Source organism: Brevibacillus schisleri, from assembly GCF_055685845.1.
Genome location: NZ_JBVNDM010000001.1, coordinates 4035199 through 4150541, shown reverse-complemented (window position 1 = coordinate 4150541; position 115343 = coordinate 4035199). Strand labels below are relative to the sequence as shown.

Genomic DNA, 115343 nt, shown 5'->3' with positions numbered 1-115343 from the left:
TAAGGAAAAGCTCCAGGAATACGTCCCTTCCGATTGACGTTTTTTTAGAAAAAAGCTAATGAACACACCGACGACAAATAGGGCAAGAGAGATCCCAAAAATTAGGGAGTAGCCGCTGTTGCCCGGAAGGCGCGTAATGAGTAAGCCAGATATCCATGGAGCGAGCATACCGCCAATGGAAGCAAGCAACCCTGCCCAACCGTTGAAAAGGTCGCGGTTATCGGCATTCGTGATTTCGAAGTACACCACATTAAACGAAAGCCAGAAAAAACCACTCGCTATACCCTGAACGAGCCCAAGCGGTACGGCATAAGAGACAGCTTTGGGGCCTGCCAGAAGAACGAGCAAATAAAAAAGGGCAGAAACCGCCATTCCGGCACGCAGGACATTCATTTTGTTCAGACGCTTCACATACCAGCCCGCAAGCCAGAAGGTCAGAGCACCCGCAAGATGGGCGGCAAAAGTAAACCAAGCGATCGGTGCAAATTGACTTTTTACCTTCCACAAATAGACGTTTACAAACGTGCCAGAAAGGGAGCCAGCGGCAATAAATACAGCGTTGACCAGGAGCAGCAGCTTGGCTTGATTGTCCAGCCGACCGGATGGCTTTTGCACAGAAGGCTCATGACGCGACATTTTCAGACCAGTGGACTCCTGCATTTGAAGGAAGGATGGAAGGCGTTTTTTTGTTTTTTGTTGCATACGTTCCCTCCGCGCAAAAATAGGACATGAACATAACGTGCCCTACCGCTGCTGCTTTCAACAGGGAAGTGAGGAAACACCATGTTTTCCCAAATGGAAAAGCGAAGGTCGCAATTTTTTGAACGTTATTTCATTTCAAGGAGGAAAAAGACTAGCAGCAAACAAATTAAGAGGGGATAGGCATACGAAAAATAACAGAAGCGAACAGAAAAGAGGTCACGAGATGACGACAACCATTTTCAGAAATGGACGCATTTACACAGGAGATTCCCGGCATTTGTTCGTACAAGCATTAGTCGTTCGAGATGGAATTGTGCATGACTTGGGCAGCGATGCGGACATGCTTCTTCAATACGGAGGTAGTGATGCAACCGTCATAGATCTGCAAGGATATACTGCCACTCCGGGATTGATTGACAGCCATCTGCACTTGGGATGGCTCGGCCTCACCTTTTTGCAGTTGGATTTAAGTAAAGCTCGTTCTAAGGACGAGATGCTGTTTCTCTTGAAAGAAAAAGCACAAGCCACACCAGAAAATACGTGGATACAAGGCTACGGCTGGGATGAGAATGTATTCGCGGATGGTGGCGGCATTCCTACTATCGAAGAGCTTGATCAAGCTGCTCCACATTGCCCGATTCTTCTGGCACGAATATGTGGACATGCGAATTTGGTCAACAGCAAGGCATTGGAGCTATGTGGCTATCATCGTGACATGGAGGTGCCAGCGGGGGGAGTCATTGTACATGATCCTGTGAGTGGAAAGCCAACGGGCATGTTGTTGGAAACGGCCTCCAACCTGATTACGAAGCATATTCCAAGACCTGACTACGATCAGTTGAAGCAAAGCCTGCGCAGCTCGATTCGCTATGCAATGGCGCATGGATTGACAGGGGCACATACGGAGGATTTGCGTGAATTGGGCGGACTTGCGCAAACGTATCGGCTCTATGATGAGCTCATTAATGGTGAAGAGCTTGCGCTGCGCAGTAACCTGCTTGTCTACTATCCGCATATGCATGAGCTGCGCGACTTAAAAATGACGGCAGGTTACGGCAACGCTCACGTGCAAATCGGTGCAGTGAAAATTTTTGCAGATGGGGCATTAGGACGCAGGACGGCTTACCTGTCAGCCCCATACGCTGATGATCCGAGTACCAGCGGTTATCCTGTGCATGAGCAAGGCGAGCTGACAGAGCTGGTTCGACAAGCACGTGGACTCGGGATGCCTATTGCCGTACACACCATTGGCGACAAAGCACTGGAAATGGTGCTGGACAGCTTGGATCAGTTTCCGGCAGTCGCCTATCGGGATCGCCTCATACACACACAAATCTTGCGGCCGGACCTGCTGGACCGCTTGAAGCATCCTCATCGGATCGCAGATATCCAACCACGTTTTCTCGCAGGAGACTTCCCGTGGGTAATGGATCGGGTAGGACAGGAGCGGATTCAACACTCGTACATCTGGAAAACGATGATGGATTATGGAATCATTTGCGCCGCGGGCTCGGATACACCTGTAGAACCAATCGATCCGCTGTTGGGGATACACGCAGCCGTCACGCGCAAAGCACCGGGAGACACGCACGATGGATACTTCCCGCAAGAAAAACTGACGATGGAGGAAGCCATTCATCTGTTTACATTGGGCAGTGCACAGGTGACCAACGAGGACCATGTCAAAGGCACGCTGTCTCGAGGAAAATATGCGGATCTGACCGTCTATTCCAAAGACCTGTTTACCATCGATCCAGACGAGCTGCTCTCGACAAAGGTCATGATGACCATCATTGGCGGGAAAGTTTGCTATACATCTTGAAAACATAACCCGAAAATCAGAGCAGCGGCTGCCCAGGACAAGAAAGGAAAGTCCTGGGCTGTCGCTGTTTTATGGAACGATCTACTGTTAAGACATACTGGCCAGATGCTCCTCAAGACGATCCATGGCCTGTTCGGCACCTGGGACGGCGTATATTTTCACCTTGTCGAATACTGCGGCAGTTTCTTCAAAAACGGTGCGATAAGTGAGGTTGGTCTTGCCATCCAGATCCTCAAAGATGGCTGTCGCTTGAAAATGAGGAAACACAGTATGCTTGAAGACGATTCGCTCGAGATTAACAACCTCGACAAAGACGTTGGTGTTGGGAAAATCAACGCCATCAGGACCGTGCATGATAAACTGCCATGTACCGCCCGGTTTTAGATCAAACTTCTCTGAAGTCATCGTAAAACCCAGAGGCCCCCACCACTTCGACAGGTTCTCCTCTTTCGTCCAAGCATCAAACACGAGATTGCGTGGAGCATCCAACACGCGGATGATCACAATCTCGCACTCGCCTACTTGCGTTGCAATTTTGTTTGATTCGCTGTTTTGGTTCATGTCCATCCCTCCATATTTTCCATCATAGCAAATAAATCAGGGATGGATTTCTTTCAGATTGCTCTCTTGCATAACCCATACGCAAAACCCGACTCAGGATAAGTGAGTCGGGTTTTTTGTCAGCTGCTTTGGGCGCAGCAAGCTCTTCACATCGATTTCTGCAATCAGCACACTGATCAAAACGAGACCTGCGCCTATGTACCCGCGAACAGACAGTGTTTCGCCTGTGACCAGGAAGGCAAACAAGGCAGCGAAGACTGGCTCCAAGGAAAAAATAACACCCGTGTGGGTAGCGGTCGTATATTTTTGGGCCACCGTTTGAACGACAAAGCCAATTGCGCTGCACAGTACGCTAAGGGCGAGCACGGCGATCCAAGCCTCTGTAGTCTGCGGTAGTGTCGGGGTCTCCAGTGCAAATGAAAAAACAATGCCCAGCAGCGCCGTAAAGCCAAGCTGGTAAATTCCCAATTGGATCGTATCCGATTGATTGGCCCATCGGCCTGTTACGGTAATATGTGTAGCGTAAAAGAGTGCGCCAGCGATGCACAATAGGTCTCCTTGGTTGATGCGAAATTCAGCGTTTAGTGTAAGCAGGCCGATACCGATCATGGCCAGTCCAGCGCCGACAAAGACTCTTTTTTCCGGACGGTTTCTCAAGAGAATAGATAAGAGCGGAACAAAGATAACAGTCAAGCTAACGAGAAAACCTGCTTGGGAAGCTGTCGTTGATTTCACTCCGTTCGTGATGGTGGCAAAAACCCCGAAAAGGAGCGCGCCGAGGATGAATGCATGAAGCATTGTTTTTCGATTCGTGCCACGTAATCGTTTATGAAACAAGGCGGCTGCCAATAGAAAAGCAATGCCAAAGCGGATACCGATCAGATTGAAAGTCTCCAAATCCTTTAATCCCATTTGCATAAATACATACGAGGTTCCCCAAAACAGGGTGACCAAAATCATAGCCAAATCGGCTTTTACTTGCGGTTTCATGATGAAATAAGCCTCCTTGCCCGGGAAAAAGCGGGTCCTAATCAGTGTTGCGCCATAAACAGTATACGAGTATCGTTTGAATAAGAAAAATGAATGTTTGTGATGATTTTCATGAATCGGATTCATGTAAAGGGGACGAAGAAGGGTGAGTTTAAACAAGTTTGAGGTAGTGACCACCGTTATTGAGTCAGGGAGCTTAACCAAAGCTGGAGAAATACTAGGTCTAACACAATCAGCGATCAGCCATGCGATTGCGAGTCTGGAACGGGAATTTGGGTTTTCGCTTTTGACCAGAGGACGGTCAGGTATCAGTCTCACGAGTAATGGGGAGCGACTGCTTCCGTACGTGCGTGAGACCTTGCGCTGTCATGAGCGGATGAAACAAGAGGTGTTTGCGATCAATGGGTTGGAGGTCGGGACGGTGAGAATTGGAACCTTCACGAGTGTGTCCACACAATGGCTTCCGGGAATCCTCAAGCGTTTCCAAGACCAGTATCCGGCGATCGAGATTAAGCTGATGGAAGGGTATTACGATGGAATTGAGAGCTGGATTCAAACCGGAGAGATTGATTTTGGCTTCGTCTCCATACCAACAACAGAGGATTTGGAATGGATTCCTTTAAAAAGGGATCAGATGTTTTTGCTGGTGACAGAGGAACACCCGCTCTACAAAGAGGAACGGGTGCATGTGAGCCGACTGGCCGAAGAGACATTTATCATGCCGAAGACGGGCTGTGACAATGATATACAGCGTTTGTTGGCGCAGTACCAGATTGAGCCGCGAATCAAATATGAAGTAGGGGATGATCACGCGATTATTGCCATGGTGCAAAATGGGCTTGGGATCAGCATTCTCCCGGAAATGATTTTGTTTCGCTTGCCCGCCAATATTCGGATGATTCCGCTGGAAGGGGAGCATTACCGTTCGCTGGGGGTGGCAGCAACCTCTTTTGCCAAGCAGTCACCGGCTGCCAAACGCTTCTTGCAGTGTGTAACCGATTGGGTGAACGAGCAACAAGCGTAATTCAGACAGACAAATCGCTCCCGACCTCCTTCGCCAGTGGCTGCTTTCGGACAAAGGGCAGGTACAACAAGAAAAACAACACGAGGGCTACTCCTTCCAACGAAACGATGTACCACGGATACGGGCCCAAAAAGTCAATCAGGCTGGGATTGTCCGGTTTGCGCGAGACAAATAAGTAATTTCCACCGGTCCATTGGTTGACGAAAAGTGCGACGAGCAAAAGCAGGTTTAAAAAGCACATCGTTTTCCAGATCGAACGGACAGTCGGACGGTAGCCTTCTACCCATGTCATGTACAAGCAAGCAAGGACGATTCCCGCGTGGGCTACAAAAAAATGCACAAAGCGAAAATGCGGAAATGGATAAAACAACTCGGGGGTAAGCAATGCCTGCATAGCGCCGCCAATCCCGGCAAAAAACGTAATCTCATACAGTCGGTAGCTTCTCATCATCAGCATCACGGCAGAAAGCAGGAGAGTCACGCTACATAGCTGCAAGGGTAATGTGTAAGCAGCCGTCCAGCTCTCGGTATAAACATGCCAAAGCTGATAACAAACCTCTGATAAAAGCAAGACACCCGCAAGTACGTAACGGGTAGTGAGTCGATTTGTCGGGGCTTGGAGCTTTTGCCGAAAGAAATAGGTGAGCATGACCAGACAGAGCACAAGAATCAAGGTAATAACATGAGAAGAGGAAAACAGTCGAAACGGCTCTCCTGTCAGGAAAAGTGAAAAATAGGGTGAGGTCATGAGGGGCTCCTCTTTGTTTATTATTTTTTATATTTGAAAATTCACGAAATTTTAACAGATAGAAGTTTTTCTGATATAAATCTTTGGTTATAATATAAATAGACTAGTTTACATCATTGAGAGGAGATATAGTCTTGAACTTAGTGCTCACGGAAAAAACATGCAAGTCTTGTCAAGCTCGCTTGACCGAGTATGAAATCGATAACAATGGTGCACTCTGCATGGAATGCTTCAAGGAAGAACAAGGCGAGTAAAAGTAACAGCAAGGCATACGGCAACTGACTGTCTACTGCTATCTAATAATAGACCCTTTCAATCAGGCCCTCTCTTTTCATAGAGAGGGTCTGATTTTTTGCATGTCTTATTCCGGGAGAGGAATGATCAGTTCCATTCTTCGGCTGCCGTCTTTCATGCTTGTTTCAAACAAGATGAGTGTCAGTGTGCTGTTCGGTTCCGCTTTTTTCACTTTCAGTGTATGGGTAAAATCTCCCCAGTCAGGAGCAGCGGTCGAAGCCTGCACGGAACCTTGCGTCAGCTCGTTGTGTCCATCTTCTACGACATAATTGAGTACAGCTTCGAACACGCTCGCCTGTCCTTTGATTTCAAACGTGTCTTGGGCGGTTTTCTTCACAGTGACATTGCGGAAAATATCATTGGCATAGACAGTCTCCTGTTGACCTGGTTGCTCCGTTGGTGGCTTCTCAGGTGTTGTAGGTGGTTGATTGGATCCGGGTGGCTCAGAAGCAGGTGTCTCGGGCTTGGCTGAAGCGGGTGGCTTCTGGTGTTCTGTTGGAGTGGAAGGGCTATCTGTGCCACTCGTGCATCCTTGCAGCAAGCCGATCGTCAACAGCAGCAAAAGCATTTTTTTCATGGTATCCCTCGATTCTGTCTGGTATGAAATGGTACCTACAAATAGTAAGACGTAAAAACAAATAATAGGTTTCAGGTGGATGAGTCTTCCTGTATGAAACTGTGGTAGAATGGAGGGGAAGTAGCAACCATTATTCCTAGAAGGCTGGTCTGATAACAATGGAACAACAGACGTTTCGAGTGGAAAAAGACTTTCTTGGCGAGAAGCAAATTCCAGTAGATGCTTATTATGGCGTGCAAACGATGCGAGCAACGGAAAACTTCCCAATCACCGGGTATCGTCTTCATTTTTCCCTCATCAATGCAATGGCAATGGTAAAAAAAGCAGCTGCGATGGCAAACATGGAAGTTTCCAGATTGAATCCGCGGTTAGGAAATGCGATTGTTGCTGCGGCGGAAGAAATCATGCAAGGAAAATGGCATGATCAATTTATCGTCGATCCGATCCAGGGCGGAGCAGGTACTTCGATTAATATGAATGCCAACGAAGTGATCGCGAACCGTGGTCTTGAGATGCTTGGTGAGAAAAAAGGAGATTATTTCCACTTAAGCCCAAATACACATGTCAACATGTCTCAGTCTACCAACGATGCGTTCCCAACAGCGATTCATATTGCAACACTCACCCTGTTGGAAAAGCTGCTCGTGACGATGGATAAGATGCATGATGCATTTGGCCAAAAAGCAAAAGAATTCGATGATGTCATTAAAATGGGCAGAACGCATTTGCAGGATGCGGTTCCGATTCGCTTAGGCCAAGAATTCGAAGCATACCGTCGGGTGCTTGAACGCGACATCAAGCGTATTAAGCAATCTCGTCAGCATTTATACGAAGTAAATATGGGAGCGACTGCGGTAGGAACGGGTTTGAATGCTGACCCTCGTTACATTACAACAGTAGTCAAGCATCTTGCCGATATCACAGGCTTCCCGCTGACAGGCGCAGAGCATCTCGTGGATGCTACACAAAACACGGATGCGTATACAGAAGTATCAGCAGCACTGAAAGTTTGCATGATGAATATGTCTAAAATCGCGAATGACTTGCGTTTGATGGCATCCGGACCTCGAGCTGGACTGGGGGAAATCTCCTTGCCAGCACGTCAGCCAGGCTCCTCGATCATGCCAGGAAAAGTCAATCCGGTCATGGCAGAACTCATCAACCAAGTAGCGTTTCAGGTCATCGGAAATGACCATACGATTTGTTTGGCATCCGAGGCAGGTCAGCTAGAACTGAACGTGATGGAGCCTGTGCTTGTCTTCAACTTGCTGCAATCGATCAGCATTATGGACAATGCATTCGATGTCTTTACGCGTCACTGCTTGGAAGGAATCGAGGCAAACCGCGAGCGCATGAAAGAATACGTGGAAAAAAGCGTAGGCGTCATCACAGCGGTAAATCCTCATCTCGGTTATGAGACTGCTGCACGCATTGCCCGCGAAGCTATTTTGACAGGAAAGTCTGTACGTGAGCTGTGCTTGCAACACAATGTACTGACAGAAGAAGAACTGGATCTGATTCTCGATCCATTTGAAATGACGCATCCAGGTATTGCTGGAGCATCCTTGCTGGATCGCGACTAAACCCAAAAACTCCCGCGCTTTGCACATGCGAAGCAGCGGGAGTTTTTGCTTGCAACAGGGAGGCTTTCGCTACTTTTTCGGAAGCTGATCCAAGCTCTTGAATTCATAGCCTTGCTTGCGTGCTTCATCGATTATCGTCCCGAGAGCCTCTGCATTGTCTTTGGAGACAGAATGGAGCAGAATAACAGCACCGGGATGTAATTGGGCCATCACATTATCATAAGCGTATTTTGCCCCACGCTGGACTTTGGTATCCCAATCTCTATAGGCGACAGACCAGAAAACATTGGTGTAGCCCAAATCTTTGGTTACAGCAAGTGTGCGATCGCTGAAAATTCCTCTGGGAGGTCGCAAGTACCGCATGTTCGCTTGCCCGATCACTTGCTGGACGGCATCACTTACTTTCGTCAGTTCGTCTTTGATTTTCTGATTCGGTACGGTTGTCATATCGGGGTGGCTCCAGGAATGATTACCGATCAGATGCCCTTCTTTTGCCATTCGCTTTAACAACTCGGGCTGTTCCTTCACAAAGTGCCCTGTCACAAAGAAAATGGCAGGGACCTTTTTGGCGAGAAGGGTATCTAAAATCTTTGGTGTAAAGCCATTCTCGTAACCGTTATCAAACGTCAAGTAAAGCTCTTTTTTCGTGGTATCCCCTAAAAAAACCGCACCGTGACGATCCACAATACTTTTAAAGCCTTCCTCGTTGATAGAGGGTAACTGACCATTCTTGCTCTTTTTAAATCCAAAATGATATGGGTGATCTGGTGAGGCCATAATCGAGTCAACTGGCAAGGCACTTGTAAGCAACAAGCTAACCCCGACCAACAAGCTTTTGATCCATCGTCTGCCCAACAATGAGCTCTCCCTTCTGTTGTGAAAGTCGTGATGTATTGAAGTGGATTCCATCAAAAGTTTGTCCAGTCTACTTCCAAATATGTAACCGGTACGTATGCAACAGCAGCTTGGTAAGTGCATGTGATCCTTGCAAGGGCAAGTTGTGTAAAAGTCTACTGTGAGGACGGGGACAGCTGTCCATACATGAAAAAGGAACTGTTCATATAGTATCAATGTCGACAGTAAAGCTGTTGGCAAATGCCGCCAAGAGATCATCTATAACCAGGAGGTGTAGTTAACATGAACGAATGGTTAGAGCAATTACGTGAGGCACTTGGTGAAGGTGCAGAAGAAATGGAAGTAAAAATTGAATACGAAGATGGCACTACGAAAAAATTATACTTCGGCAATAATGACGACGATGACGATGAAGAAGATGAAGAAGACAATGCCGGAGAAGATTCTGATGCAGACGATTCCGATGAAGAAGATTCTGACGACGAAGATTCCGATGACGCCTAATTGATTTTTATAAGGGGAAAAAGATACGCTTTCATGCGTATCTTTTTTCAGTTGCATTCTGTAATATTAAACATATTTCAAAATGAGGATGGAACAGAAAATGAGCTTTCAAGTGAGCCATCAAATGATAAAAGAATGGTGTGGTCGCCTTTCTTATGAGAGAGGAAAGACTTTTTACCGTTCTGGGAACGTGCTTGTGGAGCATTTTCAACCGGGACCTGCGTGGATCAGAACGACAGTGAACGCCGGAAAAAATAATTATCAGGTCACTATTGAACTGGACGAGTCTGGTATGGCAGCAGTGTGCAGTTGCCCGACTTTGGCGTCGTACGATCAGTACTGCCAACATATCGCAGCCTCCTTGTTAACCATGCGCGATCTACTAGTAGACGAGCATCCTGGCAGCTTTTCCACTTCCGTTACAACGAAACAAGCAGGCATGACAGATCAGCCTGATTCCCAGCTAACAGAGGGATTGTTCGGCTTGTTTGTGGATCGCCCGCTTCGGACAAGCCATCATCGTGTATTGCTGGATTCACGAACAACGCTTGCCTTGGAAATCATATGTAAAATCGTTCGGTATGGCTTTCGCAAAAGCATGATCGGAATAGAGCTGAAGCTAGGGCCAAAGAGATTGTACATCGTAAAGGACATTCGCGCGTTTTTAGAACGGGTGGATAAGCAGCAGGTGTATCAATTCTCCAGCCAATTTACCTATGATCCGAATTTGCATCGTTTTTTGCCAGAGCACGAAGCTATCCTTCGCGAACTCCTGCAAATTTACCGAGCGGAGAAACTATATCGGGAGACAGCAAGCGACCGTTATCAGGAACAGAAGCATGTGGGCGGGGACCGAATTCTTCTCGTACCGCCATTTACCTGGGAGCGATTATTTGCCTTGCTACTCAGTGCCCCGTCTGTTCACATTCAGGATCATGAGCAAATATACCCGACGTTCGTATGTCTAGATGATCGACCGCCACTCCACTTCGAATTTGATCAGACAAAAACAGATCAATATCAGCTGGAAGTGCAGGGCTTCAAGCACATTACTGTCTTGGAAGCTTACGGCCTGCTGCTCGTAGATGGAAAATGGCACAGACTGCCCAAGGAACAATGCCACAGTTTGGCGGAGCTCAAGCACTTGTTGGAATCACATAGCAGTGAGCGGATTCACATTCCCGCTGAAAAAATCGAACCATTCATGGTGCAGATTGTCCCGGCCTTGATGAAACTGGGGAACGTGCATATTGCAAAAGCTGTCTCCGAACGGGTCGTGCAATTCCAGTTAAAAGCCAAGCTGTATCTGGATCGAGTAAGAGACAGACTACTGGCGGGACTGGAGTTTCAATACGGTGATATCGTCATCAATCCGCTCGAAGGCCATGAAGGGGGAGGGCAACGTGGCAGTGAGTTGATTTTGATGCGTGACGGGGAGAAGGAGCGGCAGATTTTAGAGCTGATGGAGGAAAGTGCCTTTACCCGCACGGAAGAGGGGTATTTTCTAGATGATGAGGAGGCTGAGTATGACTTCCTTTATCACGTCGTTCCTAAGCTGGAAAAGCTGTTAAAGGTATACGCGACGACCTCCGTAAAAATCAGGATTCAGCCTCTCCACGTCCCCCCTAAAGTCAAAGTGGATGTGAATGAGCGAACAAATTGGTTGGATTTTCGCTTTGATATGGATGGCATACCCGAGTCTGAGATTCGAGGCATCATCCAATCGGTAGAAGAAAAGCGCAGATATCATCGACTGTCGAATGGAGCGCTTCTGCCGCTTGAAACAAAAGAATTTGAGCAAATCAATCGTTTCTTGGACGAGATGGGCATGCAATACGCTGATCAAATGGGAAGTGGCTTTCAACTGCCTGCTATTTACGGACTGCGTTTGATGGATATACCCATGCAAGGACAGTCTGTTCAGCTAGGAAAATCGTTGCGTCAGTTTTTGGAGAATATGCGAAACCCTGATAATCTGGACTTTCCTGTACCCGAATCTTTGCAGGGGACACTTCGCGATTACCAGAAGTATGGCTATCAGTGGATGAAAACACTGGCACACTACGGCTTTGGGGGAATTCTCGCAGATGATATGGGTCTGGGGAAAACATTGCAAAGCATTACCTTCCTCCTCTCTGTTCTGCCCGAAATCCGAGAACAAAAGCTACCAGCGATTATTGTGGCTCCTGCCTCACTTTTATACAATTGGCACAACGAAATCAAAAAGTTTGCGCCAATGATCCGTAGCGTTATTGTGGATGGCACGAAGGAAGAGCGGACTCAAATCGTAAACGAGCAGTCAGAAATCGATGTGCTTATTACTTCGTATCCGCTCTTGCGTCGTGACCATGAACAGTTCGAGGAGCATTCTTTCCACACCTTGATCTTGGATGAGGCACAGACCTTCAAAAACTATGTCACCCAAACCGCTCAGACAGTCAAACGGATAAAAGCCAAGCATCGCTTTGCGCTTACGGGAACACCTGTGGAAAACAGGATAGAGGAGCTGTGGTCTATCTACGATGCTGTTTTCCCAGAGCTTTTTCCGGCACGAAAGGAATTCCTCGACTTGCCGAGAGAAACGATTGCGAAGCGAACGCGTCCATTTTTATTGCGCAGGCTCAAGTCGGAAGTTTTAAAGGAATTGCCAGCAAAAATTGAAACACTGCAAAGCGCAAAGCTGTTGCCCGAGCAGAAAAAGCTGTATGTCGCCTATTTGGCGCAGCTCCAACAGGAAACAGTGAAGCATCTGTACAATAAAGGCTTTCAAAAAAATCGGATCAAAATTCTCGCAGGCTTGACCAGACTGCGCCAGATATGTTGTCACCCGGCACTGTTCGTCAAAGAGTATGACGGAGGGTCAGCCAAGCTCGAACAGCTATTCGAGATCCTCGGTGAATGCAAAAACGCTGGAAAGCGCGTATTACTCTTTTCTCAATTCACAGAGATGTTGGGGATGATCGGACGTGAGCTGGGCTATCACGGTGTCCCGTTTTTCTATTTGGATGGACAGACACCAGTAGCAGAGAGGTTAGATTTATGCAACCGGTTTAACGAGGGAGAGCGTGATTTGTTCCTCATGTCGTTGAAAGCAGGGGGAACAGGATTGAATGTGACGGGTGCGGACACCGTAATCTTGTATGATCTGTGGTGGAATCCCGCCGTCGAACAACAGGCAGCTGATCGTGCCCATCGCATCGGACAAAAGAATGTCGTCCAAGTGATTAGGCTTGTTGCAGAGGGGACGGTCGAAGAGAAGATGTACGAGCTGCAACAAAAAAAGAAAAACTTGATCGAAGAAATTATTACACCGGGACAAGAGGCAATCTCTTCTTTAACCGAGCAAGAAATACGCGAATTGCTGATGATTTAACAAACAGCTTGACTGCCGCTACCATGCGAGGGGTCAATCTGTTTTTTTGCGAGACTTTATCCCTGTGCGAATAACGAATTGGCAGATTCCCAATGATATTTGTCCGGTTCGAGATAAGGATATAGCGAATAGCTTATGGAGAAGGACGAAGGCATCACCACAGTAGTGTGGGGGGAATGGAATGGAACAATATGTGATTAAGCCATGGGATACCCGAGAAGGGAATGTGGAAACACCGGCTAACTGGGATTTGACAGTGCCACCAGAAGTGGATGCGATCGCAGAACAAGTGATCAAAGAGTATGACATGTCAGTAAAGAGTCGTACACTCATTACTTCCAAGCCAGATAAAGGCGGGGCTATTTGGCGCATCGAGACAGATAAAGGTCCGCGTAGCCTTAAAGTACTGCACCGTACGCCTGAACGGAGTCTCTACAGTGTGGCTTTCCAAGAATACGTTGTCAAACAGGGGGCAAGGGTCCCAGCACTGATTCCTGCCCGAAATGGAAGTCTTTATGTGGAAAAGGGCGGGAAGCTATGGATTGTTACCGATTGGATTGCCTTGCAGCCGGCGACAAAAGTAGATTTGGTAGGCGCGCAAGAGCTTTGCTACGGTCTTGGTGAATTCCATCGCCATTCAAAAGGCTATGTTCCGCCCGCAGGAGCAAAAAACTCCTCCCGTTTATATCGTTGGCCCAATCATTATCAAAAGATTGCCAAAAAAATCGGGTGGATGCGGGAAATAGCAAAAGCCTACAGTGAAACCCCAACAAGTAAATCCATTTTGGCCGTCGTCGATCACTATGAACAGCGAGCATGGGCAGCTTTAGAGAAATTAAAAGCGTCTGCCTATCCGAAAATGATCAAAATGGGAGAGGCGCACTGGGGATTGGTGCACCAAGATTACGGCTGGTCAAATGGTCAAAATGGACCTGGAGGGCTTTGGGTCATCGATCTGGATGGCGTGTCGTACGATTTGCCATTTCGGGATTTGCGCAAGCTCATCACCAGTACAATGGATGATATGGGCGTCTGGGATGTTACCTGGATGCGCGGCATGATTGAAGCCTACCATAAGGCAAATCCACTGGATCGCGAATCGTTTGAAGTACTCTTGAATGACATGGCAGTGCCAAACGAATTTTATAAGCATCTTAAAGAGATGTTTTATGATCCAGCCACCTTCTTGTCGACAGAAGCGGAGGGCATTTTGCAACGAGTACTGACGGGGGATCAAACAAAAGATGCGGCTTTGGCAGAGCTCGCGAAAGACATCAGTAAATACGAACCGGGCAACTATGATCAAATAACAGAAGTGGTTGAACCGCAAAGGTTGGCATCCGATATCAAGGAATTGTTACCTGTTGCGTTGTCCACACCACCAACAACAGAGGCTTTTGTCGAGGAACCGAAAGACAAAAAGGCTACGAAGATCAAAGTGTCTAAGGATAAAGAGTCTAAGGTCAAGGGATCCAAAGACAAATTGTCCAAACTCAAGGAGTCCAAAGACAAAAAGCCTGTAAGTGACAAGGTAGCCAGTTCCCGTCCGACTTCCGAGAAAGCGCTAAATAAACCACAAGAAAGCCAGCAGGAAGAGGCAAGGGTAGAAAATAGCAGCACAACCCGCAGAGGTCCGATCTCATTTTTGGGAAGTGCTCCGTTCACGCCATCAGCACCATTTGCTCCAAGCACAGCACGAAAGCTCGTCCGTCGAAGCAAGAAGCAGGCGATGGGCTCTGCTGTCTCAAAAAGCAGCAAAAAGTCAAGCAAGCCTCTAAGCAAAGTACGGGTCTCTATCGAAGTAAAGGACAAATCACCAAAAGTAAAACCCGCAAGTCAAGCTGGGAAAAACAAAAAAGAAACTGTGTGGACATCTAAACAGCAGTCCCGGACCGTCACTTCCAATAAAAGCAAGAAGGTTGCCAAGACAGCGAAACCAATCCGAAATACGCCGATAAAGAAGCAGCGTCAAAAATCAAAGAAATCGAAAGGCAACTAATGTGAGAAGTCGGTACGGGAAAGGAGAATACAGATGAAAGTTATCATGGTCTGTACAGAAAAATTGCCAGTCCCTCCTATACGAGGGGGAGCGATTCAGACATATATTGCAGGGATTGCAGATATTCTCGGGAGGCATCATGAGCTGACTATCCTGGGAACGTCGGATCCCACGTTACCGAAGGATGAAATGGTTCGCAATGCGCGTTATGTCCGGGTAGATGGTCAAGGGGTGTTCGAGATCTATGCGCGCGAAGTAGCCGCTTTTCTGAGTGCGAACAGCTATGATGTCATCCATGTTTTTAACCGACCACGGATGGTGCCCATCATTCGTGAGGTATGCCCGAATGCACGCATCATTCTAAGTATGCACAATGATATGTTTGATCCAGTAAAAATAGGGCAGGCAGAAGCTGCTAGAGCCGTTGCTGAAACAGAACGGATCATCACCATTAGTGATTATGTCGGTCGGGTCATTGCCTCGTTGTATCCAGAAGCCGCAAATAAACTTCGCACGATTTATTCAGGTGTGAACTTGGAAACGTTCGTTCCGGTGGAAGGGTCCAAGACGGCGCAAAAGATTCGGCAGGAACTGCGGGCGACACACAATCTTGGCAACAAACAAGTGATCTTGTTTGTAGGAAGACTGACACCGAAAAAAGGGGCCGACATTCTGGTTCGTGCGATGAATGAACTCCGCTCCTATCATTCCAACATCGCCCTCGTCTTGGTTGGAGGGTCCTGGTACGGAGAAAATAAAATCAGTGACTATGCAGCATATGTACGCTCTTTAGCGAATCGTTCGCCTGTTCCGGTTATTACAACGGGATTTGTTCCAGCAGATCAGATTCACCACTGGTTCTGGGCGGGGGACGTTTTTGTCTGTCCATCGCAATGGGAGGAACCACTGGCACGTGTTCATTATGAAGCGATGGCTGCCGGACTGCCCTTTGTTACGACAAAGCGGGGTGGAAATGCTGAGGTGATCATCGGAGACAATGGTCTGTTGGTCGAGCAGCCGGAAGACCCTCTAGCGTTTGCAGTACAACTGAAACAACTATTGTCTAGCCGCGACCTCCAACGTCAAATGGGGAGAAGTGGACGCCAGCTCGCCGAACAGAGATTTACATGGGATCGAGTCGCAAGAGATGTGCTAGACGTATGGAATTACAGAGGTAGGTAAAACCAAAAAGTGAATGCTACAGCCCACTTCCCTAAAGAGAGAACGGAGAAGTGGGCGTTTATTCATACCTTAAGGACGAAGAGTCATGCAATGCCGCCAGAGTGGACTGGCCTGTCTGAACATAAGGGCTAGTCCCGCATGTGTTTGAACGAAATGGAGGGAGATGCGGGGAATCTACTGCGCACAGACTTCCCGCATCTTTAGGCCATCCTAAAGCCGCGCAGAATATCAGCTTGTTCAATTGGATTTATGCATTTGGAATAATCGCGACGATATGGGTGATAGGAATAACGATCGATCGTGAAGAGGTCTGTAATTCAATGATTCCTTTTTCCACTCTAAGAAGCTTGCCAACTCGGTAAGAACGACTCTCAGGTCCAAATTCTGTCGTCAGCAAGACCTCCACACGTTGATCGTTTCTCATGCATTTGCTGAGCTCTTGGCGAAGCCCTTCTATAGATGCTTGATCCGCTGATTCTTCTTTTTCGACATCTACCTTCACTAATGGTGCAGGGATGACGATTGGATTCGGAGCCTCTACTTGTACATAAGGTGCCTCTACTTGTACAACAGGCGCTTCTACCTGCACAACAGGTGCTTCTACTTGCACGACAGGCGCTTCTACTTGAGGTGTGGGGGTGGTCACATTCACTTGAGGTGCGCGAACGTGGATACGCACAAAACGGCGTAGTTTCCTGAGCAGACTATTGGATTTGCGTTTGGTAGATCGCTTCTTGCAGCGGCAACGGGCTTGCTTTGCTTTTAGCTTCTTCTTTCTCAATGCTTTCAAAGGCAACACCCTCCTAACTATGCATGCAATATCATATTCAACAGGGGGATGACCGCATTGGACTAACACCTGATTTGACAAAATCAGGCAGGGAAACATTAGCAAAATTAGATGATTTTTTTAAAAAAACAGGAAAATCGTGTATACTTATCAGGTAATCTCAAAAAGAAAGATGGAGGTTTCTCATGAATCGTACGCCGATTGCCCCCATGGGAGTGGGGAAGCTGTTGGACAAGAGCTTTTCAGTGTATCGCCAGCATTTTGGAGCATTCTTTTTGTTGGCTTTAATTTGGTTCGGTCCATTATTACTCCTGCAGCAACTGCTTCTGGTTGACTTTACCAGAGTGCCTTTGCTCGCACAAGATACAGAAGGTCTGGACTTTGCAGAATCGTTAGGCGCAAGATTTGCCGGACAAGAAGAATTTATGACACAAAGCCTGCCTATGTTGCTCGTATTCTTCTTCCTTGTCGCGCCGATCCTTTGGATTATCGCCTATCCGCAAATGATTTCCGGTTCGATTTTACTGACGAAGGCTGCTCTCGAGGGAGAGATCTTGAGCTTAAAAGATGCGTTGAAGGGGGCACTTCGCCGATTTTGGCCGCTCGCGGGTAGTACTTTCCTATATGGAGTCATCGCATTTGCAGTATCGACAGCATTTGTCATTGTATATGGATTGATTTTCTTTCTGATCGCCTTGGCTGGTGGAATGACATTGGAAACGATGTTTAATCCGTCAGAGGAAGGCAGCATTGTGCTTATGATCATTCTGGTTTTATTTGGCTATTTATTTTTAATTGCTGGGATGATGCTCGTACCAGGCTTTTTCTTAATTCGTTGGGGTTTTTATATGCCGCTCGTTCTGTTCGAACGCGATGGTGTCGGAATTGGTCAGAGCTGGAATATGACAAAAGGAAACTTTTGGCGCTTATTCGGTATTTTTGTTGTTCTGAGTGTGATCTACTCGATGTTCTCTAGCGGCATCCAATTAGTACTCACTGGCGTCTTAGGTACATCGATCCTCGCGCAATTGATTCTGGTTGTCCTTACCTGCCTCTTGACCCCTTGGATGGCCATTGTTTACGCTTTGGCTTACTTTGATCTGCGTGTGAGAAAAGAAGGGACAGATTTACAAGAGCTAGTAAGCCGTCAGCTTGCTACATCTGCACCAGTAGAACCAGCAAACCCTACACTTGCAAAAGAGCCGGGAGTTACACATGATTAGCACGAGTCCTTGGGTAGATGACAAGGAGCATTTACAAGAGATTCTAGCCAGAGAGGAATTCAATTTGCCCCAAGGCAGTGGAGAGAACTGGATTCAAAGAGCGGTGGAGTATGTGATCGAGTTGATCGCCGAGCTATTTCAGTGGACCCACATTCCATCGGGTGCGGCTAATACTGTATCTACACTCGTGCTCATTCTGGCAGTACTGGGACTGGTTGGCATCATTTACTGGTTGTTCCGCAGAATGATTTGGCAACAGAAGAAGCATCGACCGCTGTTTATGGACGGTGAAAAAATACGTTCTCATGCAGACTATTTGCGTGATGCGAAAGAAAAAGCAGCGCGAGGAGAATGGCGGGAAGGAGAACGCTCGTTGTTTTTGGCGTTGTTGGTTTATTTGCAAATGAAGTCATGGGTTCGTGTGGAGAAATGGAAAACGAATTGGGAATACGCAGAAGAAATTGAGGCAAATCAGCCAAGCTTACGCGATGTGTTTGGCAGCTTCGCACGAGAATTCGACGCTGTTTGGTACGGGCAGGCGCTTGTAGATGAAGGGTCGTTCTGGCAGCGTGTGAACGAACTGGAAGGCATCTGGCGCGAGGAGGGACAGCATGGATAGTTTGCGCACCTATCGTGTCGGAATCGTTGTGGTTAGCTTGTTGCTCGTCATCGTGGGCTGGTTGATCGTCAAGCCTACAGCTGAACCTCTCCCGCCGTATCTGGCTTCATCTGCACAGTCGAGCGGAATCAAGGCTGTGCTCGTGCTACTGGAGGAAAAAGGCAAGCAGGTAAAGGAATGGCGGCAGCCTATGCGTTTTTTACCGACAGCAACAGGGCAGGCCATGCTCGTAGTAGAGCCGGAAAGACTGATGCCAGAGGAACAGATAGACATTCAGGATTGGGTCAGTGAAGGCAATGACTTGATTCTCTTTCAATCGAGACCAGAGTGGGAAGACCTTCCCTTTCAGACGGAGTACATCCGGGGTAAAGAAAATCAGGAGCGAAACATTCAGGGACCTCTCGTTTTAGGCAGGTTCATGGGCAAAGCAGAGACCCCATTGCGATTTTTAGAAGATGACGACATGGAGCCCCTTCTCTATGACGACCAGGGGATACTCGGGGGAAGAACAGAGGTAGGAGATGGCAGTGTCACGTTTTTTCTAGTACCGGAATGGCTAACCAATCAAAAAATTGATCGACTGTCTCACTTTGAAGCGATCTGGCCGTATGTACAAGGAGATTGGTCCGTTCTTTGGGTAGACGAATACCATCATGGCTTGCAAGAAAAACCAGGTTTTTTGGCGATCTATCCAGGATGGCTCATAGCCGCTTGCATGCAACTCGGTATCCTGCTTTTGCTGTATGTGTGGTGGAGGGGAAAACGTTTCGGACCAGTCTATACGCTTAGGGAATGGACGGTACGACGCGGTGATGAGACGTTGCTCGCCGTGTCTAGCTGGTATGAGCGAAGAGGGCTGGCAAAGGATGCGTTGCGACATCGAGAAGCATACATGCGGCAGCTGTTGTACGATCGGTGGGGAGTGCACCAACGAGCTGATCGTGTGGAAATCGTGCGATATGCCAAAACAAGATGGACAAATCAAGAGATAGAGAAATTCGCTCATCTACTGGAACGGCTGGAGCAGGCAAAAAACGAAGGGCGATACTCGCCGAAGGGCTTGCTTGCAGACAGTCTTTTGTTGGATGAGATTACGAAGCGTCTGGAGAAGGAGTGACAACTACCGTGGAGCAATTGTTGCAACAAATGGAAAAAGAGCTGGTTGGTCAACGACAAAATATTCGGCTGCTGCTAACCGCTTTGGTTGCCGGTGGACATGTTTTACTAGAAGGTGTACCCGGTATCGGAAAGACGAAAATGGTAAAGACCTTATCGGAGTTGATGGGGGGCGAGAGTAAGCGCGTCCAGTTTACGCCTGACATGATGCCATCGGACATTATTGGTCATGTGGTGTTCAATATGCAGCAAAACCAGTTTGAGACAATCAAAGGTCCTGTTTTCGCTAACTTATTGTTGGCGGATGAGATTAACCGGACTCCTCCGAAAACCCAAGCGGCCCTTCTAGAAGCAATGGAGGAGGGACAAGTGACGATTCATGGTGTCACTTATCCTTTGCCTGATCCGTTTTTTGTCGTCGCTACGCAAAACCCGGTGGAGTATGAAGGAACGTATGTGTTGCCGGAGGCACAGCTCGATCGCTTTTTGTTCAAGCTAACGATGTCGTATCCTTCCCATGAAAATGAAAAGCAAATCCTCGCCAAACATATTCCCAACAAGCGCAGCCACGAGCGTAATCAAGAGCCGCTCTTTACATGGGAGGCGATTTTGGAGAAACGACGCCAATTAGAAGAAGTGGTTGTGGATGATTCGATTCTGGAGTACATGACGACACTCATTCGCAATACACGTGAAACGAAACGATTGCTCTTGGGTGCCAGCTCTCGTGCTGGAATCGCCGTGTTGATGGCGAGCAAGGCCTGGGCCCTTTTGGACAGTCGCAAGTTCGTGACGCCTGATGACGTGAAGATGGTAGCCCGCCCTGCATTGCGGCACCGACTCATTCTGTCACCGCAGGTAGAATTGGAGGGGGGTACCAGTGACCACATCATTGAAGAGACGCTGGCGGCTATTCCAGTTCCTCGCTGATTTTTTGGCAGACCGTTTTGTCTTGCCATCCAAGCGACTACTCGTGGCAGTTTTGCTAGGGACGCCCATCGCGGTCGTCGGTTTTCTGCTGGAGATTGGCTATTCGACATTCTTTTTGTACAACGGTTTACTCCTGATCGCCAGCATCTTGGATTGGGTTACTATCCCCAAACGCCGAGACTTGTCGATCCAGCGAATCTTGCCTGAGCAGACGGATATCGGACAATCGTTTTCGATCGAGCTTGAGCTTACCAATAATAGCGGGCAATCCGTATCGTACTCCATCGTGGAAGATCTTCCGCTGACTTTTGAAGAAACCGGACCAATCACAGGCGTGATGGAGCAACCCTTAACCAAAATCCGTTTTGAAACAAGAGGAAAAGAACGCGGAGAGTACGTGTTTCGGTCGCTGTATATGCGCTGGAATGGGAAGCTCGGCTTGTGGTATCGCCAAAGCCGTTTTGCTTGTGAACAAACGATCAAGGTATACCCCGACCTTTCAGCCGTTCGTGGCTATTTGGCTTCATTGCAGGAGAGCTTGATCGTCGACGGGAAAAAAATCATGCGCAGGGAGAAAGCGGGTACGGAATTCCATGCGATCCGCGATTACGTGCCTGACGATGATCCTCGGATGATTAACTGGTCCGCTTCTGCACGCTCCCGACGTCTGATGACGAACCAATATCGACCAGAGCATGGCAAGGTGATTACCATTCTGATCGATTGCGGCAGGTTGATGGGCGTCGAGCTGGATAATCAGACGAGGCTGGATCGATCGCTTGAGTCTGCTCTCACGTTAGCGGCAGTGGCCTTGCGTCAAGGAGATCAGGTAGCGCTACTAGCCTATTCGCATGAAATCAAGACGTACATACCTCCAGGCAGAGGACTGCGCCACTTGCACACCCTTTTGGAGGCGACCTACAACCTGACAAGTGATTTTGTAGAGGCTGATCCGGCGAAGGCGCTTGAATTTTTGAATCGCCAGCAAAAGAGAAGGAGCTTGGTCGTTCTTTTTTCAGATATGGAAAACTACCTCGTCGAAGATCAGTTGAGCAATTACTTGTGGCGGATGCGCCGTTCGCATTTGCTCCTGTTGCTGTCTTTGGCAGATCCGCTGCTGCATGAATGGAGTCATATAGACACGAGCAACAGTAGCTTGGCGTTTACGAAGGCGGTAGCTCAACGGTTCCAGCTCGATCGCAGGGCGTTTCAACAAAAAATGATCGGCGCGGGTATCCAGGTACTGGACGTTCCGGCCGATCAATTGACGCTGACGGTTATCAATACTTATTTGGACATCAAATCAAGAGAAGCTTTGTGAGAACCGGATTTGTATCCGAGGAGGTACCAGGCAATCAGCAAAAGCAATGTGCCGACAGCTACGATGTACTTGGCTTCGAGAGAGAGACTCGAGGGAGTAATATAGCCCTCGATGATTCCCGCGATGAACAAAAGTGGGATGGTAGCCAACAGCAGATGCGCAGACTCTTTTGCCGCCTCCAAAAATTGATGTCTTCGTGCGTAGCGACCCGGCACAAGCAGGCGGTATCCCATGTGAAGACCTGCTCCGCCCGCAATAAAGATGGCAGTCAGCTCAATCACGCCGTGCGGCAAAATGTAGGCCCAAAACGCGTAGCTGCTATCTGCCTGATAGTAGACGGCTGCCAAAGCTCCAACCAAAAGGCCATTGAATAAGAGAAGGTAGATGGGAACGATTCCAAACGTAATTCCACTGACAAAGGCCAGCATCGCGACTTTGATGTTGTTGGTCATAATCATCGTGGAAATGACCGGACTGTCGAGTGATTCGTGCCCTTCTCCCAGCCTGGATGGATCGATCTGCTCAGCCATCCCTTGCGGCAATACATAATACAGGTTGAGTGGATCGACCATCACGGCGGCAAAACCAGAAATGCCACCGATGATGAAAAGAAGCGCTGCCATACCAATGAAGCTCATTCGCTTATGTACGAGACCCATCAAGTAGCTGCCAAAGAAATGCTTGAGCTGCTGCCAGCTGCCTATTCGCTGCTTGTAAGCCAAATTGTGTGCACGTAAGACAAGTTGGTTTAAGTAGAGGGTGATTTCGTCCGCAGGATGGTAGGAGCGTACATAGGCCAAATGAGCAGACGTCTTCTTGTATAGCTGTGTCAGTCGATCAATATCGGTAGCACTGATGTGCCGAGGTTGTCGGGTAAAGCGCTCCACTAATTGTTCCAATTCGGCCCAAGAGGCCTTATGCTTGTGCCAAAACGAGGTAATATCCATGTATAATGCCTCCTTCATTAGCGTGTGTGTAATCACTCGAAAAAAACTCATAGTTTCGAGGGGGGGAGAAAAATATCATGAATGAATCGACATACGTCAGTGGGTCAAATCGAGAAGCGTCTGTCGTGACACCCGAGCATGTTATGCTGCGATTTCAGACGGCAGGTCTAGGCAGTCGCGCCACTGCGATGCTGATTGATACAGGAATTTTGTTCCTGGTTAATCTTACTGTATTTATATTGTTTGGTATAGTTTTATTTGGAAATGAAGATGATTTTTTCCCGGATTCTGGCAACTACACGTTGGCCATCGTTCTCCTGGTGACTTTCGTAATAAATTTTGGCTACTATTGGTTACAGGAAGCATTCTGGGGTGGACAGACCGTTGGCAAAAGGCTGGTGGGAATCCGGGTCATCCGTGATAACGGACAGCCTGCGACGTTTGTTTCCTCGACGATCCGGAATCTGTTTCGCATCATTGACGCAATGCCGACTGGTTATTTTCTCGGGGCGCTCGTCTGCTTTTTTCACCCCCGTGATAAGCGGATTGGCGATATGGTAGCGGGCACAATTGTCGTAGTGGAGTCAGGACAGCGATCGACTCTTTTTCAGAAAAAGAAAGACAAACAGCCAAACGGCTTTGATTTGAATCATGCACTACTCGTGCTTGATGAGCGCCAAAAACAGGCGATTACCCGAGAGGATTGGCAGCTGCTTTCCTCCTTCATTAGCAGAGTATCTTCTTTATCTCAAGCGAAAAAATATGAACTGGGGAATCAAATAGCCAGTATCCTGCGCAAAAAATTAGAGCTTGTTGACGAACAGACCAACAAGGAAGACCCGATCCTGTTTTTGCAAAGGCTGCACAATCAACTACAAAACGAATTTCAACTCCGAAAATAAAGCGAAGTACCGCCAAAAAATAGTGGTGGTATTTTCTTTTCTCGACGTATTTTCCCATTATTCAGCAAAATGCTGCTTCAAAAACTTTCTATGTTATAATGAAACCTCACTCTATGCCACAGAAAGGAGGAGGGAGCCGATGGACGACAAATACATGGGAGCGTCATCGACTTCGTCACCCACACTGCCACTCCCGGCAAACGGGAAGCAGAAAGGAAGACGCAGAAGAGGCAGTCTTTTTCAGGCATTGATTCCCTCCCAGACAGAAGGTAAGCGCCCTTTACTACCGATCGTTTTGGCCGTTCTGGTCTGGGTAGGACTTGCCTATGCTGGATATGCCTTTGCTGTTTATACGTTGGACAAGCAGCAACAATTTGTAAACCAACGAATTGATCAAATTCAGGAAAATAATCAAAAGCAGATGAAGGCATTGGGAGACCAATTGACTCTCGTGCAGGAAGAAATGCAAAATGTCCAGAAGGGTCTAGGAAATCTGGAAGAAGATTTGGCTTTGACGGGGGAAACCATTGGTGGCACCAACAAGACCAAAGAAGCCCTGCAGGATCGGGTTGACCAACTCAACAAACAGCTGGTTGATTTGAAAGCATCTCTGAAAAAATTGGAGGATGCTGCCCGTGCTTGGTAAGATAAACCGTTTCTTTCTCTTTCTGTTGGCGCCTGCTCTCGGTTTTTTGGTCGCTTTTGCGCTGGACAATCCAGTGGACAAGCTCCAGACAGAAGGACTGAAGCTTTCTTCTGCCGTAGCGAAGAGCCAAGCAGATGAGCTGGGGGAACGGCTCAACGATACCAAGGTGCAGCTTCGAAACGTAGAAATCGTCATCGAAGACATCCGGGATCGCTCGAAAAAGGAACAGAAAGAATACGAGCAACAACACAAGAAGATTAGCAGCGCATTGGAAGCGAGCAAATCCCAGACACAAAAATCTGCGGATGTATTGGACACGATTTTGTCCAACATGCTTGGCAAGCCGATTGGTCAACACTTCGGGAAAAACTCGACAGTGAAGGTGTATTCCCTGCAAGAAGGCGGATACCGCGGCTATATGGCCAAAGTTCGCCTCAATGATCCAAACGCGCTGAAAATGGTGCTGGCCAACAACTCTGTGAAAAGTAAGGGAGAAACAACAAGTCAAGCTGGTAAGCGTACAGGCTCCATTCTTGCGATCAATGCAGGCGGCTTTATGTCGGACAAGCAGGGCAATCTGACTCCGTTAGGCATTACGGTTGTTGACGGCAAGATTCGAACCTTTTCCAATAATGCGAAGCTGAGCTTTGTCGGTTTCAATAACAAAGGTCATCTGGTCGGAACAAGCATCAAGACGCAGGCGCAAATTACGCAACAAGGGATATTGCAGGGAGCGAGCTTCTTGCCGCGTCTTTTGCAGGGTGGAAAACGATTGCCTATCCCGCGTGAATGGGCGAATGCGCGTCAACCGCGGACACTAATCGGGCATTTCGACAACGGCGATTTGCTGCTGATTGTCATTGATGGTAGACGAGATGGCTGGAGTAATGGTGTTACGCTGGAGGAAGCGCAAAGAAAGCTGCAAGAGTGGCATGTCGTGGATGCGTATAATCTCGACGGCGGCGGCTCCAGTGCGTTTTATTACAACGGCAAGCTGTTGAACAAGCCTTCTGGCGGCAAAGAACGACGCGTGGTGAGCAATTTGGTCGTCATGCCTTAAGCAAAAATCGCAACACTCTTCTGCGAAGACGACAAGTCTTGTTGCAGAAGAGTGTTTTTTTCTGTAGAGAAAAGTTTGCCTAGGCAACTGTGAATGTGGGTTGACCTTGAAAATTGCTGAAAATTATAATAATAGGAGGAGTTAATGAAATGGAATAGGAGGGATCGCATGAAAAAAGGGATGTTGGTTACCCTCTCGATTGTTACCGTGCTTTCGTTTCCTCATTTGGCTGTGGGGAAAGTCCCAGGTGTGCCAGCAGGCGTGCAAGGAGCTACAAAAGGAATTGTCGCGGTCTCTCATCCAGCAGCGGCGCAGGTTGGCAGAGATATCTTGGCAAAGGGCGGCAATGCGATTGACGCTGCGGCTGGGATTCAGTTTGCGCTAAATGTAGCAGAACCGTATATGTCCGGTATCGGCGGCGGTGGCTTTATGATGATTTATGTGAAGGATCAAAACAAAGTGACGGTGATAGATAGTCGAGAGGTGGCTCCTTCCAAGGTGACTCCCGATATGTTTTTACAGGCGGATGGTACCCCGATCCCATTTGAGGAGAGACATACGAGTGGTCAGGCCGTAGGTGTCCCAGGCACATTGCTGGGCGTAGAGCAGGCGTTGGAATCGTACGGGACATGGGACTTGGGAAAAGTGATAGAACCATCGATTGAATTGGCGGAAAAAGGAGTTCGCGTTAACTGGGTGTCCGCTCAATTTATTGCCAATTCCATGGAAAAGCTGAAAAAGCACGGGGCTGCTGCACAGGTGTTTGCGCCGAACGGCGTTCCACTCAAAGAAGGCGAGATGCTGGTTCAGCCCCAATTGGCGAAAACGTTGAAGATCATCCGCGACAAAGGCTCTGATGCCTTGTATGAAGGGGAAATTGGCAAGGCACTCGTCGAGGAAGTACAAAGGACGGGAGGCTCTATGACTCTCGATGATTTGCAGGCGTATCAAGTAAAAGAGCGTGAACCGGTCCGCGGCATGTATCGCGGGTATGAAGTGATTTCGATGGCACCCCCCAGCTCTGGTGGCTTGACACTCATTCAGATTTTGAAGCTGATGGAAGGCTACGATAACCAAAAGGACGGCATTGGGTCGGTAGCCTATTTGCATCATCTGATCGAAGCCAATCACCTTGCCTACGCAGATCGGGCGGCGTTTATGGCGGACGCGGATGTTTATCCAGTACCGAAAAAGGGGCTGATTGCGGACGAATACATCAAGGAGCGGCGCCAGCTCATTCGTGAAGAGACAGCGAATGCCACTGTAGGGGCAGGAGATCCTTGGAGGTACGATCCTGGCAAAAAGCCAGTGGTTTCCATGAAACTGAAAGATCAATCTCCAGTCAAGCAGACCACGCATTTCTCTGTGATGGACAAATGGGGGAATATCGTTGCGTATACAACCACGATCGAGGATATTTTTGGCAGCGGTGTGATGGTTCCTGGTTATGGCTTCATGCTCAATAACGAGCTGACAGATTTTGACGCGATTCCTGGCGGAGTCAATCAGGTCGAGCCCGGCAAACGTCCACGTTCGAGCATGACGCCAACCATGGTGCTAAAAGACGGGAAGCCCTTTTTAGCAATTGGCTCCCCTGGTGGCTCAACCATTATCGCCTCTGTGTCGCAGACAATTCTCAATGTGATCGATCATGGAATGGAAATTGAGGATGCCATCCGTGCACCACGCATTTTTTCTAGCAGCTATCCGAATGTGACGTGGGAAGCGGGCATTGACCAAGATGTCATCTTGCAATTGATGGCAAAAGGTCACGTCTTTGCTGAGGAACCGACAAACATTGGCAACGTCCAAGCGATTGTGTACGATTTTGAAACGGGAAAAATGTACGGCGGAGCAGATAACACACGCGAGGGAACTGTACTCGGGGTCGATGCCATTGCGTATACGGCTGCTCAGCCAATCCAGTCCCCAAAAGAAAAAGATGGTCCCTTTCATTTACGAGTAAACGGCAATGTCTATCCATACACGGCAGATCAAAAAACGATGATAGATGGAGTAGCGTATGTTCACGCCAACAAGTTGCTGTTAGGGCTGGGACAAAAAGTGACGTCCTTCCAGTCTGATGTGGTCATGTTGAAGGGAATTCCTTACTTGCCTGTCAAAAAAGTTGGCGAGAAGCTGGGCTATACGGTCATGTGGAAGGAAGGAGAGCGGTCCATCGAGTTGAATAGCACAAAGTAGACTGATCAAGGAAAGGATGTAGCAAAAATGAAGAAAGTACTTGTACTCGGTGGAACGCGATTTTTTGGAAAGCGATTGGTCCAGCTTCTCGTTGAAGCGGGGGCAGACGTTACTGTGGCAACGAGGGGGCTTACCCAAGTGGAGTTGCCTGCCGCTGTCAAAAGAATGACGCTTGATCGCGATGACGTCCACTCGCTAGCGGCTGCGGGGGAAGAGCAGTGGGATGTGGTGTACGATAACATCTGTTATTCCTCTCAAAATGCACTGGATGCGTGTAAGGTTTTTCGGGGGAAAGTGGGGAAGTACGTTTTGACCTCTACCTTGTCCGTCTACGATTATGCCGAGGAACCACTACAGGAAGAAGCATTTGATCCATACACGTATGCAATCATCCGGAAAACAAGAGACGAGACATCCTATCAAGAGGGAAAGCGTCAAGCAGAAGCCGTCTTTTTTCAAGAAAAGGCCTTTCCTGTCGTAGCCGTTCGTTTTCCAATCGTACTGGCGGAAGACGATTACACACAGCGGCTATGGTTTCATATTGAGCATGTCCAAGAGGAGCGGCCGATTGGTATCACGAATCCAGCAGCCCAGATGTGCTTCATCCATGCACAGGAAGCAGCGCAATTTTTGGCATGGCTGGCGACAACGTCCATCACAGGGCCAGTGAATGCGTGCTCGGATGGGACTGTTTCGCTTGCTAAGCTAATGGAGGCCATTGGGCAAACAGTCGGAAAACCTGCCCGGATCGAACAAACGACAGATGCTTCTGACGCGTCTCCCTTTGGATTTTTAGCATCCTTGTACATGGATAACGAAAAGGCTAAGGCTGCGGGCTTCCCATTTTGGTCGCTGAATGAATGGTTACCGACGCTTGTCAAACACCTAAACGAGAAATATACCGCTGAAAAAGCGTGACCTATCTACCTTTTTTTTCGTACTACTCCGTGGTAAGGTAGAGCAGAACGTATGTGTCTGTAAGGAACCAGGAGGATCGATCATGAACAAAAATCGCACCAGCAGCCTTGCGATCATCGCAGCGCTATCAGTAGCACTACTCAGTGGATGTGAACCTCCCTCATTAAGTGGATTGCTTTCCAGCGAGTCGAATGGACAGCCCGCAGGTGAGGGCACGCAAGCAACGACAGTTGAGCCGAATAAAGAGGAGACGACACGTCCCCAACGGGCATCGCTTGCAGAGACGATAAAAGATGTGGATGGAGTGCCAACCGTTACGAATGCAACAGATCTCTCGGTTGTCGTAAATAAACAGAGGGCATTGCCTGGCGATTATATTCCACCGGATTTGGTAGAGCCGAATGTTCCGTTTCCCTTTGATGAAAAAGTGGAGAAGCGATTGCTTCGAGCAGAGGCCGCACAAGCATTAGAAGAACTGTTTGCCAAAGCAAAGACAGAAGGTATTGAACTGTATGCCGTTTCTGGCTATCGCTCATATAAGACTCAAAAATCGCTGTACGAAACGTATGTAAGAACGCAAGGTGCTGAACATGCCGCTGCCTACAGTGCCGTGCCTGGAAAGAGCGAGCATCAGACTGGCTTGGCTATGGATGTGTCCGGACATGATGCGAGTACACGCCTGGAAGAATCGTTTGGTGAGACACCTGAAGGACTATGGCTGGCAGCCAACTGTGCAGACTTTGGGTTCGTCATTCGTTATTTGAAGGGTAAGGAAGATACGACTGGATATGCGTATGAGCCTTGGCATTTGCGTTATGTCGGGAAGGAAATGGCAAAAGAAATTATGGCAGGTGGCCTTACTTTGGAGGATTATTTTTCTGAAGCGGCAATTGCCCACAAATAACGTCATCAAAACGAAAAGAGCCGCCCCGATAAGGAGCGGCTTTTTGCTGCCTGGATCCATGTTAACGTGGAAGGCGAATCTGGGACAGTGGCCAGTATACAGCTTCTGCACGTCCTACTACATGATCCAGTTGAACAGGACCAATGACGCGGCTGTCCATACTGTTGTTGCGATTATCCCCCATGACAAACACACTGCCCTCAGGAATCTTCACAGGATCAAAATCTTCGGTTAACGTCACACCTGCCGCAGAGGTTTTTAGCTTGTTTTCGACCAAATACTCTTCGCTGAGCGGTTTGCCATTGACGTACACTTGATCATTTTTGGCTTCAACGGTGTCACCAGCAACTGCGACCACGCGCTTGATCCAGTTGTCGCCAGTAGCATCTGGATGGATGATGACGATATCACCAGGCTGCGGTTCTTTGAGGTAGTAAATCGCTTTGTTTACGATGACACGCTCGCGGTCATGCAACGTACTTTCCATGGAGCGCCCTTGGACGACGTAGGGAGCCATGACAAATACGTAGATGAAGGCTGTCAATCCACCAATCAAGACAAACGATTTTAACCAATCAAGCAATTCCACTTTCCATTTTGGTGTAGGGTTGGTTTGTTCCATTGAAATTCTCCTATGTATGTGATTTCTGTGGCAAATATGCCTGAGTCAATTGCCTCGTGTGTGTAAGGCTGTCTTCCCATTATACATGCTATACGAATAGATACGAAAGATGATTCAAGGAAATAATTGGTTCGTGGATGAAGCTGGAAAAAGTCGAAATATTATTTTGCTAGCTTGCCTATTGTCAGTTTTTCCTGTTTGAGTTAAGATGTTCTTGAAATAAGTTTTACAATAAAAATATTAAGTGGTAAACACTTTGTCTGGCTCATACATATCTTTCGTGAAAAGAAATAATATCGGGAGTCCTATTGATCTTCCGGTACTTAGGCTATATAGTTTTATAGTAAAAGTACTTATATTATTAATTTTCCGAAAATAGGTGATGTCGTGAGCAATTTGTCCCGTGCCAGTAAACTTGAGGAACTGGATCGAGTTTTTGTCGAGATTGCTCGTTTCTTTATTAACAATTGGCTAGAGGAAGAGTCAATCAGTCCCAAGCAGTTTATCTTGCTACGTGTGCTACATCAAAAAGGACGAAGCACAGTTTCTGAGCTGGCGACTATTTTGAAGTTATCCAATAGTGCTACCACGATCGCACTCAATCGGTTGGTCAAGGCCGGTTTTATTGACCGGGTTCGAGATGAACAGGATCGACGTGTCGTGTGGGTCACTTTGTCACAACAAGCCGTTCCAACTCTGGAAGGACTTTTGTGCCACAGGAGAGCACTAGTAGGAAAGCTGCTGGAGAATCTGACTGACGACGAGTTAGAGCAGTTTACGTATTTTCTCAGGAAAATGCAGCAGTGCATATAGCATGCCTTCAAGTTCGGGTTTGGGGACATTCGTGTAAGACAAAAGTGTGTACCGCGGAATGGGAGTGTACACATATGAAAAAGAAAAGCACACTGATCATGAGTTCTTGTATCTTAGGAGCAGCTCTCTTCACACAAGCTGCATTTGCTGAAGAGGCAGTAAAAGCTACTGAAACGACTCCTGCAACAGAAGCAAAAACAACTGCAACAGAAGAAAAACCAGCAACTACAGAAGAAAAGCCTGCAACTACTGAAGAGAAGCCAGCAACTGAAGCAACTACAACTGCACCAGCAACTAAACCTGAAGTAAAACCTGCGACTCCACAAACCGTTACTCCAATTCAAGGTTTGAATCAACAAGGTGGCTGGGTCATCATGCCAGGTAAAGATGAGTATGTATGGGTGAGTGGTCAATATGTTCCAGTCATCTCTAACGTAGCTGGCTGGGCAATGATGCCAGGAGCAGATCAATATGTTATCACTGGTGGCGTAACTCCTGTGAGTGCTCCAGCAGCTGGTTGGGCAATGATCGCTCCAGAATCTGATAACGAAAAATAAGCATAGCTGAATATAAAGGCGCTTTGTCCCTCGATTGGGCAAGGCGTCTTTTTTTGCTAAATCTGGAGATTCCCGTACAAACTAAAGCGGATAGAAATCAAATGGAAGGAGGAACGAAAATGGCAGGTTATGATAAGGATCAGGCTCAGTCCAGGGCGAGAGAGTTGGGGGCTGAAGATGCTGGCACAGCCGTCTACTATCAAGAGGCAGACGAACATACGGCTGGTCTGGCTACGACGCAGGAGCAGGTCAGTGACATGTACAAGATGGGAACCATTGAGGACAGAGAACAGACGATGTAAAAGCACAGGAAAAGAGCAAGGCCAGCCCGGATACAAGGAGGCTGGCCGCTTTTTATTCCATTGATAAAAAATTTTTTATTGACTTAGTAGATTGTATCGGTAAGAATACAAGAGGAATCAGAAAATTTAAAAAGGGTGTGCCACGAATGAGAGACTCACGATTAGATCAATTAGCGTACAATCTGGTTAACTATTCTGTACGAGTACAGCCAGGGGAAAACATTTTGATCAACGCGAAAGGGGATACACCGGATTTGGTGCAAGCCCTCGTGCGTGAGATTTACAAAGCAGGCGGCAGTCCTTATGTTCAATTGATTGATCCCGCCGTAAGCCGAGAAATCGCAATGAATTGCAATGAAGAGCAGTTGAAGACCATGGCTCAACATGAAGTTGAACTCATGGAGAAAATGCAAGGTTATATCGGGATTCGTGCAGCGAGCAACATCAATGAGATGGCTGATGTTCCAAGTGACAAGCTGAGTATCTATTCTCGCTTGTATGAGCTGCCAGTGATGAACGTGCGCGTGCCAAAAACGAAGTGGGTTGTTCTTCGTTATCCGAATCCTTCCATGGCGCAGCTTGCGAACATGTCTACAGCAGCTTTTGAAGATTTTTACTTCCAAGTATGTAACCTGGATTACGCGAAAATGGACAAAGCAATGGACAGTCTGGTTGACTTGATGAATCGCACAGACAAGGTACGCTTGGTAGGACCTGAAACAGATCTCACCTTCTCAATCAAGGACATCCCTGCTGTGAAATGTGCTGGCCTGCGCAATATTCCAGATGGTGAAGTGTATACAGCACCTGTGAAGAATTCGGTAAATGGTGTTATCACTCATAATGCGCCAACACCATACCACGGCTTCACATTCGAAAATGTTCGCCTGACCTTCAAGGACGGCAAAATTGTGGAAGCAACAGCGAACGATACCGAACGCTTGAATCAAATTTTGGATACAGACGAGGGAGCGCGCTTCATTGGAGAATTCGCCATCGGTGTGAATCCTTACATTCGCAACCCGATGAAAGATATCTTGTTTGACGAAAAAATAGACGGAAGCTTCCACTTCACGCCTGGTCAATGCTATGACGAAGCTTACAATGGCAACAAATCGTCTGTGCACTGGGACATGGTTTCCATCCAGCGTCCGGATTGGGGCGGAGGGGAAATCTGGTTTGATGACGTCCTGATTCGCAAAGATGGTCGTTTTGTCATTGCAGAGCTTGAATGTCTGAATCCAGAAAACTTGAAAGGGTAAGGTATAGCCTACCCTACCCCATCACTTGTCGTACTGTCGGAGCCTTTCGTGCGCAAGCATAATATCCATTTCTAGCTGAAATAGCATGTGCAGATTGCTTGAAGGAAGAGTAATTCTGCGTGCCGCGTGGTAGAGAAGTGGCTTGTTTTGTTTGACGACCGTCATGATTTCCACAACCGGTGGAATGACTTGCTTGATTCTTAGCAGGCTTTGCAAATAGCGGAGAAATGTTTGAATACTAGCCTGGTCATCCTTGTTGGGTACCGCTTCAATCAAAGCGAAAAAGTCTCGGATGATGATCCGCTTCGTCTCCTGAGGCTCCACTATGGTTGTACGATTCACTTGATCCACCTCACGGGAAAGAGTAACAGCTTCTTTTCTTTACCCGTTGAATGATAAGTGATAAACCTTTTGTCTGATAAAAAGTCTTTGGCATGTGCGTGTGCCAAAGACTTTTCGTTTTTATGACTCACGATGACCATCATAGATGCTTGCTTCTTCCATGGGTATCCGAATGCGCAGGAGCAACCAGGCATTTAAGAGAGAAAACGCCAAGGCAGTTGCCACAGCAGAAAATGTTAGCGGGAGTAGCAGCAGCTCAAGCGATACGACCAAGTAGTTGGGGTGACGAATGAACCGATAAGGACCTCGCTTGATTGGAGCCTCGCCCGGGAGGATGAAGATGCGGGTATTCCACCGTTTGCCCAAGCTGCGAATACACCAATAACGAAGTCCTTGCGCGATCAAAAACAGGCTGAACGGAATGGCCCACCAAGAGGGCAGAACCATCGCGCTGCCTTTTCCCACCACTTCGAAAAGGAGCGAGAGAAAAAAGAGAAAATGAAGAAGGACGATGTATTTGTAATGACGCGCCCCAACTTCGTAGCCCCCTTTTGAGCGGATATAGCGAGCATTCCTCACGGCAATGAGAAGCTCGACCAGCCGTTGTAACACGACTCCAGCCATGACAAATCCAAAAAAGAGCAACATGACTATCTCGCCTCCAGAAGTAAGAGCTCGGAGCTAAATCCAGGTCCAAGCGCAGCGACCAATCCGCGATCCCCTGGCTCCCACGCCTTCTCCATGCTTTTTTCCAGGACGAACAGAACCGTAGGGGAGGACATGTTTCCAAAATTGGTTAGGACATCTTCTGAAAACCGAGTGGCTTCTGTGCCAATGCCCAGGGACCGCTGATAAGCCGTTAGTACCTTGGCGCCACCTGGATGGAAAATGAAATGGCGTAGATGGTCAATAGACATCCCATGCGGTGACAAAAAGCTCTCCACGTTTTCTCGCATCGAAGAACGAATGAGAGTAGGGATGTCACGAGAGAAAATGACTTTTAACCCTGGATCGGTCAATTCCCATCCCATAATATCTACCGTGTCCGGCCATGTTGTCGTTCGCGCATCACAGAATTGAACCTTAGGTGTGTCCGAAGAGGACGAGACTTGATCTCCTTCTATTAATACGGCTGCGGCTCCATCTCCAAAGAGGCAAGTTGCGACTAAATTGCTTTTGGACAAATCTTGTCGGATGAAGGTCAAGCCACACAGTTCTACGCTCACAAGCAATACTCGCCGGGAGGGATAAGCCTGGGTGTACTCGCATGCACGTGACAATCCCATCGCTCCACCAGCACAGCCAAGGCCCCACAATGGGACACGGGTTGCTTGGGAACGGAGTCCTAAACGGTGGAGCAAGCGGGAATCAAGGCTTGGGGTCGCAATGCCAGTGCTTGATACAAACATCAGACAATCGATGGATGACGGCTCGACCCCAGCTTTTGTCAAACACTTTCGGGCTGCTTCCTCTGCCAAGGCTTCCGCATGCTCGATATACAATTGATTTTTCTCCGCAAACGGACGGTCTTCCAAAAACCAATCCATTGGCATACTAAAATATCGCTTCTGAATGTGACTATGTGCAAACACGTGTAACAAACGGTCTATGTCGGGAAAAGCATCTTGAAAAAATAGGCGTGCCAGCTTCATGGAATCCTCTTGTGTAATCTCGTGGGAAGGTACTGCTGTAGCTACTGCTTCTATACGGGGCACCCATTCATTCACTCCCGTCTATTTTGATTAGCCCTTAGCTTATCCCTTCCAATTGGTTCCAATTCATGCAGCACCATGTGATGAAGGCCGCAGGCTGATTGTCAGGGTTTTTCCATGATTCGTTTGAATGAATAAGTGGCAGTTTCGTGGATTTGCTTGAACTTATAAAAAAAGATAGGTAAAATATTCCTGGTTATATGAAAAAAGACCTACTTTAGATTTTGGTAGATAGGTCTAATGTATGAATGAAAAGAGGGGAACATCGGATAGATCGGGGGTAGTGTACTTTGGGCTCACGCTGGATTAGCTTGGGTGTGTCCTGTGGAATCATTTCGGTTTGGCTGATCGGATACGGATTGCCATCGGATGAGAGTATGGTTGTCTTTCTTTTTCTTGTAGCTGTCATTCAGACGCTTGCTGCCTATCGTATAGGGAAATATATAGATCAGCTGCGGGAGATGGCTTATCACGATTCACTCACAGGCGTTCTCGTCAATCGCAGATTTCTAGACAAGTTGGTCGAAGAAGTAGAGTTGGCAAAAAGCAATCATCAATCTGTTACGTTATTGTTTATTGATTTGGATAATTTCAAAATATTCAATGATTCATTTGGCCATATGGAAGGCGACAGACTCCTTTGCCAATTTGCAAGAATCTTGCAAGCAAGTGTAGGGAAACAAGGCATTGTTGGAAGGTGGGGCGGGGAAGAATTCGTCGTTTTGTTAACACAGACAGACACAAGAAGAGCACTGGCAATCGGGGAACGAATTCAAAATCAAGTGCGAGACGCACTTTCAGGTGTCACTGTCAGCATCGGAGTAGCCTCGTATCCACACCATGCCGCAACAGCGGAAGAGTTAGCGAAAAAAGCAGATATGCTTATGTATGAAGCGAAAAAAAGGAAAGATTGCATGATGGTCGCATCGAATGAAATGATAAATATTGGCAAGGCTAACACTCGTCCTCTCTCTTGACACGAGTGTTTTTTTTTATTGTAAAGAGCATTTACAAAAACTTAATAATTCCTTAAAGAAAAATATACACATTTGACCTTGATTTTAAATTTACGGAAACAATAACATTCGATATAATCTTGTAGGTGCCATTTATTCAAAGGAGTGAAGAAGTCCCGTATGTTGAAATCAAACAAGTATATCTTCTTTGATCTGTTCGAACAGCAGATTGCCACGGTACACAAAGGAACTCATCTTTTCTATGAAATGATAGGAAACTATCAAGATCTAGAAACAAAGGTTAAGGCAATCAAGGCTGTCGAGAAAGAAGGAGACGAAATCGTTCGTCGCATCATGAACGAGTTGAACTCTACTTTTATCACTCCGCTTGAGCGTGAAGACATTCACCAACTCGCTCATACGATGGACTCGATGATCGACTACATTGACGGTGTCGCTGATCGTATGTATCTGTACCAAGTGACTCAACCAGATCCACGTGTATTGGCACAAGCCAATATTTTGGTGAAATGTTCGGCTAAGCTGATCGAGCTGATTCGCACACTGCGCAAGCTGGATCATAAAGTCGTTACACAAATCGCTGGGGAAATCAAAGATTTGGAGCATGAATCTGACTCCAACTACCGCAAAATGGTATCAGATTTGTTGAATTCTCCTGATACCAACCCAATGGAAGCGATCAAACTCAAAGAGATTTACGATAAGCTCGAAGACTGTGCTGACTTCGCTGAGGACGTCTCCAACCTGGTAGAAGGGATCGTGTTAAAGAATGCCTGATCTTTCGCCAGAGGTGATTATTCTCGTACTCGTCGTCATCATGGCGCTAGCATTTGACTTTATCAATGGTTTTCATGATACGGCGAACGCGATTGCTACTTCTGTTTCGACACGCGCATTAAGTCCGAAAACCGCGATTATTATTGCATCCCTGTGTAACTTGATTGGTGCACTCTCGTATACGGGGGTAGCGAAGACAATCGGGGGAAGCATTACCGATCCATTCAAGCTGGAAAATGGATTGGTCGTCGTTTTGGCGGCGTTGACATCTGCGATTTTGTGGAACCTAATCACCTGGTGGTTCGGAATTCCTAGCTCGTCCTCGCACGCGATTATCGGAGGCGTTGCAGGTGCCGCTTTTGGTGCCGCAGGAAGTGGTGCCATTAACTGGTCAGGTTTCATTAGCATTATCCAGGCGTTGATCATATCACCGCTTGTTGCCTTTGCTGTTGGTTTTGTGGTGATCAAGCTTGTGTCTTGGTTTGTTCGTAACTCTGCGTATCACAAAACCAATAAAGGTTTCCGTTCGATGCAAGTATTGTCAGCTTCTTGGCAGGCATTTAGCCATGGAGCCAACGACGCGCAAAAAACAATGGGCGTAATCACCCTTGCTCTGATTTCTGGAGGATTCTTGGTACAAGCACCGGGCGAATTCGTTATTCCACTGTGGGTAAAACTTTCAGCTGCTCTTGCAATGGCTTTAGGAACAGCCTTTGGTGGATGGCGGATCATCAAGACCTTGGGTGGTAAGATTATGAAAATCAAGCCAATTTCCGGTTTTTCAGCTGACCTGTCTTCTGCCTTGATTATCACAATCTTTACAGCTTTGAAACTGCCAGTGAGCACAACACATGTGATCACATCCGCCATCTTGGGGGTTGGGGCATCGCAAAAGCTGAACGCTGTAAAATGGGGCCTGGCTGGCCGAATATTGGTCACATGGGTCATTACCCTTCCGATTACCGGACTTTTGGCTGCTGCATGCTATGTCGTGTTTGACGTATTCCTGTAGAGCAACATCTTTATCCAACAGACAACAGACACCTTTCCGTTGTAAAGTACGCGGGAAGGTGTCTTTTTCATTAACTTGATCCCGTTAAACGCTCCCATAAGCCCGGCTTGGGTTTAATTTGCACGAGGCGTACGGCAGAGAATGGGATATAGTCAAGCGAGCCATCCCGTTCTTCAATTAATATGCCATTTGGGCTGTAATCATACAATTTGCCTTCTACATACGCGGATAATCCTTGACCGATCCTATCAGGGGCAAAATGAATACGTACGTAGCGATCGAGATACTCTTCCAAAATTCCGTCATCCATCCTATTTCCCTCCTTTTTCATTCTTTCTCCTAGTTATTTCCTGCATTGCGACAATTCAGACAAGGCAAAGAAAAAACCACCCGGTCGGACTGACCTGAGTGGCAATAGGTATGGCAAATTGACGTTATTCGATCGAGTTTCGGGAATGTCCGGCCTGCTTGCTTTTTCGTGCAAACACGAGCAACAAGATGACACCGGCAGCAATTAAGCACAGGCTGACTAATTGTGCGACACGCAGGGTATCGGCTATCAACAAACTGTCTGTACGCATGCCCTCAATGAAGAAGCGTCCAATCGAATACAGGATCATGTAGCTAAACAAGACCTGTCCATCGAATTTTTTGAATCGGTACAGCATGAGCATGAGAATGGCGAAAACAACAAGGTTCCACATCGATTCATACAAGAATGTAGGGTGGTAATATTGTCCACCGATAAACATTTGTTCACGGATGAACGCAGGAAACTTTTCCATAAACTCAGCAGAGACGGGACCACCATGTGCTTCCTGGTTGATAAAGTTTCCCCACCGTCCGATGGCTTGACCCAAAATAACACTTGGCATAAAAATGTCAGCCAAACGAAGGAACGGTAGTTTATGTTTTCGAATATACCAGGCTCCTGCCAGAACACCACCGATTAAACCACCGTGAATAGCCAAGCCGCCTTGCCAAACTGCGAAGATGTCCAGTGGGTTGTCTTTGTACTGCTGCCATTCAAACGTAACATAATACAATCTTGCACAAACGATGGCTGCTGGAATGATCAGAACCACCATGTTCAAGACGTGATCGGGATCAATGCCAGAACGTTTGGAATTGTAGCGAGCGAGATAAGTACCCAAGAAAAACGCCAGCCCCATTATAATGCCATACCAGTGAATCTTTAAGGGGCCGATTGCAATTGCGATCGGATCAATCATGAATGTGCCTCCTTGCCTCAAAACATCTGTGCCAAGTATAGCACAAATAGGCAGCATGATTCCAACTAACGGCTTACTGAGACTGCAAAAAGCCGAGGATGGCATCAAGAGAGGCCCGTTTTGTCGGGGCAGATATGGAGGAGAATAAATCTCCGAATGTTTCCAGACGTTTGGGTACCGTATAAACGGTGAAATCTGTGGGATGACAATGGGGAACTTCTTCCCACAGGAGTGGCGTTGATACGGTTGCCTGTTCTTTTGCACGGGTTGAATAAGGGGCTGGTAATGTCTTTCCGCGCCAGTGTTGCAAATAGTCAATGTACAGCTTATCACCCCGATTCTTCACTAAGCGCTCGATGGTTAAAAGGGAGGGATGCTTGCTGACTAAATAGGATGCGATGAAATGGCCGACTTGGCGCGTCTGTTCAAACGTATAGCCCAGCTCGATCGGAACATAGATTTGCAAGCCGCTGGAACCAGATGTCTTGACCCATGAAGGCAGCTGTAATTCATCGAGCAGTTGTTTCAATAAGAGGGCAGACTCTATCACAACAGCAAAGTCATCTGTGGAAGGGTCGAGGTCAAACACGAGCTCTGTCGGAGTCTCATCCTTGGCGAGGTGAAAGGAGACGTGCCACTCCAATGCTGCTTGATTCGCCATCCATACGAGTGTCGCTCGGTCATTGCACAGTACGTAACGTACGTTTTCCCACATATGTGTTTGTATCCAGTCGGGTGCATAGTCCGGGGCGTTCTTTTGATAGAAGTGCTTGTCACCGATTCCGTGAGGGTAGCGAATGACCGTTAAGAGCCGATCCTTGCTATACCGGAGTAGTGGGGCTGCAACAATCAGCAAATAGCGCAAGTAATCTAGCTTGGTTACCTTGGCCTCTGGCCAAAGAGGCTTGTCAGGGTTTGTGATGGACAATGTGTGATTGTCGATCGTCAGCTCGTACTCTTTTGTTGCAGGACGCAATGACATGTTCACCTTCTTTTGAAACGGTATAGGTGTTCCTACTATCTCCCATCCACGATTCACTATGTCATGGGAATACCTCTTTGCATATATTTCCTGCCAATCAACCATAATACGGGTAGCTTTCCAATGGTTGGTGATGAAAATGAAATTCAAGAAGAAAGATAAAATGAAGGAACTGATTGAGACGATGAATGCCTGCAGCTTGATTGAGCTGGAGGGTATACCGATTTCTCCCAAATTGGAAGAGAACATTGAGCTGTTGAAAAAAATGTTCGCTGATTGCTCCGATTTTGTCATACGAGATTTCTGCCAAAAAAACAGTGTCCGTGCGATTGCTGTCTTCGTCGATGGGCTCATTGATACCAAAGAGGTCAATTCTGCACTGAAATCGTTAATGGTGCTTGAAGATGGCGATAAAGATATAAAAGTGATAGAAGAGTCACGTTTGCCTGTTTCCCAGATGGGAAGAGTAGACGATTATAAAAAGCTGCTACAGGCTGTGCTTTCAGGTGATACAGGCATTCTTGTAGAGGGAAATACAGAAGCGCTTACACTCGGCATTCGTGGAGCAGAAAAACGCTCGGTTAATGAACCAGAAGGAGAAGCCGTCGTACGGGGGCCGCGTGAGGGTTTTATCGAAAATATTCGCACGAACACGTCGATGCTGCGGCGAAAATTGCGAACACCTCGATTGAAAATGAAGTCCTTGGTAGTTGGACGTGAGACAAACACCAATCTGGTGGTTGCCTTTCTGGATGGGATAGCTGATCCAGAGATCGTACAGGAGGTCAGTGGTCGAATCAGTAAGATCAATTTAGATGCTGTGCTGGAAAGCGGATATATCGAAGAGATGATCCAGGATAACACATACTCGCCTTTCCCTCAGGTTATGTATACGGAGCGCCCGGACACGGTTGCTGCGGCATTGCTGGAGGGGCGTGTCGCGATATTTGTGGATGGGACACCGATGGTTTTAATCGTGCCGGTAACGTTTTGGATGATGATGCAGGCAAGCGAGGATTACTACGAGCGATTTCAAATGGCTACCCTTGTGCGACTGCTGCGTTATGTTTTTCTCATTATCTCGCTCGTTACCCCGGCTTTATATGTGGCCATTACGACCTATCACCAGCAGATGCTACCAACCACGCTTCTTTTAAGTATTGCGGCGGCACGCGAGTCTATTCCTTTTCCGGCTATTGTAGAGGCTTTAATCATGGAAATTTCTTTTGAGGCCTTGCGTGAAGCTGGGATTCGTCTCCCGAAAACGGTCGGGCAAGCCGTCAGTATTTTAGGTGCGCTGGTCGTTGGTCAGGCAGCCGTGCAAGCAGGGATTGTTTCTGCCCCCATGGTTATCGTCGTATCGCTCACAGGGATAGCCTCATTTACCGTCCCGCATTTTAATGCAGCGATTTCATTGCGAATGCTGCGCTTTCCGATCATGATAGCCGCTTCAATCCTCGGCATCTATGGGATGCTGGTATTGTTATTGCTAATCCTCGGGCATATGGCCAACCTGCGCTCTTTTGGTGTCCCTTATTTATCGCCGTTAGGACCGATGTCGATCGGCGATCTCAAAGATGTACTGATGAGAGCCCCATGGTCGATGATGGAAAAACGCCCGAGCTTTTTGGGCGTACAAAATGCAAGGCGTATGAATGATGAGTTTGCTAATTCTATTCAGCAAAGAGGAGGGCAATCAGGGGTGACAGGCAACCGTCATCCAAACGAGGAGGGGGAATCGTGAAGACTGTAACCCGCATGTTGGTTGTGGCGGTCTGTATGTTCTTGGTATCTGGCTGTTGGGATCGGCGTGAAGTCAATGATATGGCTATCGTCATTGCAATGGCGATGGATAAGGAAGGTGACGGCAGGTATCGGTTATCTATTCAGGTTCCGCTGGTCAGCAGCCTTGGTGCACAGTCAGGAGGTGGTGGGGGGACGAGTGGTGATAAGAGTTATTACGTAGATTCCGCTGTAGGCAGGACAATTCGGGAAGCGAATGGATTTATCCAATCAAGAATGTCTCGGCAAATTTACTACTCCCATCACAGGATGATCGTTATAGGCGAAGAACTGGCGAAGGACGGAATGTCGGATGTGCTGGATATTGTCACACGTTTTCCCGAAAACCGATTGACAGCTTATATTGTCATGACGAAAGGCAAAGGAATTGAATTATTAACCGCACAGCCGCAATTTGAACGTTTTTCAGGTGAAGCGATGCGTGAGCTGGTAAAGATGGGGGGCATTTCGGTAACGTTGAAGGATGTGGCCCAAATGCTCAGTACTCCAGGGCTTGATGCCATTTTACCCGTTCTAGCAGCAGTGGATTCCCATCCGAAAGGGAAGTCAAAAGAAGTCGAGACGACGGGGGTAGGTCTGTTTCGGAGCGACAAGCTCGTTGCCATCATTAAGCCGAGAGAACTGCTTGGTTTGCGCTTGTTCCAACGCGATTTTACACCGTTTTCGTTTATCCTTCCCCTTAACAAGAAAGAACGGCTTACGATTAGTCTTTCGAAAGGAAGGGCGAAAATCAAGCCCGAGATCAGGAAAGGCCGCATTCATTACAAAATTGACCTCTATGCTTCTGCCGTAGTGGTGGAAAATATGTCAAACCTCGATCTCGAGAAAGAGAAAAATATCAGAATGCTGCAAGCGAAGCTTGACGAACAAATCAATAGCGGTGTGAAACACATAATGCAAACGATCCAACATTATCGATCAGACTTCATTGGGTTAGGAATTACATTATCAAGGAATTATCCGCAAGAGTGGCAAGAGCGATATCGGAACAGGTGGAATGAAGTGCTTCCGAAAATCACTTATGAAATCCGAACAAAAGTGAACATGGCCAATATCGGACAGACAACGAAAAATATTACCCAAGGTGAAGATAATCATGAATAGAATATTTCTGGTCTTTTTTGTCCTCATGCTGATTCTTTCCTTTGGAGAATTCATCCTGAAGCGAAAAGGCATGGATGGAAGACAGCAGGGAGTCATTGTTATTTTCTACACCCTAACCATTGTTTGTCTGATCGCCTTGCAATTCCAGTATTATCAAGTGCTCCCCACGAGTCGTATCATGAACTTGTTCTCTCCCTATGTGAAGCGATGGGTGGAACAGTTTATATAAGGAGGCCCAAGTATGATTCACAAGCAAGTTGTCAACCATCGACAAATTGCCTGGCTGGTCGGTAGTGTCTTGATGACAGGAATGATGATCAGTTTATTGCGATCTATTGTGCAGGTAGCAAGGATGGATGCTTGGTTCTCACAAATTTTACCTATTTTCTATGCATTTTTGATCGCTTACGTTTTGAGTGGACTGGTTGAGGCGTATCCGGGGAAAAACATCTTTGAAATTTTGTTTATTATTGGTGGAAAGTGGATTGGTGGAACGATTAATCTGCTCATTTTGTTTTATATTTGGATCATCTTGGCGCTCGATATCAAAGTGGCTGCTGATTTTTTACATATCTCGTTATTGCCAACCACACCAATGGAGATCATTCTACTCGTCTTCGTGCTGCTGTTAATGTACTATGGCAAAACAAGTCTTGAGGTGGCGGCACGGGTAAATGAGTTTTACTTTCCACTCTTTTTCATCATGTGGATATCGCTATATTTCCTGCTGATGAATGAATACAATGTAGAGCGTTTGGAGCCAATCCTGACGAGTAGCTTGGGCCGGATCGTAATCAGTAATTTGTTTCCGTTGGGTGTGTATGGGGATATTTTTTTGTTTGGGGCATTCTTACATGCCATTGTAGAGCCACGACTATTTCATGCTGCGATGAAGCACGGGATCATCATCGTTGGCTTTATGACGACAATTTTGTTGCTCGTCTTGCTTGGAGTGTTGGGCTTCATTATCGTTGGTCGACTGAATTTCCCCATCCATATTCTGGTCCAGCAAATCCACGTTACAGATTTTTTGGACAGGGTCGAGATAATCCTGTTTAGCGTGTGGTTCCCTGCTTTTACAACCAAGGTCACGGTCACTTACCTGGCATTTTTAGTGGGGGTTGGATCGTTTGGGGGACAGCGGCATTATAATACATTCAATGCTCCATGCGGATGGTTTATGGCTGTATCGTCCATACTCGGGTTTCCAAATGTCGTACAAAATGATCAGTTTATTAGTTATAGCTTGCCGATGATCGTGCTCGGCTTCCAATTGCCGTTGGCGCTCTTTTTGCTTATTCATGTGAGAAGAAAGAATAAAGGAAGAGAACAAAGCCTCATTCCCGAAGGAACGAAGCTTTATCGATTTTACCGGTCGATGGTGTGGGGCACGACAGTCTGTTTGATTGGTTGCGTGATAGTCATTTTGATTGGTGACTTTTTAAAAGATAAATCAGCGATAGGTGGGATTGTGACAGCTCTCGTGTACATTGCCCTCTTACTGACAGCGCTGTTTACGAGCTACGGGGAAATGCAGGCTCTTAATCATGGCAAGCAAAGGCTGGGAAAAGCAAAACAGGCAGGAACGTTTCGACAATAAGGTCGAAAGCCAAGGGATTCTCTACGCCAAAACACACTGGTGGGAACGTATTGGCTGCGCGAGGTAGCTTATTAGCAAAAGGCATCTTCTGTTGGACAAAGGGCTGGATATTCTCTCCGTGAAAGCGCGCCAGCCTTCATACACCTTTACATTCAATATTTTTCTGTCTTTCATACATCTAAAAATCTCAATACACGTCCATTAACGTATTCTGGTTGTTCCATCGACAAAACGTGGCCAGCATTTTTTACGATTTCCGCTTCTATACCGGGAACAAAACTCGAAGCACGATGTAAGGCCGATTGTGGGTCATAAATGACTTCGTGCTCGCTAAGCAATAAGAGAATCGGAACTTTTACTGATTTTAATTCGTCGTCAGTGAAAACATACGGGAATCCATCAGCTTTAGGTTTTGGATTTCGTAATTCATCCTCCCACATAACTCCAGCATGAAACTGCTTTGCAAAATTTGGGTGTAACACGTAACGATCACCCATCATCCACTTTAAGAAATTCTCAACGCCGTTAGGCAGAGCAAGGCCAAGTGCATATTTGTAGAAATCTGGATGAAATGATACGAATGTTTCCGCAGGACTAAGTAAAACTGCCTTTTCCACTCTCTCGACTGCATGTAAAACAAAATTCATAACATGAAGCCCACCAAGCGAAAGTCCAACCATATTTGCCTTTTTGATACCCAGATTGTCAAACACATCGAGAAGCCATTCGGCGTAACCCGCTCTCGTACCGTTTAAATCCTCAGGAACACTTTTGTTCTTATCGCCCATGATATCAATGGCATATGTCCGGTATTTGCGGCTCCAATCAGCCATATTTGGATACCACATGGTGGAACTAAACAAGGCTCCGTGTAGCAATACGAGTGGTGGTGCATCCTTTGGTCCACTTGCAATAATATGCGTTTGTCCGAACCGGGTAGATACATAAAATGCTTCGTAGGGAACTGGCCAAAGAGTAAGGCTTTCTTCATAGGTTTGATAATAGTGAATGCCACTGTCATTTGGTGATGAAATGAACGATTCATGGTTAGACATACAAGTAACAGGTTGATTTCTTTGGTGATTCTTTGGGGAAAACAACAACATTTAAGGGCATCCCAACGAAGAGGCAACGATTCCTTTGGAAATAGAAACTTTTAATTGTAGCTACTTTTCAAGAATGAAACTGGGTATATCGTGGAAACTCCAGATACTACAGCGACTAATCCACCCGGTGTTTTTTCATATGGGGATGTTCAAGACCTTTATTTTCAGGTCCAAGGGTGCCGCTTATTTTTTTGAAAACGTTAATTTCTGAAATCGAATTTGGTATGAAGAACAACAAATACTCCCATAAAGAGGAGTATAAGAGCAATACTACACTTCCCTTTTCAGAGGTGAATAATGAATCCAATTATACCGATGGAGCCAATTAGCTGTGAGGTAATACCCCAAGGGGACGACTGGATCGCACAAATTAAATGGGATGGAGTTCGAATCCTAACTTACTTTGATGGTCAGGAAACTCGTTTATACAATCGGAGAATAAATGAGCGGACTCACCAATACCCAGAGTTAGCTGAGATACAGACATATTGCAATGCTCGCTCGGTGATCTTAGATGGATTATAAGTTGTCATAATGTGCTTTATTATGGGCTAATTACCTGTAGATAATGAGTTTACAGAAGTACAAAAAGGATAAACAAGGGATTTGGAAACTAAAAAAGCCGGTTTCACACTTATTGGGGTGCCGCCAACAAATGTTCGTAGAAAATAAAGTATTTCTGTAATTCTTTATTACAATTTTGAAGAACTACATGTTAATCGCGTAGGTGTTTAGAAATCTAATTAAAAAATTTAAAAAGGTATTCAGGAGAAATTTCCTGAATATGTGTTTGGCAAAATAAAAGTACACACTTTGGCAACCGAAAAGTGCAGACCATTTCCGAACATGAAAAAAGCCTTGCCAGCTAACTAAACAACCCCCTACTCTTCTATTTGCGGAACAGATAGGAGAGGGATGAAAGGAATGCTGGCAATGGCTCAACAATACTATATCAAATACTTGCGGGACGTAAAAGATCAATCGATCTCCCAGATAGCAGAACAAACTGGTGTTAACTGGAGAACAGCAAAGAAATATGCAGATTGTTCGGACTGGAACAAAGAAGAGTGTCCTCTTCGAGGAAAATTCCCTATTATGGAAGCTTATCGTGAGCAAGTGGATACTTGGCTTATGGAAGATCAAACCCGCCCCAAAAAGCAGAGGCACACGGCAAAACGTATCTATGATCGCCTTGTTTCCGAATTTGGCTTTGCAGGATCAGATCGTACCGTACGGTACTATGTTGCCAAGCGGAAGTTAGAACTGCAAATCGAAAAATCGGAACCTTATATTCGTTTAAAACATCCAGGTGGAGAAGCTCAGGCGGACTTTGGAACATTTCAAGCAATTATTGGCGGTGAACTGGTAGAGCGGAAAATGTTGATCCTCTCCTACCCTTACAGCAACGCGGCATTTGTTTTTGTTACTCCGAAGGAGAACACCGAGTGTTTCTTGGAAGGGTTACGGCGGTTATTTGAGATGAGCGGCGGAGTGCCTAATCGAATCTGGTTTGACAATCTTTCAGCGGCAGTTGTATCTGTAGGAACCGATGGAAAGAGAAAGCTTACAGACGAATTTCAACGATTTGCTCTTCACTATCGCTTCCAGCCTGTATTTTGTAATCCAGCTCAGGGAAACGAAAAAGGACATGTTGAGAATAAAGTTGGTTATGCACGAAGAAATTGGTGTGTTCCATTACCTGTAGCCAATGATTTGGAACAACTACAGTATGTTATCAATCAGCAAGCCTTTGAGGATTTGAAAAGACTCCATTATGCGAAGGGAGTCTTACAGCAAGAGCTTTGGGAGCGAGAGAAAATCAAGCTTTTGGAACTTCCTCTCGTACCTTACGAGGCTTTCCGTTTAGAATCCGTAAAAGCCAATGGATACGGTGAAGTTCTCGTTGATCAAAAAACGTTAAAGGTTCCATCTATCCGTTCTCACGAACGAGTATGGCTGAAGTATTGGTGGAACAAAGTAGACGTACTAAATGACAGCTATGAAGTCCTCATTTCACTACCAAGGGGATATATAGACGAGCCGATCCCAATTGATCTGCAAACGCTGTTGGAGCCACTTTATAATAGGCCGAAGGCTCTCGATTACAGTTCTGTCCTTGCTTTGCTTCCCAGCCAAACAAAAGCTTTTCTTCAATCTGTGGAAGGAAAAAGTCGCAAAGCAAGAATCGGCTGGATCATTCGAATGCTAAGAACATACCAAATTGAGGAGATCGAAAGATGCCTTACGCAAGAAAAGCAGGATGATGTGAGTCGATTGGAGCATGTTCTGTACCGTTTACGTCATCCAGAGATAATCCCAACACCTATGAAAGACAATCGAACACCGTCTGTTTTCGTTGGGTATCAGCCAGATCTTTCGAGATATGATCAACTTCAACGGACGGAGGTACGAAAATGAGAGAAGAATTACGTCAACTATGCAAGCAGATGAGATTAGCACATGTCATGAATATCTATGATCAAGTACCGTTTGAACACCCAACTCAGTTTCTTCATGCGGTTCTATCAGCGGAACGAAGTTCCCGTGAGCAGGGAAAAATCCGACGATTGTTACAGAAAGCAAGATTTACGCAAATAAAGACTTTTGAAGGGTACTCTTTCGAGTCGGTTTCGCTACCTGAGAGTGTAACGATTGAGGAATTGAAGAGAGGCTCGTTTGTAGAACGAAAGGAAAATGTTATTTTGCTGGGTGCCGTAGGCACAGGAAAGACGCATCTGGCCACGGCAATTGGTGTAGAGGCGTGTAAACAGGGGAAAAATGTGAGGTTTTATCGGGTTGCAGAGTTGGTTTCCATTTTGCAAACCAAGTTTCATGCTGGCAATCTACCGAGATTTCAGAAGGAATTAATGGATGCTGATTTACTAATCTTAGATGAGTTAGGATTTGTTCCGTTTCACAAGGATGGTGCTGACCTACTTTTCCATCTAATCTCAGAATGTTATGAGCGAATCAGTGTCATTGTTACCTCGAATTTGGAATTCAGCCAATGGAATACGGTTTTCGGAGATAACCGTTTAACCGCTGCCTTGATTGACCGTCTTGTGCATCATGCTCACATCGTAGCTTTCACAGGAGAGAGTTATCGCCTTCGGCATGCTCTTTCCCACCGTTAATAATAAAAATTTAGCCTGGCAAGGCTATGCACAAAATGGCTGCCGAACTCTGCACTTTTTACTTGCCAAATACACTGAATACCCTTTTTATTCAACTATCGATACCCGTTTGCTTAATACAGCATAAAGCCCTCAATCAACTAGATCTTCTGTCTGGATTCTCTTTCCTGAAGCTCGTACATCGCCACTTTATAGCTGATTACTTCTAGGTGCTTTAAGTATTCGCTTATTTTATTCTGCAATTCCAATTTATGCTGCATCATGATTTCCTTTCTTTGCAGGAAAGTATCGTCTCCTAATTTATAAAGTTTGATATATTGTTTAATTATGGATATGGGCATTCCTGTTAACCGCAGAGAGCGGATAAAACTGATCCATTTTATATTATCATCGTTATAAATTCTACGACCACCAGAATCACGCGAAATATTATTCAACAGCCCTTCTGCTTCATAAAAACGAAGTGTATTTGCAGAGACGCTTAAACTGTCCATGACATACTTCATTGTGTATGACATCCCATTTCCCCCGATCAACTTATAGTAACTATAACTTCAATCATATCATAACGCGCAAAAAACTCGCCATTTACGTTTAATTTCTTATCCTAAATTTAAACTTGACTTATCCCAACGATAACAAAATACAATTTTACTTAGAGGAAGTCGTTCGCAACTTGATAATGATGACGACTCTGAAAACGAGGTCATGAATCCTTCTGCAGGCAATAACGATATAAATAGGGAGGTAACAATGGAGAATACATACTATGCGATTGGTGAAAATCTTCTAAATGAATTTTACAAAGATGGGATTGAAGGTGTTATCGATGGGTTAAATAAAATAGCACCTCACATCGGAAGATACATCATTGAAGGTTACGGACAGTATTTCAGTAATTCGATTTTGAATCACCAACAAAGGGAAATGGTGACACTCGCGACACTTATTTCTTTAGGTGATTGCGCCGCTCAGTTGAAGTGGCACATCAACTTTAGTCTTAACATTGGAATAACACCAAATCAAATTATTGAAATCATGACCCACTGCATCCCTTTTAGCGGGTTTCCCAGGTCATTAAACGCTGTGAATGTTGCCAAGCAAGTGTTTGCTGAGCATGGGTTAGTGGTTGAAGTCATCGATGAACTTAAAAATGAGTCTGCAAAATTTGAAAAAGGTATGGCTAAGTTAGAAGAAATTGAAGGGGAACACGGGCGTGCAGTTTTAGCAACTTTAGAAAGCATAGCACCTAAACTGGGAGAAAATATTGTAACTTTAACTTTTGGAGAAATATACAGTCGCACCGCCTTAACTCTCAAGCAACGGCAACTGGTCACCATAGGTTCATTAACTGCACAAGGAAATTGTGACCCTCAACTTAACGTACACATCCATACAGCCTTTAACGTTGGGTTGACTGACGAAGAAATTATCGAGGCGATACTTCAAAGCGCTTTATATGTTGGGTTCCCTAAAGCTTTAAACGCTATCAACCTACTGAAAAAAATTAAAACATCTTGAAATTTTTACTCGTGGTCACATATACCATTGCGACCACTTCAATCATCTTTTCAAGAAAAGTGGTGCCTGAAGCTTACTGTGTTAAACTGCCAGTTAGTTCAATGGCTGGGTCTAGTATTCTACTTGATTTATTCAGACTTGTACTCCAGTTTCGCGAATGATAAATTTACAATAAGTATCAGCTATACTTAAAGTATTCGGGCGCCATTATGAGTAACCAAAGCCCAATTTCTCGCTTACAAGACCGAGGAATTGGGCTTTTTTATATTTGGGGTAGTACCAGCGTAGCTGACACCACCCGCAAAGTAACATGTAAAACACGCGAAGTTCCATTTACTAAAAAGAAGTCGGAACTTAAAAAATTGAAGGGAATACTTCTGAAGTGGTGGCAATGATCAGGGAGGGCACTAGTGCTTTTTTACTGACCTGTGGCGAAATTTGTCTATTTTTTATAAGGAGGAAATTCCCTTTTATTGGTAAAAATGTAATAACAAGAACTTTCAGGAGATTCAATCATGAAACTCAAATATCTATCTCTTTACATAATTACAATTATAGTGATCCTCACTCCATTTTTATTCGGCGAGATTTTTTGGGAAAAAGGCAATTACCCTAAAGGAAGCTTATAACATTGGTTTAGTAAAGGCCAAAGAGTGGGATTCCGGGGCATTTTTAACTCATATTTCTACAGTAGACAGGAAAATTGGTAATCATCTTGGTTCTGATGGAAAAAGAAGGAGTTGGAACCTTACTTTTGAGGTTCCAACTAAAAAAAAGAGTCTCTTTATTTCGATTGACGATAACAAAATCGAGAAAAGTATCAGTAGAAATTCAACTTCTCAGTTCAATGGAATTACACAAGAAGAAATTGGTATAGATAGTCCACAAATCGCATCAAAAGCTATTCAATCTTTCAATCTTAGGCCGGGAGAAAACTGGGCCATAGGCTATCACTTCACGATGTTTAAACAGGAAAATCAATTGTTTCTAACTGTTGTTGGACGAAATGAACAGAATAAATTCTCGAAAATATACTTCAATCCAAAAAACGGTGAGTATCTTGGAATGCAAGTAAATGATCGGTAAAAACCACATTGTGGTCAAAATATTTTGAAAGGGGTTTTAAAAATGAAATTTAAAAAGCTTTTGTATGGTGTAGGAGCTACAACATATCTTATTGCTACATTAACTGCAAGTGTAAATGCTGAAACGAAATCAGTTTCACCACAAGCCTTTTATTATGATCAGGATGTTACAGCCTATACTGCAATTTCAGGTGCAAAAACTTATCATGGGACAACCCCAACACCATACCTCACTGCAGCAGTCCATCCTAATACTTGCGGTCGTGCAACTTCTGGAACGTTACTTCCTTATGGAACTAACATCATCACTTCAAGTCCGCTATATCTTCCAGGTAAAGGGAACGTAGAACAGTTATATGTAGAAGACATGGGTGACGTAAGATGTGATCGCGGATTTACTCGAAACTGGTTTGATATTTACTTTGGTACTTCAACAACTACTAATATAAATAACGCAAAACAATTTGGTAAGCAAAAAACTGATTATTACACACTATGATAGAAAATAAACCGAGGCGTTATATCGCTTCGGTTTATTTTCCTTAGTAATGCTGATAATTGATGACTCGTGCACTAGATGGAGTTAATTTAATGGTTAATATGTCAGTTCCAACAGGGGGATTATGTGCTCCAACAAAAGTGCTAATTTGAACGATAACCTCGAAAGAAAATTCTCCTGGTCGGTCCCTTTTAATGGACAGGATCTTTGTGTTGAACAAATCAAATCCTCTAGGAGTCTTATAGTATTTACTTACTGCTTGTGATATTACTGGATTCAAACAAGTAATGAATGCATCTTGTAACTCTTTGTCTGCTACATTAGCATAAACAGGAGACGTACTGAGTATTAGAATGGTAAAAAATATGCTCAGAATTAATTTTTTCATTTTCTCAACTCCTTACTTAAACTTTGTAAGTAAAGTGCTTTAGAATTGTTTAACAGGTTCTAATTAGCAGTATACCTATGACTAACTTTTTTATACGGGCTACTAGTAAGTGATGATTACCTCGACTACTACTCTGATTAAACAAAACCCAGCACCTTAGCTCATAAGGGGCCGGGTTTTTCGTGTCATCGATTTCCTTAGCGTTCACAATCAATGGTTGTCACTTTGTTTACATGTATTCAATGTTGTTTAATTATCTCTGTTCGAGGAAAATTTAGACTAATCCAGCTTTATAAACCAAAAACCAGTCAACAACACGAAAATAAAGTGTTAGATTGTTTTTTGGTTTATTGCACTATCGATCCCCGTTAGCGGAACAAAAAAGGTTTGAATCTCTTTGTCTGGCTGTTTTCGACCAGCTGTCCCGACGGTCCGATTCACATCGGCAAGTTAGCTAATCTCCGTACGTCGGCACCCATAGCCCCCCTCCCGAGGCTGCCATCAGCGGACGCATGCTGCCATCTCCCAGCAAATTTTCGGCTTCCGGTAGCGGTGCATGTCCGTTTCCGTCAACACGTTGATCGCCCATCCGTCAAATAACCGACGCATATCTGCTTCGTCAAAAAAACGTTTCCGCCGCCCCTCATGCTCGTAATAACGGGGTTCCAATTCGATGCCCTGGCCGGCACCGTAATGAACATCGCGCGTGGAATTCAAGCGGGCTAGCAGCAATCCGCCAGTGCCGACAACTCTCGCGATTTCGCTAACGATAGAAACAGTATCGTCCCAGTGAAAATAATGCAGGGACAAATCTGCGACAACCGCCCTCGCGCTACCATCCGGAAAAGGCAATCCTCCTGTCATATCGAATAGGTTTGTTTCAGCACCTGGCACATATTTGCGTATAATCGCCAAGGACTCAGAGGAGAAGTCGCAGGCGATGACCCGATAACCTCGTTCCGTTAAAAACAAAGAGTCGCTGCCATATCCACAGCCAAGATCAATGACCGGTCCATCTTGGGCCAATGCTAGCATCGGCTCGTATTTTTCCAGCCAAAAATCTACTTGCGGCTTGCCGAGATTCACATCGGCAAACACCTCGTTCCAATGTTCAGCTTCTGAACGTTTCGTCATGGTCAGAACCTCACTTTCTTCGGAGAAGAGCGTAATAATTAGATGCTTACTATCATTTTGACAAACCTAACTCAATGTACTATGAATACTATAAAATTGAATATAGATATCTAATATTTGATGAAATAAAAAGAATGGGCAACTCTACATTGAATACTGTAAAGTCGCCCATTCAGGCTAGTTAAGTTAAATGTCATTTAGTTGGCAGTACATTCCGTACTTTGCGGGTGGTGTCAGCGACGCTGGTACTACCCCTATTTGGACGGTCTTAACGTTGTAAATCTGTGTTTTGCTGGCACATTAACCAATGTCATAACTTTATTAGGTTTGGGAAAATGTACAATCTGATACAGGCGAGTTAACAATAGCTTGAACACTGGGATGCCTCATTGTTTTTCCTGGTGTCCATTCCATAAACTTCACTTTAACTACAATCTCAGGTTTGACCCATATAGCGTCTTTACTTCTGTCAACTTCAAAGCTAAAAGGACTGTTTTGTATTGTTATCGGTAGTAACTTCTGTGTTAGTTCATACCAAGTCTTTTTACTAAACTTCGCAGTACCTGCATGTCCAATATATATCAGTTTTCCATCGTCGTTGTATAAACCAAGAAGTAACGAGTTTACAATTCCGTTTCGAAGTGTTACACCTCCGATAATAGCGAAAAGGTCCCAGAAGATTTTCTTTTTCTGCCATCGTTTATCTTTACCGTTTATTGCATAAGTACTGGTAAGATCCTTGCAAATGACCCCTTCCATTTCGTGTTGTTTCATTACCTCGTATAGTGCGTTTGCATCGTTAAAATTTTGTACAACCTGTACATTTGGTTGAGGTATGATGATCTGTTCAAGCATCTGTTGTCGCTTAATTAATGGCTGCTCAATAACCCAATCACCGTTGTAATATAAAACGTCAAAAATCATGTAGGTCACAGGAGTTTGATTAATTTCAAGATCGATACTTTGCTTCTTTCGTAAACTGTCTCTTTTCATGATTTCATAAAAGGATGGTTTACTACTGTCAAAAGCAATAAATTCTCCATCGAGGATAAAGGAGGAACCTGAACAATAGGTTTTTACATCTAAAAATTCGGGATACTGTAATGTTCGATCATTCAATTTCCTGTTGACTAGGCGTACTTCACGACCATCATAGTAGGTTAACATTCTTACACCGTCCCACTTAATTTGCGCAATCCAATTATTTCCTCCTGGCAAGCGATCAGCACTTATGGGCTCAAATGGTATGATTGGATTAATATCCATAATTCCTCCAAAATCGAGATCAATTACTGATATTGTTCCCAATTTAGGAGAACATCACATCTTCCATAATCATTGTGAAAATAATGCCAATTATGCACTAATTAACAGGATAAATATGTTTCTGTACAGTTTTGACGATTAGTTGTAGTTGTTCATTCGTGACGCCTCTCATCTTAAGTTGAGAATAGAGGTAGTCAATAGCTCCCAACAACCGGCTATTTTCACACTCTAATTTTATTGATTTTGCAGCTAAAGGTTTTGCCACTTTTAGCTCCTTGACTGCTTTATCAAGTTCTTTTCTAAGCTTAGTTAAATCCTTTTGTAAGTCATTTATTTGTTCCTCGGCCTGCAGCCAGTGTTCGGCAATTAACGTTTTTTTGGGCAAGGCAGCTGGCGAGAGTTTGCGAGTTCCACGTTTCAGATCTCTTCTTTCACGAACCTTATCAGCCCAATCCTTGTAATTATGAGTAAACGTACTATAGGAAATCTTCGCCATCTTGGCGAATTCAGTTACAGTTGGATGATTCCCATTAAGAATAATCAAGTCCCATGTCTCTTGAATTCTGATCAATGTATTTTTACCTTGAATAATTCGGTTGTTTGCCATGATTATTAGCGTCCTTAATCTGATTTTGTACTGCTTCAAAGCGTCGAATAATAGAACGATAGTGACCTGCTATAGGGGAATTAGGACGATCTCTTAGAGCCTTTTCTAACCGTACTTTGATTAATGCAATGTCTTCCTCCATCGACGCAATTATTGTAGGGGTATACATAAGATAGCGACATCCGTCGTCCTTGTCATTTTCACATCCAATCCAACAAGGATTTCCAGTAGGGCAAGGACCATTTTCGACTGGAAGGATACAATACCCGTACTTATTTGGATGAAAAAAACCTCCTTGCTCTTCCCAAAGGGCAAGTTCTTCATCAGTATACGTTCCACTAAGCCTAACGGGCGCTTATTTTATATAGGCCACGCAGGTACAGGTAAATTAACTCGAAATGACTGGATGGCCCTGACGGAAAAGATTGTACCTTTGATACAAAATGATAGGCCCTTCGTAAATACTCCAGCAAGGTTCAAGGGTGCTGTGTGGCTGAGACCAAGTGTCACAGTTAAGGTACAATTTGCGGAATGGACAGAAGGCTATACGTTACGACAACCGAGTATTCAAGCAGTTGTTGATATGCCTGTTGATTCCTGTGTCTTGGAGTAGATTCTCATGGTGCAACACAATGGAACTCAAAAGACATCCCTGATACTTAAATGGTGGGATGTTTTCTACGAAACTATCCTTTGATTCCGAAAGTTGAAAATTCAACGGGCGATGATTCGATGTTAGTGGATGAATTCTTGTTGGAATTTTACGAAACTTTTTTATTGATTAAGTATTGAATTCAGGCTATACTACTTTGTATCAAAGTAACTGATCGGTTTAGCGGATTTGGGCTGTATCTGGTTGAGCTGCTTCCTCCTTCCGTGGTACGTCCACCACACCTCATGGGAAGGGAGCTGCTCTCTGATATGGCCCTCTTTGCGTCTCTTGCTCCAGTTGGGAATGTTAGTTGTTCACTTTCTTTAATCCTTTTTTCATTGATATACGATTAGAGACTTGTTTATAATGACTGTGCGAACTCATTTACGAAAGAAGGAATTGACTTGCCGTTTCTTCGGTTTAAAGGCTTTGCGAAGCAAGACATAGAGCCCATTTCTCAGATTCTTATAGAAGAGTTTTCCAAAAATGCTGAAGTCGCTCAGGAAAAGGTGAAATTGGAGCTGCTTCAGGTAGAGCAACTTACAAACAGTCCTTTGTCTGTAGAGATCATGATGTTCCCTCGCGAACAAAAGCAACATGATGCAATTGCAAGCGCCGTACACGGCATCCTGAAGAAGCAGGGCTTTTTGCATGTCCATATTTTCTTCATCCTGCTATCGCCTACTCTCTATTATAAGGAAGGACTTCCGTTGCAGGTCGGGATAGCGAAATAAGCAAGAAAAAAGGTCGAGATCCGCCAAAAGGATTTCGACCTTTTTCTATTAATAATAGAGGCTTTCGGATTGCAGGCACTTGGAGCATGTTCGCGTAAGTGGAGTTTCGATATAGACGTGGCTGCAGTCTTGTTGAATGAGTCTCAATTGTTGTTTCGATTGCTCTAGCTCAGCCTCTAGTCGAAAGATCTTTTCGCGTAAACGACTGGCTTCCTCCATAGGCATCCCCCTTGATTACGACTGGTACAAACGGCTTCCTTGTTCGCGGAACTCACGCGATTTTTCCTGCATCCCTGCAAGAATGGTGGGATCTTGGGCAGATCCTTGTTCATTAGCAATGTGACGAATGTCGTGCGATATTTTCATGCTACAAAATTTAGGCCCGCACATGGAACAAAAATGGGCGGATTTGGCGGCTTCTGCTGGCAACGTTTCATCGTGATATTCACGGGCGCGCTCTGGGTCCAGGGACAAATTGAATTGATCGTTCCAGCGAAAATCAAAACGAGCTTTGGATAAGGCGTCGTCACGCTGTTTAGCCCGCGGATGTCCTTTTGCGAGATCAGCGGCATGCGCTGCGATTTTGTATGCGATTAAACCGTTGCGGACATCCTCTTTATTAGGAAGGCCGAGATGCTCCTTGGGCGTTACGTAGCAGAGCATCGCTGTTCCGAACCATCCAATCATGGCAGCGCCAATCGCTGAAGTAATGTGGTCATAGCCGGGTGCAATGTCTGTCGTGAGCGGCCCAAGTGTGTAAAAAGGGGCCTCATGGCAAATGGATAACTGTTTATCCATATTTTCGCGAATAAGATGCATAGGGACGTGACCGGGGCCTTCAATCATGACCTGTACGTCGTGTTCCCACGCAATTTTTGTGAGTTCTCCCAATGTTTCAAGCTCCGCGAACTGTGCCTCGTCATTCGCATCCGCGATAGAGCCAGGACGCAGTCCATCCCCGAGGGATACACAAATGTCATAGGCCTTCAGAATTTCACAAATTTCAGCGAAATGCGTATACAAAAAGTTTTCCTCATGATGGGCCAGGCACCATGCGGCCAAAATGGACCCGCCGCGAGAGACGATGCCGGTAACACGGTTAGCCGTCATGGGGATGTAGCGCAAAAGAACGCCAGCATGAATCGTGAAGTAATCGACACCTTGTTCCGCCTGCTCAATCAAGGTGTCTCGGTAAACCTCCCATGTCAAATCCTCGGCTTTCCCATTTACTTTTTCAAGTGCTTGATAAATCGGGACAGTACCGACTGGAACGGGGCTGTTGCGGATAATCCACTCCCGCGTGGTATGTATATGTTTTCCCGTCGAGAGGTCCATAATGGTGTCGGCACCCCAACGAACAGACCAAATCATTTTTTCGACCTCTTCTTCCATCGAAGAGCTGACGGCTGACGTTCCGATGTTGGCATTGATTTTGACATGAAAGTTGCGGCCAATGATCATCGGCTCGCTTTCCGGATGATTGACGTTAGAAGGAAGGATCGCACGTCCAGCGGCGATTTCTGCCCGTACAAATTCAGGGGAGACACCCTCGCGAATGGCAACGTATTCCATTTCCGGTGTGATGATATTTTTTCGGGCATAATGAAGCTGGGTAACATTTTTCCCTGGCCTTGCCCGTTTTGGTTTGTAGTCCTCTCGAGGGAAAGTGGGGAGGGTGGCGGCCTTTTCTTCGTTTCGGATTCCGTCGTCGACTAGTTGTGGTTCGCGACCGACATACGTTTCCGCATCATTTCGCTCATCGATCCACTGATGACGAATAGAGGGCAGTCCGGCTTGAATGTCAGGAACGTAACCCGCAGCGGTATACTCTCCACTCGTATCGTACACGCGAAGAGGATGATTGGGTGTGGAGCCAGACAATCCTTCGGTAGGATGAAGGGAAATCTCGCGCATCGGGACACGGATGTCCGCACGACTACCTGTTTCGTATACTTTGCGACTGCCTGGAAAAGATGACACCAATGACATAAAAAAACCTCCTTGTTTTGGTTGCACGAAAGTGAGAACCGTTTAGGGAGGCGAAAGAAACTTCCGCGAAAAAGCGCCGCATAAACAACATGCGACGCCAACGCGAGAGTAGAGAAGAAACGGGTATCCTAAAGATACGCGCATCTTTTCGTGTCGTATATGACATTCCTCCGCTGGCATTACCCAGTTCAGGTTCAACGGTCGATGGCACAGTACCATCCTCTCAGCCTGGTGAATCCCAAGCTCCCGTGCTTTTTATTTTGGATTGCAAGAATAGGATAACGGGAAGTCCATCTAATTTCAAGGGAAATTTTCAGCAGGAAATTGCAGGTGTGCAACACATTTTCCTCCCCCCTATTCTCGTGAATCGGACTAAAACTGTTTCTGTAGACCCACATGATTCCGATCTGTTACGATGAAGTTCGAAAAAAAGCAACTGCTTCCAGCGCTTTGATTTTCCTCGTTGTCGAAGCAGGATGGAGAAGTATTTTGAGGTGATGAGGTATGGATGTTTATTCGGATCTAAAACAAGGAGAACGTGGAGCGTGGGTGAGTATTTTCGCCTACATTTTCTGCTCTGTATTAAAAATAGGAGTTGCGTATGTCACTGCGTCAGAAGCTTTAATGGCCGACGGACTTAACAACTCAACAGATGTTGTCGCATCGATTGCTGTTTTGATCGGGCTGCGTATTGCAAGGAAACCACCTGATAAAGATCATCCGTATGGTCATTTTCGGGCCGAGACGATTTCAGCACTTGTCGCATCATTTATTATGCTATTTGTTGGAGTTCAGGTCATTACGAATGCAGTACCATCGTTGTTTGACCCAAAACACTCGGCTCCTGACCTGTTGGCAGGGTGGACAGCACTTGCGACTGCTGTTATTATGCTTTTCGTCTATCGCTACAATAAAAAACTTGCCATCAAAACAAACAGCCAAGCATTAGATGCAGCTGCGGCTGACAACCGTTCAGACGCATTCGTCAGTATCGGGACGTTTATCGGGGTGGCTGGCGCACAGTTTCAATTGCATTGGCTCGATCCGTTAGCTGCTTTTGTTGTTGGTCTCATCATTTTGAAGACTGCGTGGGACATTTTCAGGGAAGCAACCCACCGTTTGACAGATGGGTTTGACGAGAGCGAGCTTGCGGATCTGCGGGCTACGATTTCCTCGATTTCAGGGGTAAGGGATATCAGTGATATCAAAGCCCGCTACCATGGGAGCAGCGTGTTGGTTGATGTTGTGATCCATGTAGATCCAGGTCTGAATGTGGTGGAGAGTCACACCATCACCGAAAAAATTGAAGAACAGATGCGCAAAATTCACCGCATTAACGCCGTTCATATCCATATTGAACCGTGTAGAAAAATGGCGCCTAGTTAGATTGCGTCATGGGAATACAAAAAAACCTGTCCAGTGTGGGCAGGTTTTTTTTGTGTGTGCAGCTAACCAGAAGTAGCCTTCTTTTTGCGGAGTGTTTTGGTTGTAGAAGTAGTCGTAGTCTTTTTCGGACTGGTTGGCGCCGCCTTTTTCGATGCCTGCTCTTTTTCGGACGAGGAGGCAGCGGTGGTGCGTTTTCGCGCAGGCTTTGACGGAGTTGGTTCTGGCTCGATTTTGATGGGCATAGCGGCTTGACCAGCTGTAGATTCCAAGCTTTCTTTTAGGGCCTGCATGAGATCGATAACATTGGTTCTTGCCACGGTAGGTGCAGTAGCGATCTCCTGACCCTCCAATTTTTTCTCAATCAGTTTTTGCAGGTCGGATCGATATTCATCCGTATATTTTGCCGGATCAAAAGGGATTGTCATATTGCTAATGAGCTCAGTTGCCATCTTCAGTTCGTTTTCGGCCAACGGTACAGCAGCTTCAGGCAAGGCAGGCACTTGACTGACGGGACGTACCTCATCTGGATAGAAGATCGTCTCCAACATGATGCAATGTTCATACAGTCGGATAACGGCCAGGCTTTGCCGATTGCGCATCGTCACCTGTGCAACGCCGATCTTTCCTGTCTGTTCCATAGCGGATCGCAGCAAGGCGTATGCTTTTTCGCCAGTGTCCTGTGGAGATAGGAAATAGCTCTTATGAAAATAAACGGGATCGACCTCCGACAAGTCTACGAAGTCGATAATTTCAATGGCTCTGCGTGTTTCTGGCGTAATGGCTTCCAGATCGTCATCGTCGATCATGACAAAATGTCCTTTTTCGTATTCGAAGCCACGGACGATTTCGCTCGTATCGACCTCGCGTTGACAGTGCGGGCACATTTTCGTGTACTTGATCGGGGTATTGCACTCTTTATGCAGTTGACGAAAGCGAATATCGCGCTCTTCCGTTGCAGTAAACATCCGAACAGGTATATTGACGAGGCCGAAGCTGATTGAGCCCTTCCACACCGTATGCATGGGGATACCTCCTTCACAGTTTTTTGTATAGTATCTGTATCCGCTCAAAAGAAGTGCCGAGGGAATTGAAGGTGGAAAAGTAAAAAGCCAGCCGATTCGATGCGGCTGGCTATTGTATGCAGCTACTGTCCATGTTTGACGATGTCCGATTGATCTGCACGCGATTGCATGTCACGCGCCAGCTCGACGTCTTTGCCTGTGCGGTCTGCAATGGACTGGGCTTTGGACGCCTTCAGCTTTTGTGCGGACGGTCGTTTCTCTGCCATGAATGACTCACTCCTTTCAGGCAAGCTACATGAAGAAGGTGTTGCAGGTATAGGTAGTATGTGCTGGACACAAAAAAATACCCCATCGCCAAATGACGAGGGGCGACCGTTCAACTCCTCCCGGTGAAGGGAGCGATGGCACGAAATGCTCCTATCAGACACGTCGTGCGCCTAAGTGAACAGCCTTTCAATTATGGGAGAGGAGAAACCGGAGGAAGAGCTTATGGGGAAACGTAAGTCTTCTCCGCGGTTGTCAGCGACACCGTTGCGTCGCTATTCAACATCTTTTCCAATCGAATGGGGTTATATACCTTTCTTGCGATAAATTTTTCCAGTTGCTAATTTTACGGGTGTATGCAGTTGTGATAGTATGATATCATTCTCAGTCTTAGAAAATCGCGTCTTAAAACATACATATTAGGAAAGCAGACAGGTGAAATGAGTATGCGAGTCATCGCTGGAGAACACAGAGGAAGACGGTTGGCAGCAGTTCCGGGAAAAGGAACAAGACCGACAACCGATAAAGTCAAAGAATCGATTTTTAATATGATTGGCCCTTATTTCGATGGCGGATGGGCATTGGACCTATACGCAGGAACAGGCGGTCTCGGGATCGAGGCATTGAGTAGGGGCGCGGATCGAGCTGTTTTCGTGGAGCGAGATCAAAAAGCATTTGCCGTGGTAAAGCAAAACGTCAGTACTTGCAGGCTGGACGATTATGCCGAGCTATATCGAATGGATGCGGACCGCGCCATTCGCACACTGAGTACTCGCAATCAAAAATTTGACCTCGTCTTTTTGGATCCGCCATACGCCCAGCAAAAGATTGTCGAAGAAATTGAGATGTTGCAGGAGCTGGGAATGTTGGCGGACGGAGCGTGGATCGTGGCTGAGCATGATATCGCAGACTCCTTTCCGGATGCGATTGGTCATTGTGTGAAGGATCGAGCGGCGAAGTATGGGGATACGGCCGTTACCGTGTATTATTACGATTTGGAGCCGCACATCTAATTTTTAAATCAAGGTGCGAAAAGAGCACTAAGGGAGGATAACCCGCTATGGCAATTGCCGTATGTTCAGGAAGCTTTGACCCTGTTACTTATGGGCATCTCGACATTATTGCGCGGGGTGCCAACGTTTTTGATAAGGTCATTGTCGCCGTCTTGATCAATTCAAAGAAAAACTCATTATTCAGCGTAGAAGAGCGTGTCGAATTGCTTCGTCAGGTAACGGCTGACATGAAAAATGTAGAAGTGGACTCTTTTGACGGCTTGTTAATTGACTATATGAACAAAAAGGGCGCACAGGTGATCATTCGTGGCCTTCGTGCTGTTTCTGATTTTGAATATGAGATGCAAGTCGCCTCGATTAATAAAAAGCTCGATGAAAATATCGAAACGTTTTTCATGATGACGAACAATCAATATTCATACTTGAGCTCAAGCATTGTAAAGGAAGTTGCGAAGTACAAGGCGAGTGTCGCCGATTTGGTGCCGCCGATCGTAGAAGAGGCACTGAAGCGGAAAATGGCCGAGTAGATTATCGCGTCTTGCTGCGGTTCATGTGTGAAAGGGTCAGGCTGGTACACAACAGAATCGCACCGACGCCGATGGCGAGTCCCCCTGATAATAGCAAGGTCTCCCACCAACTCGTCGCAGGAATCTCAGCTTTCGCATGCACAAATACAGGGACGGCTTTCTCCACGAACCAGGAACTGACTGTGGCAAGTGGTCCCCACAGGACAAAGGTCAAAATCGCAGCTAGCAAAGCATGTAGGGATCTGGCAATCAAGTAAGGGGCGACACGAATATCCGTTTCGCTCAAGATACTTGCGACCTGTGCGTGAACACTCAGACCCCCCCAAGACAATATCGCACTGGCAATGGCCGCTTTCCAGACCAAGGAAACATCATTAGGCACAATGCTCGCTGCCTGTGCGCCAAGGGTAACTTCGAACAACCCAGCCACAATTGCTTGGGAGAAGGCTGGTGGAAAACCAAAGGGACCGAGAAAAATCGAGAGAAGCGTACTGATGATTTGCGTCAGATGAATCGTGGAGAAAAGTTGGATTAATACCGAAAAAACAATGATGAAACCACCGATCATAAGCAGTGTATTCAGAGCGGATTGCACTGCTTCTCCCATTAATTTTCCGAACGGACGACGATCGCGGATACGTGCCCGATGCATCGCTTGCAAGGCCCGTAAAGGAAGCGGTAGTGAATTTTTCTCCAATGGGGCTGAAGTAATCGCAAAAGGCGCATGAAAACGATAGATTACGCCCATGAGTACAGCTGACAAATAATGAGTCATGGCTAGAATGACGCCCATTTGCTCGCTGTGGAAAAAGCCGATTGCCACTGCTCCCATTACGAATAAGGGGTCTCCTGTTGTTGTAAAAGAGACGAGACGTTCACCCTCAGCCTTCGTCACATTGCCTTGCAGACGCAGGCGTGTAGTCAGCTTTGCGGCTACCGGATAGCCGGACGAGAAGCCCATAGCCAGTACGAACCCGCCAGTACCCGGAACGTTAAACAGTGGGCGCATCAATGGTTCCAGTAACACGCCGACGAAATGGACGACACCAAGACCCATCAACACCTCAGACAGCACAATAAAGGGAAGGGTAGAGGGAAAAACTACCTCCCACCATATCTTTAGACCGCGTACGGCAGCTTCAAAAGATATCTGCGAGTAAGCAATCAACGCAATCACAATGAAAACGGTCGAGATGGCGAGCAACAAGGTAAGTACGGGTGAGTGGCGTGACATGGATTCCTCCTGAATCGAAGAAAAGTAGTAGTACATGTCTACGTGGCAGGCGGGAGAACTATGCGTAAGCTTGGTCGATGAATCTCTACCAAGTGTGAAAGGTTCAGCGATTTACCACATAGGCTGGTTACAGGGAGGGGTTTTCCATGCAGACAAAGCGTAAACCAATCGTGGGTGTAGCCCTGGGTTCTGGGGGTGCTCGCGGTTTTGCACATATTGGTGTATTGAACGCGTTAGAAGCACATGGTATTCAGATTGACATGCTGGCTGGCTCCAGTATGGGCAGTCTGATTGGGGCCGTCTATGCCAACGGGATTGAACCGAGCATGATGGGAAAGCTTGCCATGAATTTAAAACGAAAGCATTGGCTCGATTTAACTGTACCCAGCATGGGCTTTGTTACGGGGGAAAAGATCAAGCAATTGATTCGCCTGTTAACACACGGAAAGCGCTTGGAAGAGCTGAACAAGCCGCTTGCTATTGTGGCGACGGATATTGAAACAGGGGAACGAGTAGTATTTCGGGAAGGCCCAATTGATCAAGCAGTGAGAGCGAGCATATCCATTCCAGGCATCTTCGTCCCTGAAAAAGTAGGGGGGCGGCTTTTAGTCGACGGAGGAGTCATTGATCGTGTGCCGGTGACAGTACTGCGTGAAATGGGTGCCGATATCGTGATTGCGGTAGATGTCGCCCAATTCGATACGCGGGTGGAGGTCAAAAGTATTTTTGATGTCATCGCCCAAACCATTGATGTCATGGAAAGGGAAATTCTGCGACATCGAATCATTGCGGCAGACATCGTAATCAGGCCGGATGTTGGACACTATAGCAGTATCGCATACACGGGTGTTGAAGAAATAATCGAGCTAGGCGAACGTGCGGGTACTGAACATATCGAACGCATTCAGGAACGAATTGCAAATTGGGAGGCACAAGAATGAGTGAGGAACAGCTTTATGCCAACAGACGCAGATCTTCAGGAACCAGAGGCTTTAGCTGGATACTTGCCTTGGTTTTTGTCTTGTTGGGTATTTCTTTTTTTGTACCGACGAATTATTACGTGAGTCGTCCGGGTTCAGCGATTGAGTTGGGGCCGATGATCCAAGTGGAGGGCGGCAAGAAGGACGAGACCGGCTCCTTCATGCTAACGACAGTTCGAATGGGCGAAGCGAATTTGCCGTGGTATTGGTATGCAAAAATGGCGCAGGATGTTGAGCTGTTGCCCAAGGAACTGGTTGTCAGCAAGGGCGAGAACAGCGAAGATTTTATCCGTCGAGAACAAGCAGTCATGGACAATTCACAAAAAATTGCGGAGGCAGTCGCATTCCGTCTTGCTGGTTTCGAAGTGAAAATCGAAAAGCAGGGCGTGTGGGTGATGGGTACCTTGGAAGGTTTCCCTGCCCATAAAACGCTGCAAATCGGTGATGTCATTACGTATGTAGACGGGGTTCGCACATCTGAGGCAATAGATTTGCTGACAGCCCTTTCTGCAAAAAAAGCAGGCGATCAAGTCGAAATTACGTACACAAGAGATGGACAAGAGGCCAAAACGATGTTAACCTTGGAACCACTACCTGAATCCAAGTCAGTTGGAATTGGTGTACGCCCTGACAACAAACAGGAAATCATCATTCCAAAAGAAGTAACCATTGCCTCTCAAGGGATTGGTGGTCCTTCTGCGGGATTGATGATGACGCTGGAGATTTATGACCAGTTAAATACGGAGACGGATTTGACAAAAGGCTATAAAATTGCAGGAACAGGCACGATTTCGTTAGACGGAAAAGTAGGCAGGATCGGTGGCATTAATCAAAAGGTAATCGCAGCGGACAAAGCGGGTGCAGAGATCTTCTTTGCTCCACAGGATACGCCAGATACGAGCTCCAATTACGAGGAGGCGTTAGCAACTGCCAAGCGGATTGGAACGTCAATGAAAGTGGTTCCGATCAAGACGGTAGAAGAAGCGATTACCTACTTGAATGCTCAAAAACCGAAATCTACCTGAGCAAACTAGCTGTCAAGCAAAAATGGTTGACAAAGCTTTGGGCAGGGTCTATAATCATCTTTGTTGTGCATGAGGTGAAATGCTATGAACATTAAGTTAGCAGAGTTAGAGCACCGAAAAGGAGAGCCGTTGCCGTTCCAGGTAACTCTGGATGCAGATGAGCTGAAGAAGCGCCATCATGAGATTCGTGGGATTACTCCTGTGACTGCGAGTGGTGAAGCCGTACAGCTGGGCAATCTCTATTACGTAAAAGGAAGCATGAAGGCAGATGTGAATTTTGTCTGCGCGAGATGCTTGAATCCTTTTGTCGATCAGGCAACAGTAGATTTCTCTGAGACATTTGCGCTTTCGGATGATCCGATCCTGCAAGATGATGAGGACAGCGACATCCTTCCTCTGGAAGGCGATGAAATCGAGCTGGACTCACTACTTCAAGAGGATTTCTTACTTGCAATGCCGACCTTCCCGCTTTGCGAGGAGGATTGTAAAGGTCTGTGCCCGACTTGTGGTGTAAACCGTAATGAAGTGGCATGCAGCTGCAAGAATGAGCGTGTTGACCCGCGATTGGCTGGGTTGGCTGACTTTTTCAAAGACAGCAAATAAGTATTCTTACTGTATTCAAGATGATTCGCCGACCATTCGTGGCAGCGTCTCATTTTTGAAGGATGGCATAAGCATTTTGCCTATACTGTCCACCCAATAGAGCTTCTTAGCATTTGTCAGTTGAAGGAGGTGTAAGGAAGATGGCAGTACCTCAACGGAGAACTTCCAAAACCCGTAAAAGAATGCGTCGTACGCACTTCAAATTAGAGATTCCAGGCATGATCAAATGCGATAATTGCAGCGAATACAAGCTTGCGCATCGTGTTTGCCCAAGCTGCGGTCACTACAAAGGCGTGAAAGTAGCGAAGTAATATTCGCTGCTAAGAAAGCAAGGTGAGAAATCGCCTTGCTTTTTTTGTTCCTTCTTATTACTTATGATTACTTATAAATGCTTATTATCACTTGTAACTTTTGCTTAAATGACTTATAATGAAGGCAAGATAAGGATGGGGTTGAGGCTTCGTGTTTCAAGAGGAGAGGCTCGCTGCAATTCTTGCGTATTTGCAGCAGCACCAGCGTATCAGTGTGCAGGAGGTAGTTGAGCAGTTTGGTGTTTCCCGTGACACAGCGAGGCGTGATATCGTCAAGCTGGAGGAGCAGGGGCAAATCCTGCGGACCAGGGGAGGAGCAGTACTGCCCAGCCTCAACAAAAAGAACTACTCCCATCAGGAACGAATGCAGCTTGATTTGACAGGAAAGCGCAGTATTGCGGCAGCGGCGGCTCGTCTGATCAAAGACGGCGATTACATGCTGCTCGATGCTTCCACAACTGTTCAGCTCACAGTGGAATCGTTGCAGACCCGCGACCATGTCATCATCACGAATTCATTAGCGACTGCAGCCAGTATGTCCCGAAAAGAAGGCGTTCTTGTCAAGCTACTGGGCGGAGACGTACATGCAGAGGATCAATGTGTGCTCGGTACACGCGTGATTCAAAACCTCGCTGATTTTCATGTCGATAAAGTACTGGTTGGTGCATGCGGTCTTACAAAGGAAGGTCTCATGTCCACGCAGGAGGATCACGGCTTTCTGATTAAAGAAATGATCAAGCGGGCCGATCAAGTGATCATACTCACTGACCATACTAAGTTTGGGAAAAGCATGCTGTATCGCGTTGCAGGTTTTGACCAGATCGATATTATCGTGACCGATAAGCTGCCTGAAAAGGAAATAGCTGAAGTTTTGCACACCAACGATGTAGAGGTGATTGTAGCTTCCACATGAAGCTATTGATCCATAAAAAAGAGGATAAGTTCCATTTGGCTGGCGTGAATGGGTGACCAGCGTGACAGCAAATGGATTTATCAGGGAGAGTCCTTCAAATGGGGAGGGCTCTTTCTTTTTTTCTTGCATTTGTGTGCGGCCCCTGCTATTCTGGTAATCCTGACTTTTCCAAGAGGAGGGTTTTATGGTCTATTGGCGGATTATTCGCAAGAGTTATCGTCGGAATCTTCAGTATCGTTTATCGCATGTCGTCAACAATGTCGCAAGCTCGATTTTTGGGCTTGTTTTTATTGCCATTTGGACGGGGGTCCTTTCTGGGAAACAAGTTTACGGCCCTTATGATGTCAAAACAATGGGGTTTTACATCGCGATTTGTCAAAGTGTTCTCTGGATGACAACATTTCTGTCCCCAGGTCTGAATGTGCAAATCGCGGTTAGAAGCGGGGCTGTCAGTCTGGATATGATCAAGCCTGTTCACTATCTCTGGTACATGCTCAGCCAGGAGTTTGGACGACTTCTGTACAACGCTTGTTACCGAAGTGTTCCGATTGGCTTGCTGCTAGGATTAGCGGTGGGCTTCTTTTTTCCCTCCCAGCCGTTTACTTACTTCTGGTTTATCCTCTCGCTTCTACTAGGAACGTACATAGGCATGCTGCTCTTTTATCTCGCGGGCATTTCTTCCTTCTGGACGACAGAAATTCGCTGGGTACACCTCATCCTTTTGTCATTGATCTTTGGGTTAGGCGGACAAATGATTCCGATAGACTTGATGCCCGGGGTCATTGGAAAGGTAGCGCCTTATTTGCCCTTTTCGGCAATGATTTATTATCCGGTCATGACTTTGTTGGAGCTTGCACCTCCTTATGGCATGCTTGTACAGGCCGGCTGGGCGCTCGTTTTAACGGCAGTTGCTTTATTGGTGACGAATATGGCAAGAAGAAAGCTAGAAATTCAAGGAGGATAACCACATGTTTGCCCTCTATCGCAAACTAATTGCGGCCAGCATTCGCTCGCAAATGCAATACAAGATAAATTTTGTGACGAGCGCTGCCACGACCGGAATGATTATGGTGCTTGATTTTATTATTCTCTCTGCGATTTTGTATCGATTTCACGATGTGGTCGGCTGGAATATTTTCGAGGTTGGGATGCTTTACGGGATTTCCTCGGCATCTGTCTCCTTGTATCGGCTGTTTGCCCCAGAAATTAACGACTTTGAGAAGTACATCGTACAAGGGGAGCTCGATCAATTGCTCATCTGTCCTGTTTCGCCTTTGCTTCTGCTATTGACACGCAATCTTGATTTGTCGAGAGTGGGAGGGTTGGTACAGGGGGTGTCTGTTTTGGTCATCTCCTTGTCGGGTCTTGCGGCGGACGGGAAATCGATCATAGGGTTGGTGCTATTCTTACCGGTTGCTATTTTGTCTGGCGGCGTGATTTATTTCTCGATTGGACTTGCTACGGCTGGGGTCGCTTTTTGGACGCATCAGATGAAAGACATGCTGACCTTCACCATTTATGCGCCAGCCAATGCTTCCAATTATCCGATCGGGCTATATCCAAACTGGCTCAAATGGCTGTTTTTCTCAGCGATACCGATCGCGTACATGAATTATTTGCCAATGTTGACGCTTTTGTGCAAAGGGGGCGAATGGTTTTATCCAATGCTCACCCCTGTAGCCGCAGCGTTTGCTTTTTATTCCGCTCGTATGCTGTGGAATGTCGGGCTTCGACACTACCATAGTACAGGGAGCTAAGGAGGGGTAACATGATTGAAGCAAAGCACATCGAAAAATCATTTTTCCTGAATCAAGCCAAAGAGGGGCGCTTTGCTTCTCTACTCTCGTGAACGAAGGGAAGTCAAAGCCGTCCATGATATCTCCTTTTCCATTGACAGAGGCGAGTTCGTAGGATATATCGGGCCGAATGGCGCAGGAAAATCGACGACCATCAAAATGCTGGCAGGCATTCTTCATCCCAGTCAGGGGGAAATACGAATAGGCGGATATAGTCCACAGCGGGAGAGAATTCAAGTAGCCTCACAGATCGGAGTAGTGTTCGGGCAGCGAACACAACTGTGGTGGGATTTGCCAGTCAGAGATTCCTTCGAAATTTTGCAAGCGATGTACAAGATTGACGACCAAGCATATCGGCGATCAATGGAGGTGTATCAGGAACTGCTGGACCTCCATGAATTCCTTGATACGCCAGTGCGTAAGTTGTCGTTAGGTCAAAGGATGAGAGCTGATTTAGCAGCGGCACTGCTGCATGATCCGCCTGTCCTGTTTTTAGACGAGCCTACGATTGGGTTGGATGTGGTTGCGAAGACGCGCATTAGAGCTTTTTTGAAGGAAGTGAATCAGACCCAGAAGAAGACCATTCTATTGACGACTCATGATATGGACGATATTGAACAACTCTGCAACCGGATTATCGTGATTAATCATGGCAAAAAGATGATGGATACGAGCTTGGTTGATTTGCGGCAACAGATAGGGCTGCCAAGCCTCATACGAATTGAATTTCGACAACCGCCCAAAAAGCTTTACGACCTAGAGGGAATCGAGCGGATGGAGCTATCAGAGAACGTACTTTCGATCTACTTCGACAAAGGAAAAATTTCTTCGCCGCGAATCCTTGCCGAAGTGGCGGGGTGGGGTGAACCTTTGGACATCCAGATGAAAGAACCGGGGATTGAGGAGATCATTCGTCTCATTTATCGGTAGGGACGGCTACCTAATTTCGTGATCCATACTTGTAATTCCACATCTTCTCCCTTATACTGTGTTTTGGTACCAGGTATTAAAAACAGATCGCAATCATACATAGTACAACTGAATCCTGCTTAAGGGGGTGTTCGGCATCGCCCGCTTGCCAAAAAAAGATCGCCAGTCTCGCTTGGTGCAGTATCTGGCGGATAACCCATTTGCGACGGACGAAGATCTGGCTGAGTTATTTCATGTCAGTATTCAAACCATACGTTTAGACCGACTGGAATTAGGTATACCGGAGCTGCGTGAACGTATCAAGACAGTCGCAGAGAAAAGTCTTGATCCTGTAAAATCATTGGGCATCGATGAAATCATAGGTGAAATGGTTGATTTACAGCTCGATTCACAGGCTATTTCCGTATTGGAAATAAAAGAAGAACACGTTTTCTCCAAAACACAAATTGCCAGAGGGCATTATATATTTGCTCAGGCCAACTCGTTGGCAGTAGCAGTAATTAACGCAGACGTAGCGTTGACAGCTACGGCGAGGATCCGCTTTGTCCGTCCTGTACGAGCAGGGGAAAAGCTGGTTGCTAAAGCAGTGGTGAGAAGCCGTAACGGAGACGAATGCAAGGTGCGCGTAGAGACGAAGGTCCAAGGTGAACTGGTCTTTACCGCAACCTTCCGGGTAGTTGAAATGTCGAGCTACCATAACAGCATGGATGAGGAGTAAGGAGGAATCACGGTTGCGAATTGCAGTGGATGCGATGGGCGGCGATCACGCACCGAAGAGTACCGTATTAGGGGCGCTTGCTGCCATCAAGGAAAACCCGGCCATTACAGTTGTATTGGTGGGAGATGAACAGGCTATTCGGAACCATTTGCCGCAGGATATTCCGGCAAACATTGAAATCGTTCCTGCAGCGGAAGTGATTTTGCCAGATGATGAACCGGTTCGAGCTGTTCGGCGTAAGAAAAATTCTTCGCTGGTCGTAGCAGTTGAGATGGCGCGCGAGAAAAAAGTCGACGCGATGATTTCGGCAGGAAATACGGGCGCTTTAATGACAGCGGGCTTGCTCTACGCAGGTCGCATGGATGGAATCGAGCGCCCGGCGCTTTGTGCTTACATCCCGAATTCAAAAGGCCGCGTAACACTGACACTAGACGTCGGAGCCAATATGGATGCCAAGCCACATCAGCTTGTACAATACGCGGTGATGGGGAGCTTGTATGCTGAAAAAGTGTTGGGCTTTGAGCGTCCGACAGTAGGCTTGCTCAATGTCGGGACGGAAGAAGGAAAAGGAAACGAATTGACGAAAGCTGTTTTTCCTCTCCTTCAAGAAGCTGACTTGAATTTTGTAGGAAATGTGGAAGCACGCGATGTTATGCAAGGAGCCTGTGATGTGCTCGTATGCGACGGCTTTGTAGGAAATGTTTTGTTAAAAGCCGTAGAGGGTGCAGCCTCCACAATCTTTTCGCAGTTGAAGCAGGAGTTTACTTCCAGCCTGATTAATAAGCTAGGAGCCGCCATTCTGAAACCTGGATTGGTTCGTTTTAAAAAGAAAATGGATTATGCGGAATACGGTGGAGCTCCCTTGTTGGGATTGAAATCCCCTGTGATCAAAGCTCATGGTTCCTCAAATGAGCGTGCAATGAAAAACGCGATCGTCAGTGCTACGCGGTTTGTTCAGCAGGACGTGAACGAGGTTATCCAGCAATCATTACAGAAAAATACTTTGGGAGAAAGCGAGTGAAGCAGATGAGTGCAAAGCGTTCAGTAGGGATTTTGTCTACAGGCTCTTATACACCGGAGCGGGTATTGACGAACTTTGATCTGGAGAAAATGGTGGAAACCTCTGATGAGTGGATTGTTTCCCGTACTGGAATCAGAGAACGCCGCATTAGCTCACCGGAGCAAGCTTCTTCCGACTTGGCTTACGAGGCTGCCAAAGCTGCTCTCGAAAAAGCAAATATCAGTGCGGAACAGCTGGATATGATCATTGTCGCTACCGTAACACCTGACATGTCGTTCCCGTCTACTGCTTGCTTGTTGCAAGAAAAGCTGGGTGCTACACGCGCCGCTGCAATGGATCTTTCCGCGGCTTGCACAGGCTTTTTGTACGGAATTACAACAGCGACTCAGTTCGTCCAAAACGGTTTGTATAAAAAAGTGTTGGTCGTAGGCGTTGAGACCTTGTCCAAAATTACGAATTACAAAGATCGAAATACATGTGTGTTGTTCGGAGACGGTGCGGGTGCGGCTGTTATCGGTGAAGTTACCGAGGGCTACGGCTTCCAGTCCTTTGAGCTCGGCGCAGATGGATCAGGCGGTTCGCTCTTGTGCTTGCCGGCAGGTGGCTCCAGAACGCCTGCATCTGCTGAGTCTGTCGAACAAGGGCTGCATTATCTCTATATGGCAGGCGGAGAAGTTTTCAAATTCGCCGTTCGCGTGATGAATTCTGCAACAGAGGCTGTCTTGTCCAAAGCGGGCGTATCGAAGGATGAGATCGACCTGTTAGTGCCGCATCAGGCAAACAAACGCATTATCGACTCTGCTGTACAGCGTTTCGGTCTGTCTGAGGATAAAGTTGCGATCAACCTGGATCGCTATGGAAACATGTCCTCTGCTTCTATTCCTGTAGCACTGGATGAAGCGGTAAAGGCTGGTCGCGTAAAAGAAGGCGATAACCTGATTCTGGTTGGGTTTGGTGGCGGATTGACTTGGGGAGCGACGCTCTTGAAGTGGTGCACAACCCCGGCAGAAGGGAGCAAGTAGGAATGGGAAAGGTAGCCTTTGTTTTTCCAGGGCAAGGTTCACAATTTGTAGGAATGGGGCAAGCGCTCTCCGAACAATCGGAAGCGGCCCGTCACATATTTGAGCAGGCTGATGAAGCGCTCGGCTTTTCCTTGTCGGGACTGTGTTTTGCAGGACCAGAAGAGGAATTGAAGCTGACAGCAAACACACAGCCAGCTATTTTGACAGCAAGCATCGCTGTTTTGGCAGCATTGAACGAAAAGTTGCCTGACTATAAGCCTGCGTTTGTGGCGGGTCACAGCTTGGGTGAGTATTCCGCTTTGGTTGCAGCTGGGGCCTTGTCCTTTGCAGATGCAGTCAAAACTGTGCGAGCTCGTGGTCAGTTCATGGAAGAGGCAGTGCCAGCGGGACAAGGTGCAATGGCCGCTGTCTTGAATATGGATCGCGCAGCACTGCATGCGGTTTGCGAAGAAGTAACGGCATCTGGACATCCTGTTCAATTAGCGAACATGAACTGCCCAGGCCAAATTGTCATCTCTGGTTCTGCTGAAGGTGTGAAGCTGGCCGGGGAAAAAGCGAAGGAAGCGGGCGCAAAGCGCGTCCTTCCATTGAATGTAAGCGGCCCGTTCCACTCGAGCTTGATGCAGCCGGCAGCAGATAAACTGCAAGCTGTTTTGGCTGGCGTTACGGTACAAGAAGCGACAGTGCCTGTCGTGGCAAACGTAACAGCTAGGCCAGTATCTGAGGCTACAATCATTGTAGATCAATTGGTTCAACAAGTTTCCGCTCCAGTTTTGTGGGAGGATTCTGTACAATGGATGGTCGAAGCAGGTGTGACCACTTTTGTAGAAATCGGTCCAGGAAAAGTTTTGGCTGGTTTAATCAAGAAAATCGCACCAGCGGATACGATGATTATCTCTGTGCAGGACATAGATTCACTTACTGAGCTTTTGAACGGAGGGGTACTATGTTAACTGGAAAAACAGCACTGGTCACAGGGGCTTCCCGTGGTATCGGGCGTGCGATCGCATTGAAGCTGGCAGAAGCTGGCGCGAATGTAGTTGTCAATTACGCAGGTAGTGAAGCGGCAGCGAGTGAAACTGTTGCCCTTATTAAAGAAATGGGCCGCGATGCCATTATGATTCGCGCGAACGTTTCTTCTACAGAAGATGTCAACGAGATGTTCAAAGCTGCTTTGGAACATTTTGGTGTGATCGATATTCTCGTAAATAATGCGGGAATTACTCGCGACAACCTGATCATGCGTATGAAAGAAGACGAGTGGGATGATGTGATTGCGACGAATCTGAAGGGTGTATTCAACTGCGTAAAAGCAGCGACTCGCCCGATGATGAAGCAGCGTTCAGGTAAAATCATCAACATCACTTCTGTGGTAGGTGTTTTGGGGAACGCAGGACAAGCAAACTACGTGGCGGCAAAAGCTGGGGTTATCGGCTTGACGAAGACGGCTGCTCGCGAGCTGGCTAGCCGTAATATTACGGTGAATGCTGTTGCGCCAGGATTTATCGATACAGAAATGACTGCTGTATTGCCGGAGGATGTCAAAGCAGGGCTCACAAGCCAAATTCCGCTTGCCCGTTTGGGACAAACAGAAGATATCGCATCTGTCGTGCTGTTCCTGGCATCCGACGCAGCCAACTACATGACAGGGCAGACCCTGCACGTAGACGGCGGAATGTACATGTAGGAAGAAAACCTCAAACGAGCGTTTTTACGAGAACTGGTTTTTTGAAAGCTCATCCACTATAATACGGGAGAGGGGGTGAAGCAAGATGGCAGATACTTTGGAGCGTGTAAAGAAAATCATCGTCGATCGTCTGGGTGTAGATGAGTCCAAAATTACTTTGGAAGCTTCTTTCAAAGAAGACCTGGGCGCTGACTCCCTGGATGTGGTTGAACTCGTAATGGAACTCGAAGATGAGTTTGATTTAGAGATTTCCGACGAAGATGCTGAAAAGATCACTTCTGTTGGTGAGGTTGTTAAATACATAGAATCTCACAAGTAGGTTGATCTGTTGGAAGTCCCGTACCATACGGGACTTCTCCTTCAATAGCCACCTGTACATAATCCAAATAAATACACGTTTTGCATGCAGTGAATGTTTGAAGCTGACTGCTGACTTTCATATAGAGGTGATTGCAATGAAACGCAGAGTGGTGATTACTGGCGTTGGTGTCGTTTCTCCAGTAGGGAATGACGCACAGACTTTTTGGAACAGCTTGCTGGAAGGAAAATCAGGCATTGACCGTGTGGCTGCCTTTGACGCTTCTGATTATCCAACACAAATTGCAGGCGAAGTGAAAAACTTCGATCCTGAGCAGTATATGGACAAGAAAGATATCCGACGTACAGACCGATTCGTTCAGTTTGGATTAGCTGCTGCCAAAATGGCTGTAGAAGATGCAAAACTGGAAATCACGCCAGAAAATGCGGAACGAGTGGGTGTATACATCGGGTCCGGAATCGGTGGTCTGACTACATGGGAAGAACAGCATTCCGTCTTGTTGGAAAAAGGTCCACGTCGTGTGAGTCCATTCTTTATTCCGATGCTAATTGCGAACATGGCGTCTGGTGCAGTATCCATTCAATACGGTGCAAAAGGACCAACCTCCAGTGCGATTACCGCTTGTGCGACAGGTACAAATGCAATCGGTGAAGCGCTGCGTTTGATCCAGTTTGATCACGCAGATGTCATGATCGCAGGCGGAGCAGAAGCAACCGTGCGTCCAATGGGATTTGCAGGCTTTTGCTCAGCGAAAGCGATGTCCACCAGAAACGATGAGCCACAAAAAGCAAGCCGTCCGTTTGACAAGGATCGTGATGGCTTTGTAATGGGCGAAGGTGCTGGTGTTCTGATCCTGGAAGAGCTCGAGCATGCGAAAAAACGTGGAGCAACGATCATCGCGGAAATCATTGGCTACGGGATGAGTGCAGATGCGCATCATATTACTTCTCCATCTCCTGGTGGCGAAGGAGCTGCGCGTTGCATGGCAAGCGCACTGAAAGACGCTGGCGTTGACCCAACAGAAGTCCAATATATCAATGCACATGGTACTTCTACTGGCCAAGGAGATATAGCAGAAACACAAGCGATCAAGACTGTATTTGGCGAGCACGCGTACAAATTGGCTGTCAGCTCGACCAAATCGATGACAGGCCATTTGCTGGGTGCTACGGGTGGCGTCGAGGCAATCGCGACGGCATATGCGCTGCGTGATCAAATACTGCCTCCAACAATCAACTTGGAAAACCCGGATCCAGAATGTGATCTGGACTATGTTCCGAACCATGCGCGTAAGGCGACCGTCAATGTGGCTGTTTCCAATACATTTGGATTCGGCGGTCATAACGCAACGGTAATCCTGAAGCGATACGAAGCATAAATGAGCCCTACTGATAGAAAAAGTAGGCAGTCTCCTGGAATGGTGGTGAGGGTGATGAATTTTGCACAGCTGCAAGAAACGATAGGCTTTCGCTTTCGCGATGAAAGTGTTTTGCGGCAGGCATTCACCCATTCTTCCTACGTGAACGAGCAACGCGGCAAACGAATATCAGACAATGAGCGGCTAGAGTTTTTGGGGGATGCTGTGTTGGAATTGACCGTCTCCCAGTTTTTGTATAAAACTTTTCCGAAGATGAGCGAAGGGGAAATGACAAAGCTGCGTGCAGCCATTGTCTGTGAGCCTTCTCTCGTCAAGTTTGCTGAACTGTTGAATTTTGGCGATCTCGTATTGCTGGGAAAAGGGGAAGAGCTGACAGGTGGACGTCAGCGACCAGCCTTGCTAGCGGACGTTTTTGAGGCGTTTGTAGGTGCGCTTTACTTGGATCAGGGGTTGGACGCAGTCTTTTCCTTTATGGAAAAATACGTCTACCCGCGCATTGACAAAGGAGAGTTTGCCCAGGTAACCGACTTCAAGAGCCAGTTGCAGGAATTTGTTCAACAAGACAATCTGGGAGACATCCATTACCGAATTGTAGAAGAAAAAGGACCAGCTCATAATCGAGAGTTCGTATCTGAAGTGCTATTGAACAATCGTTCGCTTGGTATCGGCTCTGGCCGCTCCAAAAAAGAAGCGGAACAGCAAGCTGCTGCACGAGCATTGGTCAAGCTGGGGGATAAATAATCACTCGTCAGCGAGAAGGGCTGCATCATCTGCTACAAGATGGTGCAGCTTTTTTCTTTCCGGTGGGAAACAGAGGGAAAATACTGCGAGATGACCGCTATCTATGATACACTTACCTACAGATGACCATGTAGGCTCGTAGTAGGTAGCTCCTGTTCGATGCAGGGGCTTCTTTTCGGGTACCATCCGATCCTTGCATGTTTGTAAGTCTGTCCATTTGGCAGGCAGTCTTGGATGGTTTCTTAAGGAGGACCGTACGTATGTATTTGAAACGCCTGGAGCTGGCTGGATTCAAATCCTTTGCCGATCGCACGGAATTGGAATTTGTACCAGGGGTAACAGCCGTAGTGGGACCGAATGGAAGTGGGAAAAGTAACGTTTCTGATTCGATCCGCTGGGTGCTGGGAGAACAGAGCGCGAAGTCGTTGCGTGGAGCGAAAATGGAAGACATTATTTTCGCGGGTAGTGACAAGCGCAAGCCAGTGAATTTCGCAGAAGTGACACTCACCTTGGACAATACAGATCGTTCGCTTGATGTGGAATATTCGGAGGTATCCGTTACCCGCAGAGTGTATCGTTCTGGTGATAGTGAGTACTACATAAACAACAGATCCTGCCGTCTAAAAGACATTATGGAGATGTTCATGGATACGGGGCTGGGGAAAGAAGCGTATTCGATTATCGGTCAAGGTAAAATTGAGGAAATTCTCAGTACCAAGTCCGAGGATCGCCGTGGAATATTTGAAGAAGCAGCCGGAATCGTCAAATACAAAACACGCAAGCGCGAGGCGGAGAAAAAGCTCGATGACACCGAACAAAATCTCGTGCGTATTCACGATATCGTCAGTGAAATTACGGAGCAAATCGGACCTTTGCAAGAGCAAGCAGAAACAGCCAAGACGTACAAGGAGCTTCATCGCAAGCTGGTTGAGCATGAAGTAGCTCTTTACGTGCAGCAAATTGAAGTAGCTCACACGAAGTGGGAAGCAGCCACAGCACGCGTAGAGGAACTCAAGCATCTGTTAATCGGACAAACGACCGAAGCATCCAAGCAAGAAGCTGATTTGGAGCAGGCGCGTTTTCATGTCACCCAAATCGACCAATCGATCGAAGAACTGCAACAAGTTCTTTTGACAGTTAGTGAAGAGACCGAGAAAGTCGAAGGACAACGTGAGGTATTGCGGGAGCGTATGCGCAATCTCAATGCCAATCGCCAGCAGACGATGGAGCAGATGCATCGGATTACTGAGAAGCAGCACGGTCTTGAGGCCGAACTGGCAGAAGAACAAGAGCGGGCCAAGGAAGCGGATCGTCGCATGACCGATGCCCACGCTTCGCTGCAAGAAGCAGAAGGTCAATTTTTTTCCATGGTGCAATCACTGACAGATGACGTGGAGCGTTTGAAGAGTGATTACTTCGAAAAGCTCAACGAAATGGCGAATCTGCGCAACGAAAATCGTCATCAAGAGCAGCTTCTCAAGACAAGCGAGGCCAGAGTCGAACGTCAATTGTCTGGAAAAAAACAGCTCGATGAAGAAGAAGAGCAGCGTCTAAATCAGTTGAGCCAACTCCACGATCAGCTGGAGAAGATCGTTTCTACCATTCAAGAAACCGGCGTTAGATACAAAGAGCTAGTCGAGGGCATGCGCGAAGGACAAGCCCGCCTTGAAACAGCCCGTCGAGAGCTGCGCCACTGGGAACAAAAGCGGGAAGCAGCGAAGTCCCGTTTTGACCTGTTAAAAGAAATGCAGTCGGAGTTCGCAGGGTTTCAGCAAGGGGTAAAAGAAATTTTGAAAGCACGCGAGCGGGGCTTCAAAGGGATCCATGGAGCAGTCGCTGAGCTCGTTGTCGTGCCACAGCAATACGAGACAGCGATGGAAGTCGCATTGGGTGGCGCACTGCAAAACGTCGTCGTGGACAACGAAGCATCTGGTCGTGCAGCCATTGCTCACTTGAAGCAGCATAATGCAGGTAGGGCAACATTTCTACCGCTCGATGTCATCCGTCCTCGCACCTTGCAGGCAAGCGATAAGCGCCAGCTGGAGGAAGAGAGTGGAGTCGTCGGAATCGCGAGTGAGCTCGTGACCTTTGAGGAAGCGTATCGACCCATCCTCGAAAGTTTATTGGGCAATGTCATTATTACGGAAAAGCTGGAGCAGGCAAACCGTGTGGCCCGTACGCTTGGCTACCGCTACCGCGTCGTGACACTGGAAGGCGATATCGTGAATGCTGGCGGTTCCATGACAGGAGGTGCCTTGAAAAAGAACAGCACGAACCTGCTTGGACGCAACCGTCAATCAGAAGAACTGGAAGCACAGCTGGTAGAAATCGAGCAGGCAATTTCTGGGCATACTACCCTTATGGAGCAGCTGACGAAAGAACTAGCGCAAATGCAGCAGGAGCAAGAAGCTCTGCGGACAGAGGGCGAAAGTCTGCGACTGAAAGAACAGGAAGTTAAAGGGCTCTTGCAGCAAAAAGAATCGGAAGGCAGATCCTTGGGCGAGCGAGCAAAGCTAGTTGAGCAAGATATTGAAAGCTATCGCCGCGAGATGGAAGAAGCCAAACGCAAGCAAGAGCAGCTGCAAGCTTCTTTGACTGCCATGGAGCAAGAGGAAAAAGAGCTCAGTGAGCAGATCGCAGAAGCTGAGGCGAAACGCCAAGAGCAGCTCGAATCCAAAGAAGAAATGAATCAAAAAATAACAAGTCTTAAAGTGCTGAATGCGCAGGTCAAGCAAGAGTATCAATCACGCTTGGAGCAAACAGAACGCTTGCTGGAGCAAAAAAACCAATTGCAGCACGAATGGGAAGAACAAAACGCGAACTTGGCATCTCTTGATGAACTGGAGCGTACGAACGAATCGTCCGGGCTTGAGCTGGATCAGCGCATTAGCGAATTGCGTCAGGATAAAGACCGTGTAGCCGGCTTGATTCAAGAGCGGCGAAGTGAGCGGGCCACTCTCTTTTACAAACAGGAGCAAGTGGAACAGCAGGTCAAGGAAATCCGCCGCGAGGTCAAATCGCTTGAGGAAAAGCTTCATCAGGAAGAAGTAAAAGTCAATCGTAACGAGGTAGAGCTCGATCATCTGTTGAATAAACTCTCCGAAGAATACGAAATGAGCTACGACCTGGCGAAGCAAAAATATCCGGCACGTGGCGAGATTCAGGAAGAGACACAAGTGGTCAATCGTCTGAAAAAGCAGATTGGGGCACTTGGCACTGTGAATCTTGGTGCGATTGAGGAATATGAGCGCTTGTCAGAGCGTCAGCAGTTCTTAAGCTCGCAGGAAGCTGATTTGAATGAAGCAAAAGACATGCTCTATCAAGTGATCCAAGAAATGGACGCAGAGATGTCGCGCCGCTTCAAAGAAACATTTGATGCAATCTCAGAGCAGTTCCGCGACGTGTTTGTCCAACTGTTTGGCGGAGGACGCGCAGATCTTGTCCTCTCCAACCCAGATAATCTACTTGAGACAGGCATCGATATCGTGGCGCAGCCACCTGGCAAGAAGCTGCAAAATCTTGCGCTCTTATCCGGGGGCGAACGTGCTTTGACGGCGATGGCCTTGCTATTTGCCATCCTGCGTGTGAAGCCAGTGCCATTCTGTGTATTGGATGAGGTAGAAGCCGCTTTGGACGAGGCAAACGTTAATCGTTTCGCCGAGTATATGCACCATTTCAGCAACCAGACGCAGTTTATTTGTGTCACACACAGAAAAGGCACAATGGAGAGCGCAGATGTGCTATACGGTATCACGATGCAGGAGGGCGGCGTGTCCAAACTCGTCTCCGTGAAGCTGGAGGACAGTGACAAATTTATCGAATCAGCCTCTTAAACGGATTTGCCATTCAATTGATACTACCCGCAAAGGAAGATGAACATGAGTTTTTTCAAGCGCCTACGTGATGCTATTGTCCAAAAATCCGAAGAGGTCACCCAGAAGTTTACGGATGGTTTGGCGAAAACGAGAGACCTGCTAGTAGAAAAAGTAGAGGATCTGGTACGTCGCTACAAAAAGATCGACGATGACTTTTTCGATGAATTAGAAGAAATTTTGATTACATCCGATGTGGGCGTCAATACCGTAATGGAGCTCATAGACGACTTGCGGACAGAAGTGCGCAAGCAAAAAATCGAGAATGCGATCGACCTGCAGCCGATTCTCTCAGAAAAACTGGTTGCCCTTTTGAAAAATGATGATGCTGCGGATACGACTCTGAACGTAGAGGACGGTCGTCTGAACGTCATTTTGTTCGTAGGGGTCAATGGAGTAGGGAAAACAACCACAATCGGTAAAATGGCGCATATGTTCAAGCAGCAAAATAAAAAAGTGCTGCTGGCAGCAGGTGACACATTCCGTGCAGCAGCGATTGAACAGCTGGAAGTTTGGGGAGAGCGTGTAGGAGTTGACGTAATCAAGCAGCAACAAGGCTCTGATCCGGCTGCCGTGATCTACGATGCGATTCAGGCAGCGAAATCCCGACAGGTCGATGTGCTGTTGTGTGATACCGCAGGTCGTTTGCAAAACAAAGTCAATCTCATGGAAGAGCTGGCGAAGGTACACCGCGTATTGCAACGCGAATTGCCAGGAGCTCCGCACGAGGTTTTGCTAGTTTTGGACGCTACCACAGGGCAAAATGCGCTTTCGCAGGCGAAAACGTTTGGACAGTCTGCTGGAGTAACAGGTTTAGTCCTGACCAAGCTGGATGGTACAGCAAAGGGCGGTATCGTCATTGCGATTCGCAACGAGCTGAACATTCCGGTGAAATACGTCGGGTTGGGTGAAAGAATGGATGACTTGCAGCAGTTTGATCCTGAGCAATTTGTTCATGCGCTGTTTGCTGGATTGATCCAAAAAGATGAAACAGAAGAGCAGGAAAATGCGTAAAAACATAGTGTTTCAAAGATAAAAAAATGATGTCAATAAAAAACCTTGACACTAGGTGTGGAATTAGGTACTATAATCTACGTGCTGTAAAGAAAAAGTCTTTACAGTTTGAAACGAGTACCTCATAGCAAAGGATTGGTTTCATGTTAGAAAAGACCAATCAAGTCAATCTCTTGTTTGACTTTTACGCGCCGCTACTCAAGGGCAAGCAGCGAGAATATCTTGAGCTGTATTATCTGGACGATTTATCGCTCGGAGAAATTGCCGAGATGCATGAGGTCAGCCGCCAAGCTGTTTATGATCATATCAAGCGGGCAGAGAAGCAACTGTTTGAATACGATCAGAAGCTTCGCCTCGCTGAACGTCATGAAAAACGCATGGACGTGTTGAATCGCATGAACGAACTTGTAAATGAGCTTTCGGAGAGCGAGACAAGAGACGAGCTGAACACTTTGCTCCACCAACTGTCAGAGATGGATTAGGAGGGCTCGCATGGCGTTTGAGAGCTTAGCCAATCGGCTGCAAAACGCGTTTGACAAACTGCGCGGCAGAGGGAAAATAGACGAGACCATCGTGAATGAAGCGATGCGTGAAGTTCGTCTGGCCCTGCTGGAAGCAGACGTTAACTTTAAAGTAGTAAAAGACTTCGTTGCTCGTGTCAAGGAGCGCGCAGTCGGTCAGGAAGTTATGAAAAGCCTGACACCTGGTCAAATGGTGATCAAGATCGTGAATGAAGAGCTGGTCGCTCTGATGGGTGGCAACGTCGCTCAGCTCACGATGGCGCACCGCCCGCCGACCGTCATCATGATGGCAGGTCTGCAAGGGGCAGGTAAAACGACCACAACTGGTAAGCTGGCCAAGTATTTGCAAAAGCAAAACCGCAAGCCGCTTCTGGTAGCGGGAGACATTTACCGTCCTGCTGCGATCAAGCAGCTTCAGGTTTTAGGGGACCAACTCAATGTTCCCGTCTTCACTCTCGGTGATCAAGTCAGTCCTGTCGAAATCGCTCGCCAAGCGATTGAACACGCAAAGACGAATCATCTCGACGTAGTCCTCATCGATACCGCAGGTCGCTTGCATATTGACGAAGCGCTGATGGACGAGTTGAAACAGATTCGCGAGGTAACCAAGCCCGATGAGATTTTGCTCGTCGTGGACGCGATGACAGGTCAAGATGCCGTCAATGTAGCAGAGAGCTTTAATAGCCAGCTCGAACTGACTGGTGTGGTTCTCACAAAGCTCGACGGTGATACCCGAGGCGGTGCGGCACTGTCCGTCAAAGCTGTCACTGGCAAGCCGATTAAATTCGCGGCAATGGGTGAAAAGCTGGATGCGCTCGAACCGTTTCATCCGGATCGTATGGCTTCCCGTATTTTGGGTATGGGGGACGTACTCAGCCTGATTGAAAAAGCACAGGCATCCGTGGATGAAGACAAAGCACGCGATATGGAACGCCAAATGCGTCAAGGTGAGTTTACCTTCGACATGTTCTTGGATTCCATGCAGCAGCTTCGCAACCTGGGTCCTTTTGAAGACATTCTCGGCATGCTGCCAGGAATGAACAAGATGAAGGGCAAAATGAACGTGGATGAAAAGCAGATTGCCCGCGTTGAAGCGATCGCCAAATCCATGACCAAACAAGAGCGCGCGAATCCTGATTTATTGAATGCTAGCCGTCGCAAGCGTATCGCAAGCGGAAGCGGAACGAGTATTCAAGAAGTCAATCGCTTCCTCAAGCAGTTCGAGGAAATGAAAAAGATGATGAAGCAATTCTCAGGCGCTGCTGATAAGATGGTCAAGAAGTCGAAGAAAAAGGGCTTCGGATTACCTTTCATGGGAAAAGGCGGAGGCAACAACCAGGGCGGGATGAACTTCCCCTTTAACTTCAAGCCACCGTTCAAGTAAGTAGGCATGATCTCTCGCGACACTGACTTGTCAGCTGGACGCGATGGTTCAGATATAGTAGCACCAACGCAGATGTTCTTCTCGCGTTGATTAATACAGGAGGTGACACAACATGGCAGTAAAAATCCGTCTGAAGCGTATGGGTTCCAAGAAAGCTCCTTTCTACCGTGTAGTAGTAGCTGACTCCCGTTCCCCACGCGATGGCCGTTTCATTGAAGAAATCGGTTACTACAATCCGGTTGCTCAACCGGCAGTGGTGAAAATTGATACCGACAAAGCGGTACAATGGATCCTGAATGGTGCAGCTCCAACTGATACCGTTCGTAACCTTCTCTCCAAAGAAGGCGTTATGGCTAAAGTGCACGAAACCAAATACGGCAAGTAAGTCGGTCATCTGGAGGTTTGATGATGAAAGCGCTGGTCGAAACGATCGCTAAAGCTCTCGTCGATCATCCGAATGAGGTTCGTGTTAACGCAGTGGACAAAGAGCGAACTCTCGTCTTTGAATTGTCGGTACACCCTGATGATATGGGGAAGATTATTGGCAAGCAAGGTCGAATCGCGAAAGCCCTGCGCACGGTCGTGATCGCCGCATCCGTGGAAACGGACAAGCGTGTCACGGTTGAAATTGTATGAGAAAAGGCTGGGAGCTTTCCCAGTCTTTTTTCTAGTATCCAAGATGCTCATAGACCTTGATGATTTTTCCGAAAGGAGTGGCGAAGGTGCTTACTATATTTCGGACGGTACAGGTTAAACTGATTATTACGGAAGCATCACGGGCTGCTCTCATTGATCAGTATAGCCAACGACTTCGTTTGCAGCGTAAAGAGTGGGAGCAGTGGCAGTTTCAATCCAAAAAGCTATTAACCGAGGCGAAGAAAAAGTCTGCGGATACATATGCGTTGGCGCAGGAAAAAATCGCGCAGGAAGAGCGTCGACGCAAGGAAAAGATAGATCACCTGACATATACCCTCCAACAGGTAGAAAATCTCCCGGAGGGAAGCGAGATCGATTACCAGACTGTTCAAAGCCCTGTCACGATCCAAGAGGGCGATGATTGGGATGAAATGATGTCCGGAACGGAAATCATGATAAAAGATGGCCTGGTACATGAGATTCGGTTACAAACGAAAAATGGGAACAAAGAAAAGGAGGAATGAACACGTTGAGCCAAAATAGTTTTTACGGAGTAGGTAAACTGGTTAATACGCATGGCCTGCGTGGTGAAGTACGTGTAACACCAACGACTGACTTTCCAGATCAGCGCTTTCGCAAAGGAAATGAGCTGTACTTGTTCCATCCGACACTCAGTGAGCCGTTAAAATTGAAAATCGCTTCCCGTCGCCCGCATAAAAACTTTGAGATCGTGAGCTTTCATGGCTTTGAGCATATTAACGATATCGAAAAGTACAAGGGCGGAGAGTTGAAGATTCCAGCGGAAGCGCTGATGGAATTAGAAGAGGACGAGTTCTACATTCATCAGCTCGTCGGTTGCGTCGTAGTAACTGACGAGGGCGAAGAACTGGGGAAAATCGTGGATGTCATGCAGCCAGGAGCAAACGATGTGTGGGTAGTGAAGGGAAAACGCGGAGAAATCTTGCTGCCGTATATCGATGAATGCATCAAGGAAGTGGACATCGCAAACAAACGTGTGGTCTGCCATCTGATGGAAGGCTTGTTGTAGGAGGAACTTCAGATGCGGATCGATATTTTCACGCTCTTTCCCGAAATGTTTACAGGTGTTTTATCCAGCAGTATTTTGGGAAAGGCAAGCGAAAAAGAACTGGTTGATTTTCACGTCACCAATTTTCGCGATTTCTCTGAGAGCAAGCACGGTACGGTAGATGACACCCCTTATGGCGGTGGCGGAGGAATGGTCTTGAAGCCTGAGCCGTTGTTCCGGGCCGTAGAAGGCTTGACGGGAGAGAAAAAACCGCGAGTGATTTTGATGTGTCCACAGGGTGTGCCTTATCATCAGAAGCTGGCAGAAGAGTTAGCGCAAGAGGAGCATCTTGTCTTCATTTGCGGTCATTATGAAGGGTACGACGAGCGAATTCGGGAGCATCTCGTCACGGATGAGATCTCGATTGGTGACTACGTTCTGACTGGGGGAGAGCTTGCGGCGATGGTGGTCATTGACAGTGTCGTTCGTTTGCAACCAGGAGCGTTGGGAAACCAGACATCAGCCGTTGAGGATTCCTTTTCAACAGGATTGCTCGAGTACCCTCATTACACAAGACCGGCGGAATTTCGCGGCTGGAAAGTGCCAGATGTACTGTTGTCAGGGCATCACGCCAATATTGAAAGCTGGCGGTTAAAAGAATCACTGCGTCGAACAAAAGCACGGCGTCCAGATTTGTTGGAAAAGTTGGCGCTGACAGATGAAATGAAAAAGCTATTGGCTGAATTGGATCAGGAAAAAAAGTAGGGAACAATAGGAGAAGAGTCTTGTAGTTTTGTGCCCGCTGTGTTAATATACTTCTTGTGGCAATTTTGCCCGCTGACTAAGGCGGTCCGCTACTCGTAACGCAGCCTAAGCGGCTGGACCTATGGGTTAGACGAGTAAGAACGTCTATCGGAAGGAGGAAATTCAAATGAACCAAATTATCCGTGAACTGGAAAAAGCGCAATTGAAACAGGACATTCCTGCGTTCCGACCTGGTGACACTGTTCGTGTACACGTTAAGGTTATCGAGGGTCAGCGTGAGCGTATCCAGCTGTTCGAAGGCGTATGCATTCGCCGTCGCGGTACAGGTATCAGCGAAACATTTACAGCTCGTAAGATTTCTTACGGCGTAGGTGTTGAGCGTACATTCCCAGTACACACGCCTAAGATCGACAAGATCGAAATCGTGCGTCATGGTAAAGTGCGTCGTGCGAAACTGTACTATCTGCGCGATCGCGTAGGTAAAGCAGCTCGTATTAAAGAAATTCGTCGATAAGCGTAACGCTTAGAAAGAGGACTGGCCTGCTTGCCAGGCCTCTTTTTTCCATTTAACGATCTTGAAATAAAATAGTTCATCTTGACATATGTTACAGCTAAGGTTGGACGAGCTTTCATGGGAGGATCGTAAGTCATGAGCGAAGAAATTACCTCCAGTCATAAGAAGAAAAATGAACTATGGGAATGGATAAAGGCACTTGGGATCGCTTTAATCCTGGCGTTTTTCATTCGTACCTTTTTGTTCGCCCCGTTTATTGTAGAAGGCGAATCCATGGAAAGTACATTACATAACAGCGAAAAATTAGTTGTGAACAAAGCTATTTATTTTTTGCAAGATCCGAGGCCTGGTGAAATCATCGTGTTCCATGCGGAAAAGGAGCGAGATTACATCAAAAGAGTCATTGCTGTTGAGGGTGATACAGTAGAGGTCAAAAACGATCAACTGCTGGTCAATGGTAAAGTGGTAGAGGAACCGTATCTTGCACAATCAAAAGAACAAGCGAAGCAGCAGGGAGAGCCGTTCTTTACCCACGATTTTCCCCCAGTCCAAATACCAGCAGACCATATCTTTGTGATGGGCGACAACAGATTGAACAGTCATGACAGCAGAGCCATCGGTCCTGTTGCCGTCAGTACGGTTGTTGGCAGAGCTGAATTTACTTTTTGGCCGGTTGCGGGAATTCGCTTGACAAGATAACGTAAAGCTTCAAGGTAGGTGAGACATCATGACGATCCAATGGTTTCCTGGCCATATGGCTAAAGCACGTCGTCAAGTAACGGAAAAGCTGAAATTAATCGATGTAGTCATCGAGCTTCTCGATGCACGTCTGCCGCTTTCCAGCCGCAATCCGATGATTGACGAGATTGTCAGTGATAAACCACGTTTGATATTACTTAATAAAGCAGATTTGGCGGATGAACGGGCAACAGATGAGTGGATCGCTTATTTTCGCAAGCAAGGCATTCGCACATTGCCGATTGATGCCCTGAGTGGAAAAGGTGTCAGCAAGCTGCCAGAAATGTGTAAGGAGCTAGCTGCTGACATGCTGGCAAAGCGCAGTGAGCGGGGGATGCAAGGTCGTGCCATTCGCATCATGATCTTGGGGATTCCCAATGTCGGCAAGTCTTCCCTCATTAACCGCCTGTCCAAGCGCTCGGTAGCGGCGACAGGTGATCGTCCAGCGGTAACCAAGGCGCAACAATGGGTGAAAATGGGCGATACACTGGAGCTTCTCGATACGCCTGGTATTCTTTGGCCGAAATTTGAAGATCAGATGGTTGGTCTGCGATTGGCGGCAAGTGGGGCAATTAAAGACGAGCTCATCGATTTTACGGAGGTAGCATTATTTGTTATCAGTTACATGATGCACTACTATCCGGAACGCCTGATCGAACGCTTCAAGCTAAAAGAATTGCCTGAGGATCGAGTAGAAATGCTCGAAGAAATCGGGAAGAAGCGCGGATGCCTCGTTTCTGGCGGAAATATCGACTACGACAAGGCAGCGGAAATTTTCCTGCGTGAGTTGCGTTCCGGCAAGCTAGGAACGGTCTCTGTCGAGCGCCCGATTGACTGGGAAATGGACGAACCGATTGGTAAGCCAGTATCTTTTCCAGAATAAACTTTCCAGCTAGCAAAAACCTGTCTATCGACATATACGGTAGGCAGGTTTTTTACTATGAGGATCGGTAAGGAGAAATGAGTCAATGAATCTAGCGGATATGTCGATAAAAGAAATACGAGTGACGATGGAAAAGTTGGACGAGGTACCCAAAGATTTTTTACAATTGCTGAAAGAAGATAAAAGAGCAGGTGTACAGGCTTTGGCGAAGCAGGCGGAGGCAGCGATTGCACGTCAAGAAAAGCTCGCACAGATGTGGACTGACATGACCGTCTATGAGAAAGCCATGTTTGATAAGGGGCATCAATACATATTCGGGATTGATGAGGTTGGGAGAGGTCCATTGGCTGGTCCAGTTGTTGCATGTGCCGTGTGTCTGCCAAAAGATTTTTACTTGCCAGGCCTGAATGACTCGAAGAAGATACCCGTATCTACTCGGGAGGCTTTTTGCGAAATCATTCAAAGAGATGCACTTGCTGTGGGAATCGGCATTGTCGATGCAGCAAGAATTGATGCGATCAATATACTAGCTGCTACAAAAGAAGCGATGAAGCTGGCGATCCAACAGGCAGATATCGCTCCAGACGTATTACTGATTGACGCCGTACAGCTAACTGGAATGAATTGCGAGCAGGTTCCGATTATCGGGGGAGATGCCAAAAGCGTTTCAATTGCAGCCGCATCGATTGTGGCGAAGGTCACCCGTGATCGATTGATGACTGAGTATGCCGAACAGTATCCAGCCTATGGCTTTGACAAACACGCAGGCTACGGCACCCCAGAGCATCTGGCAGCAATCGCTCGATTTGGACCTACACCGATTCATCGCAAGACTTTCACTGGAGTAAAAGAACACGCCTAACAAGTGCTAGGAACATACTAGCTACAGGAGGAGGATCTGCATGTTTTCCCCGTCGCAACTAATTCAATCATTCGTGCAAAAAGCACCCATATCCGCTCCGAAGCCGGTTGAGCTTACTCCCGGACAAGTGTTTAAAGGCACGGTAATCAAGAATTACCCGGACAATATGGCGCTCGTACAAGTCGGGGGAATGCAGGTTCAGGCTAAAATGGAGGCAAGTCTGGAACCGGGCCAAAAAGCTTGGCTGCAAGTCCAGCCATCAACAGGTGTCGTCACGTTGAAGGTTTTGGATAGTGCCGGTGAAGGAGCTGGTAAAGACGCATCTCTAGACGGGCTAATGCGATCACTAGGGATTGCCGATACAAAAGAGAACAAAGCGATCATGCAAGCGCTGCTTGGTGCCAATCTTCCTGTGAATAAGGAGACCATACAAGCTTTTTCAGCCGTTACTGGGCGATTAGGCGTAGACAATGCCACTATTGAGGCATTCATGACTGCCATGAAACGAAATTTGCCACTGACCCCTGATACAATTGCAGGGCTCAAAGCTTTTTTATCGGACAAGCCAATGGGGCAGCTCATACAAAACCTGCTTCAGCAAGCCTCGCTCTTTTTAGAAGGGGAGGGCCAACCTTCACAGATGACAGGGCAGGTGCCTCAAAGCCAATCACAGCAGGTCCCCGGACAAGCTAATGCAGCAACGGGAGATGTCAAACAGCTTGTTAGTCAGTTAAAAGAAAAGTTGACGGGACTCCCTTTCCTTATCACGGGCACCAATGGAACAGACGAGGGACTGGTAGTCAAACAAATGCCACAAGGGAATCAGCCCAATCAAGGTGCTTCGCAGAACACGAATGGGGGAAGCCAGACACAGCCGCTGCCTCCACTGAGTGGTCAACCTTCGTCGCAAGTTCAGACATCGCCTCAACCATCAATGGTAGCTCCAAGTAACATACCTACGCCATCACAACCTGGTTCCTCAACTGTTTCTACTGAAACAGTGTCTGCACCAAACACTGCCGCTAAAAAGGTAGACTCGCAGCAAAACGCCATGACCGGAAAGAGTAATCAGTTGCTGCCTAACCAGACCAGTGGTCCAAGCATCGATTCAAAGATTGCTCGAAACGAGCCCTTGCCTACTCCTCAGTCATTACAGATGAATCAGGACCGGGCCCAAAACAAGCAGATGGCTGAGCCAAGGGTCGTAGTGAACGACGCGGGGCAAAAAGTCGTACCACAAATGATGTCTCAAGCAGCTGGTGCAGCGAATGGAGCCACAACTGCTAACCCGATTGCTGAATTGTTTCGTCATTTAGGCGTAACCCACGAGAGAGAATTGATGGGCCAGGCATTTTCACAGGGAGCGATCGATTCGCATTCATTAAAGCAGATGGATACAGTTAAATCCCTCTTGCTGCAAATCAGTCAAGCGCCAGCTCAGGCACTGCCATCCGGCTTGCGTGAAGCAGCAGATCAACTGCTGCAACAAGTGACCGGACAACAGTTGATGATGGTACAGCCCTCTAACCAAGCCTTATCTCAAATCGTCATGCAAATTCCGATTCGCCAAGGTGAAGGGGATGAGACGGCTTTTGTCCAAATCGAATCGAAAAAGAAAGGCTCTGGACAGCTTGATCCGGAGAACTGTCGTCTTTTCTTTCATTTGGAACTCCAAGGTATGGGGACAACGATGATTGATGTAAGCATCGTGAATCGAATCGTTAACCTGCAAATTTTTAACGATACGCCATGGGTGGAAGGACTCATTCAAGGGGCCAAGGATCGTTTTGCTGACCAATTACAGGACGTTGGCTACCATCTATCGGCTATGCGAGTCCAGCCAGTCCCGGCCGAGCGCGTGAAGTCGACAAGTCCGATTCAAACCAAAGGCCCCATCCTGGCTGACTATAAAGGGGTTGACCTTCGCGTATGATGCCGCCATCCCCTTCAGAGCAAAAACGCAAACAGGCAGTTGCACTAAAATATCAGGCGGGTACCATGGAAGCGCCAAAGGTCGTGGCAAAAGGAAAAGGGTACGTGGCTGATAATATACTGAAGACAGCGAAGGAGCATGATATACCGGTACAGGAGGATCCATCACTTGTAGAGGTTTTGGGCAAGCTGGATTTGGATCAACAAATACCGCCGGAGCTGTATCAAGTTGTGGCAGAAATCCTTGCTTTTGTCTATCGGATCGATAAAGGCGGAGGAACCAAATAATGAGTGATCGCCGTCGTCTTCTTGGTCAAAGAGGAGAACAGCTTGCAGAAGGATATTTAGTGAACAAGGGTTTCCGCATTGTCGATCGAAATGTTCGAACAAAACGTGGGGAAATGGATTTGATTGCTCTAGACGGAAAATGCTTGGTTTTTATTGAGGTTCGAACGAGGAGCAGCCAATCTTTTGGAACGGCAGGCGAGTCCATTACTTGGAAGAAGAAACAGAAGCTGCGTGAGCTTGCCATCGAATACTTGCAAAAAAGCGCACAGCCAATCCCGACCTTTCGTTTTGATGTCATCGCAATTTACACCGGTGCATCAACACAAGGTGAAGACTTCATGAAGCCTGTCATTGAGCATTATGAGAGTGCTTTCTAGGAAAAACGGGCTCTTGACCACGGATATATTGGGGATACGTCTACAGCATCAGTCGCAGAGCCAGCGTACTATGTACTGTACTCGACGCGATGAAACTCCTCCAAGCATCAATATCCGCTTTCCGGCTCAAAAGCTGGGAAGCATTTTTTTTGATGAAAAGGATCGATTCGTACAGACAAGCCCATAACTCGTGTCAATTTTGCTTATGAATCCGGGTTATAAACAGTTGTTTAAAAGAAAAACAAATATTTTTCAAAAAAAAGCTGTTTTGGTGTGACATTTTTCCATCTCATTCGTCAATAGAAGTATAGGAAATAATTTGGAGGTAAAAAACATGAAAAAGATTAAGAACAATCTAATGAAAAACGTCTCCTTAGCAGTAGCAGCTATTTGTACTGTTCAGTTTTCAGTTACTGGCATTGCTTCTGCACAAGTTGCGACACCACAATCTATTGAAGCTTATAGCATGGTAGCAAGCACTACTGGGTTGAAAGCAAGCGCAGGCTCTTTGAACGTCACGATTGGAGATACAGAAACCATTCGCCTTACTTATAATGGCAGCCCTATCGATAACGCATTGGTTGATTGGGAAATTGGCAGCTCCAGCATCGCTTCTGTTAGCAATGGGGTTGTGTACGGTAAGAAAGTAGGCACGACTGTTGTTACTGCCAGATACAATGGTTATCGCGCTACAGTTAGAGTGACTGTTGACAGAGCGCAGACTCTCGAAGCAACGAAAACAGAGGTTTCTGTTAAAAAAGGTAAAAAGACAAACGTTAGTTTAAAATTTGCGGGCAGCAGTATCCCTGGATCAAAAGCAACTTGGAAAACCGCGGATAAAACTGTAGCAACTGTTGACGATGGTGACATTAAAGGTGTAGGCGAAGGAAGCACAGTTATTACTGCGAGCTACAAAGACCAAGAGGTAGAAATCCACGTTGATGTTGAAGGCGGCGGAAATTCAGACGGTAAGCTGGAAGCAGATGTTACCAAACTGAAATTGGAAAAAGGCGATAAAGAAACCATTAAGTTGACATATGACGACGATAAACTTTCTGGTTCAAAAGCAACCTGGAAAACTTCCAAGTCCTCTGTAGCAACCGTAAACGATGATGGTGTCGTTACTGCAAAAAGCAAAGGTACAGCAACGATCACTGCAAAATACAAAGGCTACGAAGTAGAAATTGAGGTTTACGTAGATACAGACAGTTCTGGTAAACTGGAAGCAGATGAAACCAGCATCTCCTTGAAAAAAGGGGACAAAGAAACCGTTAAGCTGAAATACGATGGAGATACACTCAGCGGTTCGAAAGCAACTTGGAGAACATCTAAATCTTCTGTTGCTACTGTAGATAATGGTGTGATTACAGCAAAAGGAACCGGCACTGCAACCATTACAGCTGAATACAAAGGTCACAAAGTTGAAATTGACGTAAAAGTAGATATCTCTGGCAGACTTGAAGCAGAAGAAACAAAAATCTCTATGAAAAAAGGGCAGCAAGACTTTGTACTGCTCAAATTCGATAATGAAAGAATTTCTCTTTCCAGTGCAACTTGGAGAACGTCTAATTCTTCTGTAGCAACTGTAAATAGCAGTGGTGTGATTACAGCCCAAGCCAAGGGTTCCGCTACTATTACAGCAGAATACAAAGGCTACAAGGTAGAAATTGATGTAAAAGTAGATACTTCTTCCTCTTCAGACATGCTGGAAGCAAGCGATACGAGCATTTCCTTGAAAAAGGGTGCAAAAGAAACGATTCGCCTGAAATACGATGGAAGTTCAATCAGCGGTTCAAAGGCAACCTGGAAAACCTCTAAATCTTCTGTAGCAACCGTTAGCAGCAGTGGTACAATTACAGCAAAAGCTAAAGGTACGGCAACGATTACAGCTACGTATAAAGGTGAAAAAGTTGAAATTGAAGTAAAAGTTGACAGCAAAAGCTCAAGCAAGCTGGAAGCAGATGACACAAGCATTTCCATGAAAAAGGGTGACTCCGAAAAGATTACGCTCACCTATGATGGCGATGATATCAGCAGCACGAAAGCTAAATGGAAGTCCGATAAAACTTCCGTAGCTTCCGTATCCAGCAGCGGTGTGGTAAAAGCTAAAAAGAAAGGTAAGGCCACTATTACAGCTGAATACAAAGGCTATGAAGTGGAAATCGAAGTAACGGTAAAATAATGGTTGATAAGAAACTCGCTGAATCGTAACTGGTTCAGCGAGTTTTTTTCCAAGTGGAAGGAAAGCATTTCATTTGTTGTGGAGGAGGAATGAATCTTGAGAGAGATCATCTTGGAAAAGTTAAAAGAAATCGAGCAAGCGCATGACTTAAAAGTACTGTTCGCTGTTGAATCGGGAAGCCGGGCATGGGGATTCCCGTCCAAAGATAGCGATTATGATGTACGTTTTGTCTATGTGAAGAAACCGGAATGGTATTTGTCCATTGATGATAAACGGGATGTTGTGGAAGAACCAATCAATGACCTCTTAGATATAAACGGCTGGGATATTCGAAAAGCGCTCAAGCTATTTCGAAAGTCGAATCCACCCCTACAAGAATGGCTTGTGTCGGACATCGTTTATCTCGATACACTAGGCTTTCGAGATGAGCTGGCAAGGTTGCAAGGCGAAGTATTTTCGCCGAAGGCTTCCTTGCATCATTACCTCAGTATGGCCAAAGGGAATTTTCGGGACTATCTGCAAGGTGAGCAAGTCAAAATCAAAAAATATTTCTATGTGATACGTCCGATCCTCGCGTGCATCTGGATCGAAACGTATCATACGAATCCCCCCATTGGATTTGATCAGCTGGTTGCAGAGCTGATAACCGATTCTACATTAAAAAGTAAAATTTCTGAGCTGCTCCAAAGAAAAATAGCTGGGGATGAGTTGAACTTGGAGCCAAGAGTCGAGGAGCTTCACCATTTTATTGAGGAACAAATTGAGCGTCTGACTGCACTGGCTAGTCAATATACAAATGATCTGGAGGACCCAACAGAAAAGCTGGATGAGATATTTCGGAAGTATTTGCAGAAGGCGTGGATAATCAGTTAGTCATGATGGGCTCGTTATGATAGAGGGGGAGGACATATTCATGAATGACCATATTCGAAAACGTATACAGCAACCTCTCGAAATTCACTTTGATCAACCAGATAAACCTTACGGCTGCTTCTCCAATTTCTCTAGTCACCCAATAGAGTTGGAAGGGGAACTTTGGATAACTTTGGAACACTATCTGCAAGCCAAGAAATTTTTAGGGACTACCCAAGAAAAAGAGATCATGCGCAAGGCATTACAAGCAAAAGTAGAACAGTACCCTGTCATCCGTGAAATTCTGCTCTCTACTGGGGATGCCACCTTAATCGATTGTACGAGCAACGATTCAGAACTACTAGGAAGATTATGGATGGAAGTGCGTGAAAGTCTAGATGGGTACCAGCCGCATTTCTATTTGCCGCCATGGATTGTGTTTCCAGAAGAGCATCCTTATAGTTTGTGTTGGCGGATGGGATTTGGTGAGGACTATCTCATGCATTATTGGCCATGGCTAGAGGAAATGAGTGTGGATGCCCGGAAAGAGTATGACGCTTATTTTCCGGTACCAGAGGAATGGCAGTTTGAAGATTTGGATGAGGAGGACGAATGAAGCTATTGTTCGTTTGCAGCAGAAATAAATGGAGGAGCTTGACGGCAGAAAAGATTTTTCATGGAATCAATGACTATGATGTAAGATCAGCAGGTACTGAAACTGGGGCGCGTATTAAAGTAACAAGTGGTCTTATTGGCTGGGCTGATCTCATTTTTTGTATGGAGAAAAAACATGTAAGGCGGTTACAAGAAAAGTTTAGTTCGCAACTGATAGATAAAAGGATCATTTGCCTGGGCATCCCTGATGATTACATGTACATGGATGAGGAACTGATCGAGCTATTAAAATCGAGTGTGTCCGCATATATAGAGATACCGGATTAAGCTGTTATTGGACATGGTCGAAGTATACCGGATTATTTTGTATAATGGGGATGATATGACACAATCGCACTATCCATACTTATCGTAAAGCGAGGATTTTCACCGTGAAGAAAAAACTTGTACTGGTTCTAGATGTTGAAGTAGCAGACAAAGCTGATATGCAGCAACTGGCCGATTCTATGTCCACAGCTATTCAATCCGTTGATGGGATTGCCTTGCAAGACCTGGTTATGTTTGATAACGATGAAAACAATGCTGACAAGCTCATTGCGAACATAAAGAAAGAAATGTCCTAAAAAAGGAGAGCAGTCTTGTGTTTTTCGTTTATGTAATGGTTTATCTCATCGTTGCTTTCCTTTATGGATTTTGGACGATGAAAAGCCAACAGCTCTGGGTTCGACTGACAGGAAATTTCATCGTACACCTATTTATTGCTACAATCGTGAGTCTCGGTTACTTTTTTACGTAAAGAAGTAGCTATGACCTGTAAGGGGAGATGAGTGGATGGATTATCAAAAATTGAGTAAAGAATTGTCCTATGCGCTGCGTCATGCCCCTCATGAATATGAGCTTGAGTTAGACGAACAAGGATGGGTACCTATCAAGCAATTGCTTTTGTCACTTCATGAACAGCGCAAGTGGCGAGCGGTTACCGAAGAAGATTTACATAAGATGATTGCGTTATCGGAAAAAAAGCGTCATGAGATCGATCAAGGCAAAATTCGCGCCCTGTATGGACATTCAGTGCCGCAAAAGATTCGCAAGGAAGAAAAAGAACCGCCTGCGTATCTTTTTCATGGCACGCCGCAAAGATTCCTCGATTCTATTTTGGCTAGCGGGCTTGTTCCAAAAGGAAGACAGTACGTGCATCTGTCTGAAGACGTCCAAACAGCACAGCAGGTTGGGAAAAGACGAGATGATCATCCCGTTCTTTTACGAATCGATGCGAGGCAGGCTTGGCAAGATGGTGTGAAGTTTTACCATGGAAATGAGCTCGTTTGGTTGGCAGATCACGTGCAAAAAGAATACATCTCTGTCTATCAGAAGTAGACCGATTTGTTCAAAAAGAAACAACACAGCATGAGAAAAGACTCGCATTCGGAACGCGGGTCTTTCTTGTATCAATGATAATCATGAGGAGGTAAAAGCGCATGGAATGGATGTTTGCTTTTCTACTGTTGGCAGGACTTTTTGCAATCTACGACGCGATTCGGAAGCTGAACCAGAACATTGTAAAGCAAGTGGATCAAAACCAACGAATCATTGAACTCCTGGATGAGTTAAAGAAAAAGCAGGGAGGGTGAGCTGTTTTTTTACGAACGCTGCATGATGATTGCCAAAATGGTAGTAAACTTCTCCAACGACGTTTCGTAAGACGGCTACATATTTTGGAATCAGAACCGAGATGACAACATCCGTATTGTATTTGTCTTGTTCGTAGTCGAGAAGTAGAAAATCACTGATCAGGAGTAAACTGAAATTACATCCATCTGGCATGGTGACGTCCCATCATAAGTCCAGGACCAGCTTATTATCGTTTTCCCCATCGTATTCAAATGGTTTCAGCAATAAGACACGTTCTAAATCGTTGGATAAAGTGATGAGGTCCAGGTCAATCCAGTTCACCTTCGTTTTACACTTTTTCATAAAGATATAGTATGCCGTCGTCGATCGACCAACTTTGCAAAGAATGCTTCCAATCGCTTGTTTGCGAGGGTAAGTATTTTTCGAGATCATTTACGATTTTTTCCCAATTGTGATCACTATCATTTATCTCGATGAACTTGCCGAATACCAAGTCAAAAACGAAGTAACCCATCTCGTACTCAATGCAATCGATTTTATAGTAAGAGATACTGTAAACGTCGTCCCAGTCGATCTGAACAGGTTCAGCATGCTCGTAGTGGATGGAAATTTGATGGGGATCAATAGTAAAAATCAATATAGAAACAACTCCTTATCCGTTTATTTGCAGTATACCTGTTGGAGTGAAAGTTTTCCAGAAAGGTATGGGGGAGTGGCGGGTGGTTGGGGAGAAAGTAACGGTAATTTTGGGAAAGAGTTAAAATTGGAGTCGCTAGAATGAAAAGTAATCAAGAGATTTCTTTAACAATGTGGTCTGTTGGTCAAATGAAGCGGGAGTGGTGTGTCGAGGAACACCGTTTCGTCTCCGCACCATACGATTACCGCTACCGCGTTGATTGGTGGTGGTACGCAAAGTCCCAGTCCCGGAGAGTGTAGCTTGTCTCAATGGTAGTATCCTTTCTCTCGGTTTCAGTTAATTGGTTCGTGCAATCCTTATCGTGTAGGTAATATCCTTGGAAAAACAATACTGAACGGTGACTGAAGCACGAGGGCGTTTTAAACCCACGCTTGGTGTTGTATGTACCTGTATGCGTTGGACCAAAGCCTTCATAATTTCACGTCTGAGTGGCCTTGGTAAAAGTAAATGGCGTTCTCTTAAGAAAGGGATGTCCATATTGTCTATTCCAGAACATATGCTCTCTTTTTGCTCAAAATAAAAACGGCTTGAACCGCTTCTATTTTGGAATTTCAATTTTCGCACGAATTCCTTGTTCCTCGAGCATATATAGCAGATTCGCTCCATCTATTAGCTCAATTGGTTTATCTTTTGCAAAACCACGGGCATATGATAATTGGGAAATGGTCAATCGATGTGATGTATGGACCGGGTGCTCAGGAAGATACAGAGATTGTTTTCTTACCAGACGGACGGGATGGATTGCATTCTTTCACTATGAGTTATGTGAGTTAGAGACTTTTCGTTGGAGAAACAATGAAAACGGCAGTATTAGAATCAGCGGAGAAATATATCAAATGATAGGTGAACCACAGGAGAAATCAAATTTAGAAATAAACGAGCTGTTCTATATGGTTAAACTAGAAAATACTCCCTTAGGTGAGGAAATGAAGGTCATCACATTTTCTAAACCGATATGGTGTAATGAACAAAAATTTGGCTTGTTAACAGATAACATTGAAAATGAGAAATTACCGTCATATAAAAACGAAGTAGATAGTATAAAACAACTTATTCAATTTCTGCACATGGATACTCACGAAATACTTCAAAATGATGCAATCGAAAAACTAAAACATGCTTCAGAAGAATATTTGTACATGTTAATACAACCTTTCGATAAATCATATTGGGATAATGCTGCAGTAGTATTATCTAGCATAGAGCATCAACGTTTAAAAGGGCATATACCAAGTCTTCTAATGTGGTTGCAAGATATGAATTGGCCGGGTGCTAAAGTAATCGCAAAAATACTGGTTGAAATGAGGGAGCTGGTCATTCCTCATTTAAGACCGGTTTTACTCGGCAATGATGAATTGTGGATTTATTGGATATTGATAGGACTGGTGAAACATTGGCCTACAGAATTGGTTCTTGAGTTAAAAGATGAGCTTATTATCCTTTCAAACAGGCAGTCACAAGAGGAGATTGATGTGATTGCTAGTGAGATCCTAATACAGCATCGCCTGCTGTAATAAATTGAGCTAGAAAGGTGGGCTCAGCAAATGAATTTCCTCGAAATACAGATTATGTTTAACGAGGTAATTAAGCAAAAAGTAACTGTTGAGGAATTCGAGCAATGGGTATATGCCACTCCTGAAATTGAAGAGTATTATGGCCACGCCTTTTACCTAGAGCTTATCAGCTTAGATTTTAAGGGGAGATATATTGATCTAGACTTGGAGCAAATGTTAACGCCGGTAATACCTTTTGGAGAGCTTGAGTACCGCATAATCAAAGAGGAACTAGAGCTACCGTACATGCTCAAAAGCAATTGTAATTGACAGTATGGGGAATCTCTCTGTCATGAAAAATCTCAACTTCAAACTTCAACTCCAAAGCTAAGAGAGAAAATCCACTGATTACCGTCAACTGCAGTGGTGTTATCAAGCGTTGGAAAGATTCATTAATGGTCAGTTCGCACACTATTCCTGACTTTTCCAGCATGTTACTATGATACTAACTATTTGGAACTTGGTGGTGAAAAATATGGATATTGAGTTTGAAGCCAAAGTATGTCACATTGGATTATCCATAGGGTTCTTTTCTAAAGATCATATAATCGCGTGGGCAGACAAAGTAATTGATCTTTTAGAGGTAGCAGATATACCTGATAGAGTGTTTGACCTTTCAATGGTAAAAAAAGAGGAGGACATTCCTCGCTTACTTATCGAGCTTTGCACTAACACAGACGAAGAAACAGCACTAAAAACAATAGTTGGAATGATTAGCCTCAGTTACAAAAACAAACACTGTACTCTTTATGAGACATGTGAAATTCTCTATAGGTTATCAAATTACGTTGATTCTGATCATGAATGGAAGGGATATCTCTATGCGATCACGGGAAACCTTGAGCTTGCCTTGGATGGATATGGGGATGTAGATACTTCAAGGGGAGAATTAGAAGAGTTTTTACTTGAACACGAGAAATACTCCGAATTGTTCGATCTGAATTTACTTCCAAATCATCCACTAATTACAGAGTTTAAGCCGAGGAAGGAGCATATACTTTTAGATGTTTCCCGTGTAGTGGCTCGAGCAGATCTTCATATGATCTTGAAAAGTCAACTTGATCTCCCTGATGTGTACGGTATGAATTGGAATGCATTTTGGGATGCAATCACCGGTATGGTAAAGCTACCCATGAAAATAACTATAACTGGATGGGAAGTATTGGAGGAACGGCTTCCGAAAGAAGCAAATTCTTTTAAAAAACTTCTTAAGGATTATTCATTACGTTATACTAACGAAATTTTCACAGTAGAGTATGAACAAAAAAGCGAGACAGCTTCTAATTGAGGATGTCTCATTGTCATTTCTTTTGCTCCGCAAGATCTCAAATACCGCATATGTTCCAACTCCTTCTTTTTATCTTCCTCGCTGAACTTCTCTAATTCGTAGAAGAATAAGCTTTCATATTCGGAAAGAGGTTTGTCTTTCTTAGGGGAAGGGGAAGCTGTTTCCTCCAAAATTCCGGCTTTCTCCAAAAGCTCCTTATATGTAACGCCCTTGAGATAAGCAGCGAGTACTTTCAAAGTCTCGTGTTTAGTTTTTGGGTACCAGCTTCAATTTTATTAATTGTCGAATGGATCACGCCTGAAACATCCCCGAGTTCCCGTTGGCTTCTGTATCCATTTTTTCTCTAATATGAGCAAAAAACGCCGAATGATTGGCGTATCAAGAAGCCAACTATGGAGGGCGAAGCTTCTTGATATTGACAAAGGCTTTTCGCTGGGGAAGGATTTCATCGCCATGAAACGAATGGTTCATGCATTGAAGGTTCTCTTAGGTCAAACCCGAAAAAACCAAAGGAAGCCACCGAGACGGATCAACCAGTAAAGAAAGAGAAAAAGCTTAAAGGTGTACTGAACGACACTCACACTAATGCATAGAGCGCCGAAGAGCGGGAGCTAGCGAGAGGAGATAGGAGCCGCGCCATAATTCATTCCACCATCTTAACAGATTAGCGTGATAGCAAGGTCAAGGTAAGGTCACTGCCAAAATGATTTCTCTAGAAAAGCAGACAAGAAAGTAAATGGCAAACATATAAAGATTATTTTAATGACAAAACGAAGAGATTCATTTTCGCTACAAAAACATAGAGATAACAGTTGAATCGATATTCAACAGTTCAAGTTTTACTTTTCTATGAAGTCCTTAGTAAAAGACTTTAGACAAATTTGCATAAATGTTTTGGCAACAACTCCAATTTACTTGCCCACCCCCTCTATCTTTTCCTACCCTATAACCAGAGGGGGAGAGGATATGTACGCATGCAGCTATTCAGGCACGGTGCTTGGCATTGACGGAATGGTCGTCACTGTAGAAACAGACATAGCTAATGGCTTGCCTCAATTCGATTTGGTCGGACTAGGCGGTTCCGCAGTAAAAGAAGCAAGAGATCGCGTCCGTGCTGCCTTGCGTAACGCAGGCTACGATTACCCAATGCAGCGGATCACCGTCAATCTGGCACCTGCAGATCAACGGAAGGAAGGCTCAGGTTTCGACCTTGCGATTGCCTTTGGTATTTTACTAGCCTCGAAGCAAATGCTCCCTAGACCAGAGAGAATCCTCGTTTTAGGAGAGTTGGCATTAGACGGTTCTCTTCGCCCTGTAACAGGTGTGCTTCCTATTTTGCTAGAAGCTAAAAATGCAGGATTTACCCACGTGATTCTCCCTGAACCAAATGCAGCAGAAGCACGGCTCGTCGACATTAGTGTATTGCCTGCAAGCAATCTGGAAGAGGCCGTAAACTATTGGAAAGAAGGACTTCATAGTAAGAACATAGACTTGATTATATCCAAATCAGAGATAGGCAAGACAAATGCCAACCAACTGCCCCCAGACTTTGCCAATGTTTACGGACAGCAATTTGTAAAACGTGGCTTGGAGATAGCAGCAGCTGGATTTCACAATGTGATATTGGTGGGGCCCCCAGGTTCAGGGAAAACCCTTTTAGCTACTTGCTTGCCTGGTATCATGCCCCATATGACCATTCATGAGTCGTACGAAGTGACGAAAATATACAGTATTGCTGGTCAATTGAAGCGGGAGAGTGGGCTTGTCGAAGAAAGACCGTTTCGTGCCCCGCACCATACGATTACCGCTACTGCACTGATTGGCGGAGGTGCCCAAATCCCACGTCCGGGAGAGTGCAGCTTGTCTCACGGTGGTATCCTCTTCCTGGATGAGATGCCCGAGTTTTCTCGTCATGTATTAGAGGTACTGCGTCAGCCGCTAGAATCAGGGGTTGTCACAATTGGACGATCTAAGCAGGTTTTTACTTTTCCCGCTCGGTTTCTGTTAATTGGTTCGTGCAATCCTTGTCCGTGCGGATTCTTCGGTACTCGAGAGAAGCAAACCTGCTCATGCTCTCCTCAACAAATCTACAAATACCGCTCAAAGCTCTCGGGTCCCTTGCTCGACCGCATCGATTTGCACATCGAAGTGCCAAGAGTACCGGTTCAACTTCTTCACAACAGAAAAGCAGAGGAATCCTCAAAAAACATTCAACATCGAGTTGAGCAAGCGAGGGCAGTTCAATGTGAAAGATACCACTATCGTCCCGGATGTCCTTTTAACAGTGTGATGAATGGAGAAGAACTGCGCCAATTTGCGCAACTAGATAAGGAAGGTCAGGAGATGCTGCAGCTTGCCTTCGAGACATTAGGTTTAAGTGCAAGAGCGTACGATAGAATTGTAAAAGTAGCGAGGACAATTGCAGATTTAGATGGGGCGTCCCGTGTAGATGCTGCACATGTAGCAGAAGCAATTCGCTACAGAGCCTTGGACCGAGGGCTACTTTTTTAATGGAGCGGAGATATGATCAAAGTAGAACACAGTATCTGATAAAGGGATAAAAGAAGTAGGGGGTTAAGTAAACCATTCTTTAAAGAGGGAACTAAAGTTAATAAACTTAATAAAGCGAGACAGTATTCAATAATCAAGTAGAGTAAACGAATATAAATAGATCCTAAGGTGGTAATATTAGTACAAAATTTTTGAGACAAAATGTTACTGAAATACCTGGGGTTAATTACCTGGAGGTTGTTAATGAAGGTATTCCGTCATCTAAGAATCTTGATTCAATACTTTTTTGTGGTAGGCTTTCTGTTAGGGTGCTCCCATATGTAGAATCCGGATATGATGTGTATGCGATTCGATTGGCATTCAGTAGAAAATTGCTTATTTCCTAAGCAAAAAAGTCTTGGTTCCCTCGATTTTGGTTCGTCGACTATTGCTGCTTCGATGCAAAATTTGTTTTCTTTCCTGTAGGATCAGAGTCTGTAAAATATTTTGTGTAAACTCTCAACCTCTAAACTACAATTAGGAGTAGAAAGGTTGGGAGATTTTTATGATGTCAAAAGAGCAGATCAAGCAGTGGATCAAAGAGAAAAACATGAAGTCAGTGGACGACGTGCAGTCAGCGTTAAAGGATCTATTCGCAGACACGATCCAAGAAATGCTGGAAGCTGAAATCGAGTCCTCTCTTGGATACGCCAAGCATGACATGAAAAACAAGCGGACAACCAACAGCCGCAATGGGTATAGCAAGAAAACCGTCCGTTCTGAGTACGGGGATGTTGACATCCAAGTCCCTCGAGATCGAGAGGGTGATTTTGAGCCGAACATTGTAAAGAAACATCAATCCAATGTGACAGGGATCGAAGATCAAATTCTCGCCCTCTATGCCAAAGGCGTATCCACACGCGATATCCAAGACCATCTGCAACAGCTCTATGGCATCGAAGTCTCACCAACGCTCATATCCAATGTAACGAATAAGATTGTACCGATGATCAAAGAGTGGCAAAATCGCCCCTTACAAGCGGTTTATGCTGTTGTTTTCCTTGACGCCATTCACTTTAAGGTAAAACAGGACGGAGCTATCGTCAATAAAGCCGCCTATATGGTCATTGGTATTGACCTTGACGGTCATAAAGATGTGCTCGGGATCTGGATTGGGGAGAATGAATCAGCAAAATTCTGGCTGCATGTACTCAATGAACTGAGAAATCGTGGAGTGCAGGATATTCTCATTACGAGCGTCGATAACCTTCGAGGCTTTACAGAAGCCATTTCAGCATGTTATCCGAAGACGGAGATTCAGAAATGTGTCATCCATCAAATCCGAAACTCCATCAAGTATGTTTCCTATAAGGATCTAAAAAAGATTACGTCCGAACTGAAACCCATCTATAAGGCTCCAACGGAGCAAGCTGCATTGGAAGAACTCGAGCAATTTGAACAAGCCTGGGGCAGTAAATATCCCTTGATGGTTCGTTCCTGGCGAAATAACTGGGATGAGATTGCGACTTTCTTTAAATATCCCCCAGAGATTCGAAAGCTGATCTATACAACCAACGTCATCGAGAGTTATCATCGACAGCTCCGAAAAGTGACAAAGGGAAAAGCCATGTTTCCCACAGACGATGCCCTTCTGAAGATGCTATATCTCGTGACCATGGATGTTCTGCGAAAGTGGACGGGACGCGTCCAGAACTGGGGACAGATTCTCTTGCAGCTATCCGTTTTCTTTGAAGATCGAGTACAGCCGTACATTCGGTAACAAATGAAAGGCTTCATCCCCGAAGGGATTATCTTTCTCTCCACCAATGCGTCAAGGGTTCGCTTCGCCTTACGCCCTTGACTCTATTGGCTTCGAAAAAGAGGTCCCAATTAGGGGGATGAAACCTTTTCATATATCGGTTGATTGAGTTTACACAAAAATCTTGACAGACCCTAGGATCACGTCTGCAAAGATGTCAACACCTGTCCAAATGTCAAATAATCAAGTTTTCGAGGTAAATAATTGTTTAGTCTGCATGTGCATCGTAAATGAACACAGCACATACAGACTAACCACTTCACTATCAAGTAAATAACAGTAAGTACATTTAAAACCTAACCCTACACAATCGTAACAACATAAAACACAAACTCCCCACATTCCCCATTATCCCAAGGCCGACAATACTTCACTGAAATCGACGTCATTCCTCGCCGCAAAGCCTGAAAGGACATCACTTGATGCCCCTCTTGCCCAATACGAGCTGGCGATGATGGAGGAACAAAATGATTCGCATGCAACGATAAAAAGCGAGCATCCACTGGATTAGACAAGTCCCACTGGTAGCCTGTAGAGGGATTTGCCACTAGCGTAATCGTGAGCAAGTGGCCTTCCTGCACTTGCAGAGTATACGTCGAGGTCTTGACCACTGGCCTTCTTTCCTCCCTTTAAATGAAGACGATACTCATTTTCCATAACATATGAAAAAGGCTCGATAGCTGCTCACGACGGAACAAGCAGAAAAAATTTATTTGCATGTATTTCAAGTGATTCCGTTCGTTTACAAGTTGTGGAATTACTTGATACATCTATCATTTTGTGAAAATATAACGATAAAAAATAGCCATTATACGTACAATGTTCCTAATAAATTTGAAACAATTAGTATGATCTGGAAAGGAATATGAATGATGCTGGCGAATAAGTAGGGACAAAGACATATATTGTCGAAATGTCTGTTGATATTTGTAATCTTTATTACCTAGTTGGTGTGATGACTAGAAATATCCACAGAGAGTAGAATTTCTTTTGCTCGTGCATGTAGGTACATTTCCCAGCACTTCCATGGCGTAGAATACCTTGGCATGGAAGAAGCTTTTACTTTGTATTCATACTTGCTAGGAAAGGGAAAGGAAAATTGATGGAGAGCATTGCAGAATTATTTAAGAAAAAAGAGTACTACCACGCATTTCAGCCAATATGTCAACTTCCTGAGAAAAGTAGGATAGGGTATGAAGTATTACTTCGCAATAAAGCGGGGATCCATCCAGAGGCATTGTTTTCTTCGGCGAAGGAAAACAAAATGCTGCCAGAACTCGACGCCCATTCCCTGCATTATGCGCTCTTGACTTTTTTTCATTCGTCGATTGAACACAAAAACGAGCTTTTATTCGTGAATATTTTTCCTTCTACCATAATAGAAGACACATTTCCTGGCTTCATTCAAAAGATTGCTCGTTCCTTCCGTCCCTTTTTAACCCAAATCGTTTTGGAGATTAACGAATCGATTATGGAAGGAGAATGCTGGAGCGAACCCATTTTTACACGACGAATAGCTGAACTGAAAAAGTTGGGGTTCCTAATTGCGTTGGATGATGTCGGAGATGGCGCAAACATATTCGCTAAAATTGAAGATATCTCGCCTGATTACATTAAGATTGACCGCTTTTTTTCGCAAGAACTCTCGAGTTCATTAGAAAAGCAAAAGACTGTAAAATTGTTTGTCGATTTTTGCAAAAATGCACCTCAACTCATTCTCGAAGGAGTTGAAGAAGAAGAGGATTTTGCTTGTGCTTCTTTATTGGGCGTTGCAATCGGCCAGGGATACTTGTTTGGTAGACCAGGCAGTTTGCCGAACGAATAAGAGGGCAATGCAGAATTGGAGGAATTTTTATGGCTAGTGATAACAATGTATATTCCCGGAAAGCAACGCTTTCCTTAAAAATATCCGAGTTTGAAGTCCCTCCGATGCAGGATCTGTTGATCATCGGACGGAAAGCACCTATTGGTCCTGAGGCTGTAAGGAGAATGGCGGATGCGCTTTCCCCGGAGCAGTTTACCTTAATAAAGATGAATCATCCAAAGATTGAGGCAGTCTTGTTAAGAAATACCCTTTTGCAAATGATTGATGAAAAATTATTGATGAAAATCATTCTGGAAGAGGCAGAGCGCATGATTAGCGACTCCATGGTTCTGCGATCTGAATTAAAAATAGCATTGTCTGTTCAACGAGAGGTGGATCTATTATGAACATCTCCGACATCATGACGACGACGATTTGTACCATCACCTCTGACAAAAGTGTCTCTTATGCGGCGGAGCGAATGAACGAATCTCAAGTTGATTCGTTAGTTGTCATGGATCACGGAGAGGTGCTGGGAATGGTTACGACAAGAGACGTGCTGTCCGCTCATCCTAACCGAATCGTTGCCGATGCCATGAGCAGTCAACCGTTCTACCTGTCTGCCAATCACAATGTTTGGGAGGCCTATCACGCGCTTCATCAAGAACAAGGTGGTCTGGCTTTGGTCATGCAAGAGGATCAACTGATCGGATTCATCACAAAAGAAATCGTAGAGATGAAAATAGCAGAGTATCGAGACCCATTATCGGGTTTGTATCGCGCTCCCTACATCGAGTTTATTGGGGAAAATTTTTTAAAGGAGCGTAAACCTTTCCATTTGCTTTTTATCGATCTGAACGACTTTGGCCGAATTAATAAGCTGCATGGTCATCCATTCGGGGATGATGTCATACGCACCTATTCATCGGTTCTCTCTTCTTTGGCTGAAGAACAGGGGGATTACTTATGTCGTTATGCAGGGGACGAGTTTGTTTTGATCTCTACGATTTCGGATGAACAGATTCAGGAATACATTTCGCTTATTACACGTCCAACAAACGTTCTCGATGTCTTTGTATCTGCAGCAGTTGGCCATGTGAATGGGTACCAAACACCAGACTTTTTCGCTAGGTCCTGGCGGGAATTAATCGCTGAAGCAAGTTTAGGCTCCTCAGCTGCCAAATTATCCAAAACACTTACTTCCACAACGGGATAGGAAAAGTATAGTTTGCAAGTAATGCGCATACACTTTTGGACAGGTTTAGATCTTTCTTTGCAACCGATTATTTTATGGTACGTAATATATAGTGTGATTAGAGCAACATGAGGAGGCAATAACATGATCGTAACAACTACCAGCATGATTCAAGGAAAAGAAGTGGTAGAGTATTTGGATATCGTCAGCGGAGAGGTAATCATGGGTGCAAACGTAGTCCGTGACTTTCTCGCAGGAATTACGGACATCATCGGAGGCAGAAGTGGCTCTTATGAGAGTAAGCTCGCAGAAGGTCGTGAACTGGCCTTGCGTGAAATGAAAGAAAAAGCACGTGCATTAGGTGCAAACGCAGTGATTGGGGTTGATCTCGACTTCGAAACATTGCGGGAAGGTATGATGATGGTTATTGCCACAGGCACAGCTGTCCGTGTAAAGTAAGCCGGTAAACACCCGGCTTTCTTTTTTTACCGAAAGCGGTTCTTATACATAGCAAGCAAGGAGAAGTGAGCATGCAGGTACAAAAAACTCTTCAGTATTTATCGAATAGAATAAACACCCAGCCTCAAGGAATCGCTGGATTACATGCGGTTTACCATTTTGTCCTAAGTGGAGAAGAGGGGGGCACCTACGAGGTGGTTTTTGCCGATAATCAAGCGGACTATACGATGGGTGGGACAAGGGAAGCGGGCTGCATGCTGGAGTTATCTGATAAAGATTTTATTAAGCTCGTAGAGGGACGCTTGAATCCCACAGTTGCTTTGGTAACGGGCAAGCTGAAGATTAGCGGACAAATGGGACTTTCGTTTAAATTACAAACAATCTTGCATCACTATCAATTGCAAAAATAACGAAAAAACTAGTCAATTCTTTAAAAGTTGCGTTAAAATATGACCAAACAATGACACCTACTCTAACACAAAACGAGGGGAAACATGCGCCATATTTGTTCATTGATTGCGATGGTAAGCCAACTGGAAGAACAATCTGTGCGTTTTGATTTTTACCAAGAAATCAGACGACGCAAGCCAGAACGTCAGATATTAAAGCATGATGTACGATTACCGCGTCATTATTTCGATTATTTAATTCATTCAGGAGTATTGGAAGTGGAAACAGATGCCCCATATCAGCCGGGGAAGACCATGCCTGCTTCCATTGGTATGAACATACGCTCGCTCGGTGGAAACGTATTGTTTGACATGTGCTTTGCTCCGCAAACATATAAATTGTGGCAAAACACAGATGCAAGCATAGAGGACCTTTCTCTACCTGCTGATATATTTGAAGAATATGTCTATCGCTTAGGCGCCATCAGTCGTTTTCGCTATTTAGGTCGAATTGATGATCCTGTAACAGCAACAAAGCTTGGTGAGAACGACATGATTGAATTCAAACGCGACTTTCTTTATTCGAAGACGGGAATTATTAAGTCTATTGTGGCGTTTGCGAATTCAAACAATGGGAATTTATTTTTAGGTATTACAGATGAGGGGACAGTGTGCGGGATTGATCATGAGATCGAGCAGTACGGAGACCCGGACAAATACATTCTAGCTATTACGCAATACATCCAAGATAAGACGTCACCGTTTGTGACCCCATTTCCAAAAATTTCATTGAAAAAAATAGATGGGAAAACAGTGGTAGCTATCTTTGTAGAAGCCTCATCTGATTTGATCTGTGGTTTGGACAAAAATAATGAAAAGTATGTGGTAATTCGTACGAACAATCGCTCCGTTATCGTGAAAGATCCGCATCAAATTGGTGAAATTTACGTGAAACGAAAGCTAGGCAGTGAGATCAGCCGTCGATTGGGACTTCTGTAGCGTTATCTTACAGAAATACACGAGGAGGGTTACTGCGTGATATCGTCTTTACGTACGTGTCTACTGGTTATGATGGTGAGTAGCTTGTTCATCACTGGCTGTGCACCGTCAGGCAAGGTTTCTGATGACATGAAAGATCATATCGAGACAGAGCTTGGTACGGTTGAAAAAGTAACAGTGATGTCAACGGATGGACAGGAAGTATTATTGGACATGCGCTTGTTCTTGCAAGAACTGTCCGGACAGGGACAAGATTTACAAATATCATCCGAGCCTTTAAAGCAAGAAGATGTACGTTTTACGCTCGTCCTTTATCGAACACAGCAGGCCCCACTTGTCGTGACGGTGGGTGAGTCGGCAAGTGAGTTTGGGGGACACACGTATCGTGGTGCGGGTGCCACCTATTTTTATCAGTGGGTAAACAAGTTAACTGGCAAAGGAGTACTCTCACAAAAAATTCAGAGCGTGCGTTTAGCTGCAGAGGACCTTGGGCAAGCGCGCGTGTTGAACGAATCAGAAGCAGAATACATCAGGAAAGTAATGGGATCGGCAGTCCCAGAGGTGGACAGTCGCAACAAGCAGTATCCACTCTACCCGAACTATCGGATGAGAATGAATTTTGCTGACAAGCCGGTCGAAGTGGCCATTTTAACGCCGACGCTGATTGCAGTTCCCTTTGGGAGAGAAACGTTTTTCTTTCACGTAGAGGGTAGCCTCTTTTCGCGGTTAACAGAATGGATGCCGCCAAGCAATCGTAAGGATGACAGGATTGACCCGTTATTTAAATCTACACGGATTCGCATCACAGCAAATGGCGAAATGAACGTCCAAGATACAAAGCTGGATGTCACCCAAACAACGATCGAGCAAGGAATTGCCCATCAATCTGTCCGATTTTTAAAAAATGCAGATCCACTAATTGTTCCACCGAAAGAACCGGGCAAAAAACAATATGAACTTCATTTTTTGGTGAATGATAAAGAACAGAGAATTGAACTATATCCACGTTATTTTAAGTATGAACAAACTTGGTACATTCACGATGAACTCGCTGAAAACGTGTGGAAATTGTTTCAATATCTACGAAAATGAGGAATTTCCTCATGAAGTTTCGCATTTCTGGTCACGATAAAACGAACATATTACTACCACTTTTGCAGTTTTTGTCGTAGAATAGTTACGTTGCACTGATAGTGGAGGTTATGACCGGAAGAAGACAGACGTCTTTGAACCGGTCTAAAAGCCTGCCGATCTTTATCTGCCATAGGAGGATGGAGAATGAACATTCATGAGTATCAAGGTAAAGAGATACTTAAGCAGTACGGTGTAAAAGTTCCTGAAGGACGCGTAGCTTTCACAGTGGAAGAAGCTGTTGAAGCAGCAAAAGAACTGGGCACCCAAGTAAACGTAGTAAAAGCGCAAATTCACGCTGGTGGCCGTGGTAAGGCTGGCGGTGTAAAGGTTGCAAAAAATCTTGATGAAGTTCGTACATATGCCAGCGAAATTCTTGGCAAAGTACTGGTTACTCATCAAACAGGACCAGAAGGTAAAGAAGTTAAGCGCCTTCTGATCGAGCAAGGCTGCGACATCAAGAAAGAATACTACGTTGGTGTAGTTGTTGACCGTGCTACTGGAAGTGTTGTAATGATGGCTTCCGAAGAAGGCGGTATGGACATCGAGGAAGTAGCAGCAAACACTCCAGAAAAAATCTTCAAAGAAGTAGTTGATCCAGTAACAGGTCTGAATGGCTTCCAAGCTCGTCGCCTGGCTTACGCAATCAACATTCCAAAAGAATTGATTAACAAAGCTGCCAAGTTCATGATGAGCTTGTACCAAGCTTTCGTTGATAAAGATGCTTCTATCGCTGAAATCAACCCATTGGTTGTAACTGGCGACGGTGAAGTAATGGCACTGGATGCGAAACTGAACTTCGACAGCAACGCTCTTTATCGTCACCCTGACATCGTAGCGCTGCGCGATTTGGATGAAGAAGATGAGAAAGAAATCGAAGCTTCCAAGTTCGATCTGTCCTACATCGCACTTGATGGTAACATCGGTTGCATGGTAAACGGTGCAGGTCTGGCGATGGCAACAATGGACATCGTGAAATTCTACGGTGGAGACCCAGCTAACTTCCTTGACGTTGGTGGCGGAGCTACTGAAGAGAAAGTAACGGAAGCGTTTAAAATTATTCTCCGTGACGAAAAAGTAAAAGGTATTTTCGTCAACATCTTTGGCGGCATCATGAAATGCGACGTTATCGCAAACGGCGTAGTGAATGCAGCAAAACAAATCAAATTGGACAAACCTCTCGTTGTACGTCTCGAAGGTACAAACGTAGATTTGGGTAAGAAAATCCTCAATGAGTCCGGTTTGAACATCGTAGCTGCAGAATCTATGGCGGATGGCGCTGAGAAAATCGTATCCTTGGTGAAGTAAGATATTTCGAGTAGATACGTTAAGAAAACATCTATCGATGTAAACTCAGTGCTGAGCGACCGCGACTCTTCGGAAAGTTTTCATGCGCTCCGGAAATTTATAAGCTGAGCTTATAAATTCCTACACGTTAAAAAAGGTGGGAAAATTACGCGATGAGTATTCTCGTTAATAAAAATACAAAAGTAATTACGCAAGGGATTACGGGTGCAACTGGTCTGTTCCACACTCGCGGAGCCGTTGAATACGGTACACAAATGGTGGGCGGTGTAACACCTGGTAAAGGTGGAACCGAAGTTGACGGTATTCCAATTTTCAACACAGTAAAAGAAGCGGTTGAAGCAACTGGTGCAACTGCATCTGTTATCTACGTTGCTCCTCCTTTCGCTGCTGACGCGATCATGGAAGCAGTTGACGCTGAGCTGGATCTGGTAATCTGCATTACTGAAGGTATCCCAGTTCTGGACATGGTGAAAGTTAAGCGCTACATGGAAGGCAAGAAAACCCTTCTCGTAGGTCCTAACTGCCCTGGCGTAATCACTCCAGGTGAGTGCAAGATCGGTATCATGCCTGGTTACATCCACGTTCCAGGTAAAGTGGGTATCGTATCTCGCTCCGGTACCTTGACTTATGAAGCAGTTCACCAAACTTCTACTCGCGGTCTTGGTCAATCCACAGCTGTAGGTATCGGTGGAGACCCAGTAAAAGGTATGGAGTTCATCGACGTACTGAAAATGTTCAACGAAGATCCAGACACAGAAGCAGTTATCATGCTGGGTGAAATCGGTGGTACTGCGGAAGAAGAAGCAGCAGAGTGGATCGCTGCTAACATGAAAAAACCAGTTGTAGGCTTCATCGGGGGACAAACTGCTCCTGAAGGAAAACGTATGGGCCACGCTGGTGCGATCATCTCTGGCGGTAAAGGTACAGCTGCTGAGAAAATCGCGAAGCTCGAAGAATGTGGTATTCGCGTAGCGAAAACACCTGCAGTTATCGGTGAAACACTTGTTGAATTGCTGAAAGAGCGCGGTATGCTCGAGAAAGTAATGGGCAAGTAAGCAGATAAGACAGAAGTGGACAGGCTTTAGGCTTGTCCACTTTTTTATTTTTGAAGCAGCCTCTTTCTTTCGATAGAATAACTTTCAGAAGCTGTCCGCTGTGACAATTGTGATCGGGATGAAGGAGGATTTTGGAGTGGAAAAGGCGAAGCTTGACGAGAGAGACTGGGTGTATGTGTTAACGATGATCTCAGGTTTGGGAAGAAAGAAAATCCGAGAGATATTTGAAATCACAGGTTCTTTTCAGGCTGCCATCGAAAACTGGCATGAACTGGCACGTGAGCTCAGATTGACTTCCTTGATCACTGGGCAGGTTGACAAGCAAAGCAATGAAGCTTCTGCTATGGCACTATTGGAAAAGCGTGAAGAAGAGGGAACGCGCTTCTTATGTCCTTTTGACGATGCTTATCCTGTTTCGCTCCGCAATATCCCCGATTTTCCCTGGACATTGTTTTATCGTGGCGACCACACATTATTGAATAAATTGTCGATTGGCGTTGTTGGTTCGCGCAAACCGACACCATATGGAAGAGCGAGTTGTAGCTTTCTTGTCCGAGAACTGGTACAAGCAGGTCTTGTCATTGTCTCAGGGGTAGCGTATGGAATTGATGCGGAGGCTCACCAAGCTACCTTGAAAGCAGGAGGTAAGACTATAGGCGTGCTCGGTTGCGGAATGAATCACGTTTATCCTTCTCGACATCGAGAACTTTATCGCGAAATTGAATCTTTTGGCCTACTCCTCAGCGAGTATCCTCCTCATATTCCACCTATTTCTGGATTGTTTCCAGAGCGAAATCGTATCATAAGTGGTCTTTCTATCGGTGTATTAGTGGTGGAAGCAGCAGAAAAAAGCGGATCCTTGATTACGGCAGACTGTGCACTTGAGCAGGGCAAAGAAGTTTTTGCAATTCCTGGTCCCATTTTTTCATTGATGAGTGCCGGGCCGCATAACTTGATCAAACAAGGTGCAAAGCTAGTAACGTGCAGTAACGATATATGGGATGAAATCAAACATCATCTTCCAGAAGCCAAGCAGATGCAGCAGGTCAAAAAAAACAATGCAACCGATGCTATTCCCTTATCTAATGAAGAAAAAGCGATTGTGGAGGCTGTAACCTATGATGGGATTCATTTGGATGAGTTAATGAACAGCTTGGAAAAAGAACAA

General features: G+C 45.9%; 121 protein-coding genes, 2 pseudogenes and 1 riboswitch (2 of these 124 only partly in view). Of the genes and pseudogenes, 95 read left to right on the top strand and 28 right to left on the bottom strand.

What is annotated here, in order from left to right; all coding sequences use genetic code 11:
- Positions 1–702: the 5' portion of an MFS transporter gene (locus ACUUHJ_RS19495; protein WP_472299671.1), read on the bottom strand. 609 nt of this gene lie to the left of the window's left edge; only the first 702 of its 1311 coding nucleotides appear in the window; it begins with the start codon at positions 700–702; the stop codon falls past the left edge of the window.
- Between the two features lie 223 nt (positions 703–925).
- Here ACUUHJ_RS19495 and ACUUHJ_RS19490 point away from each other — a divergent pair, with 223 nt between their 5' ends.
- Entirely contained in the window at positions 926–2524 is a 1599-nt protein-coding gene (locus ACUUHJ_RS19490; protein WP_472299670.1) for an amidohydrolase, read from the top strand.
- A gap of 87 nt (positions 2525–2611) precedes the next feature.
- Here the strand turns inward: ACUUHJ_RS19490 and ACUUHJ_RS19485 are convergent, their stop codons facing one another.
- Complete coding sequence (locus tag ACUUHJ_RS19485; protein WP_472299669.1) at positions 2612–3085, bottom strand: SRPBCC family protein; 474 nt, start codon at positions 3083–3085, stop codon at positions 2612–2614.
- Between the two features lie 93 nt (positions 3086–3178).
- Positions 3179–4075: a DMT family transporter gene (locus tag ACUUHJ_RS19480; protein ID WP_472299668.1), complete on the bottom strand. Its 897-nt coding sequence runs from the start codon at positions 4073–4075 to the stop codon at positions 3179–3181.
- 145 nt (positions 4076–4220) lie between these two features.
- On the opposite strand from ACUUHJ_RS19480, the gene ACUUHJ_RS19475 reads away from it, so the two are divergent.
- Positions 4221–5099 carry a LysR family transcriptional regulator gene (locus ACUUHJ_RS19475; RefSeq protein ID WP_472299667.1) on the top strand — a complete coding sequence of 293 codons (879 nt, stop codon included), beginning with the start codon at positions 4221–4223 and terminating at the stop codon, positions 5097–5099.
- A 1-nt stretch (position 5100) separates the two neighbouring features.
- Here the strand turns inward: ACUUHJ_RS19475 and ACUUHJ_RS19470 are convergent, their stop codons facing one another.
- Together ACUUHJ_RS19470 and ACUUHJ_RS19465 are read right to left on the bottom strand one after the other, a co-directional pair.
- Positions 5101–5847 carry a YwaF family protein gene (locus tag ACUUHJ_RS19470; protein WP_472299666.1) on the bottom strand — a complete coding sequence of 249 codons (747 nt, stop codon included), beginning with the start codon at positions 5845–5847 and terminating at the stop codon, positions 5101–5103.
- Positions 5848–6208: 361 nt separating this feature from the next.
- A complete protein-coding gene (locus tag ACUUHJ_RS19465) occupies positions 6209–6718 on the bottom strand; it encodes a Gmad2 immunoglobulin-like domain-containing protein (RefSeq protein WP_289673537.1) in 510 nt (169 codons plus the stop codon).
- 158 nt (positions 6719–6876) lie between these two features.
- Between ACUUHJ_RS19465 and aspA the strand changes: the two genes are divergently transcribed.
- Positions 6877–8301 carry an aspartate ammonia-lyase gene (gene aspA, locus ACUUHJ_RS19460; RefSeq protein ID WP_015891960.1) on the top strand — a complete coding sequence of 475 codons (1425 nt, stop codon included), beginning with the start codon at positions 6877–6879 and terminating at the stop codon, positions 8299–8301.
- Positions 8302–8370: 69 nt separating this feature from the next.
- Here aspA and pdaA read toward each other — a convergent pair whose 3' ends face one another.
- The gene (pdaA, locus tag ACUUHJ_RS19455; RefSeq protein ID WP_087347919.1) at positions 8371–9156 is read right to left on the bottom strand and encodes a delta-lactam-biosynthetic de-N-acetylase; all 786 of its coding nucleotides are present in this window, start codon (positions 9154–9156) and stop codon (positions 8371–8373) included.
- A gap of 282 nt (positions 9157–9438) precedes the next feature.
- Between pdaA and ACUUHJ_RS19450 the strand changes: the two genes are divergently transcribed.
- The 4 genes from ACUUHJ_RS19450 to ACUUHJ_RS19435 all read left to right on the top strand — a co-directional run bounded on the left by ACUUHJ_RS19450 (position 9439) and on the right by ACUUHJ_RS19435 (position 16214).
- The gene (locus ACUUHJ_RS19450; RefSeq protein WP_064200637.1) at positions 9439–9660 is read left to right on the top strand and encodes a hypothetical protein; all 222 of its coding nucleotides are present in this window, start codon (positions 9439–9441) and stop codon (positions 9658–9660) included.
- Between the two features lie 100 nt (positions 9661–9760).
- A complete protein-coding gene (locus tag ACUUHJ_RS19445) occupies positions 9761–13033 on the top strand; it encodes a DEAD/DEAH box helicase (protein ID WP_472299665.1) in 3273 nt (1090 codons plus the stop codon).
- A 181-nt stretch (positions 13034–13214) separates the two neighbouring features.
- Positions 13215–15032, top strand: coding sequence for a CotS family spore coat protein (locus ACUUHJ_RS19440; RefSeq protein WP_472299664.1), 1818 nt, complete (start codon positions 13215–13217; stop codon positions 15030–15032).
- A gap of 33 nt (positions 15033–15065) precedes the next feature.
- Entirely contained in the window at positions 15066–16214 is a 1149-nt protein-coding gene (locus tag ACUUHJ_RS19435) for a glycosyltransferase family 4 protein (RefSeq protein WP_472299663.1), read from the top strand.
- Positions 16215–16461: 247 nt separating this feature from the next.
- On the opposite strand, the gene ACUUHJ_RS19430 is transcribed toward ACUUHJ_RS19435, so the two are convergent.
- Positions 16462–17013: a hypothetical protein gene (locus ACUUHJ_RS19430; protein WP_472299662.1), complete on the bottom strand. Its 552-nt coding sequence runs from the start codon at positions 17011–17013 to the stop codon at positions 16462–16464.
- Positions 17014–17189: 176 nt separating this feature from the next.
- Here ACUUHJ_RS19430 and ACUUHJ_RS19425 point away from each other — a divergent pair, with 176 nt between their 5' ends.
- The 5 genes from ACUUHJ_RS19425 to ACUUHJ_RS19405 are packed head-to-tail and all read left to right on the top strand — an operon-like array spanning position 17190 to position 22213.
- Entirely contained in the window at positions 17190–18227 is a 1038-nt protein-coding gene (locus ACUUHJ_RS19425) for a DUF7847 domain-containing protein (RefSeq protein WP_289673530.1), read from the top strand.
- On the top strand, positions 18220–18846 hold the full coding sequence (locus tag ACUUHJ_RS19420) for a DUF4129 domain-containing protein (protein ID WP_472299661.1): 627 nt from the start codon (positions 18220–18222) through the stop codon (positions 18844–18846). The genes ACUUHJ_RS19425 and ACUUHJ_RS19420 overlap by 8 nt, the downstream gene beginning before the upstream one ends.
- Positions 18839–19963 (top strand): DUF4350 domain-containing protein, encoded by a 1125-nt coding sequence (locus ACUUHJ_RS19415; RefSeq protein WP_472299660.1) that lies wholly within the window; start codon positions 18839–18841, stop codon positions 19961–19963. The genes ACUUHJ_RS19420 and ACUUHJ_RS19415 overlap by 8 nt, the downstream gene beginning before the upstream one ends.
- 8 nt (positions 19964–19971) lie before the next feature.
- Positions 19972–20892, top strand: a complete 921-nt coding sequence (locus ACUUHJ_RS19410; protein ID WP_289673527.1) for an AAA family ATPase — start codon at positions 19972–19974, stop codon at positions 20890–20892.
- Entirely contained in the window at positions 20843–22213 is a 1371-nt protein-coding gene (locus ACUUHJ_RS19405; RefSeq protein WP_472299659.1) for a DUF58 domain-containing protein, read from the top strand. The genes ACUUHJ_RS19410 and ACUUHJ_RS19405 overlap by 50 nt, the downstream gene beginning before the upstream one ends.
- Here the strand turns inward: ACUUHJ_RS19405 and ACUUHJ_RS19400 are convergent.
- Positions 22180–23160 carry a stage II sporulation protein M gene (locus ACUUHJ_RS19400; protein WP_472299658.1) on the bottom strand — a complete coding sequence of 327 codons (981 nt, stop codon included), beginning with the start codon at positions 23158–23160 and terminating at the stop codon, positions 22180–22182. The two genes, ACUUHJ_RS19405 and ACUUHJ_RS19400, sit on opposite strands and share 34 nt — an antisense overlap.
- Positions 23161–23237: 77 nt before the next feature.
- Between ACUUHJ_RS19400 and ACUUHJ_RS19395 the strand changes: the two genes are divergently transcribed.
- The 6 genes from ACUUHJ_RS19395 (at position 23238) to ACUUHJ_RS19370 (ending at position 29792) form a co-directional block, all read left to right on the top strand.
- Positions 23238–24062, top strand: coding sequence for an RDD family protein (locus tag ACUUHJ_RS19395; protein WP_472299657.1), 825 nt, complete (start codon positions 23238–23240; stop codon positions 24060–24062).
- Positions 24063–24201: 139 nt separating this feature from the next.
- Positions 24202–24708 carry a hypothetical protein gene (locus ACUUHJ_RS19390; protein ID WP_015891946.1) on the top strand — a complete coding sequence of 169 codons (507 nt, stop codon included), beginning with the start codon at positions 24202–24204 and terminating at the stop codon, positions 24706–24708.
- Positions 24689–25768 carry a phosphodiester glycosidase family protein gene (locus ACUUHJ_RS19385; RefSeq protein WP_472299656.1) on the top strand — a complete coding sequence of 360 codons (1080 nt, stop codon included), beginning with the start codon at positions 24689–24691 and terminating at the stop codon, positions 25766–25768. The genes ACUUHJ_RS19390 and ACUUHJ_RS19385 overlap by 20 nt, the downstream gene beginning before the upstream one ends.
- A 168-nt stretch (positions 25769–25936) precedes the next feature.
- On the top strand, positions 25937–27970 hold the full coding sequence (gene ggt / locus ACUUHJ_RS19380) for a gamma-glutamyltransferase (protein WP_472299655.1): 2034 nt from the start codon (positions 25937–25939) through the stop codon (positions 27968–27970).
- Positions 27971–27997: 27 nt separating this feature from the next.
- A complete protein-coding gene (locus tag ACUUHJ_RS19375) occupies positions 27998–28888 on the top strand; it encodes an NAD-dependent epimerase/dehydratase family protein (protein ID WP_472299654.1) in 891 nt (296 codons plus the stop codon).
- An 82-nt stretch (positions 28889–28970) separates the two neighbouring features.
- Positions 28971–29792: a M15 family metallopeptidase gene (locus tag ACUUHJ_RS19370; protein WP_087347017.1), complete on the top strand. Its 822-nt coding sequence runs from the start codon at positions 28971–28973 to the stop codon at positions 29790–29792.
- 61 nt (positions 29793–29853) lie between these two features.
- On the opposite strand, the gene lepB (ACUUHJ_RS19365) is transcribed toward ACUUHJ_RS19370, so the two are convergent.
- Positions 29854–30414 (bottom strand): signal peptidase I, encoded by a 561-nt coding sequence (gene lepB, locus ACUUHJ_RS19365; protein WP_015891941.1) that lies wholly within the window; start codon positions 30412–30414, stop codon positions 29854–29856.
- A 387-nt stretch (positions 30415–30801) separates the two neighbouring features.
- On the opposite strand from lepB (ACUUHJ_RS19365), the gene ACUUHJ_RS19360 reads away from it, so the two are divergent.
- The 4 genes from ACUUHJ_RS19360 (at position 30802) to ACUUHJ_RS19345 (ending at position 33348) form a co-directional block, all read left to right on the top strand.
- Complete coding sequence (locus ACUUHJ_RS19360) at positions 30802–31227, top strand: MarR family winged helix-turn-helix transcriptional regulator (RefSeq protein ID WP_173624855.1); 426 nt, start codon at positions 30802–30804, stop codon at positions 31225–31227.
- A 74-nt stretch (positions 31228–31301) separates the two neighbouring features.
- Complete coding sequence (locus tag ACUUHJ_RS19355; protein WP_472299653.1) at positions 31302–31784, top strand: hypothetical protein; 483 nt, start codon at positions 31302–31304, stop codon at positions 31782–31784.
- Between the two features lie 119 nt (positions 31785–31903).
- On the top strand, positions 31904–32086 hold the full coding sequence (locus tag ACUUHJ_RS19350; protein WP_064200654.1) for a YozQ family protein: 183 nt from the start codon (positions 31904–31906) through the stop codon (positions 32084–32086).
- A gap of 146 nt (positions 32087–32232) precedes the next feature.
- The gene (locus ACUUHJ_RS19345) at positions 32233–33348 is read left to right on the top strand and encodes an aminopeptidase (protein ID WP_015891937.1); all 1116 of its coding nucleotides are present in this window, start codon (positions 32233–32235) and stop codon (positions 33346–33348) included.
- Positions 33349–33369: 21 nt separating this feature from the next.
- On the opposite strand, the gene ACUUHJ_RS19340 is transcribed toward ACUUHJ_RS19345, so the two are convergent.
- From ACUUHJ_RS19340 to ACUUHJ_RS19330, 3 genes are all read right to left on the bottom strand, one after another.
- Complete coding sequence (locus ACUUHJ_RS19340) at positions 33370–33690, bottom strand: hypothetical protein (RefSeq protein WP_015891936.1); 321 nt, start codon at positions 33688–33690, stop codon at positions 33370–33372.
- 120 nt (positions 33691–33810) lie between these two features.
- Entirely contained in the window at positions 33811–34338 is a 528-nt protein-coding gene (locus ACUUHJ_RS19335; RefSeq protein ID WP_016743242.1) for an isoprenylcysteine carboxyl methyltransferase family protein, read from the bottom strand.
- A 2-nt stretch (positions 34339–34340) separates the two neighbouring features.
- Entirely contained in the window at positions 34341–35417 is a 1077-nt protein-coding gene (locus tag ACUUHJ_RS19330; protein ID WP_472299652.1) for a type III polyketide synthase, read from the bottom strand.
- A 275-nt stretch (positions 35418–35692) separates the two neighbouring features.
- On the opposite strand from ACUUHJ_RS19330, the gene ACUUHJ_RS19325 reads away from it, so the two are divergent.
- From ACUUHJ_RS19325 to ACUUHJ_RS19315, 3 genes are all read left to right on the top strand, one after another.
- Complete coding sequence (locus ACUUHJ_RS19325; RefSeq protein WP_472299651.1) at positions 35693–36379, top strand: GGDEF domain-containing protein; 687 nt, start codon at positions 35693–35695, stop codon at positions 36377–36379.
- A 159-nt stretch (positions 36380–36538) separates the two neighbouring features.
- Entirely contained in the window at positions 36539–37156 is a 618-nt protein-coding gene (locus ACUUHJ_RS19320) for a DUF47 domain-containing protein (RefSeq protein WP_007728239.1), read from the top strand.
- Positions 37149–38168 (top strand): inorganic phosphate transporter, encoded by a 1020-nt coding sequence (locus tag ACUUHJ_RS19315; RefSeq protein ID WP_087347000.1) that lies wholly within the window; start codon positions 37149–37151, stop codon positions 38166–38168. Before ACUUHJ_RS19320 ends, ACUUHJ_RS19315 begins: the two co-directional genes overlap by 8 nt.
- A gap of 70 nt (positions 38169–38238) precedes the next feature.
- Here the strand turns inward: ACUUHJ_RS19315 and ACUUHJ_RS19310 are convergent, their stop codons facing one another.
- The 3 genes from ACUUHJ_RS19310 to ligD all read right to left on the bottom strand — a co-directional run bounded on the left by ACUUHJ_RS19310 (position 38239) and on the right by ligD (position 40376).
- Positions 38239–38478, bottom strand: a complete 240-nt coding sequence (locus ACUUHJ_RS19310; RefSeq protein ID WP_289673515.1) for a hypothetical protein — start codon at positions 38476–38478, stop codon at positions 38239–38241.
- Between the two features lie 124 nt (positions 38479–38602).
- Complete coding sequence (lgt, locus tag ACUUHJ_RS19305) at positions 38603–39400, bottom strand: prolipoprotein diacylglyceryl transferase (protein ID WP_472299650.1); 798 nt, start codon at positions 39398–39400, stop codon at positions 38603–38605.
- Between the two features lie 73 nt (positions 39401–39473).
- Complete coding sequence (gene ligD / locus ACUUHJ_RS19300; RefSeq protein ID WP_289678117.1) at positions 39474–40376, bottom strand: non-homologous end-joining DNA ligase; 903 nt, start codon at positions 40374–40376, stop codon at positions 39474–39476.
- A gap of 169 nt (positions 40377–40545) precedes the next feature.
- Here ligD and ACUUHJ_RS19295 point away from each other — a divergent pair, with 169 nt between their 5' ends.
- The 4 genes from ACUUHJ_RS19295 to ACUUHJ_RS19280 are packed head-to-tail and all read left to right on the top strand — an operon-like array spanning position 40546 to position 44889.
- Positions 40546–42126 carry a spore germination protein gene (locus tag ACUUHJ_RS19295; protein ID WP_436406329.1) on the top strand — a complete coding sequence of 527 codons (1581 nt, stop codon included), beginning with the start codon at positions 40546–40548 and terminating at the stop codon, positions 42124–42126.
- On the top strand, positions 42123–43289 hold the full coding sequence (locus ACUUHJ_RS19290; RefSeq protein WP_173604764.1) for a Ger(x)C family spore germination protein: 1167 nt from the start codon (positions 42123–42125) through the stop codon (positions 43287–43289). The genes ACUUHJ_RS19295 and ACUUHJ_RS19290 overlap by 4 nt, the downstream gene beginning before the upstream one ends.
- Positions 43282–43518 carry a hypothetical protein gene (locus tag ACUUHJ_RS19285; RefSeq protein WP_289673512.1) on the top strand — a complete coding sequence of 79 codons (237 nt, stop codon included), beginning with the start codon at positions 43282–43284 and terminating at the stop codon, positions 43516–43518. Before ACUUHJ_RS19290 ends, ACUUHJ_RS19285 begins: the two co-directional genes overlap by 8 nt.
- Before the next feature lie 12 nt (positions 43519–43530).
- Positions 43531–44889, top strand: a complete 1359-nt coding sequence (locus tag ACUUHJ_RS19280; RefSeq protein WP_472299649.1) for a GerAB/ArcD/ProY family transporter — start codon at positions 43531–43533, stop codon at positions 44887–44889.
- A 170-nt stretch (positions 44890–45059) separates the two neighbouring features.
- Here the strand turns inward: ACUUHJ_RS19280 and ACUUHJ_RS19275 are convergent, their stop codons facing one another.
- Positions 45060–45944, bottom strand: a complete 885-nt coding sequence (locus ACUUHJ_RS19275; protein ID WP_472301220.1) for an alpha/beta fold hydrolase — start codon at positions 45942–45944, stop codon at positions 45060–45062.
- 348 nt (positions 45945–46292) lie between these two features.
- Between ACUUHJ_RS19275 and ACUUHJ_RS19270 the strand changes: the two are divergent.
- The 3 genes and pseudogenes from ACUUHJ_RS19270 to istB all read left to right on the top strand — a co-directional run.
- Positions 46293–46514 (top strand): annotated as a pseudogene (locus ACUUHJ_RS19270) (ATP-dependent DNA ligase); the annotation flags it as partial.
- 396 nt (positions 46515–46910) lie between these two features.
- Positions 46911–48413: an IS21 family transposase gene (gene istA, locus ACUUHJ_RS19265; RefSeq protein ID WP_472298126.1), complete on the top strand. Its 1503-nt coding sequence runs from the start codon at positions 46911–46913 to the stop codon at positions 48411–48413.
- On the top strand, positions 48410–49129 hold the full coding sequence (istB, locus tag ACUUHJ_RS19260) for an IS21-like element helper ATPase IstB (RefSeq protein ID WP_092272886.1): 720 nt from the start codon (positions 48410–48412) through the stop codon (positions 49127–49129). The genes istA and istB overlap by 4 nt, the downstream gene beginning before the upstream one ends.
- 140 nt (positions 49130–49269) lie before the next feature.
- Here the strand turns inward: istB and ACUUHJ_RS19255 are convergent, their stop codons facing one another.
- Positions 49270–49635, bottom strand: a complete 366-nt coding sequence (locus ACUUHJ_RS19255; protein ID WP_472299648.1) for a MerR family transcriptional regulator — start codon at positions 49633–49635, stop codon at positions 49270–49272.
- 247 nt (positions 49636–49882) lie between these two features.
- On the opposite strand from ACUUHJ_RS19255, the gene ACUUHJ_RS19250 reads away from it, so the two are divergent.
- Both ACUUHJ_RS19250 and ACUUHJ_RS19245 read left to right on the top strand, forming a co-directional pair.
- Positions 49883–50650, top strand: coding sequence for a carboxymuconolactone decarboxylase family protein (locus ACUUHJ_RS19250; RefSeq protein WP_472299647.1), 768 nt, complete (start codon positions 49883–49885; stop codon positions 50648–50650).
- 1128 nt (positions 50651–51778) lie between these two features.
- Positions 51779–52234: an RlpA-like double-psi beta-barrel domain-containing protein gene (locus ACUUHJ_RS19245; protein WP_472299646.1), complete on the top strand. Its 456-nt coding sequence runs from the start codon at positions 51779–51781 to the stop codon at positions 52232–52234.
- Between the two features lie 43 nt (positions 52235–52277).
- On the opposite strand, the gene ACUUHJ_RS19240 is transcribed toward ACUUHJ_RS19245, so the two are convergent.
- From ACUUHJ_RS19240 to ACUUHJ_RS19225, 4 genes are all read right to left on the bottom strand, one after another.
- Positions 52278–52622: a DUF3888 domain-containing protein gene (locus tag ACUUHJ_RS19240; RefSeq protein ID WP_289673506.1), complete on the bottom strand. Its 345-nt coding sequence runs from the start codon at positions 52620–52622 to the stop codon at positions 52278–52280.
- Between the two features lie 501 nt (positions 52623–53123).
- A complete protein-coding gene (locus tag ACUUHJ_RS19235; protein ID WP_289673505.1) occupies positions 53124–53756 on the bottom strand; it encodes a class I SAM-dependent methyltransferase in 633 nt (210 codons plus the stop codon).
- A gap of 321 nt (positions 53757–54077) precedes the next feature.
- Positions 54078–55022 carry an ATP-dependent DNA ligase gene (locus tag ACUUHJ_RS19230; RefSeq protein ID WP_472299645.1) on the bottom strand — a complete coding sequence of 315 codons (945 nt, stop codon included), beginning with the start codon at positions 55020–55022 and terminating at the stop codon, positions 54078–54080.
- A 97-nt stretch (positions 55023–55119) separates the two neighbouring features.
- Positions 55120–55629: a hypothetical protein gene (locus tag ACUUHJ_RS19225; RefSeq protein WP_289673503.1), complete on the bottom strand. Its 510-nt coding sequence runs from the start codon at positions 55627–55629 to the stop codon at positions 55120–55122.
- 280 nt (positions 55630–55909) lie between these two features.
- Between ACUUHJ_RS19225 and ACUUHJ_RS19220 the strand changes: the two genes are divergently transcribed.
- Together ACUUHJ_RS19220 and ACUUHJ_RS19215 are read left to right on the top strand one after the other, a co-directional pair.
- Positions 55910–56242, top strand: a complete 333-nt coding sequence (locus tag ACUUHJ_RS19220) for an ATP dependent DNA ligase (protein ID WP_472299644.1) — start codon at positions 55910–55912, stop codon at positions 56240–56242.
- 443 nt (positions 56243–56685) lie between these two features.
- Positions 56686–57015, top strand: coding sequence for a DUF1904 family protein (locus tag ACUUHJ_RS19215; protein ID WP_064200666.1), 330 nt, complete (start codon positions 56686–56688; stop codon positions 57013–57015).
- Between the two features lie 48 nt (positions 57016–57063).
- On the opposite strand, the gene ACUUHJ_RS19210 is transcribed toward ACUUHJ_RS19215, so the two are convergent.
- Complete coding sequence (locus ACUUHJ_RS19210) at positions 57064–57234, bottom strand: hypothetical protein (RefSeq protein WP_289673501.1); 171 nt, start codon at positions 57232–57234, stop codon at positions 57064–57066.
- A 15-nt stretch (positions 57235–57249) separates the two neighbouring features.
- Complete coding sequence (thiC, locus tag ACUUHJ_RS19205) at positions 57250–59004, bottom strand: phosphomethylpyrimidine synthase ThiC (RefSeq protein ID WP_472299643.1); 1755 nt, start codon at positions 59002–59004, stop codon at positions 57250–57252.
- A 147-nt stretch (positions 59005–59151) separates the two neighbouring features.
- A riboswitch (TPP riboswitch) is annotated at positions 59152–59264 on the bottom strand.
- 244 nt (positions 59265–59508) lie between these two features.
- Between thiC and ACUUHJ_RS19200 the strand changes: the two genes are divergently transcribed.
- On the top strand, positions 59509–60390 hold the full coding sequence (locus ACUUHJ_RS19200) for a cation diffusion facilitator family transporter (RefSeq protein ID WP_087346970.1): 882 nt from the start codon (positions 59509–59511) through the stop codon (positions 60388–60390).
- Between the two features lie 62 nt (positions 60391–60452).
- Here the strand turns inward: ACUUHJ_RS19200 and ku are convergent, their stop codons facing one another.
- On the bottom strand, positions 60453–61412 hold the full coding sequence (gene ku / locus ACUUHJ_RS19195) for a non-homologous end joining protein Ku (RefSeq protein WP_472299642.1): 960 nt from the start codon (positions 61410–61412) through the stop codon (positions 60453–60455).
- A 122-nt stretch (positions 61413–61534) separates the two neighbouring features.
- Positions 61535–61678, bottom strand: a complete 144-nt coding sequence (locus tag ACUUHJ_RS19190; protein ID WP_016743266.1) for a hypothetical protein — start codon at positions 61676–61678, stop codon at positions 61535–61537.
- Positions 61679–62122: 444 nt separating this feature from the next.
- Here ACUUHJ_RS19190 and rsmD point away from each other — a divergent pair, with 444 nt between their 5' ends.
- The gene (gene rsmD / locus ACUUHJ_RS19185) at positions 62123–62689 is read left to right on the top strand and encodes a 16S rRNA (guanine(966)-N(2))-methyltransferase RsmD (protein WP_472299641.1); all 567 of its coding nucleotides are present in this window, start codon (positions 62123–62125) and stop codon (positions 62687–62689) included.
- Positions 62690–62736: 47 nt separating this feature from the next.
- Entirely contained in the window at positions 62737–63216 is a 480-nt protein-coding gene (gene coaD / locus ACUUHJ_RS19180; RefSeq protein WP_188068726.1) for a pantetheine-phosphate adenylyltransferase, read from the top strand.
- Position 63217: 1 nt separating this feature from the next.
- Here the strand turns inward: coaD and ylbJ are convergent, their stop codons facing one another.
- On the bottom strand, positions 63218–64450 hold the full coding sequence (ylbJ, locus tag ACUUHJ_RS19175; RefSeq protein WP_472299640.1) for a sporulation integral membrane protein YlbJ: 1233 nt from the start codon (positions 64448–64450) through the stop codon (positions 63218–63220).
- A 146-nt stretch (positions 64451–64596) separates the two neighbouring features.
- Between ylbJ and ACUUHJ_RS19170 the strand changes: the two genes are divergently transcribed.
- The 40 genes and pseudogenes from ACUUHJ_RS19170 to ACUUHJ_RS18975 all read left to right on the top strand — a co-directional run bounded on the left by ACUUHJ_RS19170 (position 64597) and on the right by ACUUHJ_RS18975 (position 97987).
- Complete coding sequence (locus ACUUHJ_RS19170; protein ID WP_015891907.1) at positions 64597–65391, top strand: patatin-like phospholipase family protein; 795 nt, start codon at positions 64597–64599, stop codon at positions 65389–65391.
- Positions 65388–66455, top strand: coding sequence for a SepM family pheromone-processing serine protease (locus ACUUHJ_RS19165; RefSeq protein WP_472299639.1), 1068 nt, complete (start codon positions 65388–65390; stop codon positions 66453–66455). Before ACUUHJ_RS19170 ends, ACUUHJ_RS19165 begins: the two co-directional genes overlap by 4 nt.
- Positions 66456–66539: 84 nt before the next feature.
- On the top strand, positions 66540–67058 hold the full coding sequence (locus tag ACUUHJ_RS19160; protein ID WP_015891905.1) for a YceD family protein: 519 nt from the start codon (positions 66540–66542) through the stop codon (positions 67056–67058).
- 140 nt (positions 67059–67198) lie between these two features.
- On the top strand, positions 67199–67369 hold the full coding sequence (rpmF, locus tag ACUUHJ_RS19155; protein ID WP_005834357.1) for a 50S ribosomal protein L32: 171 nt from the start codon (positions 67199–67201) through the stop codon (positions 67367–67369).
- 151 nt (positions 67370–67520) lie between these two features.
- Complete coding sequence (locus ACUUHJ_RS19150; protein WP_472299638.1) at positions 67521–68282, top strand: DeoR/GlpR family DNA-binding transcription regulator; 762 nt, start codon at positions 67521–67523, stop codon at positions 68280–68282.
- Between the two features lie 184 nt (positions 68283–68466).
- The gene (locus ACUUHJ_RS19145; protein WP_406795798.1) at positions 68467–69246 is read left to right on the top strand and encodes an ABC transporter permease; all 780 of its coding nucleotides are present in this window, start codon (positions 68467–68469) and stop codon (positions 69244–69246) included.
- Between the two features lie 4 nt (positions 69247–69250).
- Positions 69251–70039: an ABC transporter permease gene (locus tag ACUUHJ_RS19140; RefSeq protein ID WP_472299637.1), complete on the top strand. Its 789-nt coding sequence runs from the start codon at positions 69251–69253 to the stop codon at positions 70037–70039.
- A gap of 11 nt (positions 70040–70050) precedes the next feature.
- A pseudogene (locus ACUUHJ_RS19135) lies at positions 70051–71008 on the top strand (ABC transporter ATP-binding protein).
- 127 nt (positions 71009–71135) lie between these two features.
- On the top strand, positions 71136–71726 hold the full coding sequence (fapR, locus tag ACUUHJ_RS19130; RefSeq protein ID WP_472299636.1) for a transcription factor FapR: 591 nt from the start codon (positions 71136–71138) through the stop codon (positions 71724–71726).
- Positions 71727–71739: 13 nt separating this feature from the next.
- A complete protein-coding gene (gene plsX, locus ACUUHJ_RS19125) occupies positions 71740–72747 on the top strand; it encodes a phosphate acyltransferase PlsX (RefSeq protein WP_015891899.1) in 1008 nt (335 codons plus the stop codon).
- A 5-nt stretch (positions 72748–72752) separates the two neighbouring features.
- Entirely contained in the window at positions 72753–73769 is a 1017-nt protein-coding gene (locus ACUUHJ_RS19120) for a beta-ketoacyl-ACP synthase III (RefSeq protein ID WP_289678115.1), read from the top strand.
- A 2-nt stretch (positions 73770–73771) separates the two neighbouring features.
- Positions 73772–74722, top strand: coding sequence for an ACP S-malonyltransferase (gene fabD, locus ACUUHJ_RS19115; protein WP_472299635.1), 951 nt, complete (start codon positions 73772–73774; stop codon positions 74720–74722).
- Positions 74716–75456, top strand: a complete 741-nt coding sequence (fabG, locus tag ACUUHJ_RS19110; RefSeq protein WP_289673486.1) for a 3-oxoacyl-[acyl-carrier-protein] reductase — start codon at positions 74716–74718, stop codon at positions 75454–75456. The genes fabD and fabG overlap by 7 nt, the downstream gene beginning before the upstream one ends.
- 85 nt (positions 75457–75541) lie before the next feature.
- Positions 75542–75775, top strand: a complete 234-nt coding sequence (acpP, locus tag ACUUHJ_RS19105; protein ID WP_005834336.1) for an acyl carrier protein — start codon at positions 75542–75544, stop codon at positions 75773–75775.
- A gap of 136 nt (positions 75776–75911) precedes the next feature.
- Positions 75912–77153: a beta-ketoacyl-ACP synthase II gene (gene fabF / locus ACUUHJ_RS19100; RefSeq protein ID WP_289673485.1), complete on the top strand. Its 1242-nt coding sequence runs from the start codon at positions 75912–75914 to the stop codon at positions 77151–77153.
- A 54-nt stretch (positions 77154–77207) separates the two neighbouring features.
- Positions 77208–77894: a ribonuclease III gene (rnc, locus tag ACUUHJ_RS19095; protein WP_026043146.1), complete on the top strand. Its 687-nt coding sequence runs from the start codon at positions 77208–77210 to the stop codon at positions 77892–77894.
- A 260-nt stretch (positions 77895–78154) separates the two neighbouring features.
- Positions 78155–81727, top strand: coding sequence for a chromosome segregation protein SMC (gene smc, locus ACUUHJ_RS19090; protein WP_472299634.1), 3573 nt, complete (start codon positions 78155–78157; stop codon positions 81725–81727).
- A gap of 45 nt (positions 81728–81772) precedes the next feature.
- Positions 81773–82780: a signal recognition particle-docking protein FtsY gene (ftsY, locus tag ACUUHJ_RS19085; RefSeq protein WP_016743282.1), complete on the top strand. Its 1008-nt coding sequence runs from the start codon at positions 81773–81775 to the stop codon at positions 82778–82780.
- A gap of 143 nt (positions 82781–82923) precedes the next feature.
- Complete coding sequence (locus ACUUHJ_RS19080) at positions 82924–83262, top strand: putative DNA-binding protein (RefSeq protein WP_016743283.1); 339 nt, start codon at positions 82924–82926, stop codon at positions 83260–83262.
- Between the two features lie 10 nt (positions 83263–83272).
- Entirely contained in the window at positions 83273–84685 is a 1413-nt protein-coding gene (ffh, locus tag ACUUHJ_RS19075; RefSeq protein ID WP_472299633.1) for a signal recognition particle protein, read from the top strand.
- Positions 84686–84797: 112 nt separating this feature from the next.
- On the top strand, positions 84798–85070 hold the full coding sequence (gene rpsP / locus ACUUHJ_RS19070) for a 30S ribosomal protein S16 (protein WP_007719713.1): 273 nt from the start codon (positions 84798–84800) through the stop codon (positions 85068–85070).
- Between the two features lie 23 nt (positions 85071–85093).
- On the top strand, positions 85094–85321 hold the full coding sequence (locus ACUUHJ_RS19065; RefSeq protein ID WP_007719711.1) for a KH domain-containing protein: 228 nt from the start codon (positions 85094–85096) through the stop codon (positions 85319–85321).
- An 86-nt stretch (positions 85322–85407) separates the two neighbouring features.
- On the top strand, positions 85408–85845 hold the full coding sequence (locus ACUUHJ_RS19060; protein ID WP_472299632.1) for a YlqD family protein: 438 nt from the start codon (positions 85408–85410) through the stop codon (positions 85843–85845).
- Positions 85842–86369 carry a ribosome maturation factor RimM gene (gene rimM, locus ACUUHJ_RS19055; RefSeq protein ID WP_064200683.1) on the top strand — a complete coding sequence of 176 codons (528 nt, stop codon included), beginning with the start codon at positions 85842–85844 and terminating at the stop codon, positions 86367–86369. The genes ACUUHJ_RS19060 and rimM overlap by 4 nt, the downstream gene beginning before the upstream one ends.
- Before the next feature lie 12 nt (positions 86370–86381).
- Positions 86382–87113 (top strand): tRNA (guanosine(37)-N1)-methyltransferase TrmD, encoded by a 732-nt coding sequence (trmD, locus tag ACUUHJ_RS19050; protein WP_472299631.1) that lies wholly within the window; start codon positions 86382–86384, stop codon positions 87111–87113.
- Positions 87114–87279: 166 nt separating this feature from the next.
- Complete coding sequence (gene rplS / locus ACUUHJ_RS19045; RefSeq protein WP_015891886.1) at positions 87280–87627, top strand: 50S ribosomal protein L19; 348 nt, start codon at positions 87280–87282, stop codon at positions 87625–87627.
- Between the two features lie 135 nt (positions 87628–87762).
- Entirely contained in the window at positions 87763–88326 is a 564-nt protein-coding gene (gene lepB / locus ACUUHJ_RS19040; RefSeq protein ID WP_142496597.1) for a signal peptidase I, read from the top strand.
- 28 nt (positions 88327–88354) lie between these two features.
- Positions 88355–89248, top strand: coding sequence for a ribosome biogenesis GTPase YlqF (gene ylqF, locus ACUUHJ_RS19035; RefSeq protein ID WP_015891884.1), 894 nt, complete (start codon positions 88355–88357; stop codon positions 89246–89248).
- A gap of 85 nt (positions 89249–89333) precedes the next feature.
- Positions 89334–90110, top strand: a complete 777-nt coding sequence (locus ACUUHJ_RS19030; protein ID WP_289673479.1) for a ribonuclease HII — start codon at positions 89334–89336, stop codon at positions 90108–90110.
- Positions 90111–90150: 40 nt separating this feature from the next.
- Entirely contained in the window at positions 90151–92043 is a 1893-nt protein-coding gene (locus ACUUHJ_RS19025) for a hypothetical protein (protein WP_472299630.1), read from the top strand.
- Complete coding sequence (locus ACUUHJ_RS19020) at positions 92040–92330, top strand: EscU/YscU/HrcU family type III secretion system export apparatus switch protein (RefSeq protein WP_015891881.1); 291 nt, start codon at positions 92040–92042, stop codon at positions 92328–92330. The genes ACUUHJ_RS19025 and ACUUHJ_RS19020 overlap by 4 nt, the downstream gene beginning before the upstream one ends.
- Entirely contained in the window at positions 92330–92707 is a 378-nt protein-coding gene (locus tag ACUUHJ_RS19015; protein WP_016743292.1) for a YraN family protein, read from the top strand. The genes ACUUHJ_RS19020 and ACUUHJ_RS19015 overlap by 1 nt, the downstream gene beginning before the upstream one ends.
- Positions 92708–93041: 334 nt before the next feature.
- Complete coding sequence (locus tag ACUUHJ_RS19010) at positions 93042–94889, top strand: Ig-like domain-containing protein (RefSeq protein WP_472299629.1); 1848 nt, start codon at positions 93042–93044, stop codon at positions 94887–94889.
- Between the two features lie 96 nt (positions 94890–94985).
- Positions 94986–95762, top strand: a complete 777-nt coding sequence (locus ACUUHJ_RS19005; protein ID WP_472299628.1) for a nucleotidyltransferase domain-containing protein — start codon at positions 94986–94988, stop codon at positions 95760–95762.
- A 40-nt stretch (positions 95763–95802) separates the two neighbouring features.
- Positions 95803–96357, top strand: coding sequence for an NADAR family protein (locus ACUUHJ_RS19000; RefSeq protein ID WP_472299627.1), 555 nt, complete (start codon positions 95803–95805; stop codon positions 96355–96357).
- Positions 96354–96683 (top strand): low molecular weight protein tyrosine phosphatase family protein, encoded by a 330-nt coding sequence (locus ACUUHJ_RS18995; protein WP_472299626.1) that lies wholly within the window; start codon positions 96354–96356, stop codon positions 96681–96683. Before ACUUHJ_RS19000 ends, ACUUHJ_RS18995 begins: the two co-directional genes overlap by 4 nt.
- 104 nt (positions 96684–96787) lie before the next feature.
- Entirely contained in the window at positions 96788–96979 is a 192-nt protein-coding gene (locus tag ACUUHJ_RS18990) for a hypothetical protein (protein ID WP_015891874.1), read from the top strand.
- A 17-nt stretch (positions 96980–96996) separates the two neighbouring features.
- The gene (locus tag ACUUHJ_RS18985) at positions 96997–97152 is read left to right on the top strand and encodes a hypothetical protein (RefSeq protein ID WP_472299625.1); all 156 of its coding nucleotides are present in this window, start codon (positions 96997–96999) and stop codon (positions 97150–97152) included.
- A gap of 35 nt (positions 97153–97187) precedes the next feature.
- Positions 97188–97733 carry an RNA 2'-phosphotransferase gene (locus tag ACUUHJ_RS18980; RefSeq protein ID WP_472299624.1) on the top strand — a complete coding sequence of 182 codons (546 nt, stop codon included), beginning with the start codon at positions 97188–97190 and terminating at the stop codon, positions 97731–97733.
- Positions 97734–97834: 101 nt separating this feature from the next.
- Positions 97835–97987: a hypothetical protein gene (locus tag ACUUHJ_RS18975; RefSeq protein ID WP_185923314.1), complete on the top strand. Its 153-nt coding sequence runs from the start codon at positions 97835–97837 to the stop codon at positions 97985–97987.
- A 329-nt stretch (positions 97988–98316) separates the two neighbouring features.
- Here the strand turns inward: ACUUHJ_RS18975 and ACUUHJ_RS18970 are convergent, their stop codons facing one another.
- Positions 98317–98625 carry a hypothetical protein gene (locus ACUUHJ_RS18970; RefSeq protein ID WP_472299623.1) on the bottom strand — a complete coding sequence of 103 codons (309 nt, stop codon included), beginning with the start codon at positions 98623–98625 and terminating at the stop codon, positions 98317–98319.
- Between the two features lie 204 nt (positions 98626–98829).
- Here ACUUHJ_RS18970 and ACUUHJ_RS18965 point away from each other — a divergent pair, with 204 nt between their 5' ends.
- The 6 genes from ACUUHJ_RS18965 (at position 98830) to ACUUHJ_RS18940 (ending at position 105796) form a co-directional block, all read left to right on the top strand.
- Positions 98830–98940 carry an ATP-binding protein gene (locus tag ACUUHJ_RS18965; RefSeq protein ID WP_472299622.1) on the top strand — a complete coding sequence of 37 codons (111 nt, stop codon included), beginning with the start codon at positions 98830–98832 and terminating at the stop codon, positions 98938–98940.
- Positions 98941–99521: 581 nt separating this feature from the next.
- Positions 99522–100199, top strand: coding sequence for a DUF5071 domain-containing protein (locus ACUUHJ_RS18960; protein ID WP_472299621.1), 678 nt, complete (start codon positions 99522–99524; stop codon positions 100197–100199).
- 30 nt (positions 100200–100229) lie between these two features.
- On the top strand, positions 100230–100508 hold the full coding sequence (locus tag ACUUHJ_RS18955) for a hypothetical protein (protein ID WP_472299620.1): 279 nt from the start codon (positions 100230–100232) through the stop codon (positions 100506–100508).
- A gap of 205 nt (positions 100509–100713) precedes the next feature.
- Positions 100714–101526, top strand: a complete 813-nt coding sequence (locus ACUUHJ_RS18950) for a barstar family protein (RefSeq protein ID WP_472299619.1) — start codon at positions 100714–100716, stop codon at positions 101524–101526.
- A 966-nt stretch (positions 101527–102492) separates the two neighbouring features.
- Entirely contained in the window at positions 102493–104037 is a 1545-nt protein-coding gene (locus ACUUHJ_RS18945) for a YifB family Mg chelatase-like AAA ATPase (RefSeq protein WP_472299618.1), read from the top strand.
- Positions 104038–104581: 544 nt separating this feature from the next.
- Positions 104582–105796, top strand: a complete 1215-nt coding sequence (locus tag ACUUHJ_RS18940) for an IS256 family transposase (RefSeq protein WP_289673754.1) — start codon at positions 104582–104584, stop codon at positions 105794–105796.
- Positions 105797–106137: 341 nt separating this feature from the next.
- Here the strand turns inward: ACUUHJ_RS18940 and ACUUHJ_RS18935 are convergent, their stop codons facing one another.
- Positions 106138–106446, bottom strand: a complete 309-nt coding sequence (locus tag ACUUHJ_RS18935; RefSeq protein WP_472299617.1) for a protease inhibitor I42 family protein — start codon at positions 106444–106446, stop codon at positions 106138–106140.
- A gap of 491 nt (positions 106447–106937) precedes the next feature.
- Here ACUUHJ_RS18935 and ACUUHJ_RS18930 point away from each other — a divergent pair, with 491 nt between their 5' ends.
- From ACUUHJ_RS18930 to dprA, 10 genes are all read left to right on the top strand, one after another.
- Positions 106938–107660: an EAL domain-containing protein gene (locus ACUUHJ_RS18930; RefSeq protein WP_289673462.1), complete on the top strand. Its 723-nt coding sequence runs from the start codon at positions 106938–106940 to the stop codon at positions 107658–107660.
- Between the two features lie 29 nt (positions 107661–107689).
- On the top strand, positions 107690–108046 hold the full coding sequence (locus ACUUHJ_RS18925; RefSeq protein ID WP_015891775.1) for a hypothetical protein: 357 nt from the start codon (positions 107690–107692) through the stop codon (positions 108044–108046).
- Entirely contained in the window at positions 108043–108855 is an 813-nt protein-coding gene (locus tag ACUUHJ_RS18920; protein ID WP_142496618.1) for a CBS domain-containing protein, read from the top strand. The genes ACUUHJ_RS18925 and ACUUHJ_RS18920 overlap by 4 nt, the downstream gene beginning before the upstream one ends.
- A 123-nt stretch (positions 108856–108978) precedes the next feature.
- Complete coding sequence (locus tag ACUUHJ_RS18915) at positions 108979–109293, top strand: YbjQ family protein (protein ID WP_015891773.1); 315 nt, start codon at positions 108979–108981, stop codon at positions 109291–109293.
- 71 nt (positions 109294–109364) lie between these two features.
- Positions 109365–109703: an SCP2 sterol-binding domain-containing protein gene (locus ACUUHJ_RS18910; RefSeq protein ID WP_472299616.1), complete on the top strand. Its 339-nt coding sequence runs from the start codon at positions 109365–109367 to the stop codon at positions 109701–109703.
- Between the two features lie 84 nt (positions 109704–109787).
- Positions 109788–110681, top strand: coding sequence for an AlbA family DNA-binding domain-containing protein (locus ACUUHJ_RS18905; RefSeq protein WP_015891771.1), 894 nt, complete (start codon positions 109788–109790; stop codon positions 110679–110681).
- Positions 110682–110717: 36 nt separating this feature from the next.
- The gene (locus ACUUHJ_RS18900) at positions 110718–111773 is read left to right on the top strand and encodes a hypothetical protein (protein ID WP_472299615.1); all 1056 of its coding nucleotides are present in this window, start codon (positions 110718–110720) and stop codon (positions 111771–111773) included.
- 186 nt (positions 111774–111959) lie between these two features.
- Complete coding sequence (gene sucC, locus ACUUHJ_RS18895; protein ID WP_016743310.1) at positions 111960–113120, top strand: ADP-forming succinate--CoA ligase subunit beta; 1161 nt, start codon at positions 111960–111962, stop codon at positions 113118–113120.
- A gap of 152 nt (positions 113121–113272) precedes the next feature.
- Positions 113273–114175 (top strand): succinate--CoA ligase subunit alpha, encoded by a 903-nt coding sequence (gene sucD, locus ACUUHJ_RS18890; RefSeq protein WP_015891769.1) that lies wholly within the window; start codon positions 113273–113275, stop codon positions 114173–114175.
- 136 nt (positions 114176–114311) lie between these two features.
- Positions 114312–115343, top strand: partial view of a DNA-processing protein DprA gene (dprA, locus tag ACUUHJ_RS18885; RefSeq protein ID WP_472299614.1) — the 5' portion only. The gene runs 87 nt beyond the window's last position; only the first 1032 of its 1119 coding nucleotides appear in the window; it begins with the start codon at positions 114312–114314; its stop codon lies off the right edge, out of view.

Coding starts and splice junctions, on each gene's coding strand:
- ACUUHJ_RS19490 (WP_472299670.1), top strand. CDS start 926: ATGACGACAACCATTTTCAGAAATGGACGCATTTACACAGGAGATTCC.
- ACUUHJ_RS19485 (WP_472299669.1), bottom strand. CDS start 3,085: ATGAACCAAAACAGCGAATCAAACAAAATTGCAACGCAAGTAGGCGAG.
- ACUUHJ_RS19480 (WP_472299668.1), bottom strand. CDS start 4,075: ATGAAACCGCAAGTAAAAGCCGATTTGGCTATGATTTTGGTCACCCTG.
- ACUUHJ_RS19470 (WP_472299666.1), bottom strand. CDS start 5,847: ATGACCTCACCCTATTTTTCACTTTTCCTGACAGGAGAGCCGTTTCGA.
- ACUUHJ_RS19465 (WP_289673537.1), bottom strand. CDS start 6,718: ATGAAAAAAATGCTTTTGCTGCTGTTGACGATCGGCTTGCTGCAAGGA.
- aspA (WP_015891960.1), top strand. CDS start 6,877: ATGGAACAACAGACGTTTCGAGTGGAAAAAGACTTTCTTGGCGAGAAG.
- ACUUHJ_RS19450 (WP_064200637.1), top strand. CDS start 9,439: ATGAACGAATGGTTAGAGCAATTACGTGAGGCACTTGGTGAAGGTGCA.
- ACUUHJ_RS19445 (WP_472299665.1), top strand. CDS start 9,761: ATGAGCTTTCAAGTGAGCCATCAAATGATAAAAGAATGGTGTGGTCGC.
- ACUUHJ_RS19440 (WP_472299664.1), top strand. CDS start 13,215: ATGGAACAATATGTGATTAAGCCATGGGATACCCGAGAAGGGAATGTG.
- ACUUHJ_RS19435 (WP_472299663.1), top strand. CDS start 15,066: ATGAAAGTTATCATGGTCTGTACAGAAAAATTGCCAGTCCCTCCTATA.
- ACUUHJ_RS19425 (WP_289673530.1), top strand. CDS start 17,190: ATGAATCGTACGCCGATTGCCCCCATGGGAGTGGGGAAGCTGTTGGAC.
- ACUUHJ_RS19420 (WP_472299661.1), top strand. CDS start 18,220: ATGATTAGCACGAGTCCTTGGGTAGATGACAAGGAGCATTTACAAGAG.
- ACUUHJ_RS19415 (WP_472299660.1), top strand. CDS start 18,839: ATGGATAGTTTGCGCACCTATCGTGTCGGAATCGTTGTGGTTAGCTTG.
- ACUUHJ_RS19400 (WP_472299658.1), bottom strand. CDS start 23,160: ATGGATATTACCTCGTTTTGGCACAAGCATAAGGCCTCTTGGGCCGAA.
- ACUUHJ_RS19395 (WP_472299657.1), top strand. CDS start 23,238: ATGAATGAATCGACATACGTCAGTGGGTCAAATCGAGAAGCGTCTGTC.
- ACUUHJ_RS19390 (WP_015891946.1), top strand. CDS start 24,202: ATGGACGACAAATACATGGGAGCGTCATCGACTTCGTCACCCACACTG.
- ACUUHJ_RS19385 (WP_472299656.1), top strand. CDS start 24,689: ATGCTGCCCGTGCTTGGTAAGATAAACCGTTTCTTTCTCTTTCTGTTG.
- ggt (WP_472299655.1), top strand. CDS start 25,937: ATGAAAAAAGGGATGTTGGTTACCCTCTCGATTGTTACCGTGCTTTCG.
- ACUUHJ_RS19375 (WP_472299654.1), top strand. CDS start 27,998: ATGAAGAAAGTACTTGTACTCGGTGGAACGCGATTTTTTGGAAAGCGA.
- ACUUHJ_RS19370 (WP_087347017.1), top strand. CDS start 28,971: ATGAACAAAAATCGCACCAGCAGCCTTGCGATCATCGCAGCGCTATCA.
- lepB (WP_015891941.1), bottom strand. CDS start 30,414: ATGGAACAAACCAACCCTACACCAAAATGGAAAGTGGAATTGCTTGAT.
- ACUUHJ_RS19355 (WP_472299653.1), top strand. CDS start 31,302: ATGAAAAAGAAAAGCACACTGATCATGAGTTCTTGTATCTTAGGAGCA.
- ACUUHJ_RS19350 (WP_064200654.1), top strand. CDS start 31,904: ATGGCAGGTTATGATAAGGATCAGGCTCAGTCCAGGGCGAGAGAGTTG.
- ACUUHJ_RS19345 (WP_015891937.1), top strand. CDS start 32,233: ATGAGAGACTCACGATTAGATCAATTAGCGTACAATCTGGTTAACTAT.
- ACUUHJ_RS19335 (WP_016743242.1), bottom strand. CDS start 34,338: ATGTTGCTCTTTTTTGGATTTGTCATGGCTGGAGTCGTGTTACAACGG.
- ACUUHJ_RS19320 (WP_007728239.1), top strand. CDS start 36,539: ATGTTGAAATCAAACAAGTATATCTTCTTTGATCTGTTCGAACAGCAG.
- ACUUHJ_RS19315 (WP_087347000.1), top strand. CDS start 37,149: ATGCCTGATCTTTCGCCAGAGGTGATTATTCTCGTACTCGTCGTCATC.
- ACUUHJ_RS19310 (WP_289673515.1), bottom strand. CDS start 38,478: ATGGATGACGGAATTTTGGAAGAGTATCTCGATCGCTACGTACGTATT.
- lgt (WP_472299650.1), bottom strand. CDS start 39,400: ATGATTGATCCGATCGCAATTGCAATCGGCCCCTTAAAGATTCACTGG.
- ACUUHJ_RS19295 (WP_436406329.1), top strand. CDS start 40,546: ATGAAGGAACTGATTGAGACGATGAATGCCTGCAGCTTGATTGAGCTG.
- ACUUHJ_RS19285 (WP_289673512.1), top strand. CDS start 43,282: ATGAATAGAATATTTCTGGTCTTTTTTGTCCTCATGCTGATTCTTTCC.
- ACUUHJ_RS19280 (WP_472299649.1), top strand. CDS start 43,531: ATGATTCACAAGCAAGTTGTCAACCATCGACAAATTGCCTGGCTGGTC.
- ACUUHJ_RS19275 (WP_472301220.1), bottom strand. CDS start 45,944: ATGTCTAACCATGAATCGTTCATTTCATCACCAAATGACAGTGGCATT.
- istA (WP_472298126.1), top strand. CDS start 46,911: ATGAAAGGAATGCTGGCAATGGCTCAACAATACTATATCAAATACTTG.
- istB (WP_092272886.1), top strand. CDS start 48,410: ATGAGAGAAGAATTACGTCAACTATGCAAGCAGATGAGATTAGCACAT.
- ACUUHJ_RS19255 (WP_472299648.1), bottom strand. CDS start 49,635: ATGAAGTATGTCATGGACAGTTTAAGCGTCTCTGCAAATACACTTCGT.
- ACUUHJ_RS19250 (WP_472299647.1), top strand. CDS start 49,883: ATGGAGAATACATACTATGCGATTGGTGAAAATCTTCTAAATGAATTT.
- ACUUHJ_RS19245 (WP_472299646.1), top strand. CDS start 51,779: ATGAAATTTAAAAAGCTTTTGTATGGTGTAGGAGCTACAACATATCTT.
- ACUUHJ_RS19240 (WP_289673506.1), bottom strand. CDS start 52,622: ATGAAAAAATTAATTCTGAGCATATTTTTTACCATTCTAATACTCAGT.
- ACUUHJ_RS19235 (WP_289673505.1), bottom strand. CDS start 53,756: ATGACGAAACGTTCAGAAGCTGAACATTGGAACGAGGTGTTTGCCGAT.
- ACUUHJ_RS19230 (WP_472299645.1), bottom strand. CDS start 55,022: ATGGATATTAATCCAATCATACCATTTGAGCCCATAAGTGCTGATCGC.
- ACUUHJ_RS19225 (WP_289673503.1), bottom strand. CDS start 55,629: ATGGCAAACAACCGAATTATTCAAGGTAAAAATACATTGATCAGAATT.
- ACUUHJ_RS19220 (WP_472299644.1), top strand. CDS start 55,910: ATGAAAAAAACCTCCTTGCTCTTCCCAAAGGGCAAGTTCTTCATCAGT.
- ACUUHJ_RS19210 (WP_289673501.1), bottom strand. CDS start 57,234: ATGGAGGAAGCCAGTCGTTTACGCGAAAAGATCTTTCGACTAGAGGCT.
- thiC (WP_472299643.1), bottom strand. CDS start 59,004: ATGTCATTGGTGTCATCTTTTCCAGGCAGTCGCAAAGTATACGAAACA.
- ACUUHJ_RS19200 (WP_087346970.1), top strand. CDS start 59,509: ATGGATGTTTATTCGGATCTAAAACAAGGAGAACGTGGAGCGTGGGTG.
- ku (WP_472299642.1), bottom strand. CDS start 61,412: ATGCATACGGTGTGGAAGGGCTCAATCAGCTTCGGCCTCGTCAATATA.
- ACUUHJ_RS19190 (WP_016743266.1), bottom strand. CDS start 61,678: ATGGCAGAGAAACGACCGTCCGCACAAAAGCTGAAGGCGTCCAAAGCC.
- rsmD (WP_472299641.1), top strand. CDS start 62,123: ATGCGAGTCATCGCTGGAGAACACAGAGGAAGACGGTTGGCAGCAGTT.
- coaD (WP_188068726.1), top strand. CDS start 62,737: ATGGCAATTGCCGTATGTTCAGGAAGCTTTGACCCTGTTACTTATGGG.
- ylbJ (WP_472299640.1), bottom strand. CDS start 64,450: ATGTCACGCCACTCACCCGTACTTACCTTGTTGCTCGCCATCTCGACC.
- ACUUHJ_RS19170 (WP_015891907.1), top strand. CDS start 64,597: ATGCAGACAAAGCGTAAACCAATCGTGGGTGTAGCCCTGGGTTCTGGG.
- ACUUHJ_RS19165 (WP_472299639.1), top strand. CDS start 65,388: ATGAGTGAGGAACAGCTTTATGCCAACAGACGCAGATCTTCAGGAACC.
- ACUUHJ_RS19160 (WP_015891905.1), top strand. CDS start 66,540: ATGAACATTAAGTTAGCAGAGTTAGAGCACCGAAAAGGAGAGCCGTTG.
- rpmF (WP_005834357.1), top strand. CDS start 67,199: ATGGCAGTACCTCAACGGAGAACTTCCAAAACCCGTAAAAGAATGCGT.
- ACUUHJ_RS19145 (WP_406795798.1), top strand. CDS start 68,467: ATGGTCTATTGGCGGATTATTCGCAAGAGTTATCGTCGGAATCTTCAG.
- ACUUHJ_RS19140 (WP_472299637.1), top strand. CDS start 69,251: ATGTTTGCCCTCTATCGCAAACTAATTGCGGCCAGCATTCGCTCGCAA.
- ACUUHJ_RS19120 (WP_289678115.1), top strand. CDS start 72,753: ATGAGTGCAAAGCGTTCAGTAGGGATTTTGTCTACAGGCTCTTATACA.
- fabD (WP_472299635.1), top strand. CDS start 73,772: ATGGGAAAGGTAGCCTTTGTTTTTCCAGGGCAAGGTTCACAATTTGTA.
- fabG (WP_289673486.1), top strand. CDS start 74,716: ATGTTAACTGGAAAAACAGCACTGGTCACAGGGGCTTCCCGTGGTATC.
- acpP (WP_005834336.1), top strand. CDS start 75,542: ATGGCAGATACTTTGGAGCGTGTAAAGAAAATCATCGTCGATCGTCTG.
- fabF (WP_289673485.1), top strand. CDS start 75,912: ATGAAACGCAGAGTGGTGATTACTGGCGTTGGTGTCGTTTCTCCAGTA.
- rnc (WP_026043146.1), top strand. CDS start 77,208: ATGAATTTTGCACAGCTGCAAGAAACGATAGGCTTTCGCTTTCGCGAT.
- smc (WP_472299634.1), top strand. CDS start 78,155: ATGTATTTGAAACGCCTGGAGCTGGCTGGATTCAAATCCTTTGCCGAT.
- ftsY (WP_016743282.1), top strand. CDS start 81,773: ATGAGTTTTTTCAAGCGCCTACGTGATGCTATTGTCCAAAAATCCGAA.
- ACUUHJ_RS19080 (WP_016743283.1), top strand. CDS start 82,924: ATGTTAGAAAAGACCAATCAAGTCAATCTCTTGTTTGACTTTTACGCG.
- ffh (WP_472299633.1), top strand. CDS start 83,273: ATGGCGTTTGAGAGCTTAGCCAATCGGCTGCAAAACGCGTTTGACAAA.
- rpsP (WP_007719713.1), top strand. CDS start 84,798: ATGGCAGTAAAAATCCGTCTGAAGCGTATGGGTTCCAAGAAAGCTCCT.
- ACUUHJ_RS19065 (WP_007719711.1), top strand. CDS start 85,094: ATGAAAGCGCTGGTCGAAACGATCGCTAAAGCTCTCGTCGATCATCCG.
- rimM (WP_064200683.1), top strand. CDS start 85,842: ATGAACACGTTGAGCCAAAATAGTTTTTACGGAGTAGGTAAACTGGTT.
- trmD (WP_472299631.1), top strand. CDS start 86,382: ATGCGGATCGATATTTTCACGCTCTTTCCCGAAATGTTTACAGGTGTT.
- rplS (WP_015891886.1), top strand. CDS start 87,280: ATGAACCAAATTATCCGTGAACTGGAAAAAGCGCAATTGAAACAGGAC.
- lepB (WP_142496597.1), top strand. CDS start 87,763: ATGAGCGAAGAAATTACCTCCAGTCATAAGAAGAAAAATGAACTATGG.
- ylqF (WP_015891884.1), top strand. CDS start 88,355: ATGACGATCCAATGGTTTCCTGGCCATATGGCTAAAGCACGTCGTCAA.
- ACUUHJ_RS19030 (WP_289673479.1), top strand. CDS start 89,334: ATGAATCTAGCGGATATGTCGATAAAAGAAATACGAGTGACGATGGAA.
- ACUUHJ_RS19025 (WP_472299630.1), top strand. CDS start 90,151: ATGTTTTCCCCGTCGCAACTAATTCAATCATTCGTGCAAAAAGCACCC.
- ACUUHJ_RS19020 (WP_015891881.1), top strand. CDS start 92,040: ATGATGCCGCCATCCCCTTCAGAGCAAAAACGCAAACAGGCAGTTGCA.
- ACUUHJ_RS19015 (WP_016743292.1), top strand. CDS start 92,330: ATGAGTGATCGCCGTCGTCTTCTTGGTCAAAGAGGAGAACAGCTTGCA.
- ACUUHJ_RS19010 (WP_472299629.1), top strand. CDS start 93,042: ATGAAAAAGATTAAGAACAATCTAATGAAAAACGTCTCCTTAGCAGTA.
- ACUUHJ_RS19000 (WP_472299627.1), top strand. CDS start 95,803: ATGAATGACCATATTCGAAAACGTATACAGCAACCTCTCGAAATTCAC.
- ACUUHJ_RS18995 (WP_472299626.1), top strand. CDS start 96,354: ATGAAGCTATTGTTCGTTTGCAGCAGAAATAAATGGAGGAGCTTGACG.
- ACUUHJ_RS18980 (WP_472299624.1), top strand. CDS start 97,188: ATGGATTATCAAAAATTGAGTAAAGAATTGTCCTATGCGCTGCGTCAT.
- ACUUHJ_RS18975 (WP_185923314.1), top strand. CDS start 97,835: ATGGAATGGATGTTTGCTTTTCTACTGTTGGCAGGACTTTTTGCAATC.
- ACUUHJ_RS18960 (WP_472299621.1), top strand. CDS start 99,522: ATGATAGGTGAACCACAGGAGAAATCAAATTTAGAAATAAACGAGCTG.
- ACUUHJ_RS18955 (WP_472299620.1), top strand. CDS start 100,230: ATGAATTTCCTCGAAATACAGATTATGTTTAACGAGGTAATTAAGCAA.
- ACUUHJ_RS18950 (WP_472299619.1), top strand. CDS start 100,714: ATGGATATTGAGTTTGAAGCCAAAGTATGTCACATTGGATTATCCATA.
- ACUUHJ_RS18945 (WP_472299618.1), top strand. CDS start 102,493: ATGTACGCATGCAGCTATTCAGGCACGGTGCTTGGCATTGACGGAATG.
- ACUUHJ_RS18940 (WP_289673754.1), top strand. CDS start 104,582: ATGATGTCAAAAGAGCAGATCAAGCAGTGGATCAAAGAGAAAAACATG.
- ACUUHJ_RS18930 (WP_289673462.1), top strand. CDS start 106,938: ATGGAGAGCATTGCAGAATTATTTAAGAAAAAAGAGTACTACCACGCA.
- ACUUHJ_RS18925 (WP_015891775.1), top strand. CDS start 107,690: ATGGCTAGTGATAACAATGTATATTCCCGGAAAGCAACGCTTTCCTTA.
- ACUUHJ_RS18920 (WP_142496618.1), top strand. CDS start 108,043: ATGAACATCTCCGACATCATGACGACGACGATTTGTACCATCACCTCT.
- ACUUHJ_RS18915 (WP_015891773.1), top strand. CDS start 108,979: ATGATCGTAACAACTACCAGCATGATTCAAGGAAAAGAAGTGGTAGAG.
- ACUUHJ_RS18910 (WP_472299616.1), top strand. CDS start 109,365: ATGCAGGTACAAAAAACTCTTCAGTATTTATCGAATAGAATAAACACC.
- ACUUHJ_RS18905 (WP_015891771.1), top strand. CDS start 109,788: ATGCGCCATATTTGTTCATTGATTGCGATGGTAAGCCAACTGGAAGAA.
- sucC (WP_016743310.1), top strand. CDS start 111,960: ATGAACATTCATGAGTATCAAGGTAAAGAGATACTTAAGCAGTACGGT.
- sucD (WP_015891769.1), top strand. CDS start 113,273: ATGAGTATTCTCGTTAATAAAAATACAAAAGTAATTACGCAAGGGATT.